At 66.3% G+C, this 115,343-nt stretch carries 78 protein-coding genes and 4 pseudogenes (2 of these 82 running past the window's edge); 53 read left to right on the top strand and 29 right to left on the bottom strand.

Features of this window, described 5'->3' with window-relative positions; translation table 11 throughout:
- Positions 1-61: the beginning of a tartrate dehydrogenase gene (locus GJV26_RS26705; RefSeq protein ID WP_155711639.1), read on the bottom strand. Its footprint begins 1,034 nt before the window's first position; 61 of the gene's 1,095 nt are visible here — the first part of the coding sequence; its start codon is at positions 59-61; its stop codon lies off the left edge, out of view.
- Positions 62-232: 171 nt separating this feature from the next.
- On the opposite strand from GJV26_RS26705, the gene GJV26_RS26710 reads away from it, so the two are divergent.
- Positions 233-1,105 carry a LysR family transcriptional regulator gene (locus GJV26_RS26710; RefSeq protein WP_155712751.1) on the top strand — a complete coding sequence of 291 codons (873 nt, stop codon included), beginning with the start codon at positions 233-235 and terminating at the stop codon, positions 1,103-1,105.
- Here GJV26_RS26710 and GJV26_RS26715 read toward each other — a convergent pair.
- Both GJV26_RS26715 and GJV26_RS26720 read right to left on the bottom strand, forming a co-directional pair.
- Complete coding sequence (locus GJV26_RS26715) at positions 1,102-1,803, bottom strand: PEP-CTERM sorting domain-containing protein (protein ID WP_155711640.1); 702 nt, start codon at positions 1,801-1,803, stop codon at positions 1,102-1,104. The genes GJV26_RS26710 and GJV26_RS26715 overlap by 4 nt on opposite strands.
- 97 nt (positions 1,804-1,900) lie before the next feature.
- A complete protein-coding gene (locus tag GJV26_RS26720; RefSeq protein WP_155711641.1) occupies positions 1,901-2,809 on the bottom strand; it encodes a LysR family transcriptional regulator in 909 nt (302 codons plus the stop codon).
- Between the two features lie 186 nt (positions 2,810-2,995).
- Here GJV26_RS26720 and GJV26_RS26725 point away from each other — a divergent pair, with 186 nt between their 5' ends.
- From GJV26_RS26725 to GJV26_RS26760, 8 genes and pseudogenes are all read left to right on the top strand, one after another.
- Positions 2,996-4,180, top strand: coding sequence for an acyl-CoA dehydrogenase (locus GJV26_RS26725; protein ID WP_155711642.1), 1,185 nt, complete (start codon positions 2,996-2,998; stop codon positions 4,178-4,180).
- Between the two features lie 79 nt (positions 4,181-4,259).
- Positions 4,260-5,432: a CaiB/BaiF CoA transferase family protein gene (locus tag GJV26_RS26730; RefSeq protein ID WP_155711643.1), complete on the top strand. Its 1,173-nt coding sequence runs from the start codon at positions 4,260-4,262 to the stop codon at positions 5,430-5,432.
- A 226-nt stretch (positions 5,433-5,658) separates the two neighbouring features.
- Positions 5,659-5,910: a hypothetical protein gene (locus GJV26_RS26735; protein ID WP_155711644.1), complete on the top strand. Its 252-nt coding sequence runs from the start codon at positions 5,659-5,661 to the stop codon at positions 5,908-5,910.
- Between the two features lie 2 nt (positions 5,911-5,912).
- Entirely contained in the window at positions 5,913-7,523 is a 1,611-nt protein-coding gene (locus GJV26_RS26740; RefSeq protein ID WP_155711645.1) for an MFS transporter, read from the top strand.
- A 22-nt stretch (positions 7,524-7,545) separates the two neighbouring features.
- Complete coding sequence (locus tag GJV26_RS26745; protein ID WP_155711646.1) at positions 7,546-8,583, top strand: HlyD family secretion protein; 1,038 nt, start codon at positions 7,546-7,548, stop codon at positions 8,581-8,583.
- Positions 8,584-8,611: 28 nt separating this feature from the next.
- Positions 8,612-9,268, top strand: coding sequence for a TetR/AcrR family transcriptional regulator (locus tag GJV26_RS26750; protein ID WP_155711647.1), 657 nt, complete (start codon positions 8,612-8,614; stop codon positions 9,266-9,268).
- A gap of 85 nt (positions 9,269-9,353) precedes the next feature.
- Complete coding sequence (locus GJV26_RS26755; protein WP_229419465.1) at positions 9,354-10,064, top strand: GntR family transcriptional regulator; 711 nt, start codon at positions 9,354-9,356, stop codon at positions 10,062-10,064.
- Between the two features lie 239 nt (positions 10,065-10,303).
- Positions 10,304-11,667, top strand: a pseudogene (locus GJV26_RS26760) (enolase C-terminal domain-like protein).
- A 37-nt stretch (positions 11,668-11,704) separates the two neighbouring features.
- Here GJV26_RS26760 and GJV26_RS26765 read toward each other — a convergent pair.
- Entirely contained in the window at positions 11,705-12,421 is a 717-nt protein-coding gene (locus GJV26_RS26765) for a GntR family transcriptional regulator (RefSeq protein ID WP_155711648.1), read from the bottom strand.
- Between the two features lie 91 nt (positions 12,422-12,512).
- Positions 12,513-15,050, bottom strand: a complete 2,538-nt coding sequence (gene galB, locus GJV26_RS26770) for a beta-galactosidase GalB (protein ID WP_155711649.1) — start codon at positions 15,048-15,050, stop codon at positions 12,513-12,515.
- A gap of 198 nt (positions 15,051-15,248) precedes the next feature.
- Here galB (GJV26_RS26770) and GJV26_RS26775 point away from each other — a divergent pair, with 198 nt between their 5' ends.
- The 5 genes from GJV26_RS26775 (at position 15,249) to GJV26_RS26795 (ending at position 22,702) form a co-directional block, all read left to right on the top strand.
- Positions 15,249-17,153, top strand: a complete 1,905-nt coding sequence (locus tag GJV26_RS26775) for a glycoside hydrolase family 43 protein (protein WP_155711650.1) — start codon at positions 15,249-15,251, stop codon at positions 17,151-17,153.
- Positions 17,154-17,272: 119 nt separating this feature from the next.
- Positions 17,273-19,378: a hybrid sensor histidine kinase/response regulator gene (locus tag GJV26_RS26780; RefSeq protein ID WP_155711651.1), complete on the top strand. Its 2,106-nt coding sequence runs from the start codon at positions 17,273-17,275 to the stop codon at positions 19,376-19,378.
- Between the two features lie 69 nt (positions 19,379-19,447).
- On the top strand, positions 19,448-19,675 hold the full coding sequence (locus GJV26_RS30785) for a helix-turn-helix domain-containing protein (protein ID WP_443094234.1): 228 nt from the start codon (positions 19,448-19,450) through the stop codon (positions 19,673-19,675).
- Positions 19,624-20,502 (top strand): HoxN/HupN/NixA family nickel/cobalt transporter, encoded by an 879-nt coding sequence (locus GJV26_RS26790; RefSeq protein WP_155711652.1) that lies wholly within the window; start codon positions 19,624-19,626, stop codon positions 20,500-20,502. Before GJV26_RS30785 ends, GJV26_RS26790 begins: the two co-directional genes overlap by 52 nt.
- 103 nt (positions 20,503-20,605) lie before the next feature.
- On the top strand, positions 20,606-22,702 hold the full coding sequence (locus GJV26_RS26795; protein ID WP_155711653.1) for a TonB-dependent receptor domain-containing protein: 2,097 nt from the start codon (positions 20,606-20,608) through the stop codon (positions 22,700-22,702).
- 142 nt (positions 22,703-22,844) lie between these two features.
- Here the strand turns inward: GJV26_RS26795 and GJV26_RS26800 are convergent, their stop codons facing one another.
- On the bottom strand, positions 22,845-23,291 hold the full coding sequence (locus GJV26_RS26800) for a Fur family transcriptional regulator (RefSeq protein WP_155711654.1): 447 nt from the start codon (positions 23,289-23,291) through the stop codon (positions 22,845-22,847).
- Positions 23,292-23,429: 138 nt separating this feature from the next.
- Here GJV26_RS26800 and GJV26_RS26805 point away from each other — a divergent pair, with 138 nt between their 5' ends.
- Positions 23,430-24,746, top strand: a complete 1,317-nt coding sequence (locus GJV26_RS26805) for an amidohydrolase (protein ID WP_155711655.1) — start codon at positions 23,430-23,432, stop codon at positions 24,744-24,746.
- A gap of 3 nt (positions 24,747-24,749) precedes the next feature.
- Here the strand turns inward: GJV26_RS26805 and GJV26_RS26810 are convergent, their stop codons facing one another.
- Both GJV26_RS26810 and GJV26_RS26815 read right to left on the bottom strand, forming a co-directional pair.
- A complete protein-coding gene (locus tag GJV26_RS26810; RefSeq protein WP_155711656.1) occupies positions 24,750-25,733 on the bottom strand; it encodes an aldo/keto reductase in 984 nt (327 codons plus the stop codon).
- A gap of 130 nt (positions 25,734-25,863) precedes the next feature.
- Entirely contained in the window at positions 25,864-28,887 is a 3,024-nt protein-coding gene (locus GJV26_RS26815) for a TonB-dependent receptor (RefSeq protein ID WP_189442128.1), read from the bottom strand.
- 426 nt (positions 28,888-29,313) lie between these two features.
- Here GJV26_RS26815 and GJV26_RS26820 point away from each other — a divergent pair, with 426 nt between their 5' ends.
- Positions 29,314-29,691 (top strand): response regulator, encoded by a 378-nt coding sequence (locus GJV26_RS26820; RefSeq protein ID WP_155711657.1) that lies wholly within the window; start codon positions 29,314-29,316, stop codon positions 29,689-29,691.
- A 31-nt stretch (positions 29,692-29,722) separates the two neighbouring features.
- Here the strand turns inward: GJV26_RS26820 and GJV26_RS26825 are convergent, their stop codons facing one another.
- Positions 29,723-30,256 (bottom strand): GNAT family N-acetyltransferase, encoded by a 534-nt coding sequence (locus GJV26_RS26825; protein ID WP_216643171.1) that lies wholly within the window; start codon positions 30,254-30,256, stop codon positions 29,723-29,725.
- A gap of 187 nt (positions 30,257-30,443) precedes the next feature.
- On the opposite strand from GJV26_RS26825, the gene GJV26_RS26830 reads away from it, so the two are divergent.
- The 3 genes from GJV26_RS26830 to GJV26_RS26840 are packed head-to-tail and all read left to right on the top strand — an operon-like array spanning position 30,444 to position 32,646.
- A complete protein-coding gene (locus GJV26_RS26830; protein WP_155711658.1) occupies positions 30,444-31,007 on the top strand; it encodes a gamma carbonic anhydrase family protein in 564 nt (187 codons plus the stop codon).
- A 22-nt stretch (positions 31,008-31,029) separates the two neighbouring features.
- Complete coding sequence (locus GJV26_RS26835) at positions 31,030-31,662, top strand: helix-turn-helix transcriptional regulator (protein ID WP_155711659.1); 633 nt, start codon at positions 31,030-31,032, stop codon at positions 31,660-31,662.
- 15 nt (positions 31,663-31,677) lie between these two features.
- The gene (locus GJV26_RS26840) at positions 31,678-32,646 is read left to right on the top strand and encodes a threo-3-hydroxy-L-aspartate ammonia-lyase (RefSeq protein WP_155711660.1); all 969 of its coding nucleotides are present in this window, start codon (positions 31,678-31,680) and stop codon (positions 32,644-32,646) included.
- A 31-nt stretch (positions 32,647-32,677) separates the two neighbouring features.
- Here the strand turns inward: GJV26_RS26840 and GJV26_RS26845 are convergent, their stop codons facing one another.
- From GJV26_RS26845 to GJV26_RS26855, 3 genes are read right to left on the bottom strand one after another with little or no spacing between them, the layout of a single operon-like run.
- Positions 32,678-36,499 carry a TonB-dependent receptor gene (locus tag GJV26_RS26845; protein WP_155711661.1) on the bottom strand — a complete coding sequence of 1,274 codons (3,822 nt, stop codon included), beginning with the start codon at positions 36,497-36,499 and terminating at the stop codon, positions 32,678-32,680.
- Positions 36,500-36,512: 13 nt separating this feature from the next.
- Positions 36,513-37,481 carry a FecR family protein gene (locus GJV26_RS26850; protein WP_155711662.1) on the bottom strand — a complete coding sequence of 323 codons (969 nt, stop codon included), beginning with the start codon at positions 37,479-37,481 and terminating at the stop codon, positions 36,513-36,515.
- Positions 37,474-38,064, bottom strand: coding sequence for an RNA polymerase sigma factor (locus tag GJV26_RS26855; RefSeq protein WP_155711663.1), 591 nt, complete (start codon positions 38,062-38,064; stop codon positions 37,474-37,476). Before GJV26_RS26855 ends, GJV26_RS26850 begins: the two co-directional genes overlap by 8 nt.
- Before the next feature lie 371 nt (positions 38,065-38,435).
- Between GJV26_RS26855 and GJV26_RS26860 the strand changes: the two genes are divergently transcribed.
- From GJV26_RS26860 to GJV26_RS26880, 5 genes are all read left to right on the top strand, one after another.
- Entirely contained in the window at positions 38,436-42,053 is a 3,618-nt protein-coding gene (locus GJV26_RS26860) for a TonB-dependent receptor (RefSeq protein ID WP_155711664.1), read from the top strand.
- Positions 42,054-42,519: 466 nt separating this feature from the next.
- Positions 42,520-44,190, top strand: a complete 1,671-nt coding sequence (locus GJV26_RS26865) for a sodium:solute symporter family transporter (protein WP_155711665.1) — start codon at positions 42,520-42,522, stop codon at positions 44,188-44,190.
- A gap of 171 nt (positions 44,191-44,361) precedes the next feature.
- Positions 44,362-45,411 carry a UDP-glucose--hexose-1-phosphate uridylyltransferase gene (locus tag GJV26_RS26870; protein ID WP_155711666.1) on the top strand — a complete coding sequence of 350 codons (1,050 nt, stop codon included), beginning with the start codon at positions 44,362-44,364 and terminating at the stop codon, positions 45,409-45,411.
- 25 nt (positions 45,412-45,436) lie between these two features.
- The gene (galK, locus tag GJV26_RS26875; RefSeq protein WP_155711667.1) at positions 45,437-46,600 is read left to right on the top strand and encodes a galactokinase; all 1,164 of its coding nucleotides are present in this window, start codon (positions 45,437-45,439) and stop codon (positions 46,598-46,600) included.
- 300 nt (positions 46,601-46,900) lie between these two features.
- Entirely contained in the window at positions 46,901-54,346 is a 7,446-nt protein-coding gene (locus tag GJV26_RS26880; RefSeq protein ID WP_155711668.1) for an Ig-like domain-containing protein, read from the top strand.
- 13 nt (positions 54,347-54,359) lie between these two features.
- On the opposite strand, the gene GJV26_RS26885 is transcribed toward GJV26_RS26880, so the two are convergent.
- Positions 54,360-55,370 carry a DMT family transporter gene (locus GJV26_RS26885; protein ID WP_173346359.1) on the bottom strand — a complete coding sequence of 337 codons (1,011 nt, stop codon included), beginning with the start codon at positions 55,368-55,370 and terminating at the stop codon, positions 54,360-54,362.
- Between the two features lie 510 nt (positions 55,371-55,880).
- Here GJV26_RS26885 and rnk point away from each other — a divergent pair.
- Entirely contained in the window at positions 55,881-56,288 is a 408-nt protein-coding gene (rnk, locus tag GJV26_RS26890) for a nucleoside diphosphate kinase regulator (protein ID WP_216643172.1), read from the top strand.
- A gap of 51 nt (positions 56,289-56,339) precedes the next feature.
- On the opposite strand, the gene GJV26_RS26895 is transcribed toward rnk, so the two are convergent.
- Positions 56,340-57,548, bottom strand: coding sequence for a helix-turn-helix domain-containing protein (locus GJV26_RS26895; RefSeq protein ID WP_155711670.1), 1,209 nt, complete (start codon positions 57,546-57,548; stop codon positions 56,340-56,342).
- A gap of 426 nt (positions 57,549-57,974) precedes the next feature.
- On the opposite strand from GJV26_RS26895, the gene GJV26_RS26900 reads away from it, so the two are divergent.
- The gene (locus GJV26_RS26900; protein WP_216643173.1) at positions 57,975-59,252 is read left to right on the top strand and encodes a glycoside hydrolase family 5 protein; all 1,278 of its coding nucleotides are present in this window, start codon (positions 57,975-57,977) and stop codon (positions 59,250-59,252) included.
- Positions 59,253-59,300: 48 nt separating this feature from the next.
- Here the strand turns inward: GJV26_RS26900 and GJV26_RS26905 are convergent, their stop codons facing one another.
- The gene (locus tag GJV26_RS26905; protein ID WP_155711671.1) at positions 59,301-59,459 is read right to left on the bottom strand and encodes a hypothetical protein; all 159 of its coding nucleotides are present in this window, start codon (positions 59,457-59,459) and stop codon (positions 59,301-59,303) included.
- A gap of 185 nt (positions 59,460-59,644) precedes the next feature.
- Between GJV26_RS26905 and GJV26_RS26910 the strand changes: the two genes are divergently transcribed.
- Positions 59,645-59,800 carry a hypothetical protein gene (locus tag GJV26_RS26910; RefSeq protein WP_155711672.1) on the top strand — a complete coding sequence of 52 codons (156 nt, stop codon included), beginning with the start codon at positions 59,645-59,647 and terminating at the stop codon, positions 59,798-59,800.
- A 55-nt stretch (positions 59,801-59,855) separates the two neighbouring features.
- On the opposite strand, the gene GJV26_RS26915 is transcribed toward GJV26_RS26910, so the two are convergent.
- The gene (locus GJV26_RS26915) at positions 59,856-60,215 is read right to left on the bottom strand and encodes a hypothetical protein (protein ID WP_155711673.1); all 360 of its coding nucleotides are present in this window, start codon (positions 60,213-60,215) and stop codon (positions 59,856-59,858) included.
- Positions 60,216-60,245: 30 nt separating this feature from the next.
- Positions 60,246-63,014 (bottom strand): glycosyl hydrolase 115 family protein, encoded by a 2,769-nt coding sequence (locus GJV26_RS26920; protein ID WP_173346286.1) that lies wholly within the window; start codon positions 63,012-63,014, stop codon positions 60,246-60,248.
- A gap of 227 nt (positions 63,015-63,241) precedes the next feature.
- Between GJV26_RS26920 and GJV26_RS26925 the strand changes: the two genes are divergently transcribed.
- From GJV26_RS26925 to GJV26_RS26935, 3 genes are all read left to right on the top strand, one after another.
- Positions 63,242-63,835 (top strand): histidine phosphatase family protein, encoded by a 594-nt coding sequence (locus GJV26_RS26925; RefSeq protein WP_155711674.1) that lies wholly within the window; start codon positions 63,242-63,244, stop codon positions 63,833-63,835.
- Positions 63,836-63,948: 113 nt separating this feature from the next.
- Positions 63,949-64,716, top strand: a complete 768-nt coding sequence (locus GJV26_RS26930) for a ThuA domain-containing protein (protein ID WP_155711675.1) — start codon at positions 63,949-63,951, stop codon at positions 64,714-64,716.
- Between the two features lie 81 nt (positions 64,717-64,797).
- Positions 64,798-67,254, top strand: a complete 2,457-nt coding sequence (locus GJV26_RS26935) for a glycoside hydrolase family 95 protein (protein WP_216643174.1) — start codon at positions 64,798-64,800, stop codon at positions 67,252-67,254.
- Positions 67,255-67,287: 33 nt separating this feature from the next.
- On the opposite strand, the gene GJV26_RS26940 is transcribed toward GJV26_RS26935, so the two are convergent.
- Both GJV26_RS26940 and galB (GJV26_RS26945) read right to left on the bottom strand, forming a co-directional pair.
- On the bottom strand, positions 67,288-69,495 hold the full coding sequence (locus GJV26_RS26940) for a hypothetical protein (protein ID WP_155711676.1): 2,208 nt from the start codon (positions 69,493-69,495) through the stop codon (positions 67,288-67,290).
- A 123-nt stretch (positions 69,496-69,618) separates the two neighbouring features.
- Positions 69,619-72,363 (bottom strand): beta-galactosidase GalB, encoded by a 2,745-nt coding sequence (gene galB, locus GJV26_RS26945; RefSeq protein ID WP_229427979.1) that lies wholly within the window; start codon positions 72,361-72,363, stop codon positions 69,619-69,621.
- 561 nt (positions 72,364-72,924) lie between these two features.
- On the opposite strand from galB (GJV26_RS26945), the pseudogene GJV26_RS26950 reads away from it, so the two are divergent.
- Together GJV26_RS26950 and GJV26_RS26955 are read left to right on the top strand one after the other, a co-directional pair.
- Positions 72,925-74,351, top strand: a pseudogene (locus GJV26_RS26950) (IS1182 family transposase); the annotation flags it as partial.
- A 205-nt stretch (positions 74,352-74,556) separates the two neighbouring features.
- Positions 74,557-74,856: a cyclic-phosphate processing receiver domain-containing protein gene (locus tag GJV26_RS26955; protein ID WP_155711677.1), complete on the top strand. Its 300-nt coding sequence runs from the start codon at positions 74,557-74,559 to the stop codon at positions 74,854-74,856.
- Between the two features lie 253 nt (positions 74,857-75,109).
- Here the strand turns inward: GJV26_RS26955 and GJV26_RS26960 are convergent, their stop codons facing one another.
- A complete protein-coding gene (locus GJV26_RS26960; RefSeq protein WP_173346287.1) occupies positions 75,110-76,084 on the bottom strand; it encodes an alpha/beta hydrolase family protein in 975 nt (324 codons plus the stop codon).
- Positions 76,085-76,760: 676 nt separating this feature from the next.
- Complete coding sequence (locus GJV26_RS26965; RefSeq protein ID WP_155712157.1) at positions 76,761-78,098, bottom strand: transposase; 1,338 nt, start codon at positions 78,096-78,098, stop codon at positions 76,761-76,763.
- Between the two features lie 305 nt (positions 78,099-78,403).
- Between GJV26_RS26965 and GJV26_RS26970 the strand changes: the two genes are divergently transcribed.
- The 3 genes from GJV26_RS26970 (at position 78,404) to GJV26_RS26980 (ending at position 82,316) form a co-directional block, all read left to right on the top strand.
- Positions 78,404-79,378 carry an alpha/beta fold hydrolase gene (locus tag GJV26_RS26970; RefSeq protein WP_155711678.1) on the top strand — a complete coding sequence of 325 codons (975 nt, stop codon included), beginning with the start codon at positions 78,404-78,406 and terminating at the stop codon, positions 79,376-79,378.
- Positions 79,379-79,700: 322 nt separating this feature from the next.
- A complete protein-coding gene (locus tag GJV26_RS26975) occupies positions 79,701-80,165 on the top strand; it encodes a hypothetical protein (protein ID WP_229428017.1) in 465 nt (154 codons plus the stop codon).
- Positions 80,166-80,978: 813 nt separating this feature from the next.
- Positions 80,979-82,316, top strand: a complete 1,338-nt coding sequence (locus tag GJV26_RS26980; protein ID WP_155712157.1) for a transposase — start codon at positions 80,979-80,981, stop codon at positions 82,314-82,316.
- A gap of 333 nt (positions 82,317-82,649) precedes the next feature.
- Here GJV26_RS26980 and GJV26_RS26985 read toward each other — a convergent pair whose 3' ends face one another.
- Together GJV26_RS26985 and GJV26_RS26990 are read right to left on the bottom strand one after the other, a co-directional pair.
- On the bottom strand, positions 82,650-83,321 hold the full coding sequence (locus tag GJV26_RS26985) for an aquaporin (protein ID WP_155711679.1): 672 nt from the start codon (positions 83,319-83,321) through the stop codon (positions 82,650-82,652).
- 178 nt (positions 83,322-83,499) lie between these two features.
- Entirely contained in the window at positions 83,500-84,129 is a 630-nt protein-coding gene (locus tag GJV26_RS26990) for a PEP-CTERM sorting domain-containing protein (protein ID WP_155711680.1), read from the bottom strand.
- Between the two features lie 331 nt (positions 84,130-84,460).
- Here GJV26_RS26990 and GJV26_RS26995 point away from each other — a divergent pair, with 331 nt between their 5' ends.
- From GJV26_RS26995 to GJV26_RS27035, 9 genes and pseudogenes are all read left to right on the top strand, one after another.
- Positions 84,461-85,861: an LLM class flavin-dependent oxidoreductase gene (locus GJV26_RS26995; protein WP_260114811.1), complete on the top strand. Its 1,401-nt coding sequence runs from the start codon at positions 84,461-84,463 to the stop codon at positions 85,859-85,861.
- Entirely contained in the window at positions 85,858-87,621 is a 1,764-nt protein-coding gene (locus tag GJV26_RS27000) for an ABC transporter ATP-binding protein (RefSeq protein ID WP_155711681.1), read from the top strand. Before GJV26_RS26995 ends, GJV26_RS27000 begins: the two co-directional genes overlap by 4 nt.
- Positions 87,618-88,604 carry an ABC transporter permease gene (locus GJV26_RS27005; protein ID WP_155711682.1) on the top strand — a complete coding sequence of 329 codons (987 nt, stop codon included), beginning with the start codon at positions 87,618-87,620 and terminating at the stop codon, positions 88,602-88,604. The genes GJV26_RS27000 and GJV26_RS27005 overlap by 4 nt, the downstream gene beginning before the upstream one ends.
- An 18-nt stretch (positions 88,605-88,622) precedes the next feature.
- Entirely contained in the window at positions 88,623-89,441 is an 819-nt protein-coding gene (locus tag GJV26_RS27010) for an ABC transporter permease (RefSeq protein ID WP_155711683.1), read from the top strand.
- 12 nt (positions 89,442-89,453) lie between these two features.
- The gene (locus GJV26_RS27015) at positions 89,454-90,824 is read left to right on the top strand and encodes an SfnB family sulfur acquisition oxidoreductase (protein WP_155711684.1); all 1,371 of its coding nucleotides are present in this window, start codon (positions 89,454-89,456) and stop codon (positions 90,822-90,824) included.
- Between the two features lie 8 nt (positions 90,825-90,832).
- Entirely contained in the window at positions 90,833-92,455 is a 1,623-nt protein-coding gene (locus tag GJV26_RS27020; protein ID WP_155711685.1) for an ABC transporter substrate-binding protein, read from the top strand.
- A 21-nt stretch (positions 92,456-92,476) separates the two neighbouring features.
- A complete protein-coding gene (locus tag GJV26_RS27025) occupies positions 92,477-93,487 on the top strand; it encodes an aldo/keto reductase (RefSeq protein ID WP_155711686.1) in 1,011 nt (336 codons plus the stop codon).
- A complete protein-coding gene (locus GJV26_RS27030; protein WP_155711687.1) occupies positions 93,484-95,355 on the top strand; it encodes an ABC transporter ATP-binding protein in 1,872 nt (623 codons plus the stop codon). The genes GJV26_RS27025 and GJV26_RS27030 overlap by 4 nt, the downstream gene beginning before the upstream one ends.
- 92 nt (positions 95,356-95,447) lie before the next feature.
- Positions 95,448-96,899, top strand: a pseudogene (locus GJV26_RS27035) (ABC transporter ATP-binding protein); the annotation flags it as partial.
- Between the two features lie 341 nt (positions 96,900-97,240).
- Here the strand turns inward: GJV26_RS27035 and GJV26_RS27040 are convergent.
- A complete protein-coding gene (locus GJV26_RS27040; RefSeq protein ID WP_155711688.1) occupies positions 97,241-98,143 on the bottom strand; it encodes a LysR substrate-binding domain-containing protein in 903 nt (300 codons plus the stop codon).
- Between the two features lie 329 nt (positions 98,144-98,472).
- Here GJV26_RS27040 and GJV26_RS27045 point away from each other — a divergent pair, with 329 nt between their 5' ends.
- The 4 genes from GJV26_RS27045 to GJV26_RS27060 all read left to right on the top strand — a co-directional run bounded on the left by GJV26_RS27045 (position 98,473) and on the right by GJV26_RS27060 (position 102,934).
- Positions 98,473-100,800, top strand: coding sequence for a TonB-dependent receptor family protein (locus GJV26_RS27045; RefSeq protein WP_216643175.1), 2,328 nt, complete (start codon positions 98,473-98,475; stop codon positions 100,798-100,800).
- Between the two features lie 11 nt (positions 100,801-100,811).
- Positions 100,812-102,071 (top strand): acyl-CoA dehydrogenase family protein, encoded by a 1,260-nt coding sequence (locus GJV26_RS27050; RefSeq protein WP_155711689.1) that lies wholly within the window; start codon positions 100,812-100,814, stop codon positions 102,069-102,071.
- Positions 102,072-102,239: 168 nt separating this feature from the next.
- Positions 102,240-102,686, top strand: coding sequence for a hypothetical protein (locus GJV26_RS30005; protein WP_189442197.1), 447 nt, complete (start codon positions 102,240-102,242; stop codon positions 102,684-102,686).
- Positions 102,683-102,934 carry a hypothetical protein gene (locus GJV26_RS27060; protein ID WP_155711690.1) on the top strand — a complete coding sequence of 84 codons (252 nt, stop codon included), beginning with the start codon at positions 102,683-102,685 and terminating at the stop codon, positions 102,932-102,934. Before GJV26_RS30005 ends, GJV26_RS27060 begins: the two co-directional genes overlap by 4 nt.
- A 107-nt stretch (positions 102,935-103,041) precedes the next feature.
- On the opposite strand, the gene GJV26_RS27065 is transcribed toward GJV26_RS27060, so the two are convergent.
- From GJV26_RS27065 to GJV26_RS27080, 4 genes are all read right to left on the bottom strand, one after another.
- Positions 103,042-103,188, bottom strand: coding sequence for a hypothetical protein (locus tag GJV26_RS27065; RefSeq protein WP_155711691.1), 147 nt, complete (start codon positions 103,186-103,188; stop codon positions 103,042-103,044).
- 453 nt (positions 103,189-103,641) lie between these two features.
- On the bottom strand, positions 103,642-103,800 hold the full coding sequence (locus GJV26_RS27070) for a hypothetical protein (protein ID WP_155711692.1): 159 nt from the start codon (positions 103,798-103,800) through the stop codon (positions 103,642-103,644).
- A 230-nt stretch (positions 103,801-104,030) separates the two neighbouring features.
- Positions 104,031-105,638, bottom strand: a complete 1,608-nt coding sequence (locus GJV26_RS27075) for an enterochelin esterase domain-containing protein (RefSeq protein ID WP_155711693.1) — start codon at positions 105,636-105,638, stop codon at positions 104,031-104,033.
- Positions 105,638-107,659, bottom strand: a complete 2,022-nt coding sequence (locus GJV26_RS27080) for a TonB-dependent receptor domain-containing protein (protein WP_155711694.1) — start codon at positions 107,657-107,659, stop codon at positions 105,638-105,640. The genes GJV26_RS27075 and GJV26_RS27080 overlap by 1 nt, the downstream gene beginning before the upstream one ends.
- A gap of 91 nt (positions 107,660-107,750) precedes the next feature.
- Here GJV26_RS27080 and GJV26_RS27085 point away from each other — a divergent pair, with 91 nt between their 5' ends.
- The 4 genes from GJV26_RS27085 (at position 107,751) to GJV26_RS27100 (ending at position 111,904) form a co-directional block, all read left to right on the top strand.
- Complete coding sequence (locus tag GJV26_RS27085; protein WP_173346288.1) at positions 107,751-108,794, top strand: helix-turn-helix transcriptional regulator; 1,044 nt, start codon at positions 107,751-107,753, stop codon at positions 108,792-108,794.
- Between the two features lie 175 nt (positions 108,795-108,969).
- Positions 108,970-109,410, top strand: coding sequence for a KGG domain-containing protein (locus tag GJV26_RS27090; RefSeq protein WP_155711696.1), 441 nt, complete (start codon positions 108,970-108,972; stop codon positions 109,408-109,410).
- A 270-nt stretch (positions 109,411-109,680) separates the two neighbouring features.
- A complete protein-coding gene (locus GJV26_RS27095) occupies positions 109,681-111,033 on the top strand; it encodes a PQQ-dependent sugar dehydrogenase (RefSeq protein ID WP_173346289.1) in 1,353 nt (450 codons plus the stop codon).
- Positions 111,034-111,103: 70 nt separating this feature from the next.
- Entirely contained in the window at positions 111,104-111,904 is an 801-nt protein-coding gene (locus tag GJV26_RS27100; protein ID WP_155711698.1) for a ferritin-like domain-containing protein, read from the top strand.
- A gap of 25 nt (positions 111,905-111,929) precedes the next feature.
- Here GJV26_RS27100 and GJV26_RS27110 read toward each other — a convergent pair.
- Positions 111,930-114,772 (bottom strand): annotated as a pseudogene (locus GJV26_RS27110) (bifunctional diguanylate cyclase/phosphodiesterase).
- A 92-nt stretch (positions 114,773-114,864) separates the two neighbouring features.
- On the opposite strand from GJV26_RS27110, the gene GJV26_RS27115 reads away from it, so the two are divergent.
- Positions 114,865-115,343, top strand: the 5' end (the start) of a protein-coding gene (locus tag GJV26_RS27115; RefSeq protein ID WP_189442192.1) for a sugar MFS transporter. Its footprint extends 820 nt past the window's final position; the window shows 479 of its 1,299 coding nt (coding positions 1-479); its start codon is at positions 114,865-114,867; the stop codon falls past the right edge of the window.

The following is a 115,343-nucleotide window of genomic DNA, read 5'->3' on the forward strand; positions in this document are numbered from 1 at the left end:
CCGGCACGACTTCCTTGCCGATGCCGTCGCCTGGAATGGTTGCGATCTGGTAAGTCTTCATGGTGTCTCCTGTGGAATGGATTGAACTGCGCGAGTGAAAGTGGGGTCACTGTAGCGGGTGGACCGCCGCGCGAATCGCAGCTAAACTCAATCCGTTGTTAACCTAGAGCTCAATAATGGAGGGTGCACTGTGGAAGCGGGCCTGCAACCGGCGGAACTGACCTTCATCGTTATGCTCGCCACCAGCGGCAGCCTCAGCGCGGCGGCCCGCGAGATGGGTATCACCACGTCCGCCGTCAGCAAGCGGCTGGCGCTGCTGGAAGGGCGGATCGGCGTACCCCTGGTGAACCGCACCACGCGGCGCATGAGCCTGACGCCGGAAGGCGAGGTGCTGCTGGAGCATGCGCAGCGCATCCTGCAGGAGCTGTCCGACCTGGAGCAGATGCTGACGAAATCGAAAGGCACGCCGAAGGGGCAGCTGCGGGTGAATGCCACGCTGGGCTTCGGGCGCCTGCACATCGCCCCGGCGATTTCACAATACGTGCTGCGCTACCCGGAGGTGGACGTGCAGCTGCAGCTGTCGGTCGACCCGCCGCCGCTGGCGGACGACCAGTTCGATGTGTGCATCCGCTTCGGCGCCCCGGCCGACACGCGGGTGATCGCCCGACGCCTGGCGGCCAACCGCCGCCTGCTGTGCGCCGCGCCGAAGTACCTGGCGCAGCGGGGCGAGCCGAAAACGCCGGCGGAGCTGGGGCGGCACAACTGCATCACGATCCGGCAGGGTGACGAGGCGTATGGCGTATGGCGGTTGTTGAGCGGGCGGGAAACGGAGCACGACGCCGCGGCGGTGAAGGTGCGCGGCAACCTGACGACGAACGACGGCGAGATCGCGGTCAACTGGGCGCTGGACGGGCACGGCATCCTGATGCGCGCCGAGTGGGATATCGAGCGGTATCTGCAGAGCGGGCGGCTGGTGCAGGTGCTGCCCGGGTACCGCACGCCGGATGCGGATATCCATGCGGTGTATCCGCACCGGCATCAGCTGTCGGCGCGGATTCGCACGTTCGTGGATTTCCTGGTCGAGCGGTTCGAGCGGTTCGACTAGGTCCTGCTGCCGGATCTTCTCGTCATTGCCAGCGCGGCCAGGCCGAGCCCGAGCATTGCATAGGTGGATGGTTCCGGGACCGGCGGCGGCAGGTCGGTCGATGCCAGCGAGGTGATACGGGCGTCCACGCTCAGCAAATCGCCATTGGCGTCCGTGAACCCGTAGTGGACTGTCGCATAGAGGAAGTCAGCCAGGTCCAGTCCGGGTGGCGGCACGGCGCTCGAGAACACGCTGCCATCGCCGTCGGTGAACATGAAGCTGCCGGATTCGAGATTGGCGCCCGATGCATAGGTGTTGATCACGATGAAATCCGTTCCGCCGACAGGCATGTCGTGCACCGACATGTGTGGCGGGTTGAAGTCCACCGGATTCGAATGGAACGACAGGCCGGTCTGCGCATCGACGATCGTGGATGCCGCGTAGCCGGCATAGCCGAGGAAGCTGCCGCCCGGGGGCTGCTGCAGCGGCCAGGGTGTCAGCTGACGGTCCGTCTCATAGAAGAGGGTGCCGGTCCACGTATCGCCGAGCGAGATGATGGGTCCGGCAATGCTGCTGGAGTCGACGAACCCGCCGTTCGCGGTACCGCTCGGCCACGCCGCCACGGTGGCCACCGTGGCGGTGAACTCGTACTTGACGATCGCGGCCTGTGCGGGAGTGGCGGCGACCGCTGCAAGCAGCAAGGCAGGAAGAATACGCATGGAAAATCCTTGTTGTTAAGAAATGCCATATTTCCATTGTCTTGCAGCAAGGTCAATTAAATTATAAAGATTGCAATTCGATAGTCACATGCGCGCTTCAGGCCTGCCGCTTGCCCGCCGCCGGCCCTTCTGCCGCCAGCCGGGCCAGCCATTCACGGAATGCCTGCAACGGCGGGTAGCCCGCCTTGCTTTCCGGGTACAGCAAGCGGTAGCAGCGATCGCTGCGGTACACGTGCGACGTGACCTGGACGAGCGTACCGCGCGCCAGCTCGTCTTCGATCAGCAGGCGGGGCAGCAGGCCAATCCCCATGCCATGCACCGCTCCCTCGGCCACCATCGAAAACAGTTCGAAACGGGGCCCGGCCATGTCGCGTTCGGAAGCCATGCCGAGCGAGTGGAACCAGTCGCGCCACAGGTAGGGTCGTGTGCTGATCTGCAGAAGCGGCTGCCCGTTCCAGTCGGCCGCGCCGGCCAGCTCCACGCGACGATCCGGACTGCAGACCGCCACCAGGTCTTCATGCATCAGGAAAATGCCTTCGGTACCGGGCCAGACCGTTTCGCCGGCATGGATCGCGGCATCGAGCGGCGTGTCGTCGAACAGGAACGGTCGGGTGCGCGAACTGAGGTTGACAGTGATGCCGGGATGCCGCGCCAGGAAATCCGGCAGCCTGGGCAGCAGCCATTTTGTGGCGAACGTGGGCACCACGCCCAGCTCCAGCGTGCCGCCGCTGCCGCCGGTGGCCATCAGTTCGAGCGTGTCGCGCTCCACGTCGTCGAGCCGCGCGGTCACCTTGCGGCTGTAGGCCAGGCCCGCTTCGGTCAGCGCCACGCCGCGGCGGCTGCGGCGGAACAGTTTCACGCCGAGGAAGTCCTCGAGTGCGCCAATCTGCCGGCAGACCGCACTCTGCGTGACGGCCAGCTCGTCGGCTGCTTTCGTGAAGCTCTGGTGGCGGGCCGCCGATTCGAAGGCGGACAGGGCGAGGGTGGAAGGGATTTTACGGCGCAAGATCGATCCTTGAAATGCGAATCCTTGAAATACGAATCCTTGAAGTGCGAATCCTTGAAGTGCGAATCCTTAAAGTGCGACTTCCTGAAGTGCGTCTTGCGCACAGGTCAGTGCATATAAAACGTTTGCCGCACGATTGCCCGGATTGTACAGTGCCTCCATCTTCCACCTGTTCGCGAGTAAGAAATGACTTCCAAGCACAAAGCCGCCTTCCACTGGGACGATCCGCTGTTGCTGAACCAGCAGCTCACCGACGAGGAACGCATGGTGCGCGATTCGGCCAGCGCCTATTGCCAGGAGCGCCTGCTGCCGCGCGTGCTGGAAGCCTTCCGCAACGAAAAGACCGACATCGAGATCTTCCGCGAGATGGGCGAACTGGGCCTGCTGGGCCCGACGATCCCCGAAGCCTACGGCGGCGCGGGCCTGAACTACGTGAGCTACGGCGTGGTGGCGCGCGAAGTGGAGCGGGTCGATTCCGGCTACCGCTCGATGATGAGCGTGCAGTCATCGCTGGTGATGGTGCCCATCTTCGAATTCGGCAACGAGGAAACGAAGCAGAAATACCTGCCGAAGCTGGCCACAGGCGAATCGATCGGCTGCTTCGGCCTGACGGAGCCGAACCACGGTTCCGACCCCGGCAGCATGATCACCCGCGCGAAGAAGGTCGATGGCGGCTACCGGCTTACCGGCAGCAAGATGTGGATCACCAACAGCCCGATCGCGGACGTGTTCGTGGTCTGGGCCAAGGATGACGAAGGCGCGATCCGCGGCTTCGTGCTGGAAAAGGGCTGGCGGGGCCTGTCCGCGCCGGCGATCCACGGCAAGGTGGGTTTGCGCGCATCCATCACCGGCGAGATCGTGATGGACGAGGTGTTCTGCCCCGAGGAAAACGCGTTCCCGGAAGTGCGCGGCCTGAAAGGCCCCTTCACGTGCCTGAACAGCGCCCGCTACGGCATCGCCTGGGGCGCGCTGGGCGCGGCCGAGGACTGCTGGCACCGCGCACGCCAGTATGTGCTGGACCGCAAGCAGTTCGGCAAGCCGCTCGCGGCGAACCAGCTGGTGCAGAAGAAGCTGGCCGACATGCAGACCGAGATCACGCTGGGCCTGCAGGGCTGCCTGCGGCTGGGCCGCATGAAGGACGAAGGCAGCGCCGCCGTCGAGATCACGTCGATCATGAAGCGCAATTCCTGCGGCAAGGCGCTGGACATCGCCCGCGTGGCACGCGACATGATGGGTGGAAACGGCATCAGCGACGAATTCGGCGTGGCGCGCCACCTCGTCAACCTGGAAGTGGTCAATACCTACGAAGGCACGCACGACATCCACGCGCTGATCCTCGGCCGCGCGATGACGGGCATCGCCGCGTTCTGACGGCCATGACGGACCGGACGACGAACGAAACGCCGGCGGGCGCGCAGACGGGGGCGCAAAGGGGGCACAAACAGGGGCGCTGGCGGGCCTGAAGGTGCTCGACCTGTCGCGCGTGCTGGCCGGGCCGTGGGCGGGACAGCTGCTGGCGGACCTGGGCGCGGACGTCGTCAAGGTCGAACGGCCGGGCAGCGGCGACGACACGCGCGCCTGGGGGCCGCCATGGCTGCCGGACGCCGGCGGCGTGCCGACGGGCGAATCGGCTTACTACCTGAGCGCCAACCGCAACAAGCGCTCGGTGGCGATCGATATCGCCACGCCGGAAGGCCAGGCCGTGGTGCGGCAGCTGGCCGGACGCGCCGACGTGGTGCTGGAGAACTTCAAGGTCGGCGGCCTGGCGCAGTACGGGCTCGATTACGCCAGCCTGAAGGCCGTCAATCCCCGCCTGATCTACTGCTCGATCACCGGTTTCGGGCAGGATGGGCCCTATGCACAGCGCGCCGGCTACGATTTCCTGATCCAGGGCATGGGCGGGCTGATGAGCCTGACCGGCCGGCCCGACGGCGAAGAGGGCGCCGGCCCGATGAAAACCGGCGTTGCGCTGACGGACGTGATGACCGGCCTGTATGCGTCGAACGCCGTGCTGGCGGCGCTGGCGTACCGCGAGCGCAGCGGCGAGGGGCAGCACATCGACCTGGCGCTGCTGGACGTGCAGGTGGCGGTGCTGGCCAACCAGGCATCGAACTACCTGGTCGGTGGCGCGATACCGAAGCGGATGGGCAATGCGCACCCGAACATCGTGCCGTACCAGGATTTCGCCACGGCCGATGGCTACATGATCGTGGCGGTCGGCAACGACGGGCAGTTTCGCAAGCTGTGCGAAGTGCTGGGCAGGCCGGAATGGGGCGGCGACGAGCGCTATGCCACCAATCCGCAGCGCGTGCGGCACCGGCAGGAACTGGTCGCGGCGATCCACGCCGTGACCGTGACCCGTGCCACCGCCGACTGGGTGGCGCGGATGGAGGGCGCCGGCGTGCCGTGCGGTCCCATCAACACCCTCGACAAGGTGTTCGACGACCCGCAGGTGCAGGCGCGCGGCCTGCGCATCGAGATGCCGCATCCCGCCGCCGGCAGCGTGCCGCTGGTCGCCAATCCGATCCGCATGTCGGCCACGCCAGTCGCGTACGACCGGCCGCCGCCGATGCTGGGCGAGCATACCGACGAGGTTCTGGCGGAGTGGCTGCAAGAGCGGTGACCGGCTGAATTCGCGCGCATCCCGTAACAAACCGGTCAGGCCCGTGAAACGGCTTGACCGGTTTTTTTATTCCGGACGGCACAAGCGGCGTTTCGCAAAATAATTTAGAAGTGAAATACCATTTGAAATTCAGATACCGATCAGTATAATTGATGCTCCTCATCAATTAGACCGATTGCCATGCCGTCAAGTCCTGCCATACCGATGTGCCTGCGGGAGCGCTTCCATGCGTGACTGGCACCAGTCCGACGAATTCGAGATGCCCCTATGGGTGCTCGATCTCGACGATGCGCTGTACAGCGTCGACCACCGCCGCCTGTGCGTCTGGCCGGACGAGTTCGACGGCGGCTGGCACTGGGAAATCCAGACCTATGACGACACCGGCGTGGCCGGCTGCGGCACTTGCGACACGCTGGGCGAAGCGCAGGAGGCGGCCGTGGCCGCGGCGCTGGCCGCGCATCCGGCGCAGGAGCGCTGACGATGACGGCACAACAATCCCCGCAACCGGTTGTGGTGGTGCCCGCGCCGTCGCAGGCACCGCCGGCCGCGCCGGCGGTCCACCCGTTCGGCCCGCGCCTGTTGACCGGCGTGATCGGCGTGTTCGTCGCGGCGATGATGTCGGGCCTGAACAGCCGCATCGGCAGCCTGGCGCTGGGCGATATCCGCGCCGTCTACGGCATGGGGGTCGACGACGGCAGCTGGATCGCCAGCCTGTACGGTGCGTTCGAGCTGGCCGCGATGCCGTTCTCGGCCTGGTTCGCCATCACGTTCTCGTTCCGCCGCTACCACATGGCGGTGGTGGCGGCCTTCACGCTGCTGGGCCTCGTCACGCCGCTGGCGCCGGATGCCGCCACGCTGCTGGTGCTGCGCTGCCTGCAGGGCTTTTCGGGTGGCCTGCTGATTCCCGTGCTGATGGCGGCCGCGCTGCGCTTCTTTCCCGCGCCGGTGCGGCTGTACGGGCTGGCGCTGTATGCGATGACCGCCACGTTCGCGCCGAACGTGGCCACCTGGCTGTCCGCCGCGTGGACCGACGGCGTGATGGACTGGCGCCTGCTGTTCTGGCAAACGGTGCCGATGGCGCTGTTCTCGCTGGCCGCGGTGGGGTGGGGCATTCCGCAGGACCCGGTGCGGCTGGAACGCTTCCGCCAGATCGACCTGCCGGGGCTCGTCACCGGCGTGGCTGGCCTGGTCATGGTGGGCATCGGCCTGTCGCAGGGCGAGCGGCTCGACTGGTTCAACAGCACGCTGGTCTGCTGGCTGTTCGGCGGCGGCGGGGCGCTGCTGGCGATCTTCCTGATCTGCGAATGGTTCCACCCGATGCCGTTCATCAAGCTGCAGCTGCTGCACCGGCGTAACCTGGGGCTCGGCTTCACGGTGTTCGTCGGCATGCTGGTGGTGCTGCTGTCCGGCTCGCTGCTGCCCGCCGATTACCTGGGCCACGCGTGGCACTTCCGCACGCCGCAGATGGCCGTCATCGGGCTGCAGGTCGGGCTGCCGCAGTTCGTCCTCGGCCCGGCCGTCTCCTGGCTGCTGTACAAGAAATGGGTCGACGCACGCCACGTGTTTGCCATCGGCCTGGTGCTGATCGCCGCCGCGTGCTGGGCCGGCTCGCGCATCACGCCCGAATGGATGACAGCCGAATTCGCGCTGGCGCAGGCCCTGCACGCGTTCGGCCAGCCGATGGCCGTGATCGCGCTGCTGTTCCTGGCTACCAGCGTGGTGCAGCCGATGGAGGGGCCGCAGGTGTCCGGCATCGTCAATACGCTGCGCGCATTCGGCACGATGTTCGGCGGCGCGCTGGTCGGCCGCCTGCTGGCCGTGCGCGAAGCCACCCATGCCAACGTGCTGCTCGACGGCGCCGCCAACATGCGCCGCAGCGCCGGCGCAGTGCCGCCCGATGCCCTCGCTGACGTGGCGGACCGCGTTTCGCACCAGGCCTTCGTGCTGTCGATCGCCGACGGTTATCTGGCGCTCGGGATGCTGGCGCTGGCCCTGGTGCCTTTGGTGCTGTCGCTGCAATACATCGCGGCGCCCGTGCTGCCGTCCGCGCCTTCGTCCAAAGTTCCACCGACACCGGCGCCAATCAAATAATCCATATCAATCGAGGAACACGATGTCCCTTCCCATTTCCGCAAAGATTTCGATCGGCGTGCTGCTCGCGGCCCTTGCCGCAGGCAGTGCCTGGTCCTGGAGCCATAGCGAAGGCGGCGGCAGTCGCCAGAGCACCGACGACGCGTACGTGACCGCCGACTTCACGCTGGTGGCACCGCAGGTCGCCGGCAAGGTGATCGAGGTGCTGGCCGAAGACCACCAGGCCGTGCGCAAGGGCCAGCTGCTGGCACGGATCGACGACCGCGACTACGTCGTGGCCGTCGACATCGCCCGCGCCGAGCTGACGAAAGCCGGCGCCGACCTGGCCAGCGCGCGCGCCGCGATCGCCCAGCAGGGCAGCACGATCAGGCGCGCCGCCGCCGCGATCGATGCCGGCACTGCCACGCTGAAGTACGCCGAGGCCAACGCGCAGCGCTACCGCGACCTGGCGTCGGACGGTTCGGCTTCCGTGCAGGATCGCCAGCAGGCCGAGTCGCAGACCGAGGCCGCCGCCGCGAACCATGCGGCGGACGTGGCCACGCTGGCCGCGTCGAAGCAGCAGCTCGACGTGCTCGCCGCGCAGGTGGCGCAGGCCGAAGCGCAGGTGGCGCGGGCGAAGGCCGCGCTGGCCGCCGCCGAGCTGAACCTGTCGTACACGCGGGTCGAGGCACCGGTGGACGGCATCGTGGGCCAGCGGGCTGTGCGCGTCGGCGCCTATGCGCAGGTGGGGGCCGCCATGCTCGCCATCGTGCCGCTGCAGCATGCGTACATCGAGGCGAACTTCCGCGAAACGCAGCTGGCGAGGATGCGCGCCGGGCAGCGCGTTACAATTGCGGTCGACATGCTGCCGGGTACCACGCTGACCGGCCATGTGACAAGCCTTGCGCCCGCCAGCAGCGTATCGTTCTCGCCGATCGCGCCGGACAACGCCACCGGCAATTTCACGAAGGTCGTGCAGCGCCTGCCGGTCAAGATCGTCATCGATCCGGGCCAGCGCGCCGCGCAGCTGCTGAAGGTGGGCATGTCCGTCACGCCGACGGTGATCTGCGGCGAAAGCTGAAAACGGGGCTCCCGAACGAACGGAAACCATGAGCGACACGGACGACACCATCATCGGCACCCCTATCGGCACGCACGTCGGCACGCAAACGCGGCCAGCCCGGCTCACGCGCGAACAAAGCCGCGCGCGAACGCGCGAACGCCTGCTCGTCTCGGCCGCGGTGGTCTTCACGCGCGAGGGCTATGCGGGCGCGTCGATCGACCGTATCGCCGAAGAGGCGGGCTATTCGAAAGGCGCGATGTATTCTAACTTCGCGTCGAAGGATGAGCTGTTCTTTGCCATGTTCGACTTCTACGCACTGGGCCAGGCCGAAGAACTGTGCCGCCGGCTCGACGCGGCACCGGATGCGGACGCGATCATCGCCACCGCCTGCGCGTGGGCCGACGGCCTGCTGCACGAGCCGGACCTGCGCCTGCTGGTGGTGGACATGGCCCGGCTGGCGCGCGCCGATCCCACGGTGGCCGCGCGGCACACGAAGATGTTCGACGACGAATGGCACCAGGTTGGCTCGCGGCTCGTCAGGATCTTCCCGCCGGGGGGCTCCCCGGTGCCGGTGCTGCAGCTCGGCGCGCTGGTGATGGATATCGCCTACGGCAACGCGACGCAGCTGCATGCCGGACTGACCGCGGGCGACCTGATCGGCATGGCGCTGCGCGCGCTGCGCGATGCCTACGGGCGGAAATGAGGCGCGCGCATGCCGCGGCGGGTGCCGCGGTGACAGGCCGCCGCCGGCATACTAGAATACCGGCCGGCGCGACTGGCGTCACTCCATGAAAATCCCGATGACGATGCTCGACCTTGCCGGACCATTCGAACTGGACAAGTCGCAGGGCGCCGCCCAGCAGGTCTACGAACACTTGAGGACGGCCATCGTCACGCTGGCGTTCAAGCCGGGCATGATCCTCGACCGCAACGAACTGGCAAGGTGCTTCGGCGTTTCCGTCACGCCGGTGCGCGATGCGCTGCTGAAACTGGAAGAAGAGGGCCTGGTCGACATCTTCCCGCAGCATGGCACCCGGGTCAGCGCGGTCGACCTCGACTCGGCCCGGCATGCGCACTTCCTGCGACTTGCGCTGGAACTGGAAATCGCCCGTGCGCTGGCGCGGCGGCGAGACGACAGCCTGGCCCGGGGGCTGCAGGCCCTGGTGGCCAGGCAGCGCGACTGCCTGGCGAAGGGCGACATGGAAGCATTCATCCAGGCCGACCAGGCATTCCACCAGCGCATGTTCGGCGCGGCAGGCGCGCAAGACCTGTGGCGCCTCATGCGCGGCAACAGCGGCAACATGGACCGGCTGCGGCGGCTGCACATGCAACTGAACGGCAAGGCCGAATCGGTGCTGGCCGAGCACGCCGAGCTCGCCGCCGCCATCGGCAGCGGCGATGCGGAACGGGCCGAGGAATGTGTGCGGCGGCACCTGAGCGGTACCTTGTCGCGGCTGATCGCGCTGCGCGAACAATACCCCGAATACCTGGCGAACTGAGAATCAAGGGCGACACCTTGCGTCAACAGTTCGTAAAATATTAGTGCAACACGACGGCGACTCGATTACTATTCCTGTACCGGAATACGACTAGCGCACGCCGTAAAATATTAGTACATCATGATCCCGCCAACGGAGCGGCACCATACCGGTTTCCAGAAATATTTCCTGAAACCGGGGTCTGACCCCGGTTTCAGGAAATATTTCCGACCTTTTTCACTGTTTTTCTCAAGCCGACCATGACCTCGACCACCCCTGTCATCACTTCCATGCGCGCCATTCCGGTCGCCGGCCGCGACAGCATGCTGCTGAACCTGTGCGGTGCGCACGCGCCTTTCTTCACCCGCAACCTGGTGCTGCTGACCGACAGCGCCGGCAACACCGGCATCGGCGAAGTGCCGGGCGGCGAAGGCATCCTGAAAGCGCTGGAACGCATCGTCCCGCTGGTGGTCGGTACGGCGATCGGCCGCTACCAGCGCACGCTGAACGCGCTGCGCGCGGCATTCGGCGCGGGCGGTGGCATGCAGCACCAGGTGACGAACGAGGCGGAAGCGGCCGTGCTGCGCCAGCCCCATGAAATCAACCTGCGGCTCGACAACGTGATTACGGCCGTCGAAGCGGCGCTGCTCGATCTGCTGGGCAAGCACCTGGGGTGCCGGTCTGCGAACTGCTCGGCAACGGCCAGCAGCGCGACAGCGTGACGATGCTTGCTTACCTGTTCTATATCGGCGACGCCGGCAAGACCGACCTGCCGTATGTACGCGGGGAGGGCGACGACTGGTATGCGCTGCGCCACCGCGAGGCGCTGACGCCCGAAGCGGTGGCCGACCTGGCCGACGCCGCGGTGGCGCAGTACGGCTTCCGCGACTTCAAGCTGAAAGGCGGCGTGATGTCGCCGGAGGATGAACTGCTGGCGGTCGCCGCGATCAAGAAGCGCTACCCGGACGGCAACGTGACGGTCGACCCGAATGGCGCCTGGCCGCTGGCGCGGGCGATCGAAGCATGCCGGGGCAAGGGCCATTTGCTGGCTTATGCGGAAGATCCGTGCGGCCCGGAAAACGGTTACTCCGGCCGCGAGACGATGGCCGAATTCCGCCGCGCCACCGGCATCCGCACGGCCACCAACATGGTGGCCACCGACTGGCGCCAGATGGGTCACTCGCACCTGCTGGGCGCCGTCGACATTCCATTGGCCGATCCGCATTTCTGGACGATGCAGGGTTCCGTGCGCCTGGCCCAGCTGTGCCACGACTGGGGCCTGACGTGGGGCTCGCACTCCAACAACCATTTCGACGTGTCGCTGGCGATGTTCACCCATGCGGCGGCGGCCGCACCCGGCAACATCACCGCGATCGACACGCACTGGATCTGGCAGGAGGGCGCCGAGCGGCTCACGCGCGACCCGCTGCGCATCGAGAACGGCGCCGTGGCCGTGCCGGACAAGCCCGGCCTCGGCATCGAGGCCGACATGGACCGCATCGAGGCGGCGCACGCGCTGTACAAGGAGGTCGCCGGCGGCGCCCGCGACGATGCGATGGCGATGCGCTACCTGGTGCCCGGGTGGACCTATCACCCGAACAAGCCGAGCCTCGCGCGGGATTGACGGTGGCTGAAAAACCGGTCGGCCGGCAGCGGCTTGCTCAACCTTCCGTGCCGGCGTGCGCGGCCAGATAGTCCGGGTACCGTTCAGCGATGCGCTCCACGTCCGGCAGCATATCGCCCAGGCAGCGCCGCATGCATGCCATCGCCAGCCTGCCGTCGCCGCCGGCGATCGCGCCGGCGATGCTGGCATGATCGGCCAGTACCCGTGCCGCGGCGACGGGCGGCCCCAGCCGCTGCAACCGTTCCAGGTTGCCGCTTTGCCGCCGCAGCAGGTCCCACAGGCGCTCGACCTTGGCAAGCGCGAACAGCTGGCGATGGAACGCGGTGCCGGCGCTGTCGAATGCCGCATCGTCGCGGTGGCGGCTGGCCAGGCCCTGTTGCGCGACCAGCTGCTGCAAGGCCGGCGCAACGTCCGGCAGCCGGTCTCCGGCCTGCGCCAGCAGGTTCACCACTTCCAGCTCGAGCGACAGGCGCAGCAGATGCGCCTGCCGCGCCGCGTTCACGTCGATGCGGCTGACGGTCGTGGTCTGCTGCGGCACGATGTCGACGAGGCCTTCGTCTCCCAGCCGCGACAGCGCATCGCGCAGCGGCGTGGACGACAGCGCGAAGTAGTCGGCCAGTTCGGCGCGATGCAGCTGCGTGCCCGGTTCCAGCGCCAGCGTGACGATCAGCTCGCGCAGGTGGTCGAACACCTGGGCCGATGCGTTGCGCATGCGGTCGAGACGGAAGCTGGTGGAGGGCAGGCCGGGGATCATTGAGGATGACGCTGTAACCGGAAAGAAAGCGGCTATTGTAGCCGCTCCACCGGGTGCCGGCGGCGGCCCCGGCGCGGCCGCGCACGAGTCTTCAGGGCGCCTTGCTCTCCAGCGCCACCTGCGCGCTCCCCAAGCCCTCCGCCGTGGCGGTCAGCACCATCTTGCCCGCCTGGCCGGGCCGCGGGCGCACGATGGCCAGCGCCAGGCCGTTGAACGCATTGCGCCGCGGCGACTGGAACGATTCGAAGCTGGTCGGATCGCCGTTGTCGGTGGCGACGATCTCGCCAGGGCCGGTCAGGCTGAAGGTGACACGGTTCGCCGTGCGCGGTACCGGCAGGCCGTCCCTGTCCGCGATCGTCACGGTGACGAACGACAGGTCGTCGCCATCGGCGCGCAATGCCTGGCGGTCGGCCGACAGCAGCAGTTTCGCCGCCGCGCCGGTGGTGCGCACCGTGTCTTCAGCCCAGGGCTTGCCGTTCCGGTAGCTTACCGCGCGGAGCGTGCCTGGCTGGTAGACCACGTCGTCCCAGCGCAGCCGGTATTCGTGCGGGCCGCGCTGCTTGCGCCCCAGCGACTTGCCGTTCAAAAACAGCTCGGCCTCGTCGCCGGAGGTGTACAGGTGCACCGGCGTGACCTGGCCTGCGCGCTCCGGCCAGTTCCAGTGCGGCAGCAGGTGCGCCATCGGCAGTTCGGGGCGCCAGCGCGCCTGGTACAGGTAGAAGCGGTCCTTCCTGAAGCCGGCCAGGTCGACGATGCCGAAATACGAGCTGCGCGACGGCACGCTGATCTTCTTCAGGCTTTCCAGCTCCTTCGCCATGCGCTGGCGCTGCGCGGGATCGGTGAAGTTCAGCAGGTTGGTCGCGTCGTTGTTGTATGGTGTCGGCTCGCCCAGGTAGTCGAAGCCGGTCCACACGAATTCGCCGGCCACGAACGGGTTGTCGTCCTGCCCGCGGAATTCCTTGTCCGGCGGCGATGCCCATGGCGGCGCCGACAGGTCATAGCTGCTGACCTGGAAATTGGCCAGCCCCTTCGACTGATCGTCGCCGACAGGGAAAAAATATTCGCCGCGCGAACTCACGGTGGATGCGGTCTCGCTGCCGAGCAGCGGGATATGGGGCGCATGCTCGTGGAAGTTGCGGTACTCGTGCGGCTTGTAGTTGTAGCCGAACACGTCGACCGCGCCCTGGAAGCCGTTGTAGCCGGAACCGACGTGGTTGTACGCGGCCGTCGTGGGCCGGGTGCGGTCTTCGCCGCGCGCGATTTCCGACAGCCGCGCCGCCACCTTCCAGCCCTCGGGATGGCCCTGCTCGACGATCTCGTTGCCGATGCTCCAGGCGATCACGCTGGGGTGGTTGCGGTCGCGCCGGATCATGGCGCGCAGGTCCTTCTCGTGCCACTTGTCGAAGTGCAGGTGGTAGTCGTTCGGGGTTTTCCCGATGCCCCACGTATCGAACGCTTCCGCCACCACCACGAAGCCCATGCGGTCGGTCAGTTCCAGCAGTTCCGGCGCCGGCGGATTGTGGCTGGTCCGGATCGCATTGACGCCCATCTCGCGCAGGATCTCGAGCTGGCGCTCGAGCGCGCGCGTGTTGATCGCCGCGCCGAGCGCACCCAGGTCGTGGTGCTGGCACACGCCGTTGATCGTCAGGCGGCTGCCGTTGAGCAGGAAGCCCCGCGCGGCGTCGAACGCGATGGTGCGGATGCCGAACGGCGTCTCGACGACATCGACCAGGCGCCCCTTGTCGGTGATCGTGGTAACGGCGACGTAGCGCTGCGGGCTGGCAGTGCTCCACAGCCGCGGATTGGCCACCGCCAGCGCCTGGCTCAACTGGACCTGGGCACCCGCCGGCGCCTTGGCCGGCGCGGCGGGCTCCTTGCGCGCCACCGGCTGTCCCGAACGCTTGCCGGCCGCATCGAGCGCGTAGATTTCCGTCGCCGCCTGCACCTCGGTCGCCGCGCCGCGGTTGTCCACCGTGACGTCGATGTTCACCGTGGCCGAGGCTTGCGTCACCACGGGCGTCGTGACGAAGGTGCCGTACTGCGCCACGTGTACCGGCGCCGTCTTGACGAGCCACACGTTCCGGTACATGCCGCCGCCCGGATACCAGCGCGACGACGCGGGCGGATTGTCCAGCCGCACCGCCACCACGTTGGCGCCGCCCGGTTTCACGTGCGCCGTAAGATCCACGCGCCACGAGGCATAGCCATACGGCCACCCGCCCACGTGCCTGCCGTTGATCCACACCTGCGCGTTCGACATGGCGCCGTCGATATCGAGATAGATGCGGCGGCCGGCATCGGCCGCGGGCAGCGTGAAGTGCTTGCGGTACCAGGCCACGCCCCACCATGGCAACTTGCCGGTGTCGTTCGGGTATTCCTGCCTGAACGGGCCCTCGATGCCCCAGTCGTGCGGCAGCGCGAGCTTGCGCCACGCGGCGTCGTCGAAGCCCGGCTGCGCCGCCGGCGTGGCCGCGCCGGCGGCGGGCGCCGGACCGGCATCGGCCTTGGTGAAACGCCAGTCGGCATTGAAGGCGATGCGCTCGCGTATGGGTGCCTCGGCGGCATTGGCGCCGGCCAGCGCGATGAATCCGGCGGCGACGAAGGGCAGGAAGCGTTTCGGCAGGTGCATGGGATATTCACATGAAGGAAGAGCAAAAAGTCTAGCCGGGAATGCAATGCCGTTGCTATTCCATTTGTCGCGCCCGCTATCCGGAACCGTTATAGCGCGCTTCTCCGCTCAACCGGGTGAGCGAAAAAGCGCGGCAACGCTCATGGCTCCGCGCCCATGCTAAGGTACGGCGCCGACAACGATAACCCGGAGAAGACGATGCCCGCCAACCCCAAGAGCCTGCACGGCGCGCTGGCCCTGGTCCTGTGTGCCCATGCCGCCGTCGCGGCCGCGCAGCAGCCGAAATGGCCCGACGACGCCTGGCTGTTCACGTCGTTTCACGGCAGGGGCGATGGCCTGCACCTGTCGGCCAGCGACGACGGCATGGCGTGGAAAGACCTGGGCAAGGTATTCCTGGAACCCGCCGTCGGCAGCGGCCTGATGCGAGACCCGCATATCCTGCGCGGGCCGGACGGCGTGTTCCGCATGGTGTGGACCACCGGCTGGAAGGACAAGGGCATCGGCTACGCGGCATCGACCGATCTGGTCAACTGGTCGGCGCAGCGCTACCTGCCGCTCTTCGACAAGGTGGCGGGGGCGACGGACGCGTGGGCGCCCGAAACGTTCTACGACGAAGCCGGCAAGCAGTACGTGATCACGGTGTCGTCGGACATCGAAGGCCGGTTTGCCGAAACCAGGTCCGCCGAGCGGATGAACCACCGCACGTATTACGTGACGACGAAGGATTTCGTCACGTTCAGCGAACCGCGGCTGTTCCTCGATCCCGGCTTCGACCACATCGATACCACCGTGCTGCGGGACGGCGCCCGCTACATTGCCGTCTTCAAGGAAGGGGACAGGCAGAAGTCGGGCCAGTGGGGCGCGATCCGCTGGGCGGTGGCCGACAGCGCGCTGGGCCCATACCGGGTGATGCCCGACCCGATCGTCGCCGGCCAGCGGGCGGAAGGCCCGACGCTGTTCACGCGCGGCGGCAGGACCACGCTGCTCGTCGATTTCTACGCCGACAAGCGCTACGGCGCTTTCCAGACCGCCGACTGGCGGCAGTGGACCGACGTGTCTTCGCAATTGGCAGTGGCGCCCGGCCAGCGCCACGGTACCGTGCTGTCCGCGCCCGCCTGGCTGGCGAAGAATCTCGCCGCCGCGATCCCGTCCGGGAAACCGGTCGAGCCGACGCCCGCACCGCCGCCGGTGCTGGAGGGCTTCACCGCCGACCCGTCGATCCGCGTGTTCGGCGACACGTATTACCTGTACCCCACGTCGGACAAGCCGCACTGGCAGACCACCGATTTCTCCGTCTGGTCGTCCAGGAACCTCGTCGACTGGAAGAAGGAAGGCATGATCCTGGACGTGGCGCACGACGTGAAGTGGGCCAATGTGGAAGCCTGGGCGCCCGATGTCATCGAGCGCAACGGCACCTACTACATGTACTTCTGCGCGCAGGGCAGCATCGGCGTCGCCACGTCGAAGTCGCCGACCGGCCCGTTCGCCGACGCGCTGGGCCGGCCGCTCGTCGCCAGGGGCACCGGCGTGGAAACCAACACGATCGATCCGTATCCGTTCATCGACGACGACGGCCAGGCCTATCTCTACTACGGCAACGGCAGGCTGGGCAACGTGTACAGGCTAAAGGCCGACATGGTGACGCTGGACGGGCCGCCGCGCACGATCGAGCTGAAGGACCACCGCGAAGGCATGGTGGTGTTCAAGCGGAACGGCAAGTATTACTTCATGTGGTCGATCGACGACGCGCGCAGTCCCGATTACCGGGTGGGCTGGGGGATCGCCGATTCGCCGCTGGGGCCGGTGCGTTCGCCGGACCATGGCTTCATCGTCCTGCAGCGCAACGGCCCGGCGGTGGCCACCGCGCATCACAGCGTGGTCAACGTGCCCGGTACCGACCGCTGGTATGTCGCATACCACCGCCACGCGCTGCCCGTCGGCGGCGGCTACCAGCGCGAAACGGTACTGGCCCGGATGGAATTCAATTCCGACGGATCGATCAGGCCGATGGACCCGATGACCGTGCCGTTCAAGCCGGGCGATGCGGGCGAACCGCTCAAGGGCCGGAACGATGCGCGGCGGGGTGCGACAGCCGCACGGTAGCAGGGCAGGCGGCAGGGCGAACAGAAGGACGGCGGCAGGGCGCCAGGCGCCCGACGTATTGTCGGCCGCCATGCTATCGTGGCGCCTTCGCGGCCCGCCGCGCCATCGATGTCACTGTCATGCCCGACCTGAGTACCGTTCCCGGATCCGCCATCGCCGACGTGTTCGACTGGGCGGCGACTCCGCTCGGCGCCGCCGCCACGTGGCCGCCGGCGCTGCGCACGGCGGCGGGCATGGTGCTGCATTCGCGGCAGGCGATGTGCGTGATGTGGGGCGCGGAACTGCGGCTGCTCTTCAACGACGGTTATCGCGAGCTGCTGGGCGCGCGCGCGCACGACAGCGCCGCGATGCTGGGCCGGCCGTTCCGCGACGTATGGCCCGAGCTGGCGGAGTCGGGCGGCGCGATCCTCGACGAAGCGCTGCGCGGCCAGGCCACCGGCGCGGTCGAGGATTACCCGTTCACGGTGGAACGCAACGGCTACCCCGAACGGATTTACGTGACGTTCTTCACCAGCCCGATCCATGACGAGGCCGGCGCGATCGCCGGCCTGATGGTCACCTGCGTGGAAACGACGGCCCGGGTGGAATCCCGCAACCAGCGCGACGATGCGCTGGAGCGGCTGCGCCTCCTCGACAGGATCGGCGAGGCCACCCGGGTGGCCAGCGATCCGCGCGCCATCATGGACGAGGCCACGCGGCTGCTGGGCGAGCACCTGCGCGTGACGCGCGTGGCCTACGCCGACCTGGAACCGGACAATGACCGCTTCACGATCCGGCACGACTGGCGCGTGGCCGGCGCGATCTCCACCGTGGGCGTCTATTCGCTCGACCTGTTCGGCTCGCGCGCCACGTCGAACCTGCGCATCGGCCGCACGCTCGTCATCGACGACGTCGACCGCGATCTGGCGCCGGGCGATGGCGACGGCATGTTCAACAGCATCGGCATCAAGGCGATCATCTGCTGCCCGCTGGTGAAGGCCGGACGGCTGGCGGCGATGATGGCGGTGCACCAGGTGGCGCCGCGCCGCTGGACGGCCGAGGAACTGGCGCTGGTGGAGGCGGTGGTGGAACGGTGCTGGGCGCATATCGAGCGGGTGCGCTCGACCGAGGCGCTGCGCGAGGCCGACCGTCACAAGTCCGAATTCCTGGCCGTGCTGGCGCATGAGCTGCGCAATCCGCTGGCGCCGATCCGCAACGGCCTGGAACTGCTGCGCCTGCGCGGCGGCAACGAGACCGTGGCCAGGGTGGGCGCCATGATGGACCGGCAACTGAGCCACATGACCCACCTGATCAACGACCTGCTGGACATTGCCAGGGTGTCGAGCGGGAAGATCGTGCTTCACCGGGAAGCGGCGGACCTGGGCGCGATCGTGGCCACGGCCGTCGAAGCGGGCATGCCGGCGCTCGACGCCGCGGGCCATCGCCTGACCGTCGACCTGCCGGAAACGCCGCTGCCGGTCGAGGCCGATGCTGTGCGCATCGCCCAGGTGATCGGCAACCTGTTGACCAACGCCGTGAAGTACACGCCGCCGGGCGGTGCGATCCGGATCGCGGCGCACGTCGACGAAGGGGAGGCGGTCGTCTCGGTGGCTGACAACGGCATCGGCATCCCGGCCGAATCGCTCGATGCCGTCTTCGAAATGTTCACGCAGGTGGCGCGCAGCGTGGAGCGTTCCAACGGCGGGCTGGGTATCGGCCTGTCGTTGGTGCGGCGCCTGATGGCGCTGCACGGCGGCACCGTCGCTGCCGCAAGCGCGGGACCGGGGCAGGGCAGCACTTTCACCATCCGCCTGCCGCTTGCCGGCGCGTTGCCCCGGCCCGCCGGTCCATCGGCGGCGCAGGCCGCCGATGGCGCCGCCAGACCGCTGAGGATACTGATCGCGGACGACAACGTCGATGCCGCGCAATCGCTCTCCGACCTGCTGGCATTGTCCGGGCACGAGACGCGCGTTGCGGCCGATGGCGCCGCCGCGCTGCACCTGGCGGCCCGCTTCATGCCGGAAGTGGTATTCCTCGATATCGGCATGCCGGGCATGGACGGCTACGAAACCGCGCGGCGGCTGCGCCGGTTGCCCGGACTGGCCGCGGTGCGGCTGGCCGCGTTGACCGGCTGGGGCGCGGCGGAGGACCGCGCCCGTGCCCGCGCGGCCGGCTTCGATCATCACCTGCTGAAACCCGCGATACCGGCGGACGTGTCCGCGGTGCTTGCCGCTGTCGGCGGCTAGCCGCCGGCCCTGAAGAACCTCGACCTGAACCTGCTGAAGGCGCTGGCCGCGCTGCTGGACGAGAACAGCATGACGCGCGCGGCGGCGCGGCTGGGCGTCACGCAGCCGGCGATGAGCGGCATGCTGACGCGGATCGGTGCTTCCCGCATCTTCCCCCGTCCCGTTCCGGCACGCCGCTATTGCAACGCACTTGCAATAGCGGCGTTTCCACGTCTACAATGCGTGACGTTTTTGAAAGGTCACGCATGCACCATGAACTCGAAGCAGCACTGCCCGGCCTCACGCTGGCCCTCGTGATGGGCCTGCGCCATGGCCTGGCGCCCGATCACCTGGCGGCCATCGACGGCCTGACGGCGCGGGCCGCGTCGGACTGTCCGCGCCGGGCGCGGTGGATGGGCGCGATGTTCGCCGGCGGCCATGCCGCGGCGGTGCTGCTGATCGTGCTGGCCGCGTCGCTGACGTCGGCCTGGGTCGGGCCCTACCGGGCGGTGGTCCACTGGATCGAACTGGCGCCACCCGTCTTCCTGCTCGCGCTCGCGGCGATGAATGCGCGCCAGCTGCTGCGCGCGCCTGTCGCTCCACTCTCCGCATTCCCGGCCGCGACGGCCGTCCGCGCGCAGGGCAGGCTGGCGCGGTGGCTGCCCCGCAAGGTCACGCTGCGCTCCGCGGCCATCGTCGGCGCGCTGTTCGCGCTCGGCTTCGAAAGCGCGCTGCAGGCCATCGTCTGGGGCTACGCGGCCACCGCCGCCGGATCGCTGGCCGGCGCGCTGCTGGTCGCGGCGGTCTTCACCGGCGGCATGGCGATCACCGACAGCGTGGATGGCTGGATCGCCGCGCGCATGCTCGCCAGCGGATCTCCCGCGCGGATGCAGGCGTTCCGTCGCCGGCTCGGCTGGCCGATCGTCGCGCTGTGCATCGCCAGCGCCGGCGCCATGCTGCTGGGGCGCTGGCTGCCGCACGGCGGCGCAGGCGAAGACCTGTACCAGGCCATCGGCGCCGCCATCGTGCTCGCCACGGTTGTCGCCTATGCGATGGCATTGCGTGCCGCGGCCCGCGATGCGCAGGCCGCCCCGGTCCTCGCGGAGCAGCGCCGCCGACCACGCCCGATACATTTTCGCTATTAATGATAATGACATATCATTATACTTAGAATCGTACGCAAGCCCGGCTTCGCTTCACCATCATTCAATTCACCATCATTCAATCCACTACAAGGAACCGCAACCCATGTACGACAAACGCACTCCGCTCGCGCTGGCCATCGCGCTGGCCTTCGGCGCCACGCTCAATGTCCACGCGCAGGCCACGGGCGAACGCCACGGCGGCGACCCGGACAGCATGCCCACCGTTCTGGTCTCGGCCAGCGCGCTGGGCGTGCTGGCCGACGATATGATCACGCCGGCCACCACGCTGGCCGGCGCGGAGCTGGTGCGGGCACGCGAAGCCACGCTGGGCGAGACGCTGGGCCGCCTGCCGGGCATCACGTCGAGCCACTTCGGCGCGGGAGCGAGCCGCCCCGTCATCCGCGGCATGGATGGCCCGCGCGTGAAGATCCTGGCCGATGGCGCCGAAGTGCAGGATGCATCGACGATCAGCCCGGACCACGCCGTGGCGTTCGAGCCGCTGCTGGCAGAGCGCATCGAAGTACTGCGCGGGCCCTCGGCGCTGGCGTATGGGGGCGGCGCGGTCGGCGGCGTGGTCAACATCATCGACCGCAAGATTCCGGCCAGCCTGCCGTCGAAGACGGTCGAGGGCAGCGCCGAGGTGCGCGCCGGTTCGGCGGCGCGCGAGAAGGCCGGCGCCTTCGAGATGACGGCGGCGGCCGGCAGCGTGGCCGTCCATGCCGAAGGCGTGAAGCGCGACGCGGGCGACTACCGCGTCGGCAAGGACTGGCCGGACGGCCGCCGGGTCGGCGGCAGCGGCAAGGAGACGGAAACGGGAACGGTGGGTCTCTCGTGGATCGGCGAGCGCGGCTACCTTGGCGCCGCCTACACGAAGGAGCGCACCGAATACGGCATTCCCGGCCACAGCCACGAGTTCGAAAGCTGCCATCCGCATGGCGACCACCTGCATTGCGGCGGCCATGGCCCCGGGGAAGAGGAGGCCCACGACCACGGGCACGAACACGAGGAAGGCGCGGTACCGTTCGTGAAGCTCGACAGCGACCGCTGGGACGTGCGCGGGGAATATCGCGAGCCGCTGGCCGGTTTCTCGAAGCTGCGGGTACGCGCTTCGTACACCGATTACCGGCACGACGAGATCGAGGGTGCCGAGGTGGCGACCACCTTCACCAGCAAGGCACACGATGCGCGCTTGGAACTGGAACACAAGCCGGTGGCCGGATGGCGCGGCGTCGTCGGCCTGCAGACGAGCCGGCGCGATTTCGCCGCCCTGGGCGAGGAGGCTTATGTGCCGGCCACGGTGACGAAGAAGCACGCCGTGTTCGCGACCGAGGAGTACCGGCTGGACGCCTGGCGCTTCGAGGCCGGCCTGCGCCACGAGTGGCAGGATATCGCGGTGGACGGCGCCCAGGACGATGCAAACGCCGGTAATAAGAGCTCGGCCAATACCAGCGCGCGCGGCACGTCGCTGGCGCTGGGCGCCGTGTGGAAGTTCGCGCCCGACCATTCGCTGCGGGTCGCATTGTCGCGTACGCATCGCCTGCCGGGCGCCGAGGAGCTGTATGCCGACGGCATCCACCTGGCCAGCGGCACCTGGGAAATCGGCAATGCCGGCCTGGCGAAGGAAACGTCGAACAACCTCGACATCACGCTGCGCAGGTTCGCCGGCCCGACCACGTTCTCGGTCAGCGCCTTCCACAACCGCATCGACGATTACATCTACGCTCGCACGCTCGACAACCACGAAGGCTTCCAGCTGATCGAGTATGCGCAGCGCGATGCGACGTTTACCGGAATCGAGGGTGAACTGCGTCACGAACTATCGGCCAGCCTGCAGGCGACGCTGTTCGGCGACTACGTGCGGGCCAGGCTGCGCGACGGCGGCGGCAACATCCCGCGCATTCCCGCGGGGCGCATCGGCGCCAAACTCGACGGCGAGTGGCATGGCTGGCACGGCATGGTCGAGGCCTACCGCGTGGCCACGCAGGACGACGTGGCCGCCTCCGAGTCCCGCACGTCCGGCTACAACATGCTGAACTTGGGTACGCACTACAACACCCGGATCGCCGGCCTGCCCGCCATGCTGTACGCGCGGCTGAACAATGTGACCGACGAGCTGGCCTTCAGCCACACGTCGTTCATCAAGGCCGCCGCGCCGCTGCCGGGCCGCAACCTGGCGGCGGGCGTGCGCCTGACCTTCTGAGCCGACGTTTCGATATCCGGCGTTTCGATGCAGCGGATGAGTCCGTGTCATGGGGGCAGGCCCCTTGACACGGACTCATCCGTTCGTGCTGCCGCTTTTACTGTAGTTCGTGCTGCGGCGCGACGTCAGCCGGCCGGTGGTATCAGTGCTTGTGCTGCCGCGCCGGCCGTGGCGAAGGGCCCGGCGCGGCCGGTGCGGCCTTGCCCTTGTGCTTGGCGGCGCACTCGGCGCATTCGCCGTACAGCGTCAGTTCGTGGCGGTCGATGACGAAGCCGGCGGGCGCCAGGTCGTCCATCCGCCCCGGGCAGCCGGCCACTTCGAACACGCGGTCGCACGGCACGCAGTGGAAGTGGTGATGGTGGTGGTGCGCGAGGTGCGCGGTTTCGTAACGGGGATTCTCGCCCGGCAGCGTCACGGCCAGCACTTCGCCTTCGGCAAGCAGCAGCTTCAGGTTGCGGTAGATGGTCGCGATGCCGATTTCAGGCACGGTCGCGCGCACGGCGTCGTGGATTTCCTGGGGGCTGAGCGGGCGTCCGGCGGCTTCGATCGCCGCGCGGATCGCGGTGCGCTGGCGGGTTGAGCGTTCCATGGCAGGGCATTCCGGGCAAAGGCGCATTATCCCATAACCGGGGATCGAAGGCGCGGCGCCGCGCCCGGCCATGGGAATGGGCCCGTTGTGCGCTATATTTGCCGCTGCGGCGCCATTGCCCGATCGACCACGGAGTCCATGTTGAAAACCACGCTCGTCCATCTCGCGGCCATCGTGTCGCTGTCGTGTTCCACGCCGGCGCTCGCCTGGCAGCCGCCGCTGAAGGGTGACGTTCGCGCGCGCATCGATGCGATGTATCCATGGCTCGACGGTGTCTACAAGGACCTGCACGCCCACCCCGAGCTGGCGTTCCAGGAAGTGCGCACGGCCGGCAAGCTCGCGGCCGAGATGCGCAGGCTGGGCTTCGATGTGACGGAAAAGGTCGGCAAGACGGGCATCGTGGCCGTGCTGCGCAACGGCGCCGGTCCCACGGTACTCGTGCGCACCGACCTCGACGGCCTGCCGATGGAGGAAAAGACCGGCCTGCCGTACGCCAGCAAGGCGAGGGCGCAAAGCGGCGGCCGGGAGACCTTCGTCACCCACAGCTGCGGCCACGACGTGCACATGGCAAGCTGGCTGGGCGCCGCCCGCACGCTGGCCGAGCTGAAGGCGCGGTGGCGGGGCACGCTGGTGTTCATCGGGCAGCCCGCCGAGGAAACGGTGTCCGGCGCGAAGGCGATGCTGGACGATGGCCTGTTCAGGCGCTTTCCGAAGCCGGATTACGCGTTCGCCCTGCATTCGTGGCCGATCGCGCACGGCACCGTGGGGTTCGACGACGGGCCGGTCTCGTCGAACTCGGATGGGCTCGACATCGTGTTCAAGGGCCGCGGCGGCCATGGCTCGGCACCGGACAGGGCGCTCGACCCGGTGGCGATCGCCGCCCGCTTCGTGGTCGACGTGCAGACGGTGATCAGCCGCGAAAAGGACCCGAAGGAGTTCGGCGTCATCACGATCGGCGCGATCAACGGCGGCACGGTCGGCAACATCATTCCCGACAGCGTGCAAGTGCGCGGCACCATCCGTTCCTACACTCCCGAAGTGCGCGAAAAGCTGCTGGAAGGCGTGCGGCGCGTGGCCAACGCGTCGGCCGCGATGGCGGGCGCGCCGGCCCCCGACATCAGCTTGACATCGGGCGGCCAGGCCATCGTCAACAGCGCGGCGCTGGTACGCGACACCGAGGCCGTGTTCAAGGATGCGTTCGGCGAGGCGAACGCCCGGCGCATGCCGGCCATTACCGCCAGCGAGGATTTCTCGCTGTTCGTCAACGAAGGCATCCCATCGATGTTCTTCTTCACCGGCATCTACGACGCGAAGGACGTGGCCGAGGCCCAGCGCCCCGGCGGCAAGCCGGTCGCGTTCAATCACTCGCCGTTCTATGCACCGGTGCCGGAACCGTCGATCAAGACGGCGGCAACGGCCATGAGCCTGGCCGTGCTGAACGTGCTGAAGCGCTGACCTTCAATACGGCCCGCGGATGTGATCGCGCACGTACCGGACGTATACCTGCGCCAGTTCCGCGCGCAAGGTTGCCGGCAATTGCGCCACATCGGCGGCGGCAACGTTGCCGGTGACCTGCGCCGGCGAACTGGCGCCGGGAATCACGACGGAGACGGCTTCGTGGTCGAGGATCCAGCGCAGCGCCACCTGCGCCATCGTCAGGCCCGCCGGTACCAGCGCCGCGACCTGTTCGGCGGCGGCGATGCCCCGTTCCAGTTCCAGGCCGGCGAACGTTTCGCCTACGTTGAAGTGTTCGCCGTCGCGGTTGAAGTGGCGGTGGTCGTCCTGGCGGAACACGGTGTCGCGCGTGATCTTGCCTGCCAGCAGGCCGCTTGCCAGCGGCAGCCGCACGATGATGCCGACCTTTTTCGCATGGGCGCGCGGCAGCAGTTCCTCGGCCGGCTTCTGGCGGAAGATGTTGAAGATCACCTGCAGCGACGCCAGACCTTCCTGTTCCAGGCAGACCATGCCTTCCTCCACCGATTCCACACTGGCGCCCCAGCGGCGGATCAGGCCTTCCTGCTGCAATTCGCGCAGCCATTCGAACACGTGGCCCTGGCGGAGCACGCCGGGCGGCACGCAGTGCAGCTGCGTCAGGTCGAGCGCTTCCACGCCGAGCCGCTCGATCGAGCGCAGCGTGGCTTCGCGCACGGCTTCCCGCGTGTAGCCGTCCGGGTAGATGCCGGCGCGGCCCAGTTTCGTGGCCACGACCAGCGACGGATCGCGGTGCGTGGCGAGGAACTTGCCGATCGATCGCTCGCTGGCGCCGTCGCCGTAAACGTCGGCGGTGTCGATGAAGCGCACGCCCGCGTCATACGCGGTGGCCAGCGTCCGCTGCGCGATCGCGTCGTCCCAGTCGTTGCCCCAGCCGCCGCCCAGCTGCCAGCAGCCCAGGCCGATTTCAGGGACCGCCAGGCCGTCGTTGCCGAATTGTCGTGAATGCATGGTGTTCCTTGTGTTGGTGTATGTGGCGTACATGATATGGCGCACATCATAGTGAATGCGCCGCGGCTTGTCGCGGCGCATGAATGGAAAAGCCCGCCCGGCACATGCCGGGCGGGCAATGGAGAACATATCAGAACGTGTAGTTCGCCTGCACCGTGTAGCGTGGCCCGGTGACGAACCATGCATGGCCGAACGTGCCGGCATGCTGCTGCATCGTCTGTTTCGAGGTGGCGTCGTTCAGGTTCTGCGCCTCGAGGCCGATGCGGAACTTGTCGGTCACGTTGTAGAACACCGAAGCGTCCACCTGGCCGTAGTTCTCCTGCCACAGCGGCAGGCCCCAGGCCACGTTGTTCTGGCCGAAGGTCGGGCTGGCCGGATTGGTATCCTTGCCGTTGGTGTCGCGCGTGCCCCACACGTTCACGCCGGCCAGGTAACGCGAACGCCAGTTGTACGCGACCCGCGCCGAGACGGGACCTCGCTCGTACATCACGGCGAAGTTGATGGTCTTCTTCGACAGGCCCTGCAGCGGCATGTCGCCGAACGAGCGGCCGTCCGTATCGCAGCCGTTGATGTACAGGTTCAGGTTGTTCGCATCCGCGTTGCCGGTGCAGTATTCGGAGAAGACCGGGTTGTCCAGCTTGCGCTTGCTGTCCACGTACGTGAGGCTGGCCTGCACGCCGAGGCCCTTCAGGTAGCCCGGCAGCCAGTCGTAGTACTGCTGGTACGCCAGCTCGAAGCCGCGCGCATGGCCGTGGGCGCCGTTGACGGGGCCGGTCACCGCGAAGTTCTGCGTGTTGCCGTTCACGTCCTGCACCGCGTAGTTGTACATCTGGTTGACGATGATGTTCTTCAGTTCCTTGTTGAACACGGCCAGCGTCACCGAACCGGCCTTGGCGAAGTACCATTCGGCCGTCACGTCCATCGACGTGGCGGTGGTGGGACTCAGGTTCGGGTTGCCTTCGGCGGTGCCCGTCAGCGAGGCGTTCGTGACCGTGACCGTATTCGTCGCCGTGTTGGTCAACGTGGTGACCGACTGCGACAGCGGCGTGTAGGCCTTCATCTGCGAGAAGTCGGGACGCGACATCGACCGGGCGATCGCCGCGCGGAATTGCAGCTGGTCGCTGTACTTCAGGCGCAGGTTCAGGCTCGGCAGCCAGTTGTCGTAGTCCTTTTCATAGTCGCGGCGCTGTGCGAACGGCCTGATGTTGGCGATCTTTTCAGCGCCGATGACAGTGACGGCATTTTCGATCGAGGAAAGGTTCGGGCTGTACGTGGTGTAGCCGTAGGCGGTGGATTTCGTCTTCACGTAGCGCACGCCGATATTGCCGTCGACCGGGTATTTCAGGTTGTCCCAGCCGAAGCGCAGCTGCGTGTACAGGGCGCGCGTCTTTTCCTCCTGGTAGTTGGTGCCGGCCGGCTCGGTATCGAACGAGGCCGCCCGCCATGGCGTGCAGGTGGAACCCTTCTCGGCGCACAGGATATCGTGGTAGGTATGCAGCTTGGCATAGCTGTCCGGGTAGCCGCGGGCCACCGCGTCGTCCGGGAACATGATCGCCGGCACCTGCACGTCGCCGCCGAAGAAGTTGTCGAAGCTGCGCAGCGTGGCACCGCCGGCGAACTTCGGATCGTCCAGCGTCGCCAGGCGGTCCACCTGCCAGCCCAGCATCCACGGCTGGCTGATCGCCTGCCAGTTGTAGCTCGGGTTGGTGTTCTGATTGCGCGAGCTGCGGTTTTGCAGGCGCACGCCGAAACGCAGGTCGCGCAGCACGGCGTGATCGAAGTCGTACTTGACGTCCGTCTTCCAGGCCTTGCTTTCGGCCTTGGAACGGTCCCTGTGCTCCATCGTGTAGGCCCAGTAGTAGTTGGCCGGATTGGACAGGTACCTGATGTCGTCCGCATCGAACGTGATCCTCGGCAGGTCGCCGGAAAGATCGACCGTTTCCTTCTGCATGCGGATGCCGGTGGCCACGTCGGAATCGAGCGCCTGGGTGCTGGCGCGCACCACCTGGAAGTCGGTCTTGGCGCTCCACGCGGGCGAAATGCGCCACTGCAGGTTCAGCGACAGGTCGCGCGTGGCCGATTTGCGGTCCGACACGCGGCGGTCGGTGTTCAGGTTGATGCCGGCGTTCTTCGGGTTCGAGATCACGCCGGAGATGAAGGCGCCGTTCTGGTCGAATACGCCGTTCGTCACTTCCATGTCGTAGGGGCGGTCGCCCGTTTCCTGCGACAGCAGCGCCTGTTCGGACCAGCCTTCCTTGTATTTCGACTGGAAGTAGGTGAGCGACGCCGTCACGTCGCGCGTCGGCTTCCACTGGAAGGCGGCGTACTGGCCCTTGCGGTCGCGTTCCCAGTTCATCGAGCGCCATTGCGCGCCGCGCGGCACCCAGATCGTGCGGCCCGGTTCGATGTTCGAGTGCGGATAATAGCCCTCGATGAACATTTCGTCGGTGCGCGTGTGGCTGATCGACGATGCCAGGTCGACCAGGGCACCGAATTCGCCGAACGGGGTGTTCCAGCGGTTCGACAGCAGCAGCGAACCGGTCGGCGTGGCCTTGCCCTTGCGCAAATCGGACCACGTATACGAGCCGGACAGCGAGCCCTTGAAACCCTTGAAGTCGAACGGCATCGCCGTGCGCAGGTTGACCAGGCCCGACACCCCGCCCTCGGTCTGCTCGGCCGACGGATTCTTGTAGACGTCGACGCCGGCCATCAGTTCGGGCGGCACATCGGTGAAACTGAGCGATCGGCCGCCGTTTGCCGAAAACGACTCGCGGCCATTCAGCTCGGAACGCACGTAGGTCAGGCCGCGGATCGCGATGCCCGAACCCTCGACCGCGTAGTGCTGCGGGTCGTTCGACATGCTGCGGTCCATCGTCACGCCCACCACGCGGCTGAGCACTTCGGTCACCGAACGGTCGGGCAGCTTGCCGATATCCTCGGCAACGATCGAGTCGACGACTTCGTCGGCATCCTGTTTCAACTTTTGCGCCGACTGCAACGCGGCGCGCTGTCCGCTGACGACGATGACGGCACCGTTGCCCGAAGGGGACTGATTTGCGGTAGCGCTAACTTCCTGGCCCCAGGCTGCCCCATGCGACCATATTGCGAGTTGAGCGGCGGCAACGGCGATTGCCGTTTTTTGAAGGTGTCTCACTTTTGTCTCCTGTGTTTTTTATGTATGTCCGGCATGAACGCCCTCTGACGGGGCTGATATCCATGCCGGTGGACAAGGTGGCGGTCGTTGCGCTGAAACCGTTTTCACCTTGTCCAGGACCCAATGTAGTCGAACTTGGCAGCGCCGGCAATCAGCACAATGCGGTGCGTTGTTGTTCGGTCAGTTCCAATGAACAATGGATTGCCAAGCTCCGGTTCTGGTGATCTAACATTTTTTGATTGCGCAAACATGAGTGCTTGCGCTAGGCATGTGCATTTGCATTCGACCTTTACATATTGCCAAGAGTCATCATATTGGGTGCCGTTCCGACACTGGGCCGGGATGTCGTCCTACAAGTTTCCTGACGATAAGGAGTAATGTTCAGATCAGTGGCGGAAATTTGGATCGGGTGAGCAGATGATGAGCATGGGCAATGGAGGTAGCGCCGGCCGGCGCATTCTGATCGTGGACGATAATTGCGACGCGGCGGAACTGCTTGCCGAGCTGGTACGTCTCTGCGGGCATGAAGTCTCGGTGGCATTCAGTGGCTACAGTGCCTTGCAGACGGTCGACCTGTTCCGTCCCGATGTGATACTGCTCGACATCGGCATGCCCGGCATGAGCGGCTACGACGTTGCGATCGCATTGCGCGCCAGGCCGGAGTTCGCCGCCTTGCGCATCATCGCGCTGACGGCGTGGGGCGACGCCGAGGCGCGGGCACGCACGGCCGCCTCCGGCTTCAACCTCCATCTGACCAAGCCGGCGCCGTTGCCGGCGCTGCTCGGCGCGCTGGTTGCCGCGTAGGCGGCTTGCCCGCGCACTTCCGGAAGCCTGGTCAGCCTGCGCACTCGCCGCGCGTCGCAGTCAGCCATTTTTCCATGCTGAAGTTATGGATGGCCACGCCGTTCACGATCAGCTCGTTACGCCGCAGCAGCAAGAAGCCGCGCCGCTCGAACAGGTGCCTCGCCAGTTCACTCGCCTCGACATACAGCCGTGCCATGCCGGCGGCACGGGCATGTGTCTCGAGCGTGTCATATAGCGCCGAACCGACCCGGCGCCCCTCGGCTTCCGGCGCGCAGTACAGGAAATCCACGTGCCCATCCTGTTCGAGATCGCCCCACCCGAGAAGGGTGTCGTCCGGAGCGACAGCCACCGCCACGTGGCGTCCGTCACCACAGCACGCGGCGATCTTTTCCGCCGAGATTCCCCCGGCCCAGGCTGCAACCTGTGCGGGCGAGTAGGCGCGCGGGCCGAAATGGCCGACCGAACGGCGGTAAAGTTCGGCGAGCGCGGCTGCGTCGCCGGGCAGGCAAGCCCGGATCGCGCACTGCGCTCCGTTTCCAGCGTCCCGTGTCTCGTGCATCGGCATGGTCCTTCAAATATTGATAATTATATAAGGAAGCCGGCGGATTTTTGCGTGGCGCGCTTGTGTCGCGCATCGGGATTCGTCATAATGTCCAGAATTAGACAAATTATCTTTCGGGATCGAATATGTCGTTCAATACACAATCCTCGCCGATGCCACGCAGCGAACACGACGGATAAAGGAGCACACCATGCCACTGTCAGCCTACCTCGACGCCTTTCCACAGCTGGCCGAACGGGTCTACCTCCATGACTCGGCCCAGGTGATCGGCAATGTCCGCCTGGGCGCCGATTCGTCGGTCTGGTGCAACGCGGTGCTGCGCGGCGACGTCAACGATATCGTCATCGGGCGCTGTTCCAACATCCAGGATTTCACGATGGGCCATGTCTCCCACCGCACGAGCCAGAAACCGCAGGGGGCGCCCCTCGTGATCGGCGATTACGTCACGGTGGGGCACGCGGTGATCCTTCACGGCTGCCGCATCGGCAACGAATGCCTGATCGGCATGGGCAGCATCGTGATGGATGACGTGCATGTTCCGGACCGCGTGATGATCGGCGCCGGCAGCCTGGTTTCGCCGGACAAGACCCTGGAAAGCGGCTTCCTGTACGTCGGCCGGCCGGCCCGGAAAGTACGGCCGCTGACCGATGCGGAAATCGCCTGGCTGCGCTACTCGGCCGAGCATTATGTGCGGGTCAAGGACGGTTATCTGCTGGCGCCGGGCGCCGCCCGGCCCGTGCCGCCCGCAGGCTGACTGTCAGGCAAACGGTATCCTCATGTCCGACAACACGCGCCAGGCGGAGCAGGCTTCGCTGATCGAACAAGTCAAGCAGATTGCGCAGGGCCTGGCACGCACGTTCGCGCCGTTCTGCGAGGTTGTCGTGCATGACTTGCGCGACCCGGAGCATGCCGTGCTCGCCATCCACAACAACCTGTCCGGCAGGGCGGCCAGCGATCCGGCCACGGAGCTCGGCCTGGCGCGCATCGCGGACAACGACTATCCGCAGATCGTGGCCAACTACGCCAACCAGTTCGCCGACGGCCGGCCCGCCAAGAGCACGTCGATCGGCATCAGGGACACCGACGGGCGCTATGTCGCCGCGCTGTGCCTGAACGTGGATCTCACGCTGTTCCGTTCGATGCAGAACGCGCTCGAACAGTTCGCCGCCACCGACGCCTCGCCTGTCCAGGAAACGCTCGATCCCGCCAACGCGGCGGCGATCCGCCGCCATATCGACCAGTATGCCGCGCGCCTGGCGTCGTCGCCGCAGTTGCTGAAGGCCGAGGAACGCCGCGCCCTGATGCGCGAGCTGAAGGCCGGCGGCTTCCTGGAAGTGCGGCGCGCCATGGAGATCGCCGCGGCGCACCTGGGCATTTCGCGCGCCACCGCCTACAACGACATCAAATAACGAAAGGAATCCACCATGAACATGCCAGTTTTGCCGACCTACGACGACGTTGTCCAGGCGGCCGGACGCATCGCCGGCACCGCGAACCGCACCCCAGTGCTGACGTCGCGCACCGTCGACGAGGAATTCGGCGCCGAGGTGTTTTTCAAGTGCGAGAACCTGCAGCGGATGGGCGCATTCAAGTTCCGCGGCGCCTGCAATGCGCTGGCGAAGTTTACGCCCGAGCAGCGCCGCGCCGGCGTGGTGGCGTTTTCGTCGGGTAACCATGCGCAGGCCATTGCCCTGGCCGCGAAGCTGCTCGGCATGCCGGCCACGATCGTGATGCCGCACGATGCGCCGGCCGCGAAAGTGGCGGCCACCAGGGGGTATGGCGGCAACGTCGTCACCTACGACCGCTACACGGAGGACCGCGAGCAGATCGGGCGCGCGCTCGCCGAGCGGCATGGGCTGACGCTGATTCCTCCGTACGATCATCCGGACGTGATCGCCGGGCAGGGCACGGCCGCCAGGGAGCTGTTCGAGGAAACCGGACCGCTCGACGCGTTCTTCGTCTGCCTCGGCGGTGGCGGCCTGCTGGCCGGCTCGGCCCTGGCGACCCGGGCCCTGGCGCCGCGGTGCCGGCTGTACGGCGTGGAGCCCGAGGCCGGCAACGACGGGCAGCAGTCGTTCCGCTCGGGCGCCATCGTGCATATCGACACGCCGAAGACCATCGCCGACGGTGCGCAGACCCAGCACCTCGGCCAGTACACGTTCCCCATCATCCGGCGCGACGTCGACGACATCCTCACCGTCTCCGACGACGAACTGGTGCAATGCATGCGCTTCTTCGCCGAGCGCATGAAGATCGTGGTCGAGCCGACCGGCTGCCTCGGGTTCGCGGCGGCGCGGCGCATGAAGGCGGAGCTGAAGGGCAAGCGCGTCGGCATCCTCGTCAGCGGCGGCAATATCGACATGGCGCGCCTCGCCGGTTTCCTGGCGGGCTGAGAAGGCCGGCCCGGCAGCCCCGGGCACGGGTTCAGTTGCGGATCACGATGCCGAACATGTACTGCGCGCCCGCGAACGAGTAATCGAGCAGGTTGGGGCGCCCGTCCGCATAGGGCGCGTAGGCGCCGTGCGATGTCGATTCGCCGGCGCGGCCGATGTTGCGGCCCTCTACGAACAGCTCCAGGTTGCGCGTGGCGCGCCAGGCCACCCGCGCGTCGACGAAGCGCGTCGAGCTGTTGAACGTGGGCGAAGCGGGGTTGAACGCCAGTGCGGGCGCGCTTTCCACGCCGACCGCGGGGTAATAGTTCGCGCCGGCCGGCAGTTCGCGGAACGAACCGGCCGCGCTCTGCACCGCCACGCGCGCCTGCAGGCGGCCATCGTCGTACCACAGCGATGCATTCCACGTGTAGCGCAACTCGCGCGCCGGACCGAGCGCCTCGCCGGTCAGCAGGTCGCGGATCGGTTCGCCCAATACCCTGGAGCGCATGCGCGTGTAGTTGGCGTCGATGCCAGTGTAGCGCAGCAGCGACGGCAGCCACGAGAAGGCCGTCTTGCCGCTCAATTCGATGCCGTTGCGCGCGGTCGGCGGGCCGTTCACGTACGTCGCATAGGCATAGCGCAGTTCCGACAGCCCGGCGCCGGAGACCGGGTCGATGGTGCCCGAATCTGCGAACGGCTGCCCGGTGTACACCGCGACCCGCAGCGGCGCGCCCGTCAGGCCGCGCTGGCGGAAGCCGGCCAGCGACAGTATCGTATCCCGGTCCGGATACCACTCGAACGACAGGTTCTGGTTCCGGCTGCTCATCGCCCGCAGGGCCGGATTGCCCAGCGTGCCGTCGCATGTCAGGTCCTGCGCCATGCCGTCGTCGAGGCGGCGCTCGTCCCGGGTGCAACTGACGTTGTTGCTGTACAGGTACTGCACCGGCGGCCTGGCGATGGCCCTGGCGCGGTGGTAGCGCACCGCCACCTTGTTGGCGGCGGTCCACCAGGCCAGGTTGAGCACCGGCATCACGTCGGTGCTGCTGCCGCGCAGCGTCGTGTTGCGGGCGGCGGCGCTCTGCACGATCCCGGCGGCGGCGTTCGGATCGGCCGGGTTGTACGCCGCCGTCTTCGTCACCGACTGGAACGTCATCAGGCCGGTGCCGGCCACGCCGGCGTGTACCACGCGCCAGCCGAAGTTGCCCTCGAACGCCGAACGGAACGGCAAGGCCATCGCCGTGAACGGCACCCGGTCGACGCTGAAGTCGCCGCTCAGGTAGCCGGCCAGCACGCGCTCGCCGATGGCCGTCCTGGGCTGCTCGTACATCCTGCCGTCGCTGCCCTGGCAGACTTTCACGCAATCGAGGTTGAAGTGCTGCGCACCCGTCAGTTCGATCACCTTGCGAACGTCGATTTCGGTCCAGCCTTGCACCATGCCTTCGGGGATGCCGTGGGCGCTGTTGAAATAGCGGATCGAATTGCCGGCCAGCGACTGCGCCACGATGTCGCGGTAGCGGGCCTGCGTCATCACGATCGTGCTGCTGTGGGCCGTTGCCGGGTCGGCGCCGTAGTTGATGCCGTACTGGCAGGGCCGGCCGCCGGCGGCCAGCGACCCCGGCGTGTCCTCGCACGCCTGGAAGCTGCCGCGGATTTGCGCCCACGGCACGACCACGGCGGGCGACGTGGCGGTGGCCGGCCGCACCGTGTAGCCGGCGCCGGACCAGTTCCCGGTGCGGTAGTTCCGGTGCTGCAGGCCGAATTTCAGGCGGCTCAGGAATGGCACCCGGTCTCCCGTCGCCCATGTCAGGTCCAGCCGCGCCGTGTCTTCGCGCCGTTCCATGATACGTGGATTGGCCATCGTCAGCTGCGTGGCGGTCGAGGTGCGCGGCGCCGCCGGGTCCGACGGATTCGACAGCGTTCCATAATTGGCGTAGTTCGTCTGGTCATGGCTGGCGCCGGACGGCAGCGTGTGCGTCCACATGCCGTTGGGTGCGACGGCCAGCGTGCTCTGGCCGAAGACGTAGCCGAAGTTGGTGCGCCACTGCATCCGCCATGCATCCGATTTCGCATGGCCGGCCAGGAATTCCACGCGCAACGCGCCGGAGCGCCACGTGCCGCCCGCCTGCATGTATTGCGACGAACTCTCGATGCGGTCGTAGATCTGGTCGACGTTCACGTTCGCATCGGTGACGGTGTATCGCAGCAGGTGGTGATTGGCGTCGACGACGATCGACCCGGGCACCACGTTGGCGACCGAGCCGTTCGTCATGCCGCGCCAGGCGGTGCTGCCCGCGCCGAGGTTGGCGGGCGACGGATAGAACCACGTGTTCGAGCCGGATGCCGGCGCGCGCGTGACGTCGGCGGCGCTGCCGCTGTCCACGTAACGGCCGGCGGTGTTGATGCCGATGTTCCCGAGCGAATAAAACGACTGCCCGTCGTCGATCTTGCGCGTGTTGCGGTTGAACTTCGCGTAGACCGACAGGGCGTCGCTGACCTTGAAATCGAGCCGCAGGTCGCCGTACAGCCGCTCGTCGTACTCGCGCCGCACCTGGTAACGCACCTGCTGCGGCGTGTAGTCGTTCCACTGGTTCAGGCAGGTCAGCAGCTCGTTGGCGCGCTGGCTTTGCGCCGTGGCCCGGTTGGCGGGTTGTGCGATCGTGGCCAGCTGTGCCGCCGTGTACTGCGGGAAGGCCGCGTGGCAATCGGCCTTCGATTGCGCTGCGGCCGAGCGCTGCACGATTGTCAGGGGGCTCATCGAATCGACCGTGCCGCCGCCGCTGCGCTCCCAGCGCGCCATCGGCGCCGTGGCCGCCGGATCGGCAAGGTTGACGGTGGCCGGGTTGAACGAAAAGGTCTTCTCCGGCGAACCGTCGAAATCGAGCGCCCGCACGGTGCCCAGGTTATACGCCGAATACAGCGCCGTGTGGTTTTCGTTGTGCGCGGCGCTGCTGGTGAGGTTCAGCACCACGCCGAGCCGCCTGTCGAGAAAGCGGTCGGCGAAGATGAAATTCAGGTTCGGCGTGGTGCGCCGGTTGATCGAGTTGCGCTGCGCGGCCACGCGCAGCGCAACGTGGCGCTTGTCGAAATCCAGCCCGGAGCGGGTGCGGATCAGCACGCCGCCGCCCAGCGAGCCTTCGGTCATGTCGACGGTCGAACCCTTGACCACTTCGATGCTCTTGATCAGGTCGGTGGACAATTCGCGCAGGTCGACGCCCCGGCCCGAGCCGCCGTTGTTCAGGTCCGTGCCGCCGGCGGCCTGCACACCCAGGCCGTCGATTTCCACGCGCACCAGCTCCGCCGTGTTGGCGCGCACGTTGATCGTGGTGCCTTCGCCGTAATCGCCGCGGTCCAGCGTCACCCCGGCCACCCGCGAGATGGCCTCGGCCACGTTCCGGTCCGGGAACGCACCCACTTCGTCCGCCTTGATGATGTCGACCGCCGTGGCCGCGTTCTTCTTGTCGAAGATCGAATCCCGCTCGGCGGCGCGGGTGCCGAGGATGCGCACGGTGGCCGGCGCGGCGTCGTGCGCGGGCTTCGGCGCCGCCGGCGCGGGAGGACGAGAGGGAGGAAGAGGAGGCGCCTTGCGTTTCTGGACCAGCACCGCGTTGCCGGCGAGGGTGGCCGCCAGGCCGGTACCGGCCAGCAGCCTGTCCAGCGCCTGCCTCGGCGTGTAGGCGCCATGCACGGCACTGGTGCGCACGTCCGCCAGTTCGTCGCCACTGGCCAGCAGGCGCAGGTTCGCCTGCCGCGCGAACACCGGCAGCGTCACCGCCGCGGGGCCGGCGGGCAGTTCGAGCGGGATGGCCGTCGCCATGGCAGGGCCGGGCAGGGCAACGATCGCCACTGCCGCGAACAACAGGCTGCGCGGGTTCATCGGCGACGGCGTGTCAGCGCACGGCGCCGATCCGGATTCCGTCGGCGCGGATCGCCACAGGCACGTTCAGCAGCGCGTGCACGTCGTTGGCGAATTCTTCCGGCTGGTCGATCCGGTAGCGGCCCACCAGCGGCTTGCGGTGCAGCGCCGGGTCCGCCACGACGATCTGGCGCGCGTTGTAGCGGTTGAACTCGGCCACCGCGGCGCCCAGCGGCTCGTTCTGGAATACCAGCTGGCCTTCGCGCCAGGCCAGCCGGCGCTGCACCGCGCCGGCATCCGCGCTGATGCGGGCAGCGCTGCCGTCCGCGGGCACCATGGCCACTTCGCCGGCCGCCAGCGTGCGCCGCGGCGCCGTGCCGCCGTTGGCCCACACTTCGACCACGCCTTCCGTGACGAGCACTTCCGCGCCGCCATCGGCATGGCGCCGCACCGAGAACGCCGTGCCGACCGCGCGCACGCGCACGTCGCCGGCTTCCACGACGAACGGCCGGCGCCGGTCCTTCGCGACCTCGAACCATGCCTCGCCGTGGCCCAGCGTGACGCGGCGCTGCGTATCCGTCAGGTGTACCGCCACCTCGCTGCCGCTGTTGATGCTGATGGCGGAGCGATCGGCCAGCTGCACCTTGCGGAACTCGCCGCGCGCCGTTTCATAGGTGGCGCGGCCCTGCAGGTCGGGCGCCAGCGCCGTTACGCCGATCGCGGCGATGCCGGCCGCCAGCGCGCCGCCGAACACGAAGGCCCGGCGGCTGCGCACCGGCGCGGCCGCTCCGGCCGGCGCCGCCACGTCGGGGCGCGGCTTCAGGCTGGCCTGCACGGTCACCTGGTCCACCGAATGCGCGATGGCCCGCGCCCGCAGGTACGCGCCCTGGTGCCGGGGATTGGCCAGGTACCAGGTTTCGAAGGCGGCTTGCGCGGCGTCGTCCAGCGGCCCGGCCGATTCCCGGGCCACCCACTCGAGCGCAGCGTCGTCGATGCTAGACATTGCGCTTTCGGAACCCGCGCTGGCCGGTCGCGGCGCACTGCCCGCCGGCGCCGCTGTCCACGCCGACCCGGGCCACCATGTCCGCCACCAGTTTCAATCCTCGCATCATTTCCTTTTCAACGACGTTCTCCGAGATATTCAGGCTGTGCGCCGTTTCCTGCTGCGACAGGCCGTCGATCTTGCGGGCGCTGAACACATGGCGGCACCGGTCCGGCAGGTTGGCCACCAGGCCCAGCACCCACTTCAGTTCCGCCCGGGCCAGCGCCACCCGCTCGGGCGACGGCCCGGGATCGGCCACATCCAGTTCTTCCAGGCTGGCCACGGCGTCGATGCGGACGATGGCTTCGCGGCGAAACCTGTCCACCAGGATGTTCTTGGCGACCTGCATCAGGAATGCCTTCGGTTCCAGCACGTGCTGCACCGATTCCATTTTGAGGATGCGGAAATACACATCCTGCACCAGGTCGTCCACTTCCGCTTCGCTGCCGCACAGGCGCCGCAGCCGCGTCCGCAGTTCCGCCTCGTACGGAATCACGTGCGCGCTGACCCAGGCCACGACGGCGGGGTCCAGCGGCGCGATCATGGCCGCCCCCGTGTGACTGGACGAACGACAGGCGGTTTTCCGCCGCCGCGCTGTTCGATATGGCGAGCAATCATGTGTCTCCTCCGTCCGCAATCCGCGATCGTGTCGCCGCTCATGGCCGCCGGATTCCATCCGGATCGATCACTGCGGCATATCAATAGTATTTGCATATATACACGGTTCAACGGGAGGGCTCAACCGTCGATTGAGACGAAACGTGACTTTTTTGCCGCATCCAGGCCAAACGATCAACCTGGATGATTGTTTGCGCAGCGGCTGATGAAAACGGGCGGAAAACGGACGGGGGGTTCGTCAACGGGATGAGGACGCGCCGCGCGTGCCGACAAAACCAAGCAGATGGAGACCGACAGATGAATCCGAAACCCGCCTTCCCACAGCCGAAGATCGCCGCCCGTGCGGTATCGCTGGCGCTGGCATCCCTGATGGCCGGCCAGGCGCTGGCGCAGCAGGCCGCCGCGCCGCCGCCGGCCGCCGATACCGCGCTCGAAAGCGGCGTGCAGAAAGTGGTCGTGTCCACGCGCCGCTCGCAGCAATCGTCGAACGACCGCAAGAAGAACGCCGCCACGGCGATGGATTCGATCGTGGCCGAAGACGTGGGCTCGCTGCCGGACCGCAATATCGGCGAAGCCATTTCGCGGATGGCGGGCGTGGCGATCGACCGCGGCGAGTATGGCGAGGGCGTGAGCATCTCGGTGCGCGGCAACGGTCCGGGCCTGACCCGGGTGGAGATGGACGGGATGTCGGTGCAGTCGGCCGGCGGGTCGGACCTGAACGGCGGCGGCGACGGCCGCGGCGTCGAGTTCCGGTCGCTGTCGGCGGACCTGATCAAGAGCGTCGACGTGATCAAGGGCCAGACCGCCGACATGGTGGAAGGCTCGCTCGGCGGGGGCGTGCGGATCCAGACCCGCACCGGCCTCGATTTCAAGAAGCCGTTCGTTTCGGTGCGCGCGTCCGGCACGCAGCACAGCCTGAACGAAAAATGGACGCCGGATATCTCCTTCACCGGTGCGCGCCAGTTCGGCGACGGCCGGCTCGGCGTGGTCCTGAACGCGGGCTACCAGAAACTGGACAACGAATCGCACCAGTTCCAGACCTCCGGGAACGGCCAGAACGGCTACGGCCGCTACGCGGACATCGACAATTCGCCGGACAAGACGTTCACGTTCCAGCCCGGTGCGCTCGACATGTCGAACCCCGCCTCGCTGCAGCCGACGACGACGCTGGCCGACGCCAGCGGCCGCGTGATCTTCGCGGGCGCCACGCCGCAGGACCTGCTGAACCGGGCCGCGGCCGCGCAGACCAAGCAGGATTGCTTCAACGCCTTTCCGCAGTTGACGAAGACGTCGACCGCGCTGAACGGCCTGTCGTCGGCAAACATCAACCGGGCGATCGACCACCGCGGTAACGAACTGCTGACGTGCCTGAACCAGTGGAACGACTACAGTCCGCAATTGCTGCGCTACTTCGTCAAGCGCCAGGTCGACGAGCGCAAGAACATCAACCTGCGCACGGACTTCAAGGTCAACGAGCACCTCACCGTGTATGGCAAGGGGTCGTACAGCAAGCGCACGGTGGACGACAACTTCCTGACCTACAACCTGGGCCAGGTGGCGGTCAACGGCACCGGCAGCTTCGTGGACGCGAACGGCGTGCGCACGGCGGCGCCGGGCACCGGCTACTACACGTCGCCGTATACGTACGGCCTGGGCGCCAGCGGCACGGGCGTCGTGCGGGGCGCGGCGGTCAACTTCAATCCGGCCACCGCCGTCGTCGACGGCACCCACCACCTGACGGGCTTCACGCTCGACAACGGCGGCGTGGGCACCGACCAGATCCGCAACATGATCGAGGAAAACACCAGGTACCTGCAGTTCGGCGGCACGTTCAAGCGCGATGCGCTGACGGCCGAGCTGCTGGTGGGCGCGTCGGAATCGGACTTCCACCGCGCCAACGCGCGCTGGGCGGTCGGCTATACCGCCGGGCCGACGACGGCCGCGCTGGGGCCGAATGGCACCTGGGGCTACACATTCCCGGACGGCACGCCGGACAACGGCAATCCGGCCAACTACAACCAGGTGCTGGCGAACACCAATCCGGCGATGCCGCTGCAGACTGCCGACCGCACGCTGTTGTGGCAATCGCCGATCATCCGCGAAACCTCGGAGCAGACCGCCAAGCTGGACCTGTCGTACGCGCTGCCGGAGAGCGTACCGATCCTCAAGTACATCAAGTCCGGCATCAATTTCCGAAAGAGCGGCGTCGACAGCTGGGGCAACGGCGGCTCCACGGTGCGCACCGCGCAGGGAACGGAAGGCCAGCCGGGCTACAGCCCGGCCATCACGGTGCCGGGCGCGGAGGTGCGCGACGTGATCCGCGGCTGCGTCGATACGCCGGGATCGGCCGGCACCGCCAATGCCTGCAAGTACGGCTTCACGCCGAACGCGAGTCCTTCGCTGTCCGGCACCTATGTGCTGCCGATGCAGGATTTCCAGAACCTGCTGGGCACCGTGATGACCGATCCGGCCACGGCGACGAAACTGTTCAACGGCGCCTCCGGCCGGCCGGCGAACATGATCGACAACTGGAACCAGATCGACGTGATGAAGGTGATCAACGCGCTCAAGCTGCCGAACTATAACTACGACTGCACGAAGGCCTGCACCGGCAGCGACGGCAACCTGTACCAGCAGCCGATCAACAAGGTGCGCGAGAAAACCGAGGCCCTGTACCTGATGGCGGACTTCGGCTTCGACACCATCCCGTTCACGGAGCAGGCGCTGCCGTTCGGCTGGGAAGTGGACGGCAACTTCGGCTACCGCTACGTGCGCACCACGGTGCAGGGAACGGGCAGCATGACGTTCCGCGCGATCACGAAGACGCCGCAGTTCGACCCGGCCAACCCGGATGCGGCGGGCGGCATCGTCACCAATGCCGTCACCCAGAACACCACGATCGATGCGCGCAACCACGTGTTCCTGCCCAGCTATAACCTGGGACTGTGGTTGATGCCGAACGAACTGGTACTGCGCTACAGTGCCGCGAAGACCTACGCGCGCCCACCCGTGTCGCGGCTGCTGGCGGCCGGTACCTGCACCTACGACGAGCGCAACCGCGACCAGGTGGCCGACGACGACGGCGACCTGTCGTGCAATACCGTGGGCAACCCGGGCCTGCTCGGCCAGAGCAACTTCAACCAGAACCTGTCGGTGGAGTGGTACCCGAACGCCGACACGATGTTCACGGTGGCCGGCTACCGCCAGGAAGGCCGCGTCGGCCCGAACAAGACCACGGGCGTGTTCGACGTGCCGCTGTTCGCCGGCTCGGGCGGCGTCAATCCGGTGACGGGCCAGGCGCTGTCGAACATCCTGTTCGACTACACCACCTACACGAACGGGCCGCCGTCGACCCGCACCGGCGTCGAGTTCAGCACCCGCTCCGCATTCACCTTCCTGCCGTCCTACCTGCGCTACACGGGCGTGGACGCGAACTACACGCGCCAGAAGTCCGAGATGCTGCAGGCGATGATCGATCCGCTTACCGGCCGGGCGCAGCCGCAGTCCGACGAATCGAAGTACTCGTACAACGTGGCGCTGTGGTACGACGACGGCAAGCTGGCCGCCCGCGTGGCCGTGCAGGCGGTGGCGGAGACCTATGGCTGCACCGCGCCCTGCGGCGCCACGGGTACCGGCCTGAATTCCTATCCGGCGTTCAACGTGAACTCGTCGACCTCGCTGCCTTGGAATCCGGGCACCGCCAACATCAGGGACTCGACCCGCTTCATCGATGCGCGCGTGTCGTATAAATGGACGCCGGCCCTGGAGTTCTTCGTCGAAGGCCGCAACCTTTCCAACCAGACGCAAACGCGCAGCATCGCCTCGGCGGCCTATGCGGATGGCACGCCGAACCTGCAGAACTATGCGTATGCCGGCCGGCGCGTCAGCGTGGGCCTGATCTACCGGAACCTGTGATGCCGGGCGCCGGCGCTGCCGGCGCCATCGAACGCTGACCTCCGCCCGCATGCCGGGACTTCGCGCGGCTCCGGCCGCGTTTTTTTTGCGTGCAAGCCGAGGGCTGGACGAGCGTGGCGCGGTTTCAAGACCGGCTCCGGCAAGAAACGTAGTAATTTTTCATTGCCGGTCACCGATCGGCGCCTGGCCCGTGTTTTCGACTACATTTTTTGTGTCTGCTATGTAATTGCCCATGGTATAGTTAGCGCTATCGCAACAATGACCAAAAAACTGTGCGGCAATCAACCTGCTGAGTGTTTCCGGTCGCGATCGCCGACGAGTGCACCGCCTGGTGCATTCTGTCGCCGCATGGGGAAAACGCACCGGGATCGGCCAAAAGCGGAGGCTGGACCGGGCGCTGCCAACAAGTAGAAGCAGGGTGGGGACCAACCGCCCATTATCAGAGACACACTCAAAAAAAATTCCGATGAATCAATTTTCCACCCTGGACACGCTTGTCTTCCTGTTTTACTTCATCGTCATCACCGGCTACGGCATCTGGATCTACCGACGCAAGAAGGGCACCTCCGGCCAGGCTTCGCATGACTACTTCTTGGCCGAAGGATCGCTGACCTGGTGGGCCATCGGCGCCTCCCTGATCGCCTCCAACATCTCCGCCGAGCAGTTCATCGGCATGAGCGGTTCCGGCTTCAAGATCGGCATGGCGATCGCCGTGTATGAACTGATGGCGGCGGCCACGCTGATCATCGTGGCCGTGTTCTTCATGCCGGTCTACCTGAAGAACCGCATCTACACGATGCCGCAGTTCCTCGAGCAACGCTACGGCAAGACCGTGGCCACGACGATGGCACTGTTCTGGCTCGGCCTGTACGTGGTGGTCAACCTCACCTCGATCCTGTACCTGGGCGCACTGGCGATCTCCAGCGTGGCGGGCCTGAACGTGTTCGCCTGCATGGCGTTCCTGGCGATCTTCGCGGCCATCATCACGCTGGGCGGCATGAAGGTGATCGGCTACACGGACGTGATCCAGGTGCTGTGCCTGGTCGTCGGCGGCCTCGTCACGACATGGATCGCGCTGGACCTGGTGGCGACGCTGGGCGGCAAGAGCGGTTCGATCGCCGGCGCCAGCGAGCTGTTCGTGCGTGCCGGCGAGCACTTCGACATGGTGCTCGACCGCGGCAATCCGAACTACATGGACCTGCCTGGCCTGACCACGCTGATCGGCGGCATGTGGATCGTCAACCTGAACTACTGGGGCTGCAACCAGTACATCACGCAGCGCGCCCTGGGCGCCGACCTGAAGACGGCGCGCAAGGGCCTGCTGTTCGCAGCGTTCCTGAAGCTGCTGATGCCGGTCATCGTGGTATTGCCAGGCATCGCCGCCTTCGCACTGGACAAGTCCGGCGCGCTGGGCGATTCGATGCGCGTGGGCGGTGAACTGAACCCGGATCGTGCCTACCCGACACTGCTGGCCATGCTGCCGGCCGGTATCAAGGGCATCGCGTTCGCGGCGCTGACGGCGGCGGTGGTCGCATCGCTGGCCGGCAAGGCCAACAGTATCGCCACGATCTTCACGCTGGATATCTACAAGCAGCATTTCAACAAGAACGCCAGCGAACAGAAGCAGGTGTGGGTCGGCCGCCTGACCGTGGTCGTGTCGATCGCGATCGCCGCGCTGATCGCGCCGTTCCTGGGCATCGACAAGAAAGGCGGCTTCGCCTTCATCCAGGAATACACGGGCTTCGTGTCGCCGGGCATCCTGGCCATGTTCCTGCTGGGCTTCTTCTGGAAGAAGACCACCCACGCCGCGGCCATGTTCGCCACGGTGGGCGGCCTGCTGCTGTCGATCGTGCTCAAGTTCCTGCCGGGCATGATGGACCTGTCGTTCCTGGCGCCGATCGGCTTCGCGGTCGACAACGGTACCGGCGTCTACGAAATCCCGTTCCTGGACCGCATGTTCATCGTGTTCTGGGTCGTGATCGCAGGCATGGTGCTGATCAGCAAGACCGCCCGGGTATCGGGCGAAGGCAAGCGCATGATCGTCGATACCAGCATGTTCCGCGTGGAGCGCAGCTTCGCGACCGGTTCGGCCATCATCTGCGCACTGCTGATCGCCGTCTACGCGGCCTGGTGGTAAGCTGACCGCCAACCAGCCCGCACGTTAAACACGACCCGGCTTCATGATTGCGCGCAAGGCGTTATCATGCCGGGTCGCGCCCGGTTTTCCGGCATTCCCGCTCCGGTTGGTCTGAGGACGAGCCCGGCGGAGGCATGCCGGGCAGCCGACAGTCAACAACCGAGGAGCCGTATGTTCAATCCCACAGATCATCCACACCGTCGTTTCAATCCGCTCATCGGCGAGTGGGTGCTCGTATCGCCGCACCGCGCCAAGCGCCCCTGGCAAGGCCAGCAGGAAGCCGTGGACGACACGCCGAAGCCCGCGCACGACCCGTCCTGCTACCTGTGCGCAGGCAATACGCGCGTGAACGGCGAAGTCAATCCCGATTACCAGGGCACGTTTGTCTTCAACAACGATTTCGCGGCACTGATGCCCGATACGCCGGATGCGCCGGCCAGCACCGATCCGCTGTTCCAGAACACCAGCGCGCGCGGCACCAGCCGCGTGATCTGCTTCTCGCCGGACCACAGCAAGTCGCTGCCCGAGCTGTCGCTGCCGGCCCTGGAGCAGGTGATCGACACCTGGTGCGACCAGGCCGCCGAGCTGGGCAAGCAATACCCGTGGGTGCAGGTGTTCGAGAACAAGGGCCAGGCGATGGGCTGCTCGAATCCCCACCCGCATGGCCAGGTATGGGCCAACAGCTTCATCCCGAATTCGCCGGCCAAGGAAGACGTGCAGCAGCGCGCCTACCACCAGGACAACGGCCGGCCGATGCTGCTCGACTACGCCGAGCGCGAAGCGGCGGCCGGCGAGCGCACCGTGGTGGCCACCGAGCACTGGATCGCGGTGGTGCCGTATTGGGCCAGCTGGCCGTTCGAAACGCTGTTGCTGCCGCGCTTCGAGGTGAAGCGCCTGGACGACCTGACGCAGGCGCAGCGCGCCGACCTGGCCGTGGCGCTGAAGGGGCTGACGATCAAGTATGACAACCTGTTCCAGACGTCTTTCCCGTATTCGATGGGCTGGCACGGCGCGCCGTATGCCGTCGACGGCGGCTCGGACGACACCCGGCCATGGCAGCTGCACGCGCATTTCTACCCGCCGCTGCTGCGTTCCGCGACGGTGCGCAAGTTCATGGTCGGCTATGAAATGCTGGCCGAGGCGCAGCGCGACCTGACGCCCGAACAGGCCGCCGCGCAGCTGCGCGCACTGCCCGATGTACACTATCTGCAACGCCAATAATTTCCGCCAATAAGAAGAGATCCTGATGAGCGAAACGCTGATTAACCATACCCGCACCGCGTTCGAGAACAAGTTCGGCGCAGCGCCCGACGTGATCGTGCAGGCCCCCGGCCGCGTCAACCTGATCGGCGAACATACCGATTACAACGACGGCTTCGTGCTGCCGGCCGCGATCGACTACAGCACCGTGATCGCGGCCCGACGCCGCGGTGACCGCATCGTGCACATCGTCGCGGCCGACTATGCCGGCGCCGAAGACCAGTTCTCGCTGGACGCGCCGATCGAGCGCCGCGACGAGCCGATGTGGGCCAACTACGTGCGCGGCGTGATCCGCGACATGGTCGAGAAGGGCCTGCCGGTGCAGGGCTTCGACATCGTGGTGTCGGGCGACGTGCCGCAGGGCGCCGGCCTGTCCTCGTCGGCGTCGCTGACGGTGGCCATCGGCCGCCTGTTCGCCACGCTGCCGGGCTTCGAGAATTTCTCGCCGATCGATATCGCGCTGACCGCGCAGCGCGCCGAAAACAATTTCGTCGGCACCAAGTGCGGCAACATGGACCAGATCATTTCCGCCTCGGGCGTGGCGGGTCATGCGCTGATGATCGACTGCCGCTCGCTGGAAACGCAGCCGGTGCCGATCCCGGCCGGCGCGGCGATCATGATCTTCAACTCGAACGTGCAGCGCGGCCTCGTGGACAGCGAATACAACACCCGCCGCGCGCAGTGCGAAGAAGCGGCGCGCCACTTCGGCGTGCCGGCCCTGCGCGACGTCGACCAGGCGATGCTCGATGCGCGCGGCGGCGAACTCGATGCCGTGACGCTGCGGCGCGCGCGCCACATCGTCAGCGAAAACGCACGCGTGCTGGCTGCCAACGAGGCGCTGGGCCAGGGCGACCTGTCCCGCATGGGCGAGCTGATGGCCGCATCGCACGTGTCGATGCGCGACGATTTCGAGATCACCGTACCGCTGATCGACCAGCTGGTCGACATCGTCAAGAACGTGATCGGCGCCCAAGGCGGCGTGCGGATGACCGGCGGCGGCTTCGGCGGCTGCGTGGTGTCGCTGGTACCCGAGGCGCTGGTGGCGCCGGTGCGTGCCGCGGTCGAAAAGGAATATGCGGGTCCGAACGGGCAGGGCGCCACGATCTACGTGTGCAAGGCTTCGGCCGGCGCCGGAGTCGTCGCCGCCTGATTCAGGATTCAGTTTTAAAAGCCGCGCGGACTGTGAAGTCCGCGCGGCTTTTTTATTGGCCGGGAATAAGGTCTTATAACGAATTAAATCCTATTTTAATAGTGTAAGCATAATAATTAATGATGATTATCATGGGAAATAATCGTTATTGGGTTTGAAAAATTCTCATCGTGCACGCTTCGTCGTGTAAAGCCGACGATGTAACCAAGGTTTGATCTAATCGACATTTGGTTATTTCCTGCTGGATATAGTGTCTCTTTCCACGCGTAAATCAAAGCGCGCCATTTCAGGAGAGTAACTGTGACCAGTATCCAAGAATCGGTAGTCAATGCATGTTATCTTGTCTATTTCGGGCGTCCGGCCGATCCATCCGGCCTGGCATTCTGGGTCGAAGCACTGCGCCTCGCCAATGGCGATCCGAGGAAGACCGTCGAAGGCTTCGGTACCTGCGCCGAAGCCACCGGGCTCGTCCGTGGCAATACGCCGACAGAGATCATCGTCAATCGCATTACCGACATCTATCACAACCTGTTCAACCGCGCGCCGGACGAAGGCGGCCTGAAGTTCTGGCTCCAGGCGGTGCAGGATGGCCATACCACGTGGGATGGCGTGGCGCTGGAAATCCTGAATGCCGCGCGCGGCACCGACCTGGCCACGTCGACGCTTCGCCAGCAGGCCGCCGCCGACTTCACCCGCTCGGTCTCCGAAACCGGCATCGATTTCAGTGGCGCGTCCGCCATCGAGGCGTCCCACGCGCTGATCGCCGCCGTGACCGCTACCACGACGCAGGCCAGCCTCGCCGAAATGGTGAAGGCCGCCGGCATCCTGGTCGATAACGCGCACGACCACCCGGCAGTGACCGCCGTGCTCGGGATCGGCGGGAAGCTGACGCCGCTGTTCTCCATGGCGCGCGGCCTGAACGAAGCGGCCGACCTGCTGCAGGCACTGGCCGATATCTCGACGGTCGCGGCGGACGATCCCGCGAAGCTGGAGTCGCTGCTGCGCGGCGGCGGCATGGAAAAAGTGCTCACTGTCATGCCGGCCAAGGCCACGCTGCAGGACGTGATCGATGCGCTGGCCAAAGGCGGCTTGCCTGCGGCGGTCGAGGTGGTCTATCCCAGCACCGGTCCCGGTCCCGGCCCTGGCCCCGGGCCCGACCCCGATCCCGGCACGGATCCGGGTCCCACCTTCGTGCTCACTTTCAACGGCGGCATACTGACGATTTCCGGCAGCGACAACGGTGCCGCCGTGGTCGACCTGAGCAGCCGTGTGGTCTTGCACGGCGCCGCGTCCATCCCGGTCGGCGGCGGGGCCGGCATCACGGCCGTGGTCTGGGCGCAGTATGCCGGGCCGGTGACGCTGTCGGGCACGGTCGCGGAGATCGGCGCGGTGCTGCCGCAGTCGTCGGATGCGGCCTACCGGATCGCCGATTCGGAAAACGCGATCTTTACGGGGCCCCCGACCGCCCGCACGCTGGTGGCCGGCATTGCCGACCTCGTCGCCGGTGCCGACATGGTAACGCTGACGGGCCTGCTGTCGGCGCAGGAATTCGGCCTGCTGAGTGCACTGCCGGGCTTCGATGCCGGCAAGCTGCACGCCACCGTCGACCTCGTGGCTCCCGTGGCCGGCGTCCTGGGCTTCGGCGGGCTCGGGCTCGCCGATCCCAACGACCCGCAGGCTGTCACCAACCAGCACGGTTTCTCGCTGCAGGTCAGCGGCGCGGAGGCCGGTGCCACCGTCGGCTACCAGCTCTACGTGGACAACCAGGTCGGCTGGGTCGACCTGGCGTCGCCGAACGTGGCCGGCCTGGGCGAGGGCAGCTACACCTATCGCGCGGTCGTCGTCGACGCCGCCGGCAACGTCAGTTATACCGCCCAGGCGACGATCACCATCGATACCACCGCGCCGGTGATCATGGCGGCCGCATTCGGCGCCAACGACGGCGAACTGGCGGCGTTCGAAGCCGTCACGCTCGAAGTGTCGTTCGACAGCGTGGTGTTCGCCGACGGCGGCGTGACGCTGCAGCTCGCCAACGGCGGCAGCGCGGTATACCTGAGCGGCAGCGGCAGCAACAAACTGGTGTTTCAGTACGTGCCGGCGCCGGGGCAGAGCACCGCCACGCTGGCGCTGGCGCCCACCGGCGCCCTCGGCGGCATCATCGCCGACCGCGCCGGCAACCCGCTGTCGGCGACGGCCTTCGATGGCATCGCCGCCACCAACGCGCCGGCGGTCGATACCGACGTGCCCGTGCAGACGTTCACCTTCACCACGATCAGCCAGAGCGGCGGCGACAGCGCCAGCGTTGCCGGCACGGGTGGCCCGCTGGCCACCAACCTGATCACGGCGACCGTCAACGCGCTGCTGTCGGCAGTGCTGGGCGCCGGCGAGCATGTCGAGTACTCGGCCGACGGCGGCCAGACCTGGTCGGTGCAGGGCCTGTCGGTGGCCGGAACGGCGGTGGCGATCGGCAACGTGGCCACGGCGAGCACGCCGCTGTTGATGCTGCGCGTCGTGAACGATAACGGCAGTGCCGGCTCGGTCGCCAGCCACGCCATCGTCTTCGACACGGCGGCGCCCGATGCCGGCACGCTGTCGTTCGCCAGCGTCACCGAGGGCGCCGGCGACAGCCTGGCGGATAACGTGACCAATGCCGCTTCCGTGGCGCTTTCGTTCCAGCATGCCGGCGCCTGGCCGGCAGACGGCGAGGCGCTGCAGTACAGCACCGACGGCGTCACCTGGCACACCGCCGGCCTCACGGTCGACCAGGGTGCCGGCGCGGTCACCATCGCCGGCATCGACCTGACCCTGGGCACGCTGGACGGCAACGGCAACCGCACGACCACGGTCCAGGTGCGCGCCGTCGACTCGGCCGGCAACATCACGCCCGTCGCCAGCCAGGTGCTGGTGTACGACAACAGTGCCGGCGCCTCGCCGGTCGTCACCCTCGATAGCGACACCGGGGCCAGCGACGGCATCACCAGTGTGGGCACGTTCGGCGCAAGCGGCATCGAGGCGGGCGGCCACGTCGAATACAGCCTGACCGGCAGCGGCGGCTGGAGCACGACGGTGCCTGTGGCGGCCCAGGGCGTGAACACGATCCACGTGCGCCAGGTCGATGCCGCCGGCAACGCCAGCGGCACCACGATCCTGAGCTTCACGCTCGACTCGCTGGCACCGACGGCGCCGGGCGTTGCCCTCGCGGCGGACACGGGCGTCAGCAACGCGGACGGCATCACCAACGCGGGCCAGGTCCTGCTCAGCGGCCTGGAAACCGGCGGGGCCGGTGCCTGGCAATATTCCACCGACGGCGGCACGAACTGGCAAACGGGCGGCGCCGTGGCGGGCGACGGCACGGCCAGCGTGACCATCACGGGCGACGGCGCGCACACGGTGCTGGTGCGCCAGTACGACACGGCGGGCAATGTCAGCAACATCAGCCAGGCTACGTTCACGATCGATACGAGCGCGCCGGCGATTACGGCAATCGACTTCGGCGCCAACGACGGCCGGCTGGCGGCGTTCGAAGCCGTCACGGTGGAAGTGTCGTTCGACAGCGTGGTCTTTGCCGACGGCGGCGTGGCGCTGCAGTTCGCCAACGGCGGCAGCGCGGTGTACCTGAGCGGCAGCGGCAGCAACAAGCTGGTGTTCCAGTACGTGCCGGCGCCGGGGCAGAGTGCCGCCACGCTGGCGCTGGCGGCGAACGGCGCGCTGGCCGGCGTCATCGCCAATGTGGCCGGCAACCCGCTGGCGGCGACGGCCTTCGACGGACATCCCATCGCGAACGCGCCGGCGGTCGATACCGACACGGCGTCGCAAACGATCACCTTCACCACGATCAGCCAGAGCGGCGGCGACAGCGCCAGCGTTGCCGGCACGGGCGATCCGCTGGCCACCAACCTGGCCACGGCGACCGTCAAGGCGCTGCTGTCGGCCACGCTGGGCAGCGACGAGCATGTCGAGTACTCGGCCGACGGCGGCCAGAGCTGGTCGGTGCAAAACCTGTCGGTGGCCGGCACGGCGGTGACCATCGGGAACGTGGCCACCGCCAGCACCCCGCTGCTGATGCTGCGCATCGTCGACGATGCGGGCAATGCCGCACCGGCCACCAGCCGTGCCATCGTGCACGACACCACGGCGCCCGACGCGGGCACGCTGGTCTTCGCCGGCGTCACCCAGGGCGCCGGCGACAGCCTGGCGGATAACGTGACCAACGTCGCCGCCGCCACGCTGTCGTTCCAGCATGCAGGGGCCTGGCCGGCAGCCGGCGAAGTGCTGCAGTACAGCACCGACGGCGTCACCTGGCGCACCGCGGGCCTGGCGATCGACCAGGGCACGGGCGCGGTCACCATCGCCGGCGTCGACCTGACGCTGGGTACGCTGGACGGCAATGGCAACCGCACGACCACGGTCCAGGTGCGCGCCGTCGACGCGGCCGGCAACATCACGCCTGTCACCAGCCAGGTGCTGGTATATGACAGCAGCGCCGGCGCCGCGCCGACGGTCACGCTCGATAGCGACACCGGGGCCAGCGACGGCATCACGGGCGTGGGCACGTTCGGCGCAAGCGGCATCGAGGCGGGCGGCCACGTCGAATACAGCCTGACCGGCAGCGGCGGCTGGAGCACGACGGTGCCTGTGGCGGTCCAGGGCGTGAACACGTTCCACGTGCGCCAGGTCGATGCCGCCGGCAACGCCAGCGGCACCACGATCCTGAGCTTCACGCTCGACTCGCTGGCACCGACGGCGCCGGGCGTTGCCCTCGCGGCGGACACGGGCGTCAGCAACGCGGACGGCATCACCAACGCGGGCCAGGTCCTGCTCAGCGGCCTGGAAACCGGCGGGGCCGGTGCCTGGCAATATTCCACCGACGGCGGCACGAACTGGCAAACGGGCGGCGCCGTGGCGGGCGACGGCACGGCCAGCGTGACCATCACGGGCGACGGCGCGCACACGGTGCTGGTGCGCCAGTACGACACGGCGGGCAATGTCAGCAACATCAGCCAGGCTACGTTCACGATCGATACGAGCGCGCCGGCGGTCACGGCAATCGACTTCGGCGCCAACGACGGCCGGCTGGCGGCGTTCGAAGCCGTCACGGTGGAAGTGTCGTTCGACAGCGTGGTCTTTGCCGACGGCGGCGTGGCGCTGCAGTTCGCCAACGGCGGCAGCGCGGTGTACCTGAGCGGCAGCGGCAGCAACAAGCTGGTGTTCCAGTACGTGCCGGCGCCGGGGCAGAGTGCCGCCACGCTGGCGCTGGCGGCGAACGGCGCGCTGGCCGGCGTCATCGCCAATGTGGCCGGCAACCCGCTGGCGGCGACGGCCTTCGACGGCCATCCCGTCGCGAACGCGCCGGCGGTCGATACCGACACGGCGTCGCAAACGATCACCTTCACCACGATCAGCCAGAGCGGCGGCGACAGCGCCAGCGTTGCCGGCACGGGCGATCCGCTGGCCACCAACCTGGCCACGGCGACCGTCAAGGCGCTGCTGTCGGCCACGCTGGGCAGCGACGAGCATGTCGAGTACTCGGCCGACGGCGGCCAGAGCTGGTCGGTGCAAAACCTGTCGGTGGCCGGTACGGCGGTGACCATCGGGAACGTGGCAACCGCCAGCACCCCGCTGCTGATGCTGCGCATCGTCGACGATGCGGGCAATGCCGCACCGGCCACCAGCCGTGCCATCGTGCACGACACCACGGCGCCCGACGCGGGCACGCTGGTCTTCGCCGGCGTCACCCAGGGCGCCGGCGACAGCCAGATTGATAACGTGACCAACGTCGCCGCTGCCACGCTGTCGTTCCAGCACGCCGGCGCCTGGCCGGCAGCCGGCGAGGCGCTGCAGTACAGCACCGACGGCGTCACCTGGCGCACCGCGGGCCTGGCGATCGACCAGGGCACGGGCGCGGTCACCATCGCCGGCGTCGACCTGACGCTGGGTACGCTGGACGGCAATGGCAACCGCACGACCACGGTCCAGGTGCGCGCCGTCGACGCGGCCGGCAACATCACGCCTGTCACCAGCCAGGTGCTGGTATATGACAGCAGCGCCGGCGCCGCGCCCGGTGTCACGCTCGACACCGATACCGCCGGCGCATACGGTTCGGCCAGCGACGGCGTTACCAGCGTGGGCACGTTCACCGTCAGCGGCATCGACGCGGGCAACCATGCCGAATACAGCCTGACCGGCAGCGGCGGCTGGAGCACGACGGTGCCTGTGGCGGCTCAGGGCGCGAACACGATCCACGTGCGCCAGGTCGATGTGGCCGGCAACGCCAGCGCCGCCACGCTCCTCGGCTTCACGCTCGATACGCTGGCACCATCGGCGCCGGGCGCGGCCCTCGCGGCGGACACCGGAGACAGCAACGCGGACAACATCACCAAGAACGGCCAGGTCCGTGTCAGCGGCCTCGAAACCGGCGGCGCCAGCGCGTGGGAATACTCCGTCAATGGCGGCCTGAAATGGCAGGCCGGCGGTGCGGTGGCGGGCGACGGCACGGCCAGCGTGACGCTGACGGGCGACGGCGTGCACACGGTGCTGGTGCGCCAGCACGACACGGCGGGGAACGTGAGCGGGAACAGCACGCTGACGTTCACGCTGGATACGGAGGTACCCGAGTTCAGCTTCGACTACATCGAGGGCTCCACGGACGACCCGTACACCACCGACCTCGACGAGGCGGATGCCGTGTTCAGCTATGTCGGCGAGCTGGGCGCGACCGATGTCGTCGAGTACCAGATCGACGGCGGTGCCTGGGTCGTGCTGGATCCGGCGGCGATCGACACGGGCGCGCACACGATCACGCTGGCCAACATCGACCTGTCGTATGGCGCGGCGGACCTTGCTGTCCGCGTCACCGACGTTGCCGGCAACACCAGCGCGCTGCCGCCTGTCACTGTCCTGCAGCCATACTTCGACCCGGTGCTGGAAACGTCACCGAGTTCCACCGGTTTGACGGTCACCAGCCCGCTCGCCGGGGCCCTCAGCCTGCTGAACGAGTCCAGCGTGCTGCGGGCGGTACGTACATCCGGCGGGAGCACGACGATCGGCGCCGAAACGCCGGTGGTCCTCGGCGCGCAGACAGCAATGGAACACGGCCTGCTGCGCGTCACGACGGACGAGCATGGCGACCTGCGAAGCGAGGACGACCTCACGTACTGGCTCGGCACGAACGGAGCGGACACGATCGCCCCCGTCACCACGGCCGGCATCCAAGCCTGGGGCTTCGGCGGCATCGATGTGATGAACGGCGGCGATGCCAGCGACACGCTGTATGGCGGCGCCCAGAACGACAAGCTGAATGGCGGCCACGGCTCGAACACGCTGATCGGCGGCGCGGGAGCGGATCTCATCGACATCGTCAAAGGCGAAAACAGGCTGCTATATGCCAACGGCGAATCGACGGTGGGCAGCTACGACACCGTGACCTTCGCCGGCGCGGGGGCCAACGTTCTAGCGCAGTCGTTCAAGTTCGGGGTCACGCCGACCAAGCTGTTCAACGTGACCGATGCGGCGAATCCGGCCACCACATCGGCCGCATCGCTGGCTGCCGCGCTGGACGCAGCATACCTGGCCGCAAGTGGTGGCAGCGGCGCGGCGGGCGTGGTCCGGTTCGTCAATGGCGACACCTTCCTGGTGTGCGACACGGGCAACGGCGCCATCGACAACGGCGACTATGTCGTCAAGCTGGTCGGCCACCTGTACACGCCGACCCTCACGGGAGGCGAAATCGTGTTCGCCTCGGCGTGAAGGCGCTGCCGCTTCAGGACTGGCCGGGCCGCGCCGTAGCGGGTGCCGCCGGCCGTCCGGCCGGACCGGCGGCCGTGCCGGCGCGGGCCCGCGGAACGCGCGTCACCAGCCAGATCCCGCCGCACACCAGCAGCAATGCGGCGAGGTTCTTCCATTCCAGGATGCTCTCGTCTAGGAACAGCGCCGACAGCCCGGCGCCGAATACCGGTATCAGGAAGGCGAACACGCTGACCGTGCCGACCGTGTTGTACTTGAGCAGCAGGCTCCACAGCGTGAACGCGGTCGCCGACAGCAGCGCCAGATAAACCAGCAGCACGGCCGGCATGAGCGTCATGTTGCCGACCGTGCCGCCGGCCGCATAGCCGCCCGCCAGCAGCGCCAGGCCGCCGATGGCCAGCTGCCAGCCGGTCATCACCATCGCATCCATGCCGCCGGACACGCCCTTGCCGTAGATCGACGCGGCGGACAGCACGAACGCGGCCATCACGATGAAGCCTTCGCCGTGCAGCGTGAAGGCGACGGCGAACGGCCCCGCGCCCACATTCACCGCCAGCACGCCGGCGAAGCCCAGCAGGCAGCCGGCCGCCTTGCGCGGCGACAGCCTGTCGTTGCGGTAGATGAAGTGCGCCAGCAGCACGCTGAAGAAGGTGGTGGTGGCGTTCAGGATCGACGCCTGCACGCCGGTCGTGTAGGCCAGGCCGATGTAGAAGAACACGTACTGCAGGCCGGTCTGCGCCAGGCCCAGCACGGCCAGCTGGCGCACCTGGCGCCCGTCCAGGCGGAAGGCCGGCTTGCGCAGCACGATCGCCAGCGCCAGCAGGCACAGGCCGGCGAGCAGGAAGCGCCAGCCGGCGAAAATGAGTTTCGACGCCACGTCGTGCTGCGCGATGCCCAGCAGTTCATAGCCGCTCTTGATCGACGGGTACGAACTGCCCCACAGCAGGCAGCACAGCGTCGCCACCGCCAATACGACCCTCGGTCGGGAAAAGAACGGGCGGGTGTCGGCGGGCAGGTCTGGCGTCATCATGAGGGCGAAGTCATCGGCAAAACACGTGATGATACGGGACATTCGCGACGCCCGCAGGGGCGTCATGCCCGGCGCGGCGCGCAGGCGTGTGTATAATCGGGCAAGAAGCGGCCATCCATGCCGGACGGCCCGAACCCAAGATGACCAGGATTCCACCAACCCACGGCCGGCCAGGCCGTCGTTCCGCAACCGGTTCGCCCCTGAACGAGGGAGGGTTCGTCTTGCGCTTCGCTTTGCGCTGTGGCTTGCGTTTCATCCTGCCCGCGGCCGCCATGACGGCAGTCATCCGCATGGCACCCCTGTCGTTGCCCCTGCCTGCGCCGGTCCCGGCGCCGTACTCCCCCGACACTGCCCGGCTCTTCCGGGCTCGGTGAGGAACTCCCAGCCGGCCGAAGGCCAGCCTGGCCTCCCGAGCCACTTCACTGCAGCGAACGCCGCCCGTCGACCCGGGCGCGCCCCTTTCATCCGGCTCGACCGAACGGTCGGGCCAATACCGCAGAGTTGATCATGAAACCGAAAATCGTCGTATCGTCGCTGGACATGGACCGGCTGGAAGCGCTGCTCGACGCGCTGCCCGCCGCGCAGGCACAGGCGCAGCAGGCCCTGTTCGAGGAACTGTCGCGCGCCGAGGTGGTGGAGCCGGAAGACATGCCGCCGGATATCGTCACCATGAATTCGCGCGTGCGCTTCGTGATCGACAACGCCGCCGAAGAGTTCGACCTGTCGCTGGCCTATCCGAAGGACATGGACGGCAGTGCAGACAAGCTGTCGATCATGACCCCGGTGGGCAACGCGCTGCTGGGATTGAAGGTCGGCGACAGCATCGAGTGGCATCGGCCGGATGGCGCGACGTTCGAAGTGGCGGTGCGCGCCATCGAGTGGCAGCCCGAACGGGCCGGCGAGCTGCATCGCTGACGCGGGCCCGGCAGCCGGCAGCCGGGTTGCGGCCGTTCGCGCCGGGATTCGCTACGCATCGCGCGCCGGCTGCCCTCCCTGCACCAGCCCCGGATCTTCATTGCGCGCGTTCCGGAACGCCTTCGGCGTGCAGCCGTATGTTTCCTTGAACAACCTGTTGAAGTACGACACATTGTTGTAGCCGACCGAATAGGCGATCTGCGCGACCGTGGCCCCGCTTTGTTCCGCCAGCAGCCTGGCCGCCTCGGCCAGCCTGAGCTTGTTCAGGCAAGCCACGAAGGTCTGGCCGAGCTCAGCCTTGAGGATGTCGTTGATCTTGTTCCGGTTGACGCCGGTTTCGGCAGCCATCGTCTCCAGGTCCAGATCGCTGTCGCTGTACCGCGTGGCGAGAAAGTGCAGCACCGCGGCCTTTTCCCTGTCCTTGTGGGCATCCACCGAAACTTGCCGATACGCGATCGATGGCCGTTCATTCCTGGCCTGTATCCCGATCGCGGCCTGCGCCCCGATGACGGCCACGAGGGCACGTGCATGCGCGCGAAACGCCGCGAAAAGAAATCCGCTCCACACCATCACCAGCAACGCCGCCAGCAGGACCCGGTAACGGTCGTCGCGACCGGCAACCGTCAGGTCGCTGATTTCCAGCGTCGAATCGGTATCGAAAGGGCTGCGCGAGCTGGTGCCGAAGGCGATCTTGGGAACCTGGTCGAGCGTGTAGGCATGCTCGGCCGGATTCAGCCGGAAAAGATCGAACCACCAGCGGTCCGTTTCAAGGCGGGTCAGATCGATGCTGACCAGCGACTTTTCGATGCCGCAGGTGAAATGGGTGGACGGCGTGCGATAGCTTATCAGGTCGCCGCGTTTCGATACCTTGGCGTCGAAAGTCGGAATGCTCAGGATCAGCGTGTTCGCCGGACTGCATCGCGCGAAAAACGACAACGTCGTGTACCGGGAGATATCCAGATGCGCAGCCTGTCCGTCGCTCCCGGCGAAATGGACTTCCGCCGCTGCGAATGGGCGCTCGGCAACGGGGGAAAGACGGAATCGGGCCGATATGTCAGTGGTACCCGTAATGGACATCGCGGAACCGCCGCCGGATACGTTGTCCGAATAGGTATGCAGGCGGACCCGCAGCGAATCGCCCGCCGGCGGCAGCAACGACATGCGAGTACGGCCGGCACCGAGGCACAGGAAAGACAGGGCGATGCTGGCCGCCAGGACAGCGACGAAGGCCGCCAATAACTTGCAATGGAATTTATGCATGGGGGTGCCGGAAGACGAGATTCGATCCTGTCGCCGCGCTCGTTCCGTCCGCCGCCGGCCATTCTGGCCGAGGACGGCCGCGCAGTATCAGCCGCCGCAAGTCTTGCACATGTGCCGCCATTTCCCAAGTGAAAATTGGCAGGAATATATTCACGTCGCCGCTTCCCGCGTGAGGCGGCGCCGGCGGCAGGAAATAGTTGCAGAGATGCATTTTCGTGGTCGCCGGACGCATGCGTTTCGATACTCTTGCCGCAAACAATGCAAATAACTGCACTGTGCAAGGAAAAGTTTTCGCAGTGTCGCCCCGCGTGGCGCGGTCGGACTAGGGTACGGACGGGCACTGCCTGCCAGCGGCATCTCCGGGGAAAACCGGCGATGTCCGCGATCGCAGGCGTTCATCCCGACCATACCAACAGGAGACAGACAATGAAAAGATTTGCATGCCACGCCCTGGGAATCATTCTCGCGATGGGAATGGCCGCCTGCGGCGGCGGCCAGCCTTCGGAAACCGGCGCCGCCACGACCGCCTCGTCCGGAGCGGTGACCGCCGCCGCGCCTGCGGTCACCGCTGCCGCCGCCATCAGGCTCGGTAAATACCCGGACTATAATCCGGATCCGCTTCCTCCCGACACCGCGGGAGTTCAGCGCAATGCCAGCGAGCTGGCCGCCGGGATCAGGATCGGCTGGAATATCGGCAATACGCTGGAGGCGATCGGCGGCGAAACGAACTGGGGAAATCCGAAAATCAGTCGCGACCTGATACGCCTGGTGAAGCAAAGCGGATTCAACGCGATCCGCCTGCCCACGTCATGGGATCAGTATGCCGATCCGCAAACGGGGAAAATCAGCGACGCATGGCTGAACAGGGTAAAGGAAGTGGTGCAATATTGCGTCGACAACGACATGTATGTCATCGTCAATATCCACTGGGACGGCGGATGGCTCGAGAACAATGTGGATCTCGCCCGCAAGAGCGCGGTCATTGCAAAGCAGAAAGCCTACTGGCAGCAGATCGCCACCGCATTGCGCGATTTCGACGAGCATCTGCTGTTCGCCGGCGCCAACGAACCGGACGTGGCCGATGCGAAGGAAATGGAAATCCTGATGGGTTATCACCAGACGTTCGTCGATACGGTGCGCGCCACCGGCGGCAGGAACGCCTATCGCGTGCTGGTCGTGCAGGGACCGAAAACCGATATCGGCAGGACCAACTCGCTGATGTGGCGGCTCCCTGCCGACACGGTACCCGGCCGCCTGATGGTCGAAGTGCACTTCTACGACCCCTACAATTTCACGCTGATGCAGCAGGATGAATGGTGGGGCAACCAGTTCTACTACTGGGGCAACGGCTATCATTCCACGACCGACACGGCGCACAATGCCACGTGGGGCGAAGAGGCACAGCTCGGCAGTAACTTCGCGCTGATGAAGCAGAAATTCGTCGACAGGGGCGTGCCGGTGGTGCTGGGAGAATTCGCCGCGATGAAGCGTTCCGGCCTGGCGGGCGACGACCTGTCGCTGCACCTCGCATCGCGCGCCTATTATCACAACTTCGTGGTCAGGACGGCGATCGCCAACGGCATGCTGCCGTTCTTCTGGGATACCGGGGCGCAGGACGCCAATGCGTCGGGCATCTTCGACCGCAATACCAACACGGTACGCGACCGGCAGCTGCTGGACGCGCTGGTGGGCGGCGCCCGGTGACCTGGACGCCCGGCCGTGCGCGTGGCATGACCGGGCCCGCGGTCTCGCCTATTCGAACTTGAACGCCAGCGTGCCGAGCGTGGCACCGAGGGCCACGATCAGGCTGATCTGTTTTCGCAGGCGCCTGCGCCGCGCGATCAATTCATTGGTCGAGCGAAAGCTGAGCCGGCGCCGTTCGCGAAGTACTTGCTTGCTTCTGATTTTCATGGGTTCCACCAGATAGTTGTCCCGAAGGCGGGGACGTGTCATGCAGGGCCTGCCGGCATGCGCAAGCGCGCGGCGGCAGGCATCGGGCGATCTTCGTGGAGAGCTCGGCAGACGGAAGGAGACCGTTGCCGAGCCTAATGAAGCCGGGCAAGGCTGCGTGACATGGCAAAGGCCATGCCACCCGTATGAAGAAGCGCGACTGCATGGCGGGCACACGTTTTCCTGCCGGATACGGCAACGTGGCCAACTCGACGAGCGAAAAGCACATCGTCCATCATGCGATCACCAGGAACAAGAAGGGGCAACAGGCGGAAGCGGGCTGGCTGAACAGCACCGGGTAAGGCGATTATAGCCCGGTTCCGCGAGCCCGGCGGGGTGCCGAGCCGCGCGCCGTCGTCACTCCGTCGCATCCGTGCCAGCCGCTCCGCTGGCGACGAGTGCCGTGTACCAGTCGGCGTACGGGGTATTGCGCACCATCCGCCGGTTGTAGTCCTGCGCGCCGTCGGTCCACCACACCGGTCCGCGCTCGCCGAGCGCGCGCTTTGCCGTATCGACCGCCGCGCGGGCGCTGCGTTCCGCCTGGGCGTCGGCGGCCTTTCTGGCGGCGCCCACCTGGCGGCGCGCGTGCATCAGCCGGTCGACGAGTTCCTGCCGCACCTCGGGGGGCAGGGCCGGATTGCTCGTGCGCCAGAGCCGGCCGGATACGACGAAGTATCTTCCGTCCGGCGTGCCGGGGTATTTGTCAGGGGCTGGCATGCGCCGAATATACCCGACAAAGGCGATGTTTCAACGCGCGGTTGCCGTCGGCGCCGCGCCGTAGTACACCGGTGCGCCATCGAACACCACCTCGATCCGGTCCAGCACGAAGCCCGGGTCCAGCGCATGCACGCGCAGCCGGTGCGCGCCCGGTTGCAGCGCCGCCAGCGGCAGCGTGCGCACGGCCGTATTGGACAGCACGTTCCGCTTCCACTCGTCGCTGCGGCCGACGGTGGCGAAATCCAGCGTCACGGGCGCCGCGCCATCGAGCGAGACGGCGATGCGCAGCTTGCTGGCCGGCGTCAGCGCATGCACCGGCACGCCAACGATCTTCAGCCGGGCCTCGGCCTTCGTGTGGCTGTGGAACGCGTATTCCAGCGCGGGCGCGCCGGCCGGGTCGTCGCGCGAGGGCAACCCCAGGTCGGCGCGCTGCGCGGTGCCCTGGCTGCCCAGTTCCACCTCGGTCCAGCCCGGTGCCGAGGCGGCGGCCGCCGGCAGCGTGACGATCCTCTCCCGTTCGGTCGTGGTGTCGGCGCCCGGCGCCAACGCCACCGGGGCGGCAAGAGGCCTGTCGCCGCAGCCGATCTGCAGGCCGCCTGTTTCGCCCTTGCCGTCGTAGGTGACGGCGATGCGCTGCTCGTAGCCGTTGCCGGCATCGAGCGTGCCGTTGGCGTGCGACAGCCGCAGGCCGGCCGGCACCTTGTCCGCCGACCAGCGCAGCGGCGCGGCCGCGTACTGGATCACCGTCAGCGTCTTCGTTTCCGGCACGCCGCGCGTGAACGACAGCGCGCCACCCTGCGCCGACAGCGGGGTGGGGAAGGCGAGGCCGCAACCGGTGCGCGGCGACGGGCCGTACGACGGGAACACCGGCTCGGCGAACACGGGCAGGCGGCGCGGGGCGGCGTCCATCATGCCGCGCCACTTGCCGCCCGCCAGTGCGTTGTACTGCGCGGTATCGGCGGCGATCGCGTCCTGCGCCGTCCGCGCCGCTTTCGCATAGTGCCCCGCCGATGGCCGGCCCATGCGTGCATACTGCGCGGCCAGGTCCAGCTTCAGGATGCGCGCGTTCAGGCTGGCGCTGGCACGCACCGGGTACAGCACCAGCTGGAAGAAGGCGTCCTTGCGGTCGGCCGGCAGCGCCGCGCCGATCGCCTGGGCGCGCAGCGCCAGGGCTTCGTAGCGCGCCAGCCGCAGCTCCGCTTCCTCGCCGCCCGATTGCAGGTAATCGCCCTGGCGCACCGGCGTCGTCGGCTCGGTCTGCGAAAAGCCCATGTATTCGGGTTTGCGCTCCCACGCCAGCGCGTAATACTCGCGCAGGATGTCGGCGATGGCGCCCGCCTGCGCGGCGCCGAACTGCGCCGCGAACCACGCCTGCATGTGCGCGGCGGCGGGGCGGTCCAGCTCGCGCTTGTCGAAGGCGGCGTCGAGGAAATACTGGGTCAGGTATTCGCCCGGCTTGATGTCGCCCACGTTCGCCACCCAGACGCGGTCCGTTCCGGTGGCGACGGCGCGCTGCAGCTGGTCGCGCACCAGCCCGGGCGGCGTGGTGGCCAGCCACAGGTAATCGTGCGGCCGGCCCCAGTAGGAGATGTGGTAGTACAGGCCGGTGCCGCCGCCGCGCGCCGCTTCCTTCGGATTGCTGAGCTGGTGCAGGTAGCCGTAGTTGTCGTCCGGCCAGATCAGCGTGATGTCGTCCGGCACCTGCAGGCCGCTGTTGTAGATGTCGAGGACTTCCTTGTACACCGTCAGCGCCTGCGGAATGCGCGGCAGGGGCTTGCGGTGAGCGGTTGCCAGCAGGCCGCGCTGCAAGGCGATGGCATCGGCGACGCCGCCGCGGGCCTCGTCGATGGTGCTGGCGCCTTCCATCGCCGAATCGTGCACGCCCCGGATGCCCATCGAGTAGAAGGCCTCGGCGCCCCTGGTTTCGTCGACGCGGGTTTTCCAGTAGCGCGCGATCGCGTCGCGGTTGGTGAAGAAGTTGAAGTCGCCGTCGCTCTTTTTCCATTCGCGCACGTTATTGCGCATCATCGGCTCCGCGTGCGAGGTGCCAACGACGATCGCGTAGTCCTTCGCCACCTGCGCGTTGCCGGGAACCTGGTAGAACGGTTTCGTGGAATCGTGCATCGCGGGCCACAGCAGGTTGGCCTTCAGGCGCCACATCAGCTCGAAGATGCGCGCATAGGTGGCCGGGCCGATATCGCCGGCCGGGTCGAACGTCTTTGCCGCCCATGGCTGCAGGCCCCAGTCCTCGTCGTTCAGGAAGATCCCGCGATAGCGCACGGATGGGGCATCCGACAGGATTTTTTCGCCGCGCACCGCGACACGCGCGCGCACCGCCGGCGTCACGTCGGCCCACCATTCCCATGCCGAGACGCCCAGTTCCCGCGTCAGGTCGACCGTGCCGAACACGGCGCCGCGCGTATCGGAGCCGGCGATGACCAGCAGCCGCGTGCCCGGCCTGGCGCGCGAAGCGATGCCCACGCGCTGGTACCGTTCCCACTGGCCGGCCAGCGCGGAAAAATCGAGGCCCTCGGCTTTGGCGATGTCGCGCAGCAGCGGCGCGTCGTGCCGGCCGATGACGACGCAGACTTCGCGGCAGTCGGCCAGTTTCGCCGCGCGCCCGGCTTTTTCACCGCTCACGGCGCCAAGGTCGCGCCGCAGCAGGTCGCCGGCGATGCGCATCGTCGCGCTGTCCTCCACCACCACGGCCGCATGCTTCAGGTCGAAATCGGCGGCATGGACATTGGCCCCTAACAGCAATGAAATGCCCAGCGCAAGGCGGCTTTGATGGAAGATCATGAATGGTCGGCGAAGTTGATCAGTGAAGTTGCCCGGAGAAGTTGCCCGGCGGAGTTGGCCAGATGTAAAGCACTAATATATTACGCTGTGCAGGCTATCAAAATCCTTGTCCATCGCTCATCATGATGAGTGGATCATCCAGCCGAGGAACCCGGGAACGGGGGTCGGTTTTTTCACGGCAATTTTCTGCCGGCGCCCGGCCGATATCCCGGGTCGAAGGAGCTGTCATGTCACATTCCATCCTGCGCTCGCTCGCCATCGGCCTGCTTGCAACGGCCGCGCTGCACGGGCCCGCCGCCGCGGCGGACGAAGCCCGCCTTTGGCAGCGGCTGAAGGCCGGCGGGCATGTCGTGGTGATGCGCCACGCCGCCACCACGCCCGGCGTCGGCGATCCGCCCGGCTTCAGGCTGGGCGACTGCGCGACACAGCGTAACCTGTCCCCGGGCGGCCGTGACGATGCGAAGGCGGCCGGCGCCGCGTTCACCCGGAACGGAGTGCTGGTCGGCCGGGTACTGACCAGCCGCTGGTGCCGCTGCGCCGATACCGCCGACCTGGCGTTCGGCCGCGCCGAGCCGGCGGAAATGCTCGATTCGATGTGGCAGCAGGATGACGCCGAGCGCAACCGCAAAGTGGCCGCCGTTCGCAGGCATACCGCCACGTACAGCGAGCCGGGCAACCTGGTGCTGGTGACCCATGACGTGAACATCCGCGCGCTGACCGGCAAGAGCGTGGCGCAGGGCGAGATGGTGGTGGCGAAAGCGAGCGCCGACGGCAGCCTGGAGGTGCTGGGCACGCTGGGCGTGCCGAAGCCGGCGCGGTGAGCGCCCGATGGGGACCGATGCGGGCCGATGCGGACCTCCCCGCAACGGGCACGCCTTTCCGAAAGAAATTTGCTTTATGCTACGGCTCGTTCTTCACTCACCGATGAGCCGACATGCGCCTGTTCCTCCGCTGCCTCCTTTGCTGCCTTGCCTTCTGCAACCTGGCCCGGGCCGATCCCCAGTTCAAGCTGCTGGTCCTGGCCGCGCCGAACAAGTACCACTACGAATACATCCCCGTTGCGCGCGAAGGCTTCGAGCGGCTCGGCAAGCTGCATGCGTTCGAGATGACCTATGCGACCGGGTTGTGGGCGCTGGACGGCGACCTGAAACAGTATGCCGCCATCGTGCTGCTCAATACTTCCGGCGAGGAATTCAGCGACGCGCAGCGCAGGAAATTCGAGGATTACGTGAACGGCGGCGGCAATGTCGCCGTGGTGCACCGCGCGATTATCATCCCGCCCGGCAAATGGCCGTGGTACGAAAAGCTGGTGGGCCGCTCTTTCACGATCCATCCGATGATGCAGACCGCCGTCGTGCGCACCGTCGATGCGGGATTTCCGGCCACGTTCGGCGTTCCCGCGCGCTGGATCTGGAGCGACGAGTGGTACGAGCTCGCGAACCCGCACGACGTGGCGATCCGGCCGGTTCTGAACGTGGATGAACGCACGTACGACCCGGGCCGGATCTGGCCCGGCCAGGTGGCGAAGGGCATGGGCGCCGACCACCCGGTCAGCTGGTACCACAGCGTGGGCAGGGCGCGCGTGTTCGTCACGGCGCTGGGGCACGACGTGAACATGTACCGCGACCGCCATTACCTGGACCACCTGTACGGCGGCATCTGGTGGGCGGCGACCGGCAGGGGCGTCGCCGAATCCCGATAAAACGCTATCGGCGTTGGTGAAAAAAGCGCTTGGTCCCGCACTGGCTCCTCCGGTAAATTGGCCTGACCAAATGGAGGGGACATGACAACGACAAGACATATCGATGGCCGCCGCCGCGGGTTCCTCGTATCCGCGGGCCTGGCGATGGCCTGGCCGGCGCTGGCCGGCGCCACGGTGGTGGCCGAGCAACGGGGCAGCCGCGAAGACCTGAGCCTGTGGTACGACAGGGCCGCCGGCCCGTGGGTCGAGGCGCTGCCGGTCGGTAACGGCCGGCTGGGGGCCATGGTGTTCGGCCGCGTGGCGCAGGAGCGCATACAGCTGAACGAGGACACGCTGTTCGCCGGCGGCCCGTACGACCCGAACAACCCCGGCGCGCTGGAGGCGCTGCCGCGAGTACGCGCGCTGGTGGCCGCCGGCAAGTTCGAGGAGGCGGCAGCCCTGGCATCGGCCGGCATGATGGCCAGGCCGCTGCGGCAGATGCCGTATGGCGCCGCCGGCGACCTGCTGATCGATATCGCCGGCACCGCGGCCGCCACCGACTACCGCCGCACGCTGGACTTGGACACGGCCGTGGTCACGACCCGGTTCGCGAGCGGGGCCACCCGGCACGTGCGCGAGACGTTCGCCAGCGCGCCGGACGACGTGATCGTCGTGCGCCTGGCCGCCGAAGGGGATGGCCGGCTGGACATCGATCTCGGGTACCGGCACCCCGGCAACGTGAAGTACGGCGAACGCAGCCCCGAAGGCGCGGCCTGGGATCGGCGCGAATCGACGGATGCCGGCAGCCGGCCCGCCACGCTGTCGGTCCGGGCCGACGGCGCGGCCGCGCTGCTGGTCGAGGGCCGCAACGTGGCGGCGCACGGCATCGAGGCAGCGCTGCGCTACGCGGTGCGGGTGCAGGCCGCCAGCGACGGCAGCGTGACCGTCGACGGCGACCGGTTGCGGGTGCGCGGCGCGCGCGTAGTGACGCTGGTGATCGCCGTTGCCACGAGCTACGTGAATTTCCGCGATGTCGGCGGCGATCCCCTGGCCGCCGTGCGCGCCCGCAGCACGGCGGCGGCGGGCAAGCCCTACGCGCGCCTGCGCGCCGACCACGTGGCCGCGCACCGGGCACTGTTCCGGCGCCTGTCGCTGCGCCTCGGCACCCCGGATGCCGCCGCCACGCCGACCGACCGGCGCATCGCCGCTGCGGAAACGGCGCCCGAGCCGGGGCTCGCGGCGCTGTACGTGCAGTACGCGCGCTACCTGCTGATCTCGTCGTCGCGGCCGGGCAGCCAGCCGGCCAACCTGCAGGGCGTGTGGAACGAGGGGACCAACCCGCCGTGGGGTTCGAAATACACGATCAACATCAACACGCAGATGAACTACTGGCCGGCCGATCCCGCCAACCTGGGCGAATGCACGGAGCCGGTGCTGCGGATGGTGGAAGACCTGGCGATCACGGGCGCCGTCACGGCGCGGCAGGGCTACGGCGCGCGCGGCTGGGTGACCCACCACAACACCGACCTGTGGCGCGCCACCGCGCCGATCGACGGCCCGAACTGGGGCCTGTGGCCATGCGGCGGCGCCTGGCTGTGCAAGACGCTGTGGGATCATTACGAATACCATCCGGGTGGCGAGGAAGGGCAGGCATACCTGCGGCGCATCTGGCCGCTGCTGAAAGGCGCGTCGCTGTTTTTCGCCGACACGCTGGTCGAGGACCCGGGCGGACGCGGGCTCGTCACGTCGCCATCGGTCTCGCCGGAAAACAGGCACCCGTTCGGCGCCGCCGTATGCGCCGGGCCGGCGATGGACCGCCAGATCGTGCGCGACCTGTTCGGCTGGACGCTGGCCGCGCACCGGCTGCTGGGCGAACCCGATGCCGCATTGGCACGCGAACTTGCCGACAAGCGTGCGCGCCTCGCGCCGGATCGCGTGGGCGCCCACGGCCAGCTGCAGGAATGGCTGGAAGACTGGGATGCGCAGGCGCCCGAACAGGACCACCGGCACGTGTCGCACCTGTACGGCATCTATCCCGGCGACCAGATCAACGTACGCGATACGCCGGCCCTGGTGGCGGGCGCGAAGGTCACGCTGAACACCCGTGGCGACAAGTCCACCGGCTGGGCCACCGCATGGCGCCTGGCCCTGTGGGCCCGGATGGGCGACGGCGACCGAGCGCACGCGATCCTGCTGGGCTTGCTGGGCCCCGAACGCACTTACCCGAACATGTTCGACGCGCATCCGCCGTTCCAGATCGACGGCAACTTCGGCGGTGCCGCCGGCGTGCTGGAGATGATCGTGCAGTCGTGGGGCGGCGAAATCCGGTTGTTGCCGGCCCTGCCGAAAGCCTGGCCGGACGGCGCGCTGCACGGCGTGCGGGCGCGGGGCGGCGTGGCGCTGGATATCGCGTGGCAAGGCGGACGGCTGCGCTCGGTCGCGCTGCGCGGGCAACCGGGCGCGAAAGTGGCGCTGCGCCTGGGCGAGCGGCTGGTCGATGCCGCGCTCGACGGGGCAGGGCGGGCCCGGTTCGATGACGGGCTGCGCAGGCAAGGCTGACCACGGGCCGGGCGCCGTTGTTCCGGCCCTTTCCTATGCCTTCCCGCAGGCCAGCGTCGTGTCGGCCGGCGCGAACGCTTCGCCGCGCGGCGTGACGGTGCGCGCGGACGACCGTTCGATCCAGCCCAGCGCGCGCTGCCACTCCCGTTCGAGCAGGTCGCGGGGATCCCACCGGCCGTCGCCGCACAGCACGGTGGACATCCGCGTGCGGCTCGCCGCGCTCAGGAACCAGCTCATCGGCGGATCGTCGTCCAGCAGCCCGGCGGCGAAGCGGCCGGGCCGCTTGTGGTCCGACTCGGGGTAGCGCAATTCGATGACCCGGCCGGCCGGGCAGCCGCCCAGCAGCCGGATCGCCTCGGCTTCCTGCGCGTGGGCGCGGGCCGTGCGGGTCTGGTACAGCGCGAACGGCGGCGCGCTGGCCTCCATCGCGATCGGCAGCCTGCGCGAGCGGGGTTGCGGCTTCGGGTCGCAGATCCACTGGGCGCTGCCGGCAGGGTCGTTTTCGATGACGATCACGACGATCTGCCGCGCCAGTGCCTGCTGCGCCGCGGTACCGCCCTGCAGCGCGCCGATCATCGCGTTGATCGCCGCCACGCCGGAATTCTCGAAATAGCCGCCGTCCACCACGTAGTCCCATACCCGGTCGCCGCCCGGGTGCCGGATCGCGGCCGCCGGGCTGACGTAGGTGAAGCGGGCGGAATTGTGCACGGCGCCGGCACGCGTGAGCCGCGCGGTGTCGAGCGCATCGTCGAAGATGTCGTAGGCATCGGTCGGCACGAAGCGCAGGTCCGATTGCACCACCAGGCGGCCGTCGCCCACGGTCGTGGTATTGAACATCATGCGTGGTACCGCGGCGGGCGCCTTGCCCGCCGCGCGCAGCGGCTGCGTGAACCATGCCGCCTGCGCCGGGCTGTGGCGCCGCCAGTCGCGTGCCCATGCTTCCTCCAGGCCGCGCGAGCGGTCGCAGGCGATGCACGGCACCGGCAGGAAGCGCGCGATCGTGTCGCTGTACAGCATCTGGCCGACGGCCGGCGCGAGGAAATCGCGGGCCAGGAAGTCGGTGGGGCGCGGCGCCAGCGGGCCGCTGCCGTCCCTTGCGGTTTCCTGTTCCGCCGCCAGCGCTGCCACGAACGCGGCCAGCCCCAGGCTGCCGCCGGAAACGCCGCTGACCGCGTAGACATTGCGGGCGAATTCGCGCCCCCGCAGGCGCGAGCGGTTTTCCAGGTTGGTCAGCACCACGCCGGTCCAGTAGGCGGCCCGGGAGGCGCCGCCGGCGGCGGCCACCAGGTAGATCGGGTCCGTGCCGCGCGGGCCGCGGGCCGCGTTCCATGCTTCCAGGTCGTCCGGGAAAGCCGGCCGGTCGCCGCGCGGGGCCGGCGCGCCGCCGCGCGCCACGAAGTGGTTTTCGTTGACGAACGACAGCGCGAACGCCAGCGCGAACGGCACCAGCGCGAACGACGGCCAGCCGGCGCTGCGCGGCAGGTAAGTCATCGCGAAGCTGCCGAACAGCGTCCACGAACCGAGCGCGATCAGCACCAGGGCCGGAGAGCCGATGGCGCGGGACGCCGTCTCGCGCCCGACGACGGTTGCGAGCAGCACGCCGAACGAGATCGCGAACATCGCCAGCACGGTGGCGACCGCGCCCCGGCTGAGCGTATCGAAACGGGGATAGGGATCGTCGTCGCGCCGGTGCCATCCCGCATCGGCGGCGGGAAGGTGGCGCCGGAACACCACGAATGCCAGGAAGGTGGCGGCGGTCGCGGCCAGCGCTATCCAATAGCGCGGCGACGGCGTGGCAACGATGAAGAACACGGTGATCGGCACGACGCCGAGCAGCCCCAGAAGGCGCGGCAGCCAGCGCCCTGCCATGTCAGCGAAGCGATCGTCGATGCATGGCCGCAGCCGGTCGTGAGGAAAACGCTTGCCCAGCATGATGCGGGCGCAGTACCAGCTGGCGAACGCCCAGTAGGCCAGGGCGGTGACGAACAGCGCATAGCCGGGCGACGCCAGCGGATCGGGTGCGCCGGCGCCATCGGGCGCGCCGAACGCCACGAGCGTCTCGCGTGCCTGCTCCAGGCCGAGCAGGATGCCGTTGCCGGCGAGCGTCATCATGACCGGGTACAGGCACAGGTTCAATGCGCCGGCCAGGAAGGCGGTCCGGGTCAGCCGCGGCGTGTACCGTTCGTTGCCCGGCTCGGCGACCGGCGGGATGATCTGCGAAGTGCTGGGGTGGTGGAGCATGCGGGTTCCGGCGGTGTGTTCACGAACACCGTGGGAACAGCATGACAAACCATGGCGGAAAAAACAACCGCGCCGACGTGAGAGGCGCGGCTGTTTCGCTGGCTTTCGGGCCGGTTGCCTGGATCAGCGGCCGGTGCTGCGCAGCTGGACCTTCGTGCCTTGCAGGCCTTCGGCCGAGACGCGCACCGTGATCGGGCCCTTGCCGCCCGCCTTGGCGCGCACCACGCCCAGCACCAGGCCATTGAACGCGGCGCGCTCCGGCGACTGGAACGACTCGAAGCTTGTCGGGTCGCCATTGTCCGTGGCCACCAGCTCGCCCGGGCCTTCGACCGTGAAGCGCACGCGGTTGCTGGCGCGCGGCGATGTCAACCCGGCCTTGTCGGTCACGCGCACCGTGATGAACGACAGGTCGCGGCCGTCGCCGGCGATGGTGGCGCGGTCGGCGACGGCCTGCAGGGCGGATGGCGCGTCGGCGGTCTTCACCGACGAACGGGCCCATTCCTTGCCGTCCTTGTAGGCGACCACTTCGATCGTTCCCGGTTCGTACGTCACGAAATCCCAGCGCAGCCGGTAGGCATACGGCGCGACTTTCAGCCTGCCCTGCGACTTGCCGTTGACGAACAGCTCGGCCTCGTCGCCGGACGTGAACACGTGCACCGGCGTGACTTCGCCGACGCGGTCCGGCCAGGTCCAGTGCGGCAGGATATGCGCCATCTTCAGGTCCGGGCGCCAGCGCGCCTGGTACAGGTAGTAGCGGTCCTTCCTGAAGCCCGCCAGGTCGACGATGCCGGAATACGAGCTGCGCGCGCCGTAATAGGGGGTAGGCTCGCCCAGGTAATCGAAGCCGGTCCAGACGAATTCGCCGGCCGTGTACGGGTTCTGGTCGAGCGAGGCGAAGGCGCGGTCGGCCGAGCTGCCGAAGTCCGACGCGAACAGTTCGTAGGCGGAAACCTGCTGTGTCTTCGGATCGCCGCCGGCGCCCGGCCGCACCGAGGCGCTGAGCGCGCCCGGCACCGGGAACTGGTATTCGCCGCGGCTGGACAGCGCGGAGGCGCTTTCCGTGTGCAGGATGACCTTGTCCGGGAACTTCTCGCGGAAGGCCGGGAACTGGCCCGGCAGCGTGCGGATGCCGGTGCCCTGGTAGTTCAGGCTGATCACATCCATCGTGGCCGGCAGCGGCATGTCCGGCTTGGCCCAGTTCATCGCCGTGGTGGCGGGGCGGCCGGGGTCTTCCTCGTGCACGATGCCCACCAGCTTGCGGCCGATCGCCGCGCCATGCTCGCCGGTGTACTGCTCGCCCACTTCGTTCCCCACGCTCCACATCACGATCGACGGATGGTTGCGGTCGCGGCGCAGCATCGCGCGCAGGTCCTGCTCGTGCCACTCGGGGAAGATCAGGTGGAAGTCGAGCGGCGTCTTCTTGCGTTCCCACGAGTCGAACACCTCGTCCTGCACGACGATGCCCATGCGGTCGGTCAGGTCGAGCAGTTGCGGGTCCGGCGGATTGTGGCTCACGCGCAGCGCGTTGATACCCATCTCCAGCATGATCTCGAGCTGGCGCTCGGCCGCGCGCACGTTGAACGCGGCGCCCAGCGCGCCCAGGTCGTGGTGGTTGTTCACGCCGCGGATCGGCACGTGCTCGCCGTTGACGAACAGGCCGCGGCTGGCGTCGAAGCGCAGGTCGCGGATGCCGAACGGCGTTTCGTAGCGGTCGATCACGCGGCCATCCTGGCGCACCGTGGTCACGGCCGCGTAGCGGTTGGGCGTCTGGTTCGGCACCGGGCCCCACAGGCGCGGATTTCTCAGCGTGGTGTCGCCGGCCACGGTGGCGCTGGCGCCGGGAGCGATGGTTGTCCTTGGCGAAACCGCGGTCGCCACGGCATTCCCCGTCATGCGGCCCTTGCCGTCGAGCGCGTACAGCTGGGTGGTCACATCCGCCGTGGCCGGCGCGGTGCCGGCGTTGTCCAGCGTGACGTTCCACGCCACCTGGGCCGACTCCTTCGACACCTTCGGCGTGCGCACCTGCACGCCCCACTGGCCGACATGGACGGGCGCGGTTTTCGTCAGCCATACATTGCGGTAAAGCCCGGCGCCCGGGTACCAGCGCGCCGATTCGGCCGTGTTGTCGAGGCGGATCGCCAGCTGGTTGTCGCCCGGCTTCAGGAATTTCGTCAGGTCGATGCGGAACGAGTTGTAGCCGTAAGGCCAGCCACCGGCCAGCTTGCCGTTGATCCAGACGGACGAATATGCCATCGCGCCATCGATGTCGAGGAAGACCGACTTGCCGGCATCGGCATTCGTGATGGCGATCTTGTTGCGGTACCAGGCCGGGCCCCAGGTCTTCAGCCGGCCCATGCCGCCGTAGGGGCCGGTCTTCAGGAACGGGCCTTCGATGGCCCAGTCGTGCGGCAGCGTGACGGCGCGCCATGCGCTGTCGTCGAACTCGGCCCTGGCATACGGCGCATCGATCGCCGGTTCCTGCGCCGGGCGCGTGAAACGTTTGGCCGGATCCTTGATGAAGGCATTGCCGGTCGGAAGAATCCAGGGTTTCAGCAGCGGCACGTTGCCGCGGGCGATGCGCGCCGCTTCTTCCGGCATCGCATCGGCCACCTTGCCGTCCGCGGACTCCTTGACTTCGGGGCGGATGTCGTACAGGTATGGCGCCGAGTTGCCGCCCGGGTCCCCCAGGGTGAACTTCCAGCCGTCGTTGAACGGAACGCGCTGGCGCGGCGACTGCCTGTCCGCCGTTTCCTGCGGGGCCGCCGCCACGGTCACCACCATGGCCGGTGCCGCCGCCATGAATGCCAGCGCCATCAATGGCGTGGCAAGTCGTGCGGCCACGGGCCGCCCTTGACGCGAATGCTTCACGTATCCTCCAAGTCGTCTCGCTGCGCTGTCCGATGCGGGCTTGGTAGCGTATATCACTCCCCGCTCCGCTCGCTGTTGTGAGGCGCCGGTGCCATTTTTCGCTTCCGCCGGCTTTGAATATTGTTAGCGCAACCAACGCGCAGTGTAGGATGATCGTCCGGTGCAGTCAATCCATCGCGGAGGTGTTTCAGGGAAAATGGCAGGCCCGCGGGGGAGGGTGCCGGTCGGCAGGCCAGCGATCGGCGCCGATCGTCCGGCGCGGTCGAGCCGCCAAGAGGGCTTCCAGGAAAAGGGAGCGCGATTTGCCGCCCGGTGGGCGCAGCGGAGCGGCGATACCGTCCGCCTGTGGCCCGGTAAAACAAGTTCGCCACAAATTAATAAGGTCTGCCACGACAGCCAGGGAAGACCGGCGCTTTGTGGCCTGTCCTGGCAGCAACAAGCTCGTACACTGGGCCATCACGACAGTCCGCTTTCGGCCCAGGCTGTGTAAAAACATAGCGTCGTGTAAACGGACGCCGCTAGGTAAACGTTAAGCCAGTATCTCATCAAGATGGATGCTAAATGAAGCGCTTTATCGAAGGCGAGGATCGTGGCCAAGGCACGCTGTTGCCTGAACTCTTGGACGACTACGTGGCCGAAGATAATCCAGTGCGAGTGGTCGATGTATTCGTGGACGAATTTGACCTTGCCCCCCTGGGCTTCACGCGGGTGCAACCAGCAAAGACGGGCCGGCCGGCTTACCATCCCGCCGTTCTTCTCAAGCTTTACATTTATGGCTACCTCAACCGCATCCAATCGAGCCGTCGGCTCGAGCGTGAAGCGCAGCGTAATGTCGAGCTGATGTGGTTGACGCAACGCTTGGCGCCGGACTTCAAGACGATCGCGAACTTCCGCAAAGATAATGGCAAAGCGATCCGCTATGTGTGCCGGCAGTTTGTCGTGCTATGCCAGCAACTGGACCTTTTCTCGGATGCGGTTGTGGCGATCGACGGCAGCAAGTTTAAGGCAGTCAACAGCAGCTACCGCAACTTTACCCAAGCCAAGCTCAAGCGCCGGATGGAAGAAATCGAGGCCAATATCGGCCGCTATTTGGCGGAACTGGACACGGCTGACAGGCAGGAGCCGGCGGTAAAGCAAGCGCGCAGCGCCCGACTGAATGACAAGATCTCAGCGATGAAATTGCAGATGGCCGCGCTCAAAGAAATTGAAGCGAAGCTGGAGGCGACTGGCGAAACGCAGATCTCGCTGACCGATCCAGATTCCGTTCCATGATGACGCGAGGCTCAGGCATCGTAGGCTACAACGTGCAAACTGCAATCGACGCCAAGCACCATTTGATCGTCGGACACGAGGTAACCAACATCGGCAACGACCGCGATCAGCTGTCGGGAATGGCAAAGAAGGCTCGCACCGCAATCGGGACAGAGTCACTGACCGCAATCGCTGATCGCGGCTACTTCAAGGGCGAGGAAATTTTGGCGTGCAAGCAAGCCGGTATTGCCGTGCTGGTGCCGGCTACCAGGACATCCAACGCCAAGGCCGACGGCAGATTCGACAAGGCAGACTTCGTCTATGACCGGGAGAAGAACGAGTACCGTTGCCCGGCGGGTCAAGCACTGATCTGGCGTTTCGCCGGCGTTGAAAAAGGCATGACGCTCAACCGTTATTGGAGCTCGAATTGCAAGACCTGTCCGCTCAAGGACAGGTGCACGCCTAGCCAGCAGCGCCGGGTGACGCGCTGGGAGCACCAGGACGTGCTCGACGACATGCAAGAGCAGCTTGAACGGAGCCCGTATGCCATGCGGATCCGGCGTTGCTCGGTCGAGCATCCATTCGGGACCATCAAGTCCTGGATGGGGGCAACGCACTTCCTGACAAAAGGACTGGAACGCGTGAAGACCGATATGAGCCTGCACGTGCTCGCCTATAACGTCAAACGGTTGATGTCGCTGCTTGGGGTCGCTGGCATGATGGAGGCGATCAGGGCGTATGCCTTTTTATCGGCCCTGCAGCGTGTGTTTGGAGCCATTACCTTGCTGATCCGGCCAGTATCCCCAAAAATGCCGTACTGCTCCCTGAGTACCTTAAAGCGCCGCACCACGTGCATCGGCGGGTATAGTTCTCCTGCTAAGGCCTACTTCTAAGTTTTTACCCAGCCTGGGCCAAAACCGGACCTTTGCAAGGGCATTAAAAATGAAAGTCTATCTCGACGATGAAAGAGCTACACCAGATGGCTGGGTTCGAGTCTACTGGCCTGATGAGACTGTGACGCTACTATCGACCGAGGATGTCGTGGAGCTAAGTCTTGATCACGATTTGGGCGATGATGAGCGTGGCACCGGCTACGATGTAGTGTTCTGGATTGAAGAAGCAGTGGCACTGCGCGGTTTCATTCCACCACTGATTCGAGTGCACTCCGCCAATAGCTCAGCGCGGGAAAAGATGGAAGCTGGAATAGCTGCAATACGTCGATTTCAAACTACGCGCCGGTAGCGCCTTTTTCAGTGAAGATGATTGTTATTACCTCGATTGCGAACGGCAGCTTCAGGGCGATTGCACCAGTTTGTGCAGCTTGCTACAGGGTGTGACGCTGTCGATCTCAATAAGGAAATGTTCGGACCGCGTGAGCATTATCTTGGCGGCGCATTCGGCGTCGGAAGCTCTTCTGAATGATCGATGGCAAACAGGAATGTAGCCTAATCAACTCAGGTCGGGGCACCGACGGGAACGGGTTCTGTCGAATAACTCAGCGCTTCCCTAACGCTTTCGAGAAGAAGGCGACCACCTTCCGATTGAAACTGTGATGGAACGCGACACGGTCGAACCCCGCCTGGCTGACGCAAATGGGCGGCGCAATACGGGCTAGCTGTTCGCTGCACGGTGCCAGGAAATCGAAGTGACCTGCGCCCTGTACGACGTGATACTCCGGCGCCATCGGCAGCGCATGGCGCACGGCTTCGGCATACCAGGGATGCGGAAGAATGTCATCGTCCTGTGCGCGCCAGAGTTGCAGTGGGATATTCACATTGCGTAATCCAGCCGCGTCGAAGGTGAATCCCAGAGCCGGTGCCGCAATCACGGCGGCCTTGATTCTCGCATCGTGCAAGTTCTTCGATGAACTGACAGGGATTGGTCGCTGCACATGCTCGGCCAATAACCGGCAGGCGAAGTCGCCAGGATGGGCCGTGCAATGCACTGGGACCCGCGCCAAGTCCGGTATGCCGCCTGCATTGACCAGCGCCGTAAATCCACCGGACGAGAAACCGAAGATGCCGATCCCGTCTGACGCCAGTGCAGCGCGCCCGCGCCACTCGCGCAGCATATAGTCGATCGCCGCTGTAACGTGCCTGGGGCGCGCCAGGATATCGACAGCGCGGCTTTGGTCTTTGTAGTTGTCGCCCGGGTGGGTGAGCGCGGCGACGATGAATCCCGCGTCTGCCAGCGCCAGGGCCGTGTCGTAATGACTGAAGGCGTAGCCTCCCGTACCGTGTGAGACGATAATCAGGGGCAGACTTGTTCCCATGACTTCACCGCCTATTGCGACTTGCTGGGTGGTCACCCCGATGTCGTGCATCGCTGTGCCGGATGCGCTGGGATACCAGATCGCCAGCTCGATGGCGACGCCCCCTTCGCCCGGTAACCGGGCAGACTGGAACCCGGCCGCGTGGCACTGAGCTGCCCACATCAGGGACACAGCCAGGAAAGTAATCAATTTCAGCATAATGGCTCCTGTTTGGAAATGAAGCCAAGTATATTTACGTCGATGGCTTCGAATGAAGGCTTGCGACGAAACGACGTAGCGGCGCCGCGAAACGATTGAATTAGGCCGCGAATTTTTCGATCCCCTGCACGACCATGCCCTCGCTCGCCAGATGATGGCTCGACTCGGCAGGCAGCATGTGTTCGGCTAGCATCTTCTTGAGCCGGCCGGCCAAGCCGCTTTCGCTAAGGGTCGACTCCGCGTCCTTGTTCTCAACCCGGGCAAGCAATCGGTCGATCAGCTCGACGGGGGAACGGATACGCTGCTTTCTGGGTTTCTTGGTGGTGCGGCAGTTTCAACACACCAGTCCGGAGACTACCTTGAGAAGAGCCGGCTCGAACGGCTCGCAGCACGTCTGGAACCCGTAGGTAGTCTTAGCGAGGCGGCAGCAGCGGAACGGGAAATACTAACGATTGCAAGAAGCGACATTGACTCCGGACCATCGAACCAGACCGCAATGCCAGCGTATTATATGGCACTGGATTCCGTTCAAAGGATGCGCAGCGCCGGTCGGTTTAAACGTCCGCTTTGGGGCTATTGTGTTGAAAAACCCGTAGGCAAGAGAAGTGCTGGTGGAGTAACTGTACAGTAAAAATTGGCGATACAGTTACTGCTGGGTTCTTACCGATCACTGCTTTCATATTTGATATTTATAAAAACAGCTTTTTGCCATTCGCCGAAGATTTTGGGCGGTTGCCGCCAAAAGAAACTCGTCATGGGCACCGCTGGGACCACGCAGACGTAACTGGCCGAGTTTCAGGATGCGTTTGAGGTGGGCAAACAGCATTTCCACTTTCTTTCGTTCCCGCCGTGACTGGCGATATGCGTCGGTCTTGCCGATAGCACGAGCAACATCGCGTGCAGGTTCTTGAGGGCTTCGGTCGATCTTGCGGATAACCATGTTGGGGCAGCACTTCGGTTTTAACTCACAAAGCTGACAGTCGTACTGGCTGGCTCGATAACGAAACGGATTTTTCTGCTGACTACGTTGAGCCGGTTTCAGGTGTTTCCCGGCAGGGCAAACGTAGCGGTTGTTTTCAGCATCGAAGATGAAGTCGGCACGACTGAAAGTGCCGTCGTGATGCTCGGATTTATCCCATACCGGGACGTGAGGAGCAATGCTTTTTTCGTTGACCAGCCATCCCAGCATTGCAGCAACACCGTAGTTCGTGTCACCCACCAGACGACGCGGTTTGATGGCGAACTTTTCCTCGACACGATCAATCATGGTTTTGGTCGCTTCGACCTCTGCTGTTTTGTTCACCGCTGAAGCCTCGACATCGACAATCATTCCAGCCTTCAAATCGATGAGGTAATTGGTGCAATAGGCAAAAATCGCCGGTCCTGCAGCAGCAGTCCAGGTTGCGGCCGGGTCGGTTAGAGAAATTCTTTTCGGTGTTGGCGGCACCGGATTGGCCTGTTCCAAGGCTGTCAAATACTCGCGCACTGGCCGACTTGCCTGTGCTGGGTCCCCCCAATCGATTCCGGCATCGCCTGGACGAGATCGTTGACGCTGGGCGTCAGCCTTGATCATGCTGGCATCAGTCGCAAATCCCTCACCCTGCACTAAACCTTCAGCCATACAACGCCGAAGAACGGAATCGAACAGCTGGCGGAAAGCGTCGTGATCACGGAAACGGCCATGCCGGTTCTTGGAAAAACTCGAGTGATCCGGGACCTTGTCTTTCAGACCGAGCCGACAGAACCAGCGGTACGCCAGGTTCATGCTGACTTCTTCGCATAGCCGTCGTTCTGAACGGATACCGTAGGAGTAGCCAATAATCAGCATCCGTGCCATCAACTCAGGATCAATCGATGGCCGTCCGGTATGGCTGTACGAATCAGCCAGGCACAGCCGAAATTCGCTCAGGTCGAGATATCGGTCCACTGCTCTCAACAGATGGTCTTCAGGAACATATTCCTCTAGACTGATCGATACGAACAGTTCCCTCTTGGTTGCTTGACGTCCCATCATCGCAGCCTCCCGCTTTGAACCGTCTTCATAGACAACGGTAGGCCGCAACATGGCTGCAATCAAGGGGCGTTTTTCAACACAATAGGGCGATTCCTGCCAGTCGTGATCGATCATGAGTTTTCACGCGGGCAACATGCTATCCTGAGGTGAATTGCCGGGTTCGGCCAGAAGCGGTCAGTCAGGGTGCATCCAGATATCGAAGTCGCGAACGCTTCTTCACCGAGGGGACGTGCCAGCGACTAGATGTCTGGAGGGGTGGCGCTCTGCAGGACCCTAGGTGAAAATAACTTGGAAGCAAACTCTCGATGAAAAAATGCATTTTGGTAGTTCTGTTTGCAGCCGTCATCCCGTTTCAAGTCTGTAGCGGTCAGAGTGCACATGAGCTGAAGTCCACAACTGTTCCAGCAAAGATCGACATGCTTTACACACCTGAAATCGGTGGAATCAAGCAGGCTGTAGAAATCAAGACGGATGATATGAGCAGACCAGTGCTGTTGTTCCTGTCCGGAGGTCCGGGCAGCTCAATGATGAACAATGCGGGTTCTTTCACTACCATGCTGAAAACTCGATTCACGATTGTTCAGTGGGATCAACGGGACGCTGGCAAAACCCTGAAATTGAATCCATCTCCAACGCGTCCTTCAGTTGAACAAATGGAGCAGGATACACTGCAAGTCATAGACTTTGTCAGGAAAGAACTAAAGCAGGAAAAGATCTTCTTACTAGGCAGCTCCTGGGGGAACGTCCTTGGCTTTCATGTCGTTAAAACCCACCCAGAAGTCCTACATGCCTATTTCGCTGTCAACCCTGTGGTAAGCCAACTAGCAAGTGAAAAAGAGCTGCTTCAGACCTTGAGGAGCCACTTCTACGGAAATCCGTTGGCGGTGAGCGAATTGGCTAACGTGAATATCCCGTTCAAGACCGATGAAGACCTGCTGTACTTGAGGAAGTGGCTCTTCTACAAGGATGGCAAGACCAATGTGCTGAGTGAGGAATTCAAGAGCGGCTTTCTTCATTGGTCGGCTAAGTGGTCCTCAGTGTGGAACGAGGTCATGACGGTTGATTTGCCGAAGTCTCTAACGCAAGTTGAATGCCCAGTTTATTTTCTTGTAGGCGCCATGGATATTCAGACTTCCACACGGATCACGCAAGCATACTTTGAGAAGTTGAAAGCGCCGAAGAAGGAGCTATTCATGTTTGAACGTTCTGGGCATCAAATCCATCAGGATGAACCGGAAAAGCTTCAGAGTACAATCCTCAAGACACTCAGCGCGATTTGACAGAGGTACGGCAAATGCAGCAAACGGCCAGAAGCGGACCTCGCCCTCGATCCTAACGGAAGCTTAAATTTAAAAGGATGATCGGCAATGACGAAGGATGCCTCAATGGCGAAAACCAACAGCGCAGCGCGAGCGGAGAGGTTCATTGATTTAGGGTGGACGTTGGAGCATGAGATTAAAGCGGCAAACGGAGAGACCTACGAGTGGCTGCTTCGTTGGACACACGGTTTTACGCCGGTTAGGCCTACTCCACCACTACACAAGGCAGCGACTGTTTAAAACTCGACAACGAGTTTCCGCAATGGGGCGGGAGCGGCCTATCGTGAAAGTCAGTGATTTTTCCGGTTCGGCAACCTGCTATGTTGCGGCGAACGGCCGAGTTCGGCCAGGAGCGGAAATTGGAGAAACGATGGGCTGGGCACCAATTTCAGAAGCGGAATTATGGGACAAGATCATCGGCGCCGAAGGCCGGATGAGTCCACACATTTTCCGTCTTTGGGAAGTAATTAAGATTACTCCAGAAAAATGGAGCGAAAAATCGTACGGCATGGACGGCGGAGGATTTTGGGTCGTGGCCGTTATCGGCAACCGAGCAATCTGGTTTAATGATATCGAAGACGGATTCAATTGCTCTTCTTACATAGTCACGGGGAAGCTCACTGAATACTTCTGTAATCAGGATGAACTTGAGATGGCAGTTCAAAATATATTGACAATTATTGAGGTGGGCCACGACTTCTCAGTGCGATGTTCTGCTCCCATCCCGGGAGAGTGGATGCCTGGATAGTGCAGATCGCTAAGGGTCCGCTTCGGGCCGGCAGCTGCCCGTCGCGACAGTCTGTGACTTTTACGGTTCAGTGACCTGCTATGCTGGAGCGAACGGCCTAGTTCGGCCAGAAGCGGCCGTTGTCAGTGATGGCTTTCCGCAGTTCTCTTCCGCATGAATCGTGACCATGAAGAATCAATACCGTGTCACAAAATATGCCCCGTCGCAGAGAGATGCGACGGGCGCATACACAAACTGCGATTGGACTTCCCGATCTGATATTAGACAGGTCTTTAACGGTGTGATGCTGTCTGAGGCGGCGTATCTGAAGATTGAAAACAGCTATCTGTCTGTTATAAAAAATTTCGTACGCGAGGCAGGCATCGAGTCATTACTGTTAAAGTAATTGGAACGTCGCGACGCCTCCACAGACGGCTTTTTGCACGGCGGGAACCTATCTATTGCTCAAAGCCTTGATTTTGCGCGTCTTGTTGTCCGCGAAGAGGCATGGGGAAAACTCGTAGTGCCAGGTAAGGCCTATGTCCATTTTAACTATGACTACTATATGTACATCGGAGTACCCTCGAAATGCGAGCGATCGATTACCATCGAACGCGATCTAGGTCTATTTGTCGAACGAATTCGCTCGCCTCTTCTGCGTCAACAGCGATTCAGCGAAGTTACCCGCTGACTCCCTAGAGGTCCGCATTTTGACGACGAATTGGACGGAACCAAGGGCTGCTTAGGGGCTATTGTGTTGAAAAACGCCCCTTGATTGCAGCCATGTTGCGGCCTACCGTTGTCTATGAAGACGGTTCAAAGCGGGAGGCTGCGATGATGGGACGTCAAGCAACCAAGAGGGAACTGTTCGTATCGATCAGTCTAGAGGAATATGTTCCTGAAGACCATCTGTTGAGAGCAGTGGACCGATATCTCGACCTGAGCGAATTTCGGCTGTGCCTGGCTGATTCGTACAGCCATACCGGACGGCCATCGATTGATCCTGAGTTGATGGCACGGATGCTGATTATTGGCTACTCCTACGGTATCCGTTCAGAACGACGGCTATGCGAAGAAGTCAGCATGAACCTGGCGTACCGCTGGTTCTGTCGGCTCGGTCTGAAAGACAAGGTCCCGGATCACTCGAGTTTTTCCAAGAACCGGCATGGCCGTTTCCGTGATCACGACGCTTTCCGCCAGCTGTTCGATTCCGTTCTTCGGCGTTGTATGGCTGAAGGTTTAGTGCAGGGTGAGGGATTTGCGACTGATGCCAGCATGATCAAGGCTGACGCCCAGCGTCAACGATCTCGTCCAGGCGATGCCGGAATCGATTGGGGGGACCCAGCACAGGCAAGTCGGCCAGTGCGCGAGTATTTGACAGCCTTGGAACAGGCCAATCCGGTGCCGCCAACACCGAAAAGAATTTCTCTAACCGACCCGGCCGCAACCTGGACTGCTGCTGCAGGACCGGCGATTTTTGCCTATTGCACCAATTACCTCATCGATTTGAAGGCTGGAATGATTGTCGATGTCGAGGCTTCAGCGGTGAACAAAACAGCAGAGGTCGAAGCGACCAAAACCATGATTGATCGTGTCGAGGAAAAGTTCGCCATCAAACCGCGTCGTCTGGTGGGTGACACGAACTACGGTGTTGCTGCAATGCTGGGATGGCTGGTCAACGAAAAAAGCATTGCTCCTCACGTCCCGGTATGGGATAAATCCGAGCATCACGACGGCACTTTCAGTCGTGCCGACTTCATCTTCGATGCTGAAAACAACCGCTACGTTTGCCCTGCCGGGAAACACCTGAAACCGGCTCAACGTAGTCAGCAGAAAAATCCGTTTCGTTATCGAGCCAGCCAGTACGACTGTCAGCTTTGTGAGTTAAAACCGAAGTGCTGCCCCAACATGGTTATCCGCAAGATCGACCGAAGCCCTCAAGAACCTGCACGCGATGTTGCTCGTGCTATCGGCAAGACCGACGCATATCGCCAGTCACGGCGGGAACGAAAGAAAGTGGAAATGCTGTTTGCCCACCTCAAACGCATCCTGAAACTCGGCCAGTTACGTCTGCGTGGTCCCAGCGGTGCCCATGACGAGTTTCTTTTGGCGGCAACCGCCCAAAATCTTCGGCGAATGGCAAAAAGCTGTTTTTATAAATATCAAATATGAAAGCAGTGATCGGTAAGAACCCAGCAGTAACTGTATCGCCAATTTTTACTGTACAGTTACTCCACCAGCACTTCTCTTGCCTACGGGTTTTTCAACACAATAGGGCGGATGCAGCCTGTCGCACAACGCACGTTCCCCGCAGGCTGTGGCAGACTCTATTGTTGCAGGCTCTCGATTTCAGAGGATCATCCGTACGTTCGTGGCCAACATGTTTTTCCGAACAATCCGACAAAATCGGTCTGTCTGATAGGGAACTTGCGGCAAACATTATTGTTTGCCCACAGCAACCGCCCGTGGCAGGCCGAACCCGCGGCGCGCCGCGCGGGTGCTCAGTCAGGTCCGCACCGGGCCGCGCGACGTTCCATGGAGCCAGATGAAGATGGCCGTCGCCGCGCCGGCGCCGGCCAGTTGCGCCAGCACGAAAGCAGGCGCGTCGGCCAGGCGCAGCGCGCCGGCTTCGCCGATTGCCCTGGCCAGCGTCATCGCCGGGTTCATGAAGGCCGGCGAAGAGCTGTACCAGCAGGCCGCCATCACATAGGCGGACACGGCGAACGGCGCCGCCGCAGGGCGGGCCCGGCCACAGCCGATAAAGACGCACAGCAGGCCGAACGTGGCGACAGACTCGCCCAGCCACTGGCTCGTGCCGGTGCGTCCCCCGTGCGGAGCCGTCATCAGGTCCAGCCCGTACATGCCATGCACGGCTGCCATGCCGGCCACGGCACCCGCCACCTGCGCGACGATGTAGGGCGCTACGTAATCGATACGCAGGTTGCCACGCCACGCTTCCGACAGTGTCAGCACGGGATTGAACAGGCCGCCGGAAATATTGCCGAACGTGAGGACCAGCACGGCCAGCCCGGTGGCGCCGACCAGTGCGCTGACCAGCAGCGCCATCGCGGCATCGCCACCCGCCAGGCGCTGCGCGGCAATGCCGGCGCCGCCGCCGATCGACAGCAGCAGTGCGGTGCCGATGAATTCGGCCGCCAGGCGCTTTGCTATGGCCATCACACATTTTCCTGGAATAAACGTTGAGACGTATACTCTAGGGCAATACAAGCCGCTGGCTATCAGGGCTGGCTTATAGCAGATATGAGGCGGGCATGTGTCAGACAGCAAGGGTAGATGGGCTGGCGGCCTTGTTGCCGGTTCAGCGCGGTAATCGTTCCCATGCCGTCATCCGGCCTTATTTTCGGCGGCGAATGGCCGCCGAAATCAGACCGAGGCCGGCGAGCAGCATGCTGACCGTTTCCGGTTCCGGAACAGGCGCGATACTCCCGGGCAGCACCTGCACATTCACCACGTCGAAACCAGGGGAAGCACCGCGATTGTCCAGGCCCACGATCTTGACTGCCCGCACAGCATCCGTAAAGCCGATCGAAGCGAGATCGAACGCCGTCGTCCCGTCATCCGCTGCAACGCCCAGCAGGACGAAATTGATCGTATCCGAGCTGACATACACATTCGCGCGCTCGCCGCTTGCGCCCGTTTCCTGAATGAAAATGTCGTTGCCAACGCCGTCGATGGCTGTTTCGTCGGTGAAACCGACGGTGATATACGAACCCGTCGGCAGGGACAGGAAATCGTTGAGGCCGACCGGTCCGGGCTCGCTGCCCAATACGACGTCCGTCGAAACAGGCTGGTACCCGGTGAAGTTACCGATGCCGCCGTATGGACCGGCGATCGGGCCCGCACCGCTATCGAAGTAATCCAGGACCACGTCTGCATAGCCGAGCGTGCCGGCATTGGCTTGCACGCTGAAAGCTGCGGAGGCCATCGCCAGGGCTGTAATGACAAACTTGCGCATTGCTGACATTCGATTTCCTATAAATTGAATTGTTGGAAAAACAATTGCAAGCAGAGATCGTGCCAAGCTATTAAATGCTTGTTTTAATTAGCTATGGATAAATAGCATGATAAAAGTTGTAAGAAAAACCGACGGTAATGGTGGCGTCACAAATTTTAATAAGCCAAACAGCAACGATCCCCGCGCCAGTTTTCGGCAGTCCTTAGCGCGATTACTGCTTAGCTTATGACAAAAAGATGAATTACCAACTGCGAAATGGTTCGTTTCTGTTCGCAAGGGGGCCTGCTACGCTGTTTTGTGGCTGAGCGCTGTGCCCGGCCGCAGACAGCCGGAGCAAGAATTGACGAAGCATGCATCGACCAAGCAGATTCGCCTGAACGCGTTCAACATGAATTGCGTGGGGCACATCCACCACGGCCTGTGGAAACACCCGCGCGACAATTCCGTCGATTACCGCAAGCCCGAATACTGGATCGAGCTGGGCAAGCTGCTTGAAAAAGGGCTGTTCGATGCCGTGTTCCTGGCCGATATCGTCGGCGTCTACGACGTGCTGGGCGACGGCATCGACGTGACGGCGCGCGAGGCGGTGCAGTTGCCCGTCAACGATCCCGGCTATGTCGTACCGCTGATGGCGCAGGCCACGAAACATATCGGCTTCGGCGTCACGGCGAACCTCACCTACGAACATCCGTACCTGTTCGCACGCCGCTTCGCCACGCTGGACCACCTGACGAACGGCCGCATCGGCTGGAACATCGTCACCGGCTACCTCGACAGCGCGGCGCGCGGCGTGGGCCTGAAGCAGCAGATCGACCACGACGACCGCTACGACCGCGGCGACGACTTCATGGACGCGTTCTACAAGCTTCTCGAAGGCAGCTGGGAAGACGATGCCGTCGTCAACGACCGCGAGCGAGGTATCTATGCCGATCCGGCGAAGATCCATCGCGTCAGCCACGACGGTCCGTTCTACAGGATCGACAACGTCTACAACCTCACCGAGCCGTCGCCGCAGCGCACGCCGGTGCTGTACCAGGCCGGCGCCTCGAAGCGCGGCAACCAGTTCGCGGGCCGTCACGCCGAGTGCGTGTTCACCGGCGGCCCGGACCGGCCGACGCTGGCCAGGATCGTGTCCACGATCCGCGGCCAGGCCGTGGAAGCGGGCCGCGGGCGCGACGATGTCAAGATCCTGTCGGGCCTCACCGTGGTCGTCGACACCAACGAAAAGGCGGCCCGCGAGAAATTCGAGGAATACCGTGCCTATTCCAGTCCCGAAGGCGCGCTGGCGCACATGGTCAGCGGTACCGGCGTGGACCTGGACCGGTTCGGGCTGGACGAGGAAATCACCGACGAAACACTCGAAGCGCTGTATCCCGGCCGCCTGAAACGGGTAGGCGAAGCGCGCGCGGGCAGCTTCGCCGCAGGCACCACGCGCCGCAAACTGCTCGAAGCGCGCCGCTTCGGCTCGCAGCAGGCCCCGCTGGTCGGCACGCCGTCGCAGGTGGCCGATGAAATCGAAAGGATCGTCGCCGAGACGGATCTCGACGGCTTCAACCTGACCCGCACCGTGGCGCCGGAAAGCTACCGCGATTTCATCGAACTGGTGATCCCCGAACTGCAGGAGCGCGGCCTGTACAAGACGGCCTACGAGGAAGGCACATTGCGCGAAAAGCTGTTCGGCGCCGGCCGCGCGCGACTGCCCGACAACCACCACGCCGCGAGCTTCCGCACATGGAAATGAACGCACCCTGGCGCGGCGCCGGCGAATCCGACGCCGGCGCGCCGCTGCTGCAGGTGCGGCAGCTCGATGTCTGGTACCCGAACGGTCCGGCCGTGCAGGGCTTCGACCTCGACGTGCGCCGCAACGAGGTGGTGGCGCTGGTCGGCGAATCCGGCTGCGGCAAGTCGACGGCGGCCGGCGCGATCGCCGGCCTGCTGCCGCCGAAGGCCGGCGTCAGGGGTTCGATCCTGTTCGAGGGCCGGGATCTGCTCGCCGCTTCCGAAAGCACCTTGCGCGACCTGCGCGGCAATGCGATCGGCATGATCTTCCAGGAGCCGATGACGTCGCTGAACCCGGTGCTGACGATCGGCACGCAGATCGAGGAAGTGCTGCGCCGCCATTGCAAGCTGAGCGCGGCGGCGGCGCGGGCACGCGCGATCGAGCTGCTCGACCTGGTGCGCATTCCCGAACCGAAGCGCCGCGTCGACGACTATCCGCACAATCTTTCGGGCGGCCAGCGGCAGCGCGTGATGATCGCCATCGCAGTCGCCTGCGAGCCGCGCCTCTTGGTCGCCGACGAGCCCACCACGGCGCTGGACGTGACAATCCAGGCACAGGTGCTGGAACTGCTGGCCAGCCTGCGCCGCGACCTGTCGATGTCGCTGCTGCTGATCACGCACGACCTGGCCGTGGTCGGGCAATGGGCCGACCGCGTGGCCGTCATGCAGCATGGCCGCAAGGTGGAGGAGGGCACGCGCGACGAAGTGTTCTTCGCGCCGCGCCACCGTTACAGCCGGGGCTTGCTGGAGTCTTCGCTGCACGTGCATCCCGGCTGCCACTACAGCCGCGTCAAGCTGGCCGAGATCCGCCACGCCGTCGACGATGCCGGCGAACGCTCGTTCAGCTACACGGCGCAGGAGCAGCGCCAGCCCTTGCCGCGTGAAGCGGCCATCCACCAGCCGCCCGTGCTGGACGTGCGCAACCTGGTGGCGCAATACTCGTCCCGCTACGGCACGATTTCCGCCGTAAAAGACGTATCGTTCCAGATCGGCCGCGGCGAGACCCTGGGCCTGGTGGGCGAATCCGGTTGCGGCAAGTCCACGCTGTCGAAGACCATCGTCGGCCTGAACCGCGCCGTGCGGGGCCAGGTGATCCTGGACGGCACGGATATCGCGCCACTTTCGGGCCGCGCGCTGCGCCCGCACCGTGCCAACGTGCAGATGGTATTCCAGGACCCGTACGCCTCGCTGAACCCGCGCATGCGCGTCGGCGACGCGCTGGACGAGGTGCTCGTCGTGCAGGGCGTGCGCGACCGCAACCAACGGCAGCGACGCGTGCTGGCGATGCTCGACGCGGTGGGCCTGCCCGCCGTGGCGGCGCGCCGCTACCCGCACGAATTCTCCGGCGGCCAGCGGCAGCGCATAGGCATTGCCCGCGCGCTGATCCTGCGCCCGAAACTGCTGATCTGCGACGAACCCGTGTCGGCACTGGACGTGTCGGTGCGCGCGCAGATCCTGAACCTGTTCGTCGATCTCAAGCAGGAGTTCGGCCTGTCGTACCTGTTCATTTCGCACGACCTCTCCGTGATCAACTATATCGCCGACCGCGTGATGGTGATGCAGAAGGGCGAGGCGGTGGAAACCATCGGTCGCGACGACCTGTTTATCAATGCGCGGCACCCCTATACGCGCACGCTGATCGCGGCGACTCCGGGCTGGCCCGAGCCGCCCGCGCTTGCGTCGGACCAGGGCGTCCACGAGCGCCGGCAGGTGGCCCGATGAAAAATTACGTGAAACGCCGGCTGCTGCAGTTCGTGCCCATCATCCTGGGCATCTGCGTGCTGAACTTCGCGCTGCTGCAACTGGTGCCGGGCGACCTGGCCGAAGTGATGGCCAGCGAATCGGCACAGGATACCGTCGACGGGGCGGAGGAAAAGCTGGCCCACCTGCGGCAGGCATTCGGCCTGGACGCGCCGATGCACGTGCAACTGTTCACCTACGTCAAACGGCTGCTGACGTTCGACCTGGGCTACTCGTACCGCTACAGCGCCAGCGTGTCCGACCTGATCGCCGAGCGCATTGGCGCCACCGCGCTGCTCGGCCTGTCGAGCCTCGTGCTGTCGGTCGTCGTCGGCGTGCTGCTCGGCGTACTGTGCGCGCGCCGGCGCAACGGCCGGCTGGACCGCGCCGTGTCCGCGCTGATGGCGCTGTGCTACTCGGTGCCGGTGTTCTGGCTGGCGCTGATGATGGTGGTGCTGTTCGGCGTCACGCTGCAATGGTTCCCGATCGGCGGCATGAGCGAAGTCGGCGCGGCCGAGCAGGGCGGCTGGGCCGGGGTGCGCGACGTGCTGTGGCATCTGGTACTGCCGGTGACCACGCTGTCCGTGTACTCGATCGCCGTGTACGCGCGGTTCACCCGCGCGTCGATGGTCGATGCGCTGCAGGAGGATTACATCCGCACGGCGCGCTCGAAGGGCCTGTCCGACCGCGTGGTGGTCTTTCGCCATGCGCTGCGCAACGCGATCCTGCCGGTACTGACGCTGATCGCGGCGAATTTCGGCGAACTGCTGGCCGGCAGCATCGTCATCGAGACCGTGTTCTCGTGGCCGGGCATCGGCCGGCTGATCTTCAACTCGGTCATTGCCCGCGACACGAACCTGCTGCTGTCGATTTTGTTCCTCAGTTCGCTGCTGGTGATGGCCACCAGCCTGCTGCTCGACATCGTGTATGCGCGGCTCGATCCGCGCATCGAACTCAATACGTGAAAACCGCGTGAAAGCTGCATGAAAACCTTGAAGACTTCGCTCCCGATCCGCGCCAGCGTGGCGATCCTCGCCCTCGTGAGCCTGGCCGCGCTCCTTGCGCCCGTCCTCTATGCCGGCGACCCGTTCGACATGACGGCGCAGCCGTACCTGTGGCCCGGCCAGGACTGGGCCCATCCGCTCGGCTCCGACCTGATGGGCCGCGACATCGCCGCCGGTGTGTTCCACGGCGCCCGCGTGTCGCTGCTCGTCGGCATCAGCGCGGCATGCCTGACCCTGCTGATCGGCGTGTCGCTGGGCACGGTGGCCGGCTATTTCGGCGGCTGGATCGACAACGTGCTGATGCGCGTGACCGATTTCTTCCAGATCGTGCCGCGCGTGCTGCTGGTGATGGTGCTGGTCGCCATCCTGCAACCCACGCTGTGGGTGGTGGTGCTGGCGCTCGGCGCCACGTCGTGGACGCATCCGGCCCGCGTGGTCCGCTCCCAGGTGCTGGGCCTGCGCAACCGCGAATACGTACAGGCCGGGCTGGCGGCCGGCATGAGCCACACCCGCATCATCCTGCGCCACATCCTGCCCAATGCGCTGACGCCGATCCTGGTCAGCGTCTCGGTCGTGGTGGCCGGCTGCATCCTGGCCGAATCCTGGCTCGCGTTCCTCGGGCTGGGCGACCCGAACGCGATCAGCTGGGGCGCCATGATCGGCACCGGGCGCGAGGCGATGCGCACCGGCTGGTACATGATCGCGATTCCCGGCGTGGCCGTGATGGTCACCGTGTGGTCGCTCAACGTGCTGGGCGATTCGCTGAACCAGTATTTCAACCCGAAGCTTCGAGACTGAGTGAGACCCAACATGAGTACAGCTAGTGGCAAACCTGCCGGCAAGCCCGATGGCCGATCCGCGGCGCAATCCGCCGTGCAATCCGCGGTACCTTCGCCCGTCACCCCGATCGGCCAGGGCCGCGTGCACGTGATCGGCGACGATGCCGAGGCGCTGGCGGTGGCCGCCGCGCTGGCGGCCGAATTCGCGCCCGGCGCCGCGCTGCGCGACCGCGAACGGCGCCTGCCCGTCGCCGAGCTGCGGCAATTGCGCCAGAGCGGGTTGTGGGGCATCACGGTGCCGCGCGAATACGGCGGCGCCGGCGTGTCCTACGCCACGCTGGCGAAAGTGTTCGCGCTGCTGTCGGCGGCGGACGGGTCGATCGGCCAGATCCCCCAGAACCATTATTTCATCCTCGAGATCATCCGCCACGAGGGCAGCGAAGCGCAGAAACGCTTCTTCTTCGAGCGCGTGCTGGCCGGCGACCATTTCGGCAACGCGCTGGTGGAACCGGAAGTGCGCAAGCCGGAAGACCGCAAGGTGAGCCTGTCGCGCGATGGCGAAGGCTACCGGGTCGACGTGCGCAAGTACTATTCGACCGGCGCGCTGTTCGCCGACTGGGTGCCGGTGGCCGTGGCCGACGCGGAAAAACATCATTTCCTGGCGATCTACCCGCGCAACGCCGAAGGCCTGCGCATCGTCGACGACTGGGCCTCGTTCGGCCAGCGCACCACGGCCAGCGGCACGGTGATCGTCGACAACGCGTATTTGAAACCGGAGTGGCTGGTGCCGCACACGATCAACGCCGACCACGTCAAGCCCGTCGGCCCCGCCGGGCAGATCATGCACGCGGCGATCGATACCGGCATCGCCCGCGCCGCGTTCGAGGCGACCATCGCGTTCATCCGCAGGCGCAATCCGAAACAGGACGACGACGCGGTGTGGGAAGAAGACCAGCTGAGCATCCGCGATATCGGCGACCTGGCCGTGGCGCTGCACGGCACCGAAGCGTTGCTGGAGCGTGCCGGCCATGCGATCGACAGGGCCTATGCGACAAATCTGGCCGATGACTGGACCCGCGCCGCGGTCGCCGTCTCCGAGGCGCGCGCCGCCAGCACGCACAGCTCGCTATTGATCACGAATAAACTGTTCGAGCTGGCCGGCACCCGCTCCACCGCGCCCGAACATGGACTGGACCGCCTGTGGCGCGATGCGCGCACGCACACGCTCCACGACCCGGTGCGCTGGCGGCTGTTCGACGTGGGCAATTACTACGTCAACGACAAGGTACCGCTGCGGCGGCCGAAATGGGCCGAGCAGCAGCAGAAGGCCAAGGCAATGCCGGAAGGACCCGAACCCGTGACCGGCGACCTGCCGGAACCGCGCCTGGCGGCCGGACTGTGAGGCCACGCATGGCATTCTCCAATCCCGTGTTCACCGCATTGCCCGATCCCGGCCGCCGGCAGATGCTGCGCCTCGGCGGCGCCGCGCTGGCCGGCGGCATGTTGCCGGGCCTGGCCGCCGGCGAGGCGGAAACTCCGGTACGCGGCGGCACGCTCGTCGCGATCGCGCACCCGGAACCGTCCACGCTGGCCACGCACATCAACGGCGCCAACCCGATTTCGCTGGTCACGTCGAAGATCTACGACCGGCTGTTCACCGAAGGGAACGACTACGAACTGCTGCCGCGCCTGGCGCTGAGCGTGGACACGTCGAAGGATGGCCTGGACTGGACGATCAGGTTGCGCAAGGGCGTGCGCTGGCACGACGGCCACCCGTTCGATTCCGGCGACGTGAAGTTCTCGATCGACAAGATCTGGCCCATCTACCACAGCAATGTGACCAATGTGATCGAAAAGGTCACCGCGCCGGACGCGCACACGATCGTGCTGCGCCTCAAGCAGAAATGGCCGATCCTGATCCGCCACCTGGGCGTGAGCGCCGGCCAGATCCTGCCGCAGCACCTGTACGAAGGCACGGATATCATCACGAACCCGTACAACAACAAGCCGGTGGGCACCGGGCCGTTCCGTTTCAAGGAATGGCAGCGCGGCAGTCACATCGTGCTGGAGCGCAATCCGGACTATTACATGCCCGGCCTGCCGCACCTGGACCGCATCGTGTGGAAAGTCATCAACGATTCGGCCAGCCGCGCCGCCGCGCTGGAAACGGGCGCCGCCCACTACGCCGCGCGCAACCCGGTCACGTTCAGCGACGCGGCCCGGCTGCGCCAGCGCCCCGACCTGGTGATCGACACGAAGCAGTACGAACCGAATTCGTACTGGCTCGAATTCAACCTGCGCGATCCGGTGATCGGCAAGCTGGCGGTGCGCCAGGCGATCGCCCATGCGATCGACCGCGCCGCGCTCGTGAAGACGGTGTGGGGCGGCTACGGCGCGCCGCTCGATGCGCCGGTGCCGTCCGGCGTGGCCGAGTATTTCACGAAGGATGTGCCGAAATACCCGTTCGATCCGAAACGCGCCGAGCAATTGCTGGACCAGGCGGGCTTTCCCCGCAAGGCCGGCGGCTGGCGTTTCAAGCTGACGCACGACTTCATCCCCTTCGGCGACGATTACCGCCGCACCGGCGAATACGTGCGGCAGGCCCTGCGGCGCGTGGGCATCGACGCGTCGCTGGGCGGAAAAGACCTGTCGACTTGGACGCGCGACGTGTTCACGAACCGCAATTTCCAGGTGATCAGTACCTGGGGTGGCTGGACGCGCGATCCGCAGAACAGCCTGGATATCCGCTTCGGCGCGCGCGGCGACAAGCGCGGCGTGCCGTGGTACAAGGTTTCCGGTTACACCAACAAGGAAATCGACGCGCTGCTGGAACCCACGCGCTCCGGCGCCGACCCGGCGCTGCGCAAGACCAACTACAAGCGTATCCAGCAGATCGTGCAGGCCGAATTGCCGGTGCTGCCGCTGCTCGAAGTGTATTTTTTCTCGGTATTGGGCAAGCGCGTACGCAATGTCGACGAGCTGCCGTACCAGACCCGCAACAATTTCGCCAACGTGTGGCTGGCAAAAGCATAGAAAACCGGCATAAGGACCATCATGAGCGACTACAACATTCTCGGGCGCAGCGGGCTGCGCGTTTCCCCACTGTGCCTCGGCACGATGATGTTCGGCGGCGTGACGAATGAAGCCGACGCGCGCGCCATCATCGACGACGCGCATGAACACGGCATCAATTTCATCGACACGGCGGACGTGTACAACGGCGGCGAGTCGGAGCGCGTGGTGGGCCGCGCGATCGCCGCCCGGCGCGACAAGTGGGTGCTGGCGACCAAGGTCGGCAACAAGACCGGCGACTGGCCGAACGAAGCGGGCCTGTCGCGCCGCCGCGTGTTCCACGCCGCGGAGCAGAGCCTGGCCCGCCTGGGCACCGACTACATCGATATCTATTACCTGCACCGGCCGGACCCGCTGACGCCGCTCGAAGAAACGCTGCGCGCGCTGGGCGACCTGCTCGCCCAGGGCAAGATCCGCTACTACGGGCTGTCGAACTTCCAGGCCTGGCAGATTTCGGATGCCGTGCACCTGGCCCGCCAGCTCGGCATCCCGGCGCCGGTCGTCACCCAGCCTTACTACAACGCGGCGAACCGCATGCCCGAAGTGGAGCACCTGCCGGCCGCGGCGCACCACGGCCTGGGCGTGGTGCCCTACAGCCCGCTCGCGCGTGGCGTGCTGACCGGCAAATACCGCCCCGGCGCGGCGCCGGAGGAGGGCAGCCGGATCGCCCGCAACGATCCGCGCGCATTGCAGACGGAATGGCGGCCGGAATCGCTGGCGCTGGCCCAGGCCATCGGCGAGGAAGCGCGGGCGCGCGGCATCTCCACCGCGGAGTTCGCGTTTGCGTGGGTGCTGAACAACCGGCACGTCACCTCGGTGATCGGCGGCCCGCGCACGCTGGCGCAGTGGCAGAACTACCGCGCCGCGCTGGACTACCGCTTCACCGCCGACGACGAGGCGCTGTTCGACCGGCTGGTGCCTCCCGGCCACCCCAGCACGCCCGGCTACACCGACCCCGCCTACCCGGTGACGGGCCGGGTGCCGGGGGCATGACCGGCGCCGCATCCAGCGCTTCGGCACCACCCCAGTTCACGGAAACGGTCGACCTGCATGCGATGCCTCGCGTGCTGGGCCGGCTAACCGGGCTGGCCCTGCGGCACCCGTGGCGCTGTGCGGCCGCGGTATCGTGCGCGCTGGGCGCGGCCATCTTCAACCTGGTCATGCCCCGGCTGCTGGGCCGGGCCGTCGACCAGGCCGGTCACCTGGTCGACGAGGCCGGCGCCGCGCTGGCCGGCGCCGACCACGCGCTGGCGGTCACCGCGCTGCTGATCGTGGCCGCGTGCGCGATCCGCGGCACGCTGACCGGGCTGCAGGGCTATTGCGGCGAGACGCTGGCGCAGCGCGTGGCATACGACCTGCGGCTGGCATTCCACGACAAGCTGCAGCAGCTGTCGTTCGGGTATCACGACCGCATGCACACGGGCGAACTGATCGCGCGCGGCATGCTGGACCTGGAAGGCGTGCGCGCATTCCTCGAATTCGGCGTGCTGCGCGCCATCACGCTGGCGCTGCTGCTCGGCGTCGGTTCATGGCGGCTGCTGAGCGTCGACGCGAGCCTGGGCCTGCTGGCCCTGTCCTTCGTGCCGTTCGTGCTGCTGGTCGCCGTCGGCGCCGCGGTGCGGCTGCGGGCCAGCTGGCAGCGCCTGCAGAAGATGATGGCCGAGCTGACCCTGCGGATGGAAGAAAACCTGCAGGGCGTGCGCGTGGTGCGCGCGTTCCACGCGAAAGCGGCGGAACTGGCGCGCTTCGACGGCATCTCGCAACGCGCGCTGCGCCTGTCGAATGCCCGCATCACCGAGCGGATGGGCTCCATCAGCCTGATGACGTTCGCCTATTACGTGTCGATGGCGCTGGTGCTGTGGGTCGGCGGCAGGCGCGTGGCGGCGGGCGGGCTCACGGTGGGCGCGCTGACCGAATTCCTCGCCTTCATCACGATCCTGCAGCAGCCGCTGCGGCAGATCGGCATGGTGGTCAATTCGAGCGCCCGCGCCACCGGTTCCGGCGCCCGGCTGTTCGAGGTGCTCGACGCGACGCCGGAGATCGCCGACCGGGCCGGCGCCATCGAGCTGCCGCCGGGGCCGAAGACGCTGCGGTTCGAAAACGTCGGTTTCGGTTACGCGGCAGGCGGGCGCAAGGTGCTGCGCGACGTCAGCTTCGAGGTCAAACCCGGGCAGGTGCTGGGCATCGTCGGCGCGCCGGGCAGCGGGAAATCGACGATCGCGCACCTGATCCCGCGGTTCTACGACGCCGGCGGCGGCCGGGTCACGCTTGGCGGCCACGACCTGCGCGATGTCACGCTGGCATCGCTGCGCCGCGACGTGGCGCTGGTGCAGCAGGAGAATTTTTTGTTCGACACATCGGTCCACGACAACGTCGCCTATGCGGCGCCGGATGCGGCGCACGCGGAAGTCGCGGCGGCGGCCGGCATTGCGCAGATCCACGATCACGTGGCGCGGCTGCCCGATGGCTACCGCACGCGCGTCGGCGAGCGGGGCGCCGCGCTGTCCGGCGGGCAGCGGCAGCGTGTGACGATCGCCCGCGCGCTGGTGGGCGACCCGGCCGTGATCGTGCTGGACGATTCCACCGCCGCGATCGACCCGGTCACCGAGGGGCGCGTGCGCGAGGCGCTGCAGGTGGCATGCCGCGATGCGGCCACCGTGGTCATCGCGCACCGCGTCGGCACGCTGCGGCATGCGGATCACATCGTCGTGCTCGACGGCGGCGTGATCGCCGAGCGGGGCGATCACGCATCGCTGCTCGCGGCGGGCGGGCGGTATGCCGAGCTGTGGTCGTTGCAGCACCGTTCTTCGCTCGACGAGGCGCCGGAAGCGGCGGAGCCGCTGGCACAGGTGGGCACATGAGCGTCCTTTCACCAGCCGATGACGCGCGGGAGCGGGGCGACGAGGTCTTTGCCCGCTTCGACCGCGGCGTGGCGGCGCGGCTTTGGGAATTCATGCGCGGCTACCGCGCGCCGCTGGCCGCCGTCGTCCTGCTGGTGGTGCTGTATACGGTGGTGCAGGTGATGATCCCGGTCGCCGTGCGGCATGCGGTCGACAGCGCGCTGGGGCGCTCGCCGTTCGCGTTCGATACCGTGCTCGCGGCGTTCGCGCTGCTGGTCGTGCTGAACGCTGCGCTGACGTTCTTCCAGGAATGGCTGGCGGCGCGGCTGGCGCAGACGGTGATCTTCGATCTGCGCCGCGCCATGTTCGCGCACCTGCAGCGCGTGTCGCTGTCGGTCCTGGACCGGACGCACGTGGGCCGGCTGATGGCGCGGCTGCAGGGCGATGTCAATGCGCTGCAGGAGTTCATGGAAACATCCGTCACCGCGCTGGGCGACCTGTTCCTGCTGGCCGGGCTGGTGATCCTGCTGCTGACGATGGACCTGCGGCTGGGGCTGCTGACGCTGGCCGTGGTGCCGGCGCTGCTGATCCTGCGCCACGCGTGGCTGCCGTGGGCCAGGCGCGTGTTCGCGCGGGCGCGCGAGGCGTCGTCCTCCGTCAACGCGGCGCTGGCCGAGAACATCAACGGCATCCGCACGGTGCAGGAGAACCGCCGGGAAGGCGTCAATTTTCGGCGCTATGAAGTGCGGGCGCGCGAAAACCTGGCGGCGCAGACCGAATCGTCGCTGGTGTCGCAGGTGATGATGCCGGCGGTGGACCTGCTGACCGGGTTGGCGATGGCCGTGGTGGTGGTGGCCGGCGGCCGCGCCGTCCTGGCGGGGGAGCTGGACGTGGGCGTCATCGTGGCGTTCATCTTCTGCGTGCAGCGCTGCTTCGACCCGATCCGCACGCTGGCCATGCAGTACACGGTGATGCAGCGCGCGATGGCATCCGGCCAGCGCATCATCGAGGTACTGGAGGTGCCCGTCACGCTGGACGACCGCGCGGACGCGGCGGCATGGACCGATGCGCCGCCGTCGGTGTCGTTCGAACGCGTGACGTTCGGCTACCGCCCCGGGCAGCCGGTGCTGCACGACCTGAACCTGCGCATCGCGCCCTGCCAGACCGTGGCGCTGGTCGGCCCGACCGGCTCCGGCAAGACCAGCATTGCCGCACTGGTCCACCGCTTCTACGACACATGGCAAGGCAGCGTGAAGGTGGGCGGGCGCGATGTGCGCGACCTGACGCTCGATTCGCTCGGCCGGCACGTCGGCATGGTGCTGCAGGAGCCGTTCCTGTTCAGCGGCAGCGTGGCCGACAACGTCGCCTACGGGCTGGCCGGCGCCACGCGCGCCCAGGTGATCGACGCATGCAAGGCCGTGCACGCGCACGGCTTCATCGCGGCGCTGCCGGACGGCTACGATACGCAGCTGGGGCAGCGCGGGCGCAACCTGTCGGTCGGGCAGCGGCAATTGCTGAGCTTTGCCCGGGCCCTGCTGGCCTCGCCGAAGATCCTGATCCTCGACGAGGCCACCGCCAACATCGACAGTTTTACCGAGCTGGAGATCGGGCGCGCACTGGACGTGCTGCGCAGGGGCCGCACGACGATCATCATCGCCCACCGGCTTGCCACGATCCGCGATGCCGACGTGATCGTGGTGCTCGACGGCGGGCGGATCGTCGAGCAGGGCGACCACCGGCAGTTGCTCGCGCGGGGCGGCATGTATGCGGCGCTGCACCGCAGCAGCAGCGCGTCGTTCGACGATCTGGTGCCGGGGACAGGTGACTGGCTCCTGGCGTTCTATGTTGCCGAAAGCCTCGACCTGCTGGTGTCTGACACCAGGCTCTGCACCAGTGTCGCATGCGCCTACTGCGGCGCCACCGCCACCCCCGGCGCGAACATCTCGATGAAGCGGTACGCGAAGCTGGGCAGGAACACGCCGTTGCGCACGCCCAGCATCGTGGTGCAGGTGCCGAACAGGTCGCCGTCCGTGGCCAGCACTTCCAGGCCCGGGTCGAGGTCTTCGAGCGCCATCTCGGCCACGATGCCCACGCCCAGCCCGCGCCGCACGTAGGTCTTGATCACGTCCGCATCCATCGCCGTCAGCCGCAGGTCGGGCACCAGGCCGGCGTGGCTGAACGCGGCGTCCACGCACTTGCGGCCGGTAAACTGTTCGTTATAGGTGACGAGCGGGAACGCCGCGATGTCGGCTAGCGTGACCGGCGCGCGCGCGAGCAGCGGGTGGCCGGCCGGCACCACCACGCGGTGGCTCCACGTGAAGCATGCGTGGGCCTGCACGCCGGATGCCCCGTCCAGCGCCTCGCTGGCGATGCCGATGTCGGCGTCGCCCTCGCTGATCATCGCGGCGATCTGGCGCGGCGTACCCTGGTGCAGTTCCAGCGTGACCTTCGGGTACGCGCGGTTGAATTCCTCGACGACTTTCGGCAGCGTGTAGCGCGCCTGCGTGTGGGTGGCGGCAATCACCAGGCGGCCGCTGTCCACGCCGGCATACTGGCTGGCGTAGCGCCGCAGGTTTTCCGTTTCCTGCAGGATGCGGCCGACGATCTGCACCGCGCCGTCGCCGGCGCGTGTCAAGGCGGTGAGGCGCTTGCCGGAACGGACGAACAGTTCGATACCCAGTTCATCCTCGAGGTCCTTGATCTGCTTGCTCACGCCGGATTGCGACGTGTACAGCACGGCGGCCACCTCGGTCAGGTTCAGGTTGTTGCGCACGGCTTCGCGCACGAAGCGCAGCTGCTGGAAATTCATGGATCGCTCCGCTCGACTGTCAGGCTCCCATCATAGTTATCCATGAGCGTTTGACAACGAACCGTTCCGTATATGGATATCGAAAACGTGTGCGAACGCTTTGCAAAGCGGCGTTCCGGGCACTTGCTCTCCACCTCGCTGTGCAAAAACATATATCGCCCTTCGTCATATCGATTCCACTTTTGATTGTTTGTGCAATGCGGCACGGTTCGGTAACTTCCACCTCACTATTCCTGTCGCAAACGCGACCGGGGACGTCACGCAATGAAGCCCCCGGAGTGAAGCACCCGCAGTGAAGCACCACTAACAACGAAAGTGAGAACGGCATCGTGTATCAAGCAGCGTACCAGGCACAGTTTCAGGCAGAGTCAAAGCACCACCGGGCAGTCCATGACAACCGCGGCGGCACCCGCCGCCCCACCGCGCTGACGGCGATCGCGGCCGCCGCGGCCATGCTGTGCGCAGTCACGGGCCCGGCGCACGCCGCGCCGTTCGCCGCCGCCGTCGCCGCCATCGAGGCGGCGCCCGCGCTGGCCGTCGCCGCAGCGGACCAGGCGGACATCGCCGGTTCGGCCGCCGCGGTCGCCACCGCGGCCGATGCCGACACCGCCGTCACGCTGGCCGGCACGGTGCACGTGGCGGGCAAGGCGCTGAACGGCGTCGATCGCGCGAAGCTGCGGCTCGACGAGGTGCCGGGCGGCGTCAGCGTCGTCAGCCAGGAGCAGGTGGAGAAGGGCCGCGTGTTCACCAACGAAGATGTGCTGGCGTTCCAGCCCGGCGTGTATGCGCAGGCGGCTGGCGGTACCGACGGCATCAAGATCTCGATCCGCGGCTCGGCCATCAACCGCGGCACCAACTTCTTCCGCTCCGGCACGCTGTTCCTGTTCGACGGCCTGCCCGTCACCGGTCCCGGCGGCACGCCGTACGAACTGTTCGAACCGCTGGGACTGTCGCGCACCGAGATCCTGCGCGGTGCCAACGCGTTCGACTCGGGCGCGCTGATGCTGGGCGGCGCGATCAACTACGTCACCCGCACCGGCCGCGACGCCAATCCCTTCGAGGTGCGCGTCGAGGGCGGCAGCTATGGATACAGGAAGGTCGCCGTCAGCTCCGGCCAGGTGATTGGCAACCTGGATTACTACGTGGCCGGCATCGCCTCCGAACGGGACGGCTACCAGCAACTGTCGCAGGGCGAATCGCGCGGCTTCATCGGCAACCTGGGTTATAAAATCGCCCCGAACCTGGAAACGCGCTTCTATTTCCGCTACCGCAAGACCGACAATTACCAGCCCGGCGCACTGACCGTGGCGCAGGTCGAGCAGGACCCCCGCCAGGCCAACCCGGTGGCGGTGGCGCAGAACGCGCACCGCAACCAGCCCGGTTCGCGCTGGCTCGCCAACAAGACCACGTGGGCCATCGACGACAGTTCGTCGCTGGAAGTCGGCCTTGTCGTGCACGACTACCCGATCGACCAGCAGCTGGCCGTCAACGTCGGCAGCTGGGGTTTTGCCGATGCCTCGTACTCGCTGCAGTATGCGCGCCGCGATACCCTGTTCGGCAAGCGCAGCGAAACGAAGGTGGGCGCGCTGTCCACCAACCACCTGAACCACGGCTGGCTCGATACGCGCGTGCGCATCCCCGCCGCCGCCACCGCGTCGCTGCCGGTCGGCACGCTGATCCGGCGCGCGGAATACGACGGCGAAGACCATATCCTGCATGCCGGGAACGATCTCGAAGTGGCGCAGAACCTGTGGCTGACCACCGGCGTTTCCGCCGTCAAGACCAAGCGCTACACGGAGGTGGTGTACCCGGTCACCAACGAACCGTACAACCGCAGCACCACCGCGCTGGCACCCCGCGCGGGCCTGCGCTACACGTTCGACAACGACGTGCAGGTGTTCGGCAACGTCAGCCGCTCGGTCGAACCGCCGAACACGTGGGCATTCCTGACGATCCCGCCGACGTTCACGTCGGGACCCGCCACCGGACTGTCGCGGCGCGGGCTCGACCTGAAGGACCAGAAGGCCAATACCGTCGAAATCGGCACGCGGGGCAGGGCGTTCGATTCGAACTGGAGCCTGTCGGTCTACCGCGCGCTGGTGAAGAACGAGCTGTTGTCGGTCGAGGTGATCCCCGCATCGGCAACATCGGCGGCGATCACGGCCGAGTCGAACGCCACGCCAACGGTCCACCAGGGCATCGAGGCGGGCCTGGAATCGCAGCTGTGGCAGGGCGGCGCCAGCGGCAAGCTGTCGGCGCGGCAGTCGTTCACGCTGAACGATTTCTACTTCCGCGGCGACGCGAAATTCGGCCGCAACACGCTGCCGGGCATTCCGAAGCGCTTCTACCAGGGCGAACTGCAGTACGAACATCCGGGCGGATTCTACGCCAGCCTGAGCCTGCAGGCGGCGTCGCCGATCGATGTCGACTACGCCAATTCGTTCCGCACGCACGGTTACGGCATCGTCAACGCCAGTTTCGGCTACGACCACCCGAGCGCAGGCTGGAAGCTGTTCGCCGACCTGCGCAACCTGGCCAACAAGCACTACGTTTCCAGCGTGGCACCGGCGTACAACGACGCCGGCACCGACCAGCGCCGCTCCGCGCCCGGCGAAGGCTTCGGCGTGTATGCCGGCATCCAGTACGCGTTCAGGTAAAGGGAGGACCGATGAGCGAACTCCATGCACCCGTGCGCGCCGCGCAGCGTCCCGCCGATACGCACGACGCGGGCCTGCGAGCCCTGACGGACGATGCGCTGCGCGCCCGCTTCCAGCCCATCTTCGACCGCATCGCGCTCGGCGCCGTGGAGCGCGAGCAGGAGCGCCGGCTGCCGTTCGAGGAAGTCCGCTGGCTGCGCGAGGCCGGCTTCGGCGCGCTGCGCATTCCGCGCCGCTACGGCGGCCTGGGCGCCACGCTGCCGCAGTTCTTCACGCTGCTGCTGGAACTGGCGACCGCCGATTCCAACGTGTCGCACCTGCTGCGCGGCCATTTCTCGTTTCTCGAGAGCCGCCTGAACCACGAGGACGAAGCCACGCGCGCATTCTGGTTCCCGAAGGTGGTCGACGGCGCGCTGATCGGCTATGCGATGGCCGAGCAGTCGGCCACCAGCGCCGTCGGCACGACGATCGTCCGCGATGAAGAAAGCGGTTGGCTGTTGACCGGCAAGAAGTTCTACAGCACCGGCACCATCTATGCCGACTGGATCGTGGCCACGGCGATGGATGGCGGGCAGCTTGCCAGCCTGGCGTTCCCGGCCACGCTGCCCGGGGTGACCCGGCTCGACGACTGGGACGGCTTCGGCCAGCGGATGACGGGCAGCGGCACCACCGTGTTCGACAACGTGCGGCTGCGCGAAGAGCATGTGGTGCGGCGTTTCGACAGCACGCTGCCGGCGTCGTATAACAAGGGCTTCCTGCAGCTGGTGCTGCTGACCAGCATGGCCGGCGCGGCCCGGGCCGGGCTGCGCGAGGCGGTCGGCTTTGTCCAGCACAAGACCCGCGCGTTCGACGTGCCGCGCGAATCGAGCCCGCGGCACGACCCGCTGGTGCAGCGCGTGGTGGGGCGGCTGGCCAGCCTGTCCTACGCGGCGGACAGCCTGGTCGACGGCGTGGCGCGCGCGCTGGAAGAAACCTGGCAGCGCGCGCAGGCGGGAACGGCGGACGATGCGCTGTATGCCGCCACGGAAATCAAGGCGTTCCAGGCGCAGCAGGTGGTCATCGACCTGGTGATGCAGGCCACCACGCTGCTGTTCGAAGTGGGCGGCGCGTCGGCGACGGGCGAGGCGCGCCGGCTCGACCGCCACTGGCGCAACGCGCGCACGGCGGCATCGCACAACCCTGCCATCTTCCGCGAGCGGATGATCGGCGATTACTGGCTGAACGGAACGGTGCCGCCGAGAATGCCGGCGGTGGCGCCCGCAAGCGGCTGAAGCGCGCCGGCGGGTGCCGTGCCGGCCGTGGTTACAATCGATGACAGTTTTTTATCTGCCAGCCGCTACCATGATGGATACCGCGGCCGCCACAGGCGCCCGCCGCATGCGGCGCTTATCGCCGTTATTGCCATTTCTCGCCGGTACAACAACCTGAAAGGCTCGCAGATGATTCCCTTCCCCTTCGTGGTCCTCGCCCCGCAGTTCCATTTTCCGTTCAGCGGCGCGGTGTCGCAGGCCATCGACCCGGACGTGACGTGGTTCCAGAACACGATCCGGCCGGGCGCCGGCAACGCCCGGATCGAACGGCGCGCGTTCGAAGAAGTGGCGTCGTACGGCAAGCAGCTGGGCCTGATCACCGACGTGCTGCTGGAACAGGCTGCCCGCATGCCCGGCGCGGAGTCGGAGCCTGTGCGCAAGCTGCGTGCCATGCGCGAGCAGGTCGAGGACATCAAGGCACAGGAGTACGGAATGGAGACTCGCGAACTGGTGGGGCGGGTGCTGCGCATGTTGCAGCACGGCGGCCCCGAGCTCGCCCTGCTGGCACGCCAGATGGACACGGCGCCCGAAGCGGCGTCGCGACGGATCGAATCGCAACAGGTGGAGCCCCAATGATGAGCAAACGTCAGTTGAGAAGAAACAGCGACATGGAAGCCCTGGTGCGCCAGGGCCTGGTGGTTGACGCCCAGCGCGGCGCTGCCAATGCGTGGGTGTACATGGCCGCGCAGGGCGTGCCGCGCAACGTGATCGTGCGCGTGCTGTCCGCGCCGGACAACCGGCGCGACGGCGACCGGTTCGCGGTGGAATCGACACGGCAGCCACCGCCGCCGGTGCGGGTGAGGGCGCCGCGGCACGCTCATTGAGGGGCAGCGTGCCGGTCCGCCCCGGGCCTCGCGCTAGTCGACGGCGTCCACAGAAGTACAAAAGCCTCCGCAAGCGGAGGCTTTTGCATGACTGCGGCAGTTGAAGCTTACAGCGGAGGCAGCGGGCCGTTCACGTACGGGGCGCCAGCCAGTTCGATGGCGCGGCGGACTTCGGCGAGGAACGACGAAACCAGGCGGGCGAAAGTCGAGGTTTCGGTAGCGGCTTCGAAGCGGTGTGCGGTCGTGGTGTTCATGGTAAGGCTCCTGTATTCGTTTGCGGTGTTTGCGTCTTCGCGATGATTGAATCTTACGCGCACCCAAGATATATGGCCAATTTTGATTTCCCATGCCTGCGATAATCAATTCATATAACACTGGCGGCCGTTATCACTGTTTCTTTTGGTAAATTATACGTTCCCGTTATGTCTGGCAATTGCCATGACGTCGTTCGGTAATGATCGTGAATGTTTGATCCCTTCATGCACCGTGGCCGCTGCAGGCGCGTGACGACCGACGTTCCGGCGACGTGCCGATCAGGGAATGTGGAAGGAAACGGAAACGGAAACGGGAACGGCGACAGGCCGGGTTGCAGGCCGGTGCGGCCGGCAGGGAGGGCGCCGGCGCTCGGGGAAGACGGTTTGGCGGGAGGTGGAGCGGAAAGTACGGGACCGAAGGGCCATGCGTGGCAGCTTGCGGTCCCCGCAGGCTTACAGCGGCGGCAGCGGGCCGTTCAGGTATGGCGCGCCATACTGCTTGATGGCGTTGCGGATGAAGGCCGAGACAGCGCTGGCGGCGCGGACAAGGGCGGAGCCGGCTTTCGGCGCGGCGGTATTGGCGGCGGGGTTGGCAGTAATGGTGGCGTTCATGGCGGTTCCTGGAGTCGTTGGCGTGATGCAATTGGCGTGATGCAGTGAACGAATCGTACGCAAAGCCCAGTTATACGGCCAATTTTAAGTTCAGATGTTGGCTATAATTTTTTTGGATAACTCTTCGGCATGCATGCGCGCGGCGCCTCTGCTGTTACCGCGATTCCGGTTGGCAGGCGCCGGCTTGCCTGGATCGATGCAAATCGATCGGCGCCCGCCACCGGTTCCCGTTACTTCATCCGCTCCGGCTTGCGCAGCAGTTCGGCCAGGCCATCCCCCAGGCTGCCGCGCCAGTGGTAGAAGTCGTGCCCGGCGGCGAATTCGCGGTGCGCGACATCGTAACCTTTTGCCCGCAGTACGTCGCGCAGGTGCCGGGTGGTGTCGAGGATGCCGGGCGAGCCGGCGCGGCCCGTTTCGAACAGGCCCGCTTCGAGCAGGAAGCTCACCGGCGCCTTCGGCGCGACGGCGAACTCGCGCGTCAGCCATGCCGGTTCCGCGCCGGCGGGCGACCACCAGAACGAGCCGGACTGGCTGTACACGTTGCCGAACAGCTCCGGGTGCCGGAAGCCCGCCCAGGCGGCGGCCAGGCCGCCGTAGCTGGCACCGGCGATCACGGTCTTCGCGGCCTCGGCATGCACGCCGCGGGCGCGGGCCCAGGGCATCAGTTCCGCGGAGAGGAACCGCGCGAACGAGGCATTGGGCGGCAACTCGGCACCCCGGGCCTCGCCGCTCGGGTTGGCGATCAGGATCGCCGCGGTCGGCGGCAGCGTGCCGCTGGCCACCAGGTTGTCGAGGATCACCGGTGTCGGCACCTCCTCGGTGAAGTTCTCGGCATCGAACAGAACCACCAGCGCGTTGCCGGCCGCGCCGGTCTGCCAGCCATGCGAACGGTACAGCACGATGTCGCGCTCGTTGCCGAGCGCCGTGCTGGCCAGCCGCAGCGTTTCCACCGTGCCGGCCGCGATTCCGGCACGCGGCTCGACCCACTTCTGCGGCGGTGCGGCCGGCAGTTCCAGCACCGAGTAGCCGTCGAACCGATCGAGCGGTTTCGCGGGGAAGCTGCGCGGGTTCAGCGGATCGCGCTGCGCCGTCGACAGGATCGCGCGGCGGCGCTGCGTGGGCGTGCCGTCGAACTCGGGCACGTCCGGCGCCAGCCGGTACGACAGGCGGGTGCTGGCCGGCACCCGGTAGCTGCGGTACCAGACATCGCTGCCGTCCAGCCGCGCCAACGCATCGTGGTCCGCCGACGGCGCGCCGATCACCCGCACGTTGCCGGCGGCGCCGCGCCACAGGAACGTGACCAGCAGCTCGTCCCCGCCCGGTGCCGGGGCGATATCCGCCGGCTCGACCAGCGGTCCGCCCGCCGCCGCCGCTTCGGCCCAGAACGCATCCGTGCCGTTGCCGGCTGCCAGCGATCGCTGCAGCGCGCGCAGCCGCGGGCTGTCGGGGACCGTCGCGGGCGCGACCTGCGCGGCGAGCGGCACCTGCCGCGTCAAGGCCAGTTCATAGGCGCCCGCTACCGGCGCGCGCACATCGAGCGTGTAGGGCCCGCGCTCGCCGGCGATGAACATGAAGTCCTGGTGGTCGCGCCGGCCCTTGGCGAGGATGCGGGCACGCTTGCCGTCGCGGTCGAGCAGCACCAGGCGCATCGCCTTGCCGGCGAGCCGGCCCTGCACGAAGTCGCCCGGCGCCAGCGGCACCGGGTGTTCCCGGTGCGTCTGCGCGGCCAGTTCGCCGGTAAAACGGGGCAGGGGATCGGGGGCGGGGGCTGCCGCGGCGAATCCGGCGGCGCCCCACAGCAGCGGCCACGCCGCGATCGATGCCAGCAGCCGGCGCATCAGAATTTCGCCAGCAGCGACACGAACAGCCGCCGGCCCTGTTCGTTGAAATCGGCCGACACGTCGCGTTGCGTGCCCCGGTCGTCAACGTTCAGCACGCCGCCGCTGACGGTGTACCGGCCCGCGCGGTATGCCGCCGACAGGTCGGCCACCGTGTAGCCGCCCTTGCGCAGCAGGTTCACGCCGCTGGAGGGCACGTTCAGGTACTGTTCGCCGATGTAGCGCAAGGTGGCCGACGTGTTCCATGCCTGCGCCGGCTGCCAGTCGAGCGACGCGTTGGCATTCATGCGCGGCCGATAGACGAGCGGCAGGGGCGTGGCGCCGCTCGTGTTTTTCGTGTCCGTGTACGTGTAGTTGAGGCGGCCGACCAGCGTGTCCGTCAAGGTCGCCCGCAGGCTCGCCTCGACCCCGCGGGTGCGCACGCTGGCGATGTTCTGGTAGGCGAACACGGGCCGGCCGTCGGGCAGGAAGCCCTTGAAATTGTCATACGACGGGGCCAGCGCGCGGTCGGACGTGCGGCTGGTGATGTCGATCATGTCCCTTAGCTTGTTGTGGAACGCCGTCACGCCGCCGGCCAGCCTGCCCCGTTCGTACAGGATGCCCAGCTCCTTGCTGGTGCTCGTTTCCGGCTTCAGGTCCGGGCTGCCGATGATGTAGCAGCCCACGGTGGCGCTGCCGCACGATACCGAGCCCCAGCTGGCGGAGCCCTGCAGCAGCGTCGGGGCGCGGAAGGCCCGTGCCCAGCCGCCCTTGACCGTCCACGCCGGTGCCGCGTGCCACACGGCATAGGCGCGCGGGCTGTGGTGGCCGCCGAAGTTCTCGTGGTGGTCGTAGCGGTCGCCCAGCGTCAGGCGCACGTCGCCCGGCAGCGCGATTTCATCCTCGACGAACAGGGCTTCCTGTTTCACCGCGATATTCGGGTTGCTCCGGAAGCCCGGCGTGCCGGGCAGGCCGGTGACGTTGGCGGGATCGTGCAGCTTTTCGCGCCGCGCCTCGCCGCCCACGGTCAGCGTGTGGCCGGCCGCGTCCCATGGCAGCACCAGCTTGCCGTTGATCGTGTCGTTGCGCGCCTCGTTCGGGTTGGTCTGCCCGGTGACGGTGCCGACCAGGTTCCGCGTCTTGTCCAGGTTGATCGAGATGTCGGAGCGGCCAAAGGCGTAACGGCCCGTGTGGCTCAGCGAGCCGGCATCGCGTTCCAGGATGAAGCCGCCGTGGTCGCGCCGGCTGGTGTCGTAACCCAGCTTGACCTCGTGGCCGGTGGCAGGCAGCCAGGACAGCAGCGCGCCGTACTGCCGGTTGGCGATCAGCGGCATGCCCGCCTGCGCCACGCCATTGACGGGCGCGTTGACCCGGCCATCGCCGTCGCGCTTGTCGTAGCCTGCGGAAACGCGCAGGCCCAGCACGTCCGGGATCAGCGGACCGCTGGCGCTGACGCTGGCCGAGCGGGTATCGCCGGCCTCGTCGTCGCGCGGCGCCACGGCATCGAGCTTGACGCTGCCGCGCCATGTCTTGCCGACCTTGCGCGTGATGATGTTGACCACGCCGCCGATCGCATCCGAACCATACAGCGACGACATCGGCCCGCGCACCACCTCGATCCGTTCGATCTCGGTCGTGGGCACCCAGCCGGTGTCGTAGTCGTTGCCGCGGAAGCTGGCGCTGGTGGAATTGACGCGCTTGCCGTCGACAAGGAACAGCGTGTATGCCGCGCCCAGCCCGCGCAGCTGCACGCCGGGCACCTGGTTGCCGCTGCGCGACAAGGATACCCCTTCGATCGTGCCGAGCAATTCAGCCACTTCGAGCACGGGTCGCTTCTCGATGTCGGCGCGGGTCAGCACCGAGATGCTGGCCGGCGCATCGCGCACGGTCTGCTCCTGCGTGGAAGCCGTCACCACCACGGTCTGGAGCGGTTCGGCTTCCTGGGCGAAGGCGGGCGATGCCGCCCCGGCATACAGGCCCGAGTACAGGGTTGAAAACAGGGCGCTGGCCAGCGGCAGGCGGCGAAGGACTGCGGATTTCATCGGCTCTCCATGAATGCGAATGATTCTTATTTGCTGAAGGGCGGAATTGTGGCAGACTGTTGCCGAAGTAATGTTTGCGAAAAAAAATAAAATGATTGAGACCGGAAAAACCGCCGCGCACGCGTGCGGCAGCACACGGTATGTCACCAGGGCCGACCTGGTGCGCAGCGCGGCGATGCTGGGCGCCGCCTACACGTTCAACGACAGCGCGCCGGCCGACGAACGGGTCCTGCACGGGCAGTTCGACACGCTCAGGCTGCGCCCCGGCCTGATCCTGCATGCCGCCTGCGTGCAGGACCTGCGGACGATGGCCACCAGCAACCAGCTCGATCCCGGCGTGAAGATCGTGCTGCTGGTCGATGGCGCCACCGACCTGTCGTTCGGCCATCACCGCTTCCAGCTGGGGCCTTGCGGCGCCGATCCGGCCCAGCGGGGCGGCGGCGCGCTGGTCAACCTGGCCGAGGAAGACCTGTTCTCCCGACGCTGGCAGGCCGGCCGCGCGGAACGCAAGGTCAGCCTGACGCTGACGCCGGAGTGGATGGAAGAAGGCGGACTGGCCACCCACGGCGACCATGGGGCGCTGCGCGCATTCTGCCGCGAACATCTGTCGCGCCGGCCGTGGACACTGTCGGCGCGGGCACGCGGGCTGGCGCGACAGATCCTCGAGCCGGCATCGTTCCTGCCGGGACTGGAGCGCCTGCGACTGGAAGCGCGCTGCATCGAACTGGCCGCCGAAGCACTGGGCGCGATCGGCGATGCGGGGCCTGCCAGGGGCGGGCTGCGCGCTGTCGACCGGCGGCGCCTGTGCCGGCTGGAAGAGCTGCTGCGTGCCGCCGGCAATGCGGAAATGTCGATGGCCGGCATCGCGCGCGAGCTGGGCACCAATCCTGTTTCGCTGCAGGCCCTGACGCGCCAGGCGTGGGGCTGCTCCGTGTTCGGGCGGCTGCGAACGCTGCGGCTGGAACGGGCCCGCGACGCCTTGCTCGATGGCGCCAGTGTCGGAGAAGCCGCCGCCGTCGCCGGCTACGCGGCCGCCACCAATTTCGCCACCGCCTATCGAAAACATTTCGGTACCACGCCACGGCAGGCGGCCCGAACGCGCACCGATTGTGAATTCGTTGCCATGGCCAGGTGAACTTTCCCACTCGGCCATGGGGCACTGTCCTACGTTCCGGTAGGGACACGGCTTATAAAAAAACCGCCGGGCCCGGCCTACCATGCACACTCCTTCTCGCGACCTGGCAAATCCGGGTCGCATAAAGGATGTGCAGTTTCCATCCCAATATTTACCAATATCCAAGGAGATCGTCATGGCAGCCAACCGTTCGAGCAACAACAACCCGCAGGGCAACAATCAGTCCACGCAAGCGAAGGGCAACAGCCAGTCGGGCAACCGCGGCAACGGCCAGGGCGGTGGTGTCGCCAATCGCGGCTTCGCATCGATGGACCCGCAGCGCCAGCGCGAAATCGCCGCCGAAGGGGGCCGCGCCGCCCATGCCTCGGGCAATGCGCATGAATTCACTTCCGAAGAGGCGCGCCGCGCCGGCGCGCTGAGCCACAAGAACGACGGCAACCGCCAGAGCGCATCGGCTGGCAACGGCCAGTCGGGCAATCGCGGCAACAGCCAGGCGGACAACAGCCAGTCCGCCGGCAACCAGTCCGGCAACCGGCAGGGTAGCAAGGGTGTGCAGGGCGGCACGCCTGAACAGCACGCCGCCGCCGGGCGCCAGAGCCACAAGCACTCCCGCTGACCTTTCGGCCCGCGGTGACCGGAAGCCGCCTTCGGGCGGCTTTTTTGCGTGGTCGAGACAGAGGCGTCCCCCTCGCAAGCAAGAGCGGAGCACGCTTGTCGGCCTGCCGATAGTGGCGCATGATTTTCAGGCATCACTTCCAAGCCGCATCCACCAACGACGGAGACCGCCATGACCCGCACCTCGATTCGTTTGATGCCTCCTGCTATCTGCTCGCCGCTTCGCCGACCGCGCCCCGCCGCCGTACCCGGCGCCACCACTGGCACGGTCGTGAAACCCATTGCCGCGGTTGCCCTGTCGCTTCTCGCCGTTGCGGCGCCGGCGCAGAACGTACCGATCCCGGATCCGATTCCCGGCACGCTGCCGGCCAGCGCGGTCAATGTCACGCTGCGGCCGCTGCTGTCCAACCTGGCCGCGCCGGTCGCGGGAGCGGTGGCACCGGGCGAGCCCGACAGCCTGTACATCGTCGACCAGGTCGGCAAGATCTGGAAGGCGCCGGTCGGCGGGTTGGGGCCGAAGAAGTCGTCGGCGCCGTTCCTCGACGTGGGCAGCCGCCTCGTGCCGCTTAACAATCGCGACGAACGGGGCCTGCTGGGTCTGGCGTTCCATCCCGATTACACGAGCAACGGCCGCTTCTACCTGTTCACATCCGAACCGGCGCAGGGGCTGGCCGACTTTTCCACGCAGCCGGCCGGTGTCGCCCCGGTAAACCACAGCGTGGTGTCGGAATGGCGCGTGTCGAACCCGGGCAGCGCGAACCCGGTGGTGGATCCCGCCAGCGTGCGCGTGCTGATGCGCATCGACAAGCCGCAGGGCAACCACAACGGCGGCGCGCTGGCGTTCGGGCCGGACCGGCTGCTGTACATTTCGCTGGGCGACGGCGGCGCCGGCGACGACCAGGGTCCCGGCCATGCGCCCGAGGGCAACGCGCAGAGCCTGGCGCCGGGCAATGTGCTGGGCAAGATCCTGCGGATCGATCCGCTGGGCAGCAATTCCGCCAATGGCGCCTATGGCATCCCGGCCGACAATCCGTTCGTGGGCAGGGATGGCGCGGACGAGATCTTCGCCTATGGCCTGCGCAACCCGTTCCGCATGGCGTTCGACAGCGAGGGCACGCTGTGGGCCGGCGACGTGGGGCAGGGGGCGATCGAGGAAGTCAATCACATCGTTTCCGGCGGCAACTACGGCTGGCGCATCAAGGAGGGCAGCTTCCTGTTCGATGCCAACGGCACGGCGGGCGGCTTCGTCCACGCGGCGAGCCCCGGCGCTCCGGCCGGGCTGATCGACCCGGTGGCCGAGTACGATCACCGCGACGGCGCAGGCCAGATCGTGCTCCGGCAGGCGGTGATCGGCGGCTTCGTCTATGCCGGCAACTCGATCCCGCAATTGCACGGCCAATACGTGTTTGCCGACTATATCGGCAACGACGGCACCGGCAAGCTGCTGACGCTGGGCGTGCGCAACCGGGTCGAGCGGCTGATCGCGCCGAAGCGCAACCCGCTCGGCATTCCGGTGCTGGGCCTGGCGCAGGATGCCGCTGGAGAAATCTATGTGCTGGGCAACGCCGACGGCACCACTGGCGGCAATACCGGCGTGGTATTGCGGCTGGGCGGGTTGCGCTGACGGCGATGCGGGCCGCGGCCGGGCCGGCCGTTTGCTACACTGCGGCATTTTGCATTGCAAGAGGTCGCCGATGGCTCCCATTCCCGAACTGCGCGCCTGGGCGCGCCACTGCCTGCTGGAAGCCGATCCGGTCGTGAAAACCGACGAAGTGGCGCGCATGGCCGCCGCACGGGCTGCCGGCGCCTGCGCGCTGGATACTGCCGCCATGCTGGCCGATTCGCCGGCGATCCCCGGGCGCCCGGCGCGCCCCGAACTGGTGGCGCCGAAGGATGTCGGCCGCCGCTCGATGGCCACGCCCGAAGGGCGCGCCATGCTGGTCCATGCGCTGGCGCACATCGAATTCAATGCCGTCAACCTGGCGCTCGACGCGCTGTGGCGTTTCACGGACATGCCGGCGCCGTACTATGCCGACTGGCTGCGCGTGGCGAGCGAGGAAGCCACGCATTTCCGGCTGCTTGCCGCGCACCTGGCCACGCTCGGCCATGGCTATGGCGATTTTCCCGGCCACAACAGCCTGTGGGAGATGGTGGCGAAAACGCGTGGCGACGTGACGGCGCGGATGGCGCTGGTGCCGCGCACGCTGGAGGCGCGCGGCCTCGATGCGATTCCGCCGCTGCGCGCGAAGCTGGCACAGGCCGGCGATCTCGCCGCCGCGCGAATCCTCGACATCATCCTGCGCGACGAAGTGGGCCACGTGGAAATCGGCAATCGCTGGTACGGCTGGCTGTGCGAGCGGCAGGGGCTGGAACCGTATGCGACGTACGACGAACTGGTGGAGCGCTACAAGGCGCCGGTGCCGAAGGGCCCGTTCAACCTGGAGGCGCGGCGCCGGGCCGGGTTCAGCGACAGGGAGCTGGAACGGTTCGCCTGAGGGGCGTCGCCGCCGACTCCGCCTCTCAAGCGCTGCGCTTTTCCCGCTGGCGCCGCCGGATTTCCACCTGCACGCCCGACGCGTCGAGCGGCGTGGCGATGTAGTAGCCCTGCAGTTCGTCGCATTGCAGCCGCGACAGTACCTCCGCCTGCTCGGGCCGCTCGACACCCTCGGCCACCACCTTCATGCCCAGCGCATGGGCCATCGTGATGATCGCCTTGAACAGGATCTCGCCCTGGCCGTCGTGTCCCAGGCGGCGCGTGAACGATTTGTCGACCTTCAGCAGGTCGAAGTCGAGCTGCTGCAGCATCGACAGCGACGAGTAGCCCGTGCCGAAATCGTCGACCAGCAGCCGTATGCCCAATGCGTGCATTGCCTGCAGGTGTTCCGCCGTGCGTTCCGGATCGCGGATCATCGTCGATTCGGTCAGCTCGATCTCGACCCGCGCGGGGGAATGCCATGCCGTTCCAGCGCCTCCAGGAACAGCGCGTGCATGTCGCGCTCGTTGAACTGGCGGCTCGAGACATTGATCGAGACCGGCAGCGGCGGGCAGCCGTCGCGCGTCCAGGCGGCGATCTGGGCGCACACGCTTTCCACCACCACTTCGCCCAGCGGCACGATCATGCCGGTCTCCTCGGCCAGCGGAATGAACTCGTCCGGGTACAGCAGCCCGGCCGCGGGATGGTTCCAGCGCACCAGCGCCTCGAGGCTCACGGCATGTTGCGTGGCCGCGTCGACCCGCACCTGGTAATGCATGACGAACTGGTTATCGGCGATCGCCGCCTGCAGTTCGTTTTCGCGCTGCTTGCGCTGCCGCATCGCGCCGTAGAAGGCCGGGTCGAAGAACCGGCAGCCGTTCTTGCCACTGGTCTTGACTTCGTACATGGCGATATCCGCGTGGCGCAGCAACATGTCGACATCCTGCGCGTCGCCCGGGCACATGCTTATACCCACCGAGGCGCCGACGGACGCGGTGCCGGCGCCGATCGCCACGCCCGCATGGAAGGCCTGCAGCACGCGCGCGGCCACCTGCGCCGCCTCGGCGGTGCCGTGCAGGTTCTCAAGGATGACGATGAACTCGTCGCCGCCGAGCCGGGCCACGTGGTCGCCCGGCCGCACCGCCACTTTCAGGCGGCGCGCCACGATCTGCAGCAGTTCGTCGCCGGCGGCGTGGCCGAACGTGTCGTTGACGGCCTTGAAACCGTCCAGGTCGACGAACAGCACCGCCAGCGACTTGCCGCCAGCCTTGGCGCGGGCCACCGCGTCCGGCAGGCACTTGCCGACCCAGGCGCGGTTCGGCAGCCCGGTCAGCGTATCCTCGAAGTTCTTGCGCTCGAGGTTCGACACGTGGGCGCGTTCCAGCGTCACGTCGCGCAGCGTCACCGCCAGCACGTCGCCGGAGCGCCGCACCTTGATGCGCACATGCGTGGTCTTGCCGTCGCGCTGCGATTCCAGGTCGCCCTCGGCGCTGCCATGTGCCATCGCCTGGGCCAGCAGCGTCACGGCCGGCTCGACCGGGATATCGCGCGACAGCGCGGAAACCCGCTTGCCGATCAGTTCCTCGCGCGTACTGTTCGATAGCGCCGCGCCCTGTTCGTTGCAGTCGACCGTCACGTAATCGATTACATTGCCGCTGCCGTCACGCACCGGCGCGGTGATGAAGAATCCCTCGGTGCTGGCCTCGGTGGCCTTGCGGTAGGCATCCTGCGCCACCGTGAGCCGGTAGCGCTGCAGGGCCAGTCGCCCGGACATCGTCATGCCCGCCAGCACGAAGATCAGCAGTGCGACCGAGGCGCCGGTGGCTGTCTGGCGCGAAGCGCGCTCCCGTTCGCGCACCAGCGCCATCGCATGGGGCTGGTCGGCACCGGCCAGCACCATCAGCGGAAAGCCGTCCACCGCCTGCCAGCCGACGTAGCGGCTGATCCCGTCGCCGAATTCGTTGCCCCGGACGAGGGCACTGCCGCCGGCGCTGGCCAGGGCCTGCCGCAGCGACATCGGCAGCAGCTCGATGCGCCGGAACGATTCGCCCAGCTTGAAGGCGCGCAGCATGCCGTCGCTGCCGACGGCGGCCAGGAAACCGTGCGTGCCAAGCCGCGATGGGTCGAAATCGGCGATCAGGTTGTCGGGGTCGACCGATACCACGGCCACGCCGGCGAATTCGCCGTCCCTGTCGAGCAGCTTGCGGGAGAACCGCACGATATAGTGCAGGCGCGCCTCGTCGGGGATGGGCATGCCGATGAACATGTCGTCGGCCGCGCGCAACTGCTGGTTGGCGAAGAAGGGCAGCTGGTCCACCCTGCGCAGTTCTGCTGCCGACCACAGGCCGGGCGCGTTCGTCATGCGTAGCCGCGCATCGGCGCCGAACACGCTGATCTTGAGTGGCACGCCCGCCGGGTCGGCCACCTTGCCGAACTGGTCGAGCTTCATCGTGCCGTCGAGCGCCTGCCACTGCAGGCGGATCATCAGCAGCACCTGGTCGATCATCGCCAGGTTGCCGCGGGTTTGCGTGGCCCGCTCGGTGGCGATCTTCAGCGTCGACTCGAGCGCCTGGCGCTCGGCGGCATCGCGCTCCCGGCTGAAATTTCCCAAAAGCAGCAGCCACGACGCGCCGGCGATCAGCAGCCCGGCAATCGGCCACAACAGAATGAACACGAGGTAAGGGCGCAATGCCGCCATCGGTGGCGGACGCAGGCTGGCGAACCCGAATGGCATGTCGATCCCAGTTATCCGGCGCCGGCGGCACGGGCTAGCACCATGCCAGCAAGCATACTCCTGATGACGGCGGTGCACAGGCTGGAGGTATAACGAAACGCAACAATCCGGCAGCGGCCATACCGCCAGCATCGCTATAATCGGCCGAGATATCATCTTTTGATATACCGGCCATCATTTATGGAATTGGTAATCCGGCAAGCCCGCCCCTAGGATGAAGCCTTTTCACTTCCGACAAAGGATTCTTCGTGGCCGGCCCAAACATTTCCGCAGGCGCGACGCTGGACGGACAGGCATCATCGCCTGCCAGCTATAAGTCGGCGCTCTCGCTGCTCGCGAGCCTGTTCTTCATCTGGGGTTTCATTACCGTCATTAACAACACGCTGCTGCCGCACCTGCGCAGCGTTTTCGAGCTCAGCTATACGCAGACGACGCTGATCGAATCCGTGTGGTTCATCGCGTATTTCGTCGCGTCGATCCCGTCGGCGCGCCTGATCGAACGCGTCGGCTACAAGAAAGCCATGGTGGTCGGCCTGTGCATCATGGCCGTCGGCGCGCTGGGCATGATCCCCGCGGCGCGCCTGCCATCCTACGTGGTGACGCTGGTGGCGCTGTTCGTCATCGCCTGCGGCATCACGCTGCTGCAGGTGGCGGCCAATCCGTACGTGGCCGTGGTGGGCCCGCCGGCAACGGCGTCGTCGCGCCTGAACCTGGTGCAGGCGTTCAA

Origin of the sequence: Pseudoduganella dura (genome assembly GCF_009727155.1) — a bacterium.
In the GTDB taxonomy this organism is placed as follows: domain Bacteria; phylum Pseudomonadota; class Gammaproteobacteria; order Burkholderiales; family Burkholderiaceae_D; genus Rugamonas; species Rugamonas dura.

Coding starts and splice junctions, on each gene's coding strand:
- GJV26_RS26710 (WP_155712751.1), top strand. CDS start 233: ATGCTCGCCACCAGCGGCAGCCTCAGCGCGGCGGCCCGCGAGATGGGT.
- GJV26_RS26715 (WP_155711640.1), bottom strand. CDS start 1,803: ATGCGTATTCTTCCTGCCTTGCTGCTTGCAGCGGTCGCCGCCACTCCC.
- GJV26_RS26725 (WP_155711642.1), top strand. CDS start 2,996: ATGACTTCCAAGCACAAAGCCGCCTTCCACTGGGACGATCCGCTGTTG.
- GJV26_RS26735 (WP_155711644.1), top strand. CDS start 5,659: ATGCGTGACTGGCACCAGTCCGACGAATTCGAGATGCCCCTATGGGTG.
- GJV26_RS26740 (WP_155711645.1), top strand. CDS start 5,913: ATGACGGCACAACAATCCCCGCAACCGGTTGTGGTGGTGCCCGCGCCG.
- GJV26_RS26745 (WP_155711646.1), top strand. CDS start 7,546: ATGTCCCTTCCCATTTCCGCAAAGATTTCGATCGGCGTGCTGCTCGCG.
- GJV26_RS26750 (WP_155711647.1), top strand. CDS start 8,612: ATGAGCGACACGGACGACACCATCATCGGCACCCCTATCGGCACGCAC.
- GJV26_RS26755 (WP_229419465.1), top strand. CDS start 9,354: ATGAAAATCCCGATGACGATGCTCGACCTTGCCGGACCATTCGAACTG.
- GJV26_RS26765 (WP_155711648.1), bottom strand. CDS start 12,421: ATGATCCCCGGCCTGCCCTCCACCAGCTTCCGTCTCGACCGCATGCGC.
- galB (WP_155711649.1), bottom strand. CDS start 15,050: ATGCACCTGCCGAAACGCTTCCTGCCCTTCGTCGCCGCCGGATTCATC.
- GJV26_RS26775 (WP_155711650.1), top strand. CDS start 15,249: ATGCCCGCCAACCCCAAGAGCCTGCACGGCGCGCTGGCCCTGGTCCTG.
- GJV26_RS26780 (WP_155711651.1), top strand. CDS start 17,273: ATGCCCGACCTGAGTACCGTTCCCGGATCCGCCATCGCCGACGTGTTC.
- GJV26_RS30785 (WP_443094234.1), top strand. CDS start 19,448: ATGACGCGCGCGGCGGCGCGGCTGGGCGTCACGCAGCCGGCGATGAGC.
- GJV26_RS26790 (WP_155711652.1), top strand. CDS start 19,624: ATGCACCATGAACTCGAAGCAGCACTGCCCGGCCTCACGCTGGCCCTC.
- GJV26_RS26795 (WP_155711653.1), top strand. CDS start 20,606: ATGTACGACAAACGCACTCCGCTCGCGCTGGCCATCGCGCTGGCCTTC.
- GJV26_RS26800 (WP_155711654.1), bottom strand. CDS start 23,291: ATGGAACGCTCAACCCGCCAGCGCACCGCGATCCGCGCGGCGATCGAA.
- GJV26_RS26805 (WP_155711655.1), top strand. CDS start 23,430: ATGTTGAAAACCACGCTCGTCCATCTCGCGGCCATCGTGTCGCTGTCG.
- GJV26_RS26810 (WP_155711656.1), bottom strand. CDS start 25,733: ATGCATTCACGACAATTCGGCAACGACGGCCTGGCGGTCCCTGAAATC.
- GJV26_RS26820 (WP_155711657.1), top strand. CDS start 29,314: ATGGGCAATGGAGGTAGCGCCGGCCGGCGCATTCTGATCGTGGACGAT.
- GJV26_RS26825 (WP_216643171.1), bottom strand. CDS start 30,256: ATGCCGATGCACGAGACACGGGACGCTGGAAACGGAGCGCAGTGCGCG.
- GJV26_RS26830 (WP_155711658.1), top strand. CDS start 30,444: ATGCCACTGTCAGCCTACCTCGACGCCTTTCCACAGCTGGCCGAACGG.
- GJV26_RS26835 (WP_155711659.1), top strand. CDS start 31,030: ATGTCCGACAACACGCGCCAGGCGGAGCAGGCTTCGCTGATCGAACAA.
- GJV26_RS26840 (WP_155711660.1), top strand. CDS start 31,678: ATGAACATGCCAGTTTTGCCGACCTACGACGACGTTGTCCAGGCGGCC.
- GJV26_RS26845 (WP_155711661.1), bottom strand. CDS start 36,499: ATGAACCCGCGCAGCCTGTTGTTCGCGGCAGTGGCGATCGTTGCCCTG.
- GJV26_RS26850 (WP_155711662.1), bottom strand. CDS start 37,481: ATGTCTAGCATCGACGACGCTGCGCTCGAGTGGGTGGCCCGGGAATCG.
- GJV26_RS26855 (WP_155711663.1), bottom strand. CDS start 38,064: ATGATCGCGCCGCTGGACCCCGCCGTCGTGGCCTGGGTCAGCGCGCAC.
- GJV26_RS26860 (WP_155711664.1), top strand. CDS start 38,436: ATGAATCCGAAACCCGCCTTCCCACAGCCGAAGATCGCCGCCCGTGCG.
- GJV26_RS26865 (WP_155711665.1), top strand. CDS start 42,520: ATGAATCAATTTTCCACCCTGGACACGCTTGTCTTCCTGTTTTACTTC.
- GJV26_RS26870 (WP_155711666.1), top strand. CDS start 44,362: ATGTTCAATCCCACAGATCATCCACACCGTCGTTTCAATCCGCTCATC.
- galK (WP_155711667.1), top strand. CDS start 45,437: ATGAGCGAAACGCTGATTAACCATACCCGCACCGCGTTCGAGAACAAG.
- GJV26_RS26885 (WP_173346359.1), bottom strand. CDS start 55,370: ATGACGCCAGACCTGCCCGCCGACACCCGCCCGTTCTTTTCCCGACCG.
- rnk (WP_216643172.1), top strand. CDS start 55,881: ATGAAACCGAAAATCGTCGTATCGTCGCTGGACATGGACCGGCTGGAA.
- GJV26_RS26895 (WP_155711670.1), bottom strand. CDS start 57,548: ATGCATAAATTCCATTGCAAGTTATTGGCGGCCTTCGTCGCTGTCCTG.
- GJV26_RS26900 (WP_216643173.1), top strand. CDS start 57,975: ATGAAAAGATTTGCATGCCACGCCCTGGGAATCATTCTCGCGATGGGA.
- GJV26_RS26905 (WP_155711671.1), bottom strand. CDS start 59,459: ATGAAAATCAGAAGCAAGCAAGTACTTCGCGAACGGCGCCGGCTCAGC.
- GJV26_RS26910 (WP_155711672.1), top strand. CDS start 59,645: ATGAAGAAGCGCGACTGCATGGCGGGCACACGTTTTCCTGCCGGATAC.
- GJV26_RS26915 (WP_155711673.1), bottom strand. CDS start 60,215: ATGCCAGCCCCTGACAAATACCCCGGCACGCCGGACGGAAGATACTTC.
- GJV26_RS26920 (WP_173346286.1), bottom strand. CDS start 63,014: ATGATCTTCCATCAAAGCCGCCTTGCGCTGGGCATTTCATTGCTGTTA.
- GJV26_RS26925 (WP_155711674.1), top strand. CDS start 63,242: ATGTCACATTCCATCCTGCGCTCGCTCGCCATCGGCCTGCTTGCAACG.
- GJV26_RS26930 (WP_155711675.1), top strand. CDS start 63,949: ATGCGCCTGTTCCTCCGCTGCCTCCTTTGCTGCCTTGCCTTCTGCAAC.
- GJV26_RS26935 (WP_216643174.1), top strand. CDS start 64,798: ATGACAACGACAAGACATATCGATGGCCGCCGCCGCGGGTTCCTCGTA.
- GJV26_RS26940 (WP_155711676.1), bottom strand. CDS start 69,495: ATGCTCCACCACCCCAGCACTTCGCAGATCATCCCGCCGGTCGCCGAG.
- GJV26_RS26955 (WP_155711677.1), top strand. CDS start 74,557: ATGAAAGTCTATCTCGACGATGAAAGAGCTACACCAGATGGCTGGGTT.
- GJV26_RS26960 (WP_173346287.1), bottom strand. CDS start 76,084: ATGCTGAAATTGATTACTTTCCTGGCTGTGTCCCTGATGTGGGCAGCT.
- GJV26_RS26965 (WP_155712157.1), bottom strand. CDS start 78,098: ATGATGGGACGTCAAGCAACCAAGAGGGAACTGTTCGTATCGATCAGT.
- GJV26_RS26970 (WP_155711678.1), top strand. CDS start 78,404: ATGAAAAAATGCATTTTGGTAGTTCTGTTTGCAGCCGTCATCCCGTTT.
- GJV26_RS26980 (WP_155712157.1), top strand. CDS start 80,979: ATGATGGGACGTCAAGCAACCAAGAGGGAACTGTTCGTATCGATCAGT.
- GJV26_RS26985 (WP_155711679.1), bottom strand. CDS start 83,321: ATGGCCATAGCAAAGCGCCTGGCGGCCGAATTCATCGGCACCGCACTG.
- GJV26_RS26990 (WP_155711680.1), bottom strand. CDS start 84,129: ATGTCAGCAATGCGCAAGTTTGTCATTACAGCCCTGGCGATGGCCTCC.
- GJV26_RS27000 (WP_155711681.1), top strand. CDS start 85,858: ATGAACGCACCCTGGCGCGGCGCCGGCGAATCCGACGCCGGCGCGCCG.
- GJV26_RS27005 (WP_155711682.1), top strand. CDS start 87,618: ATGAAAAATTACGTGAAACGCCGGCTGCTGCAGTTCGTGCCCATCATC.
- GJV26_RS27010 (WP_155711683.1), top strand. CDS start 88,623: ATGAAAACCTTGAAGACTTCGCTCCCGATCCGCGCCAGCGTGGCGATC.
- GJV26_RS27015 (WP_155711684.1), top strand. CDS start 89,454: ATGAGTACAGCTAGTGGCAAACCTGCCGGCAAGCCCGATGGCCGATCC.
- GJV26_RS27020 (WP_155711685.1), top strand. CDS start 90,833: ATGGCATTCTCCAATCCCGTGTTCACCGCATTGCCCGATCCCGGCCGC.
- GJV26_RS27025 (WP_155711686.1), top strand. CDS start 92,477: ATGAGCGACTACAACATTCTCGGGCGCAGCGGGCTGCGCGTTTCCCCA.
- GJV26_RS27030 (WP_155711687.1), top strand. CDS start 93,484: ATGACCGGCGCCGCATCCAGCGCTTCGGCACCACCCCAGTTCACGGAA.
- GJV26_RS27040 (WP_155711688.1), bottom strand. CDS start 98,143: ATGAATTTCCAGCAGCTGCGCTTCGTGCGCGAAGCCGTGCGCAACAAC.
- GJV26_RS27050 (WP_155711689.1), top strand. CDS start 100,812: ATGAGCGAACTCCATGCACCCGTGCGCGCCGCGCAGCGTCCCGCCGAT.
- GJV26_RS30005 (WP_189442197.1), top strand. CDS start 102,240: ATGATTCCCTTCCCCTTCGTGGTCCTCGCCCCGCAGTTCCATTTTCCG.
- GJV26_RS27060 (WP_155711690.1), top strand. CDS start 102,683: ATGATGAGCAAACGTCAGTTGAGAAGAAACAGCGACATGGAAGCCCTG.
- GJV26_RS27065 (WP_155711691.1), bottom strand. CDS start 103,188: ATGAACACCACGACCGCACACCGCTTCGAAGCCGCTACCGAAACCTCG.
- GJV26_RS27070 (WP_155711692.1), bottom strand. CDS start 103,800: ATGAACGCCACCATTACTGCCAACCCCGCCGCCAATACCGCCGCGCCG.
- GJV26_RS27075 (WP_155711693.1), bottom strand. CDS start 105,638: ATGCGCCGGCTGCTGGCATCGATCGCGGCGTGGCCGCTGCTGTGGGGC.
- GJV26_RS27080 (WP_155711694.1), bottom strand. CDS start 107,659: ATGAAATCCGCAGTCCTTCGCCGCCTGCCGCTGGCCAGCGCCCTGTTT.
- GJV26_RS27085 (WP_173346288.1), top strand. CDS start 107,751: ATGATTGAGACCGGAAAAACCGCCGCGCACGCGTGCGGCAGCACACGG.
- GJV26_RS27090 (WP_155711696.1), top strand. CDS start 108,970: ATGGCAGCCAACCGTTCGAGCAACAACAACCCGCAGGGCAACAATCAG.
- GJV26_RS27100 (WP_155711698.1), top strand. CDS start 111,104: ATGGCTCCCATTCCCGAACTGCGCGCCTGGGCGCGCCACTGCCTGCTG.